Raw genomic sequence first — 115,343 nt, forward strand, 5'->3', positions numbered from 1 at the left:
CCATGGTACGTGGCCCTAATTGCTGTTTGCGGCCAATAGAAGCAATGCCGTCTGACTCGGTTCGAATGATGCCGGGGTCAACTTCATTCATCGATGCGGTCCCATCCGCGTATCCTCGGCAGAAAGTGGGCTGGAGCGCGTTGCGTGGTGTCTGGTGCCTGGATGCTATGCCATGAGTTATGTAGGCGCTGTGTAACCGGAATTAAGCGTGAAATTGATTAAAAAAAGATTTCACCTCTTTTTCACTCCTCAGGGAATGAGAAAAAGGACGAGTCAAAGAAAAAGCTCAGAAGCAATTATGCTTCTGAGCTGCACTAATGCAATGGAGCCAGCGACCGGGCTCGAACCGGTGACCCCCGCTTTACGAGAGCGGTGCTCTACCAACTGAGCTACGCTGGCGGCCAGGTGGTGACGCAACTGAGGCGTCAACGGCTGTCTATGATACGGGACATCGCACATCCGCGCAAGGGTTCTGGCGGCTTTTCTCACTTTAAATGCACTAATATTGGAGACGTGATGTCTGCGGCGTTCATCTGGCGCTTGACCTGCTGTTGAGTTGGTGGCCGACGTCCCGCTCGTATGGGTCTCAAACAGAATGGGGCTGCCATGGCTCAACCCAGGATCCTTCTTACACGTATTGATGACCGTTTTATTTACGGGCAAGACGTTGAGCTGTGGAACGAGGCCGTGGGCTCCAACCTTGTCCTAATCGTCAACGATGAGATCGCGGCGGATTCGCGCCAATGGGCACCCATGAGGGTCGCGGCGCCAGAAGGCGTTTGGACAAGATTTTTCTCGGTGCAAAAGGCCATCGACGTCATACATACTGCAACGCCGCGCCAATGGATTCTGATCATGGTGGCCTCACCCGCCGATGCGCTCGCCCTGGTTAAGGGTGGTGTGCCGATCGCCAAGATAAGCATCGGCCATATGCAGGTAGGGGAGGGCAAGCACCCCATAACGCCCGCAGTCGCCGTAGACGACGCAGATGTCGCCGTCTTCAAAGAGCTGCAAGAACTCGGCATAGAGCTAGAAATCCGCTACCTTCCCAACTCCAATCCCGACCCCATCCAACTAGTCATTTAAGACCGTCCCCAATGAATAGGTAGAAAAACGCCCGTCGGCGGTGGTGCCGGCGGGCGTTGCTGTGCGATATGTCGCGTTGTGGGCTTAGTGCCTCATAAAGTGATATTCGATCACATTGCTATAGGGATGACCCGGCCCCACGATGCCCTGGGGGAACAGCGGGCGGTGCGGCGTGTCGGGGTACATCTCGGCCTCGAGGGCAAAGCCGGCGCCCCAACCATAGTTGGCGTTGTCCTTGGCGTGCTCGTCGCCCAGCCAGTTGCCGGTGTAGAGCTGCACGCCCGGGGCAGTGGTGTAGTAGTCCATCTCACGACCGGTCCACATCTCCTCGACGTGCATCGCGCGGCGCAGGTTGCGGCCGTACTGATAGCCATCGATGCACAGGCAGTGATCGTAGCCACGGGCCTGCTTGATCTGCGGGTCGTCGGCCTCCATGCCGGGTGCGACGGGGCGAAGCTCGCGAAAGTCAAACGGCGTGCCCTCGACCGGAGCGATCTCGCCGGTGGGTATGTTCTGGTTGTTGATGGGCAGATAGTGAGCAGCGTTGACAACAAAGAAGTGCTCACAGTCCATGCCGGCGTTATGGCCGGCAAGGTTAAAGTACGTGTGGTTGGTCATGGACACGCACGTGGCGCGGTCGCTCTCGCAGCCATATTCGATGCGGAAGACGCCGGTGCGCGTCACGGTAAACACGGCCGTAAAGGTGCGGTTGCCGGGCAGGCCCAGCTCGCCATCCTCAAGCGAGGCGGTCATGCGAACGGCGTTGCGAGTCTCGTCGAGTTCAACGTCCCACACGCGCTTGTGCAGGCCGTGCTCAAGGTCGCTGTGCAGGTTGTTGGCGCCTTCGTTGGCCGGCATATGCCAGTCCGTGCCGGCGATGGTGATCGTTGCACCCGCAGTGCGGTTGGCCACGGGGCCGATGGTTGCGCCAAAGCAGGCGGGGTTGTCAAAGTAATCCTCGAGCTTATCGAAGCCCAGCACCACATCTCGCACGTTGCCGGGAATGTCGGGCACATCGATGCCCAGCACGGTGGCGCCATAGTCCATAATGCGAACGCAGATCTCGGGCCCGTTGAGGGTGTAGCGATGAACGGGGGTACCGCACGGCGCGGTGCCGAAAAGCTCGGAAGTGATCATTTGGTTCCTAACATCGAGGTATTCCGACAAACTGTAGCGCGAACAGGCGAGATTATCACTACACCCCACTAAAGCTGGGGGTATTTTTCTCAAAAAAGTGATGATTGGAGCTGTGCGGGCGTTCATTTTTGACGCGTACGAGTCTGATACAATTTGTTCGTTACTGTTTGAATGATATGCGCGCAAAGAACGGCGAGGATTCATCGTGATTAAGGCAGAGCGACAGGATAAGGTTCGTCAGCTGCTCGAGGAGCAGGGCACGGTCTCGGTTAAAGAGATTTCTGATGCGTTAGGCGTCTCGGATATGACGATCCGCCGCGATCTTGAGGAGCTTGCGAGCCTAGGCGAGATCGAGCGCGTGCACGGCGGAGCCCGCAGTGCACAGGGCCGTCCCCACGCTATGCTGCGCCATGAGTATTCGCACAGCGAAAAGCGCACTAAGCATGCCGAGGAAAAGCTGCAGATTGCGCGCCGTGCTGTGGAGCTTATCGAGGAGGGCTCGACCATCTTTTTGGGCACGGGCACCACGGTTGAGCAGATGGCCTCGATGCTGCCGACGTTTCGCCTGCGCATTGTGACCAATTCGCTTTCGGTGTTTAACCTGCTCGAGGCGCGCGAAGACTGCGAGCTGTGCCTCGTGGGCGGTATGTACCGTCGCCGCACCGCCGCTTTTGTGGGACCAACGGCCGAGGATACCCTGCGCGCGCTGGGCATCGATGCGGCGTTTATCGGCGCCAACGGCATCTTGGACGGTGACGTGTCTACGTCCAACATGGACGAGGGCCGTATCCAGCAGCTCGCTTTTAGCAAGGCAGACTCGCGCTATCTGATCGCCGACTCCAGCAAGATCGGCAAACGCGATTTCTATACCTTCTGTCGCCTGGACAATTTAGACGCCGTGGTGTGCGAACCGGGTATCGCCGCCGAGGACCGCACTGCCATCGCGGAGCACACGCAGGTCATCTGCTAGCAAGAACGGAGGGAGATACAGGGGGCTGACCTGTGAGTTTGTCTCAATCTGTAACAGCTAGACGTCCAAAACCGGTTTTAGTGTTACAGATTGAGACAATTCGGCCTGGTCGGTCCCTTTCATCTCAATCTGTAACAGGTGGGACCGAAAAACTCGGCTAGATGTTACAGATCGAGACAAACGGCTCCCGGTCCGCCCAAACACAAAGGCCGGGGGCGGCGCGCCTTGTGACGTGCCGCCCCCGGCTGAGAAATGGGGACAAGTTATGTGAGCGGGGCAATGCCGCTCGTCGCGAGCCGCTAGTCCAGGCGACGGGTCTGCGCCACGTGCTTATACCAGTATGCGCTTGCCTTGGGCGTGCGCTTTTGGGTTTCAAAGTCTACGTAGAAGAAGCCATAGCGCTTGTTGTAGCCGTTGGTCCAGGAGAACTGGTCCTGCAGGCTCCACAGGAAGTAGCCGCCCACGTTGACGCCCACCTCCATGGCCTTAAGCAGCCAGTGCAGGTGCTGCTCGATGTAGTCGATGCGCGGCTGGTCGTCCACAAAACCGTCCTTGTAGGGGTCCTTGTAGCCCATGCCGTTCTCGGTGATGAAGATCTGCTTGTAGTTGGGGTAGCGCTGCTTAATGTAGACGAGCAGATCGAACAGACCCTCGGGATAGATGATCCAGTCCCAGTCGGTGGTGGGGATGCCGGGCTTGTTCACATGCTCGCCAATGCCCTTGACGCGCCAGCGGCCGGTACCCTTCTCGCCCGTGCCGTTGTGGTGCAGGTCGTTCTCGCCGTCGTAGGCCTTGAGGAAACGGCACTGGTAGTTGTTGACACCCAGGTAGTCGTTGTAGAGCGCGGCCTCGCGCATAATCTCGAGGTCCTTGTCCAGGATCTCGATGGTGCCGCCCGAGACGGCAGCCAGGCGGTTGGCGCACTCGAGGGTGTCGGGGGCATAGTCGCCGCGGAAGGTGGCGTCAAGCAGGAACTGGTTTTGCAGCACGTGCTCGTTGTTGGCGGCCTTGATGTCGGCGGGGTCGTTCTCGTTGAGCGGGTACTTGAACTCCAACGACTGAATGACGCCGATCTTGCCCTTAAAGCCGCCGTTGTGGAAGGCCAGCACAGCCTTGGCGTGGGCGAGCATCATGTTGTGCTCGCACTGAAAGGCCTCGGCAAGATGCGCTTTGACGCCACCGGGGAAGGTGCCCTCGATGTAGGTGTTGGAGGCGTCCGCCCAGATCTCGTTAAAGGTGAACCAATAGGTCACCTGGTTGGCGTACTCCTTAAAGCAGAAGGTGGCAAAGTCCACAAAGGCGTCGATGGTCTCGCGGTTGAGGAAGTCGCCCTTCTCAAAGAGGGGCAGCGGCGTGTCAAAGTGATGCAGCGTGACAAACGGCTCAACGTGGTGCTTGTGGCACTCGGCGAAGAGATCGTGGTAGAACTGGACACCCTCGGGGTTGATCTCGCCGGTGCCGTTGGGGAAGATGCGGCTCCAAGCGATGGAGAGGCGGATGCCGTTGATGCCGAATTCCTCGCACAGCTCCAGGTCGACGGGGTACTGGTTATAGAAGTCCGAAGCGGGATCGGGGGAAAAGCGCCCCTGGGCCTCCAGGAAGTCGTCCCAGGCAACCTTGCCCTTACCGTGAGTGCGGGTCTCGCCCTCTACCTGGTAGGCAGCAGTGGCGCCGCCAAAGACAAAGTCCTCGGGAAACTGCGCAGGCGGGTTGGTGACGCTAGCAGGATTAACGGACATGATGATCCAATCGTCTAAATCGAAGGGCCAACCGGCTGTTGATGGTCGGCTGGCCCTGGGCGTTACTTACTTCGATAGTTGCTCGGAGACGAAGGCGAGAGACTTGTCGCCGTTCTGGGAGAGCTCGATGTACTGCTTGCCACGGCAGGCGACGCACTTGTTGCCCACACGCTCGCAGTCTTTCTGCAGGTCGGCCAGGTAGCTGGCTGCCTGCGGGGCCAGGACGACCAGGTCAAAGTCGGGGAGCATGTCGACGTGGTTGCCATAGGCTTCGGCAGCGGTCTCCAGATTGATGCCGCGCTCCTTGGCAGCCTTGGCCAGCGCGTTGGCGAGCAGACCCGAGGTTCCGCCACCCTGGCAGAGCACGAGCACGCGCTTGCCGTTGAGGTCGCTGGCGGTCGTTGCCTCGGCAGCGGGTGCTGCAGAAGCGGCAAGGGCGTCGGCCTTCACGGCCTCGGCTGCGGCGCCGGCGGCAACGCTCTTGGCATCGGCCTTGCCCTGGAAGGCGTCGTTGAGCTTGGCGGCCTTCTCGGCGTTCTTGGCGGTGAGCTCCTCCTGGGAGATCTCGGCCTCCTCGGCGCACTTCTGGGCGTCATAGGCACGGAAGAACGGGTAGTACAGGACGAAGTCGACGACCAGGATGAGGGCGAGCATCACAAAGGCGAGCGGCTGGAAGCCCAAGCCCATGATGGTGCCGATGGGGCCGGGAACGGTCCAGGGCAGGGTGTACATAAAGCCGTTCATGCCCAAGAAGTCGATAAAGATCTTGAGGATCCAGATGTTGGCGATCGGGGCAAAGACAAACGGGACAAAGAAGACGGGGTTGAGCACGATGGGCGCGGCGAACAGCAGCGGCTCGTTGACAGCAAAGCAGACCGGGACGATGGCGGCCTTACCGACGGCGCGCATCTCCTGAGACTTGGCCAGGAAGCAGAACATAAAGACCAGGACGAGCGTGGCACCGGTGCCGCCCATGCAGACGACGAAGTACTGGGCACCCTGGGTCAGGACAGCGGAAGCGTGCTGGCCGGCCTGGAACGCAGCCAGGTTGTCGGTCATGTTGGCAACGAGAGCGGCGGCGATGGCGGGCTCGACGATCGAAGGGCCGTGGACGCCCACGAACCAGAAGAGGCTCATGGCGCCGTAGATCACAGCGAGGCCGATGTAGCCGTCGGCAGCGGTGAACAGGGGCTGGAACACCTGGATGACGCCCTGGGCAAAGCAGAAGCCAAAGGCAGCGCGGAAGACGATGTCAAAGACCCAAAAGACGGTGATGCAGACGGAGAAGGGGATGATGTCCTTAAAGGTCTGCGAGATGTTGGGCGGAACCTGCTCGGGCATCTTGACGGTGATGTTGCGCTTGATGAAGAACTTGTAGATGATGCCGGTCACAAACGCAGCGATAAAGGCGGTCAGCAGGCCTTTGGAACCAAGGTAGGTGGTGTTGAAGCCGCTGGCAGCGTCCGTGGCGATCGTGTCGCTCGAAAGGAGCAAGAAGCCGATGATGGCTGCGCACATGCACGAGATGAAGTTGATCTGGTTGTTCTTGGGCAGGTCGCGGTTCTGAGCGTCGGCGAAGTGCTTGGCGGTGGTGGCGGCGCAGGCGATGGCCAGGATGCCCATGGAGTAGTTGTAGCACTTCCACAGGGCGTTGTTGATGTCATCGGGCCAATAGAAACCCCAGATGTTGGGGACCGAGGCTACCAGGCAGAAGATGGACGAGAAGATGATGATGGGGATGACGGAGATAAAGCCGTCGCGGATCGCCTTGAGGTACTTGTTGCGGGCGATCGCGTTGAAAAAGGGCTGGCCCTTTTCGATGATGGCGATGAGTTGCTCCATGCAATGCTCCTAAGAGTCGGTGGGTTAGCAACGATGGTAGCTTTTGGCGTTCGGTTGCCAAAATGTTGACGTTGCCATTTTGCGGCACAAAAAAAGACGCGAATCGGGGGTTCCTGTGCCTGCGAACCGTCGATTCCTTACGCGTAAACGTTTGAGCCGCCCGGTGGCTCTGTGTTTGCACAATGGCAACGTTAACATTTGGTCGACAAAAGCCGTTCGGGGAAGCGGGATTGTCGGTGAACGGTAGGTTTTGGGTGGTGAGCGTATGGCGGGAGAGGCGTTGGATATACTTGGAGGCGTTCATTTTGTCTGTTGGGATGCCCGCGATGGCATCGTTGACATAGAAAGATCGACCTATGGCCGCTGTTAAAAAATCGGTTTCCGTTAAGGACGTGGCGCGTCTCGCGGGCGTCTCGGAGCAGACAGTCTCGCGTACGGTGCACGATTCGCCCAGCGTGCGCCCCGAGACCAAGGAGCGCGTGCGCGCCGCCATGCGCGAGCTGGGGTATCGCCCCAATTTTGCCGGTCGATCGCTGCGCCGCGGCAAATTTAAGACCGTCGGCGTCGCCATGTTCAACATTACCGGCACCGGCAACCTCGACCGTATGGAGGGCTTTGCCGCCGCGGCCGACAAACATGGCTATGCCATCACCCTCACTAAAGTAGACGGGCATCCGTATACCCTCGAGAGTGCATCGTCGCGCATGAGCGCACTGCCGGTGGACGGCATGGTCGTGATCATGAACCGCATGCCGGCGGACTTTGGCACCTTTGAGCCGCTGCCCGGTATGCAGACGGTGCTCGTTACCATGCTGGAGCACCCGCTGTGCTCGACGGTTGATAACGATCAGTTCGATTGCTCGCGCCAGGTTGTCGAGTACTTGCTGGGGCAGGGGCACAAGACCGTGCACTTTATCTCGTGCCCCGAGCGCTCGCTTTCGGGCATGCAACGCGAGGAGGGCTGGCGTGAGACATTGCGCGCGCATGGTGTTGAGCCGCCGCGACTCGTCCGTGGCGATTGGACGGCACAGAGCGGATATGCCGCCGGCCAGGTGCTTGCGGACGATCCGAACTGCACAGCCATTTATGCTTCCAACGATGCCATGGCCTACGGCTGCATTCGCGGGCTCGAGTCGCGCGGGAAGCGCGTGCCCCAGGACGTGAGCGTGGTGGGTGTTGACGATAGTTTGGGCGATATCGTGCCCGATCGTCGCCTGACTACGGTGCGCTTTGACAACAAGCGCGTCGGCATGTGGGCGGTCGACAAGATTGCCGGCGCCGAGGGCGTTGAGTCTGGCGTGGAGCACATGCTGTTTCCGGGCGTGCTCGTCAAGGGCGATACGGTGCGCGATGTACGCTAGGGTGCGGTCCCGTTTTGGTTTCCGCTAATTGTGTTCAAGAATGTTCGGATTGGTTTAAAAACCGTTCACGGGCGAAAAACGACCGTTCATAGCTCGAAATTACGTTTTGCGCTGTTCTTTTTTGTTTGAATGTTACTGTCTCTGTCATACACAACGCAGCGCGTATGCCCGGACGCGATGCTCTCCATTGGTTCATATGTGAAAGGAACGCAATATGGCAACCAAAGAAGAAATCTCGATGGTTGGATTCGAGATTGTCGCATACGCGGGCGACGCCCAGACCGATCTGCTTGCAGCGCTCGATGCTGCTCGCGAGGGTGATTTTGAGAAGGCCGAGCAGCTGCACAAGGATGCCAGCGATGCGCTCATCGGTGCCCACGACACGCAGACCAAGCTGCTTTCGCAGGAGGCCGGCGGCGGCGAGATGGAGATGACCTTCATCATGGCCCATGCTCAGGATACTCTCATGACCACCATGATCCTGGAGAAGCAGACCCGCTTTACCATCGATGCCTATAAGCGCATCGCCGCACTCGAGGCTAAGCTCGCCTAACGAGCCTGCACAACTCGTCCCCTTCCAAAAGCCCTGCCGCTACCTGCGGCAGGGCTTTTTCTGTATCCCATCTGTCTTGGTTGCGGTGAAATAGGGACTGAATAGGGGCCGGCGGGCGCAAAACAATCCCTATTCCACCGCAACTCATCCCGAAATAGTCATTGGGGACAGTCTTGTTGCGCTCCGTTGGTCCTCCCGCTCGATTTTTGCTCGGTGGGTATACTTCCTTTCGCATTAAACGCCGGACTGAGGAGGTATCCAAATGCCGGATAACGGGTCAATACAAAAAAGAGACGCGCACGAGATGGCTCATGGGCGTCCTGTCCAGATAACCGAGCACACGACGGTAACCGAGCTGCAGCCCAGCTTGTCCGATGTCGTGTGCGCAAACAAAAAGCTACAGATCGGCTTGATTATCGCGCTCGTGGTGCTGGCGCTCCTTTCGGGCTTTGTCGCGCGCCCGCATTTTGCCGATACCAAGACTTGGGACTCCACCATCGAGGTCATCGATCAAAAGAAAGGTAACGTACTGGCGCTCACGACCTCGTGCGTGGCGCTGTCTGCGGGCATTACCGCGCTGCCTGGTGATACGGGAACGCCGGTCGCCGAGCAGCTCGCGCAGCTTTCGGGTAACCTGGGCATCGTGCTCGCCGTGCTCTACCTCGAGAAATATTTGCTCACGATTTTGTGGTCGGTTGGCTTGGGCATCTTAATCCCGTTTGCGTTGGTGCTCTTTGCGGTGTCGCTTGGCGTTCATGGGCGCTGGAGCACGAGCGCTGTCCTGCGCCGTGTGGCGACGCGCGTGCTGGTGGTTGCCGTGATCGGCATGGCGCTTGTGCCCGCGAGCGTATGGGTATCGCAAAAGGTCGACGAGACATATCGCGTCAGCATTGAACAGGCCGAGCAAAAGGCAGCGGACGCTGCGGAAAAGACCGATACCACGGACAAGTCAGGCGAGACCAGCTCAAAATCGAACAAGAAAAAGGCCGAGTCCACGGAGTCCAAAAACGTGCTCGAGCAGTTGACTGACGGGGCCTCGAGCCTGGTTACGTCGGTAACCAGCGGTGCCAAGCAGATGACCGACGAGATCGTGCAGCAGGTGACCGATCTGATCGAAGGCGTCATCGTGATGATCGTGACCTCGTGTGTGATTCCTCTACTGGTGCTCGTGGCGTTCCTATGGCTAGGACACGTGCTGCTGGGGATCGATGTCTCCGGTCCCGCGAACTATCTGACGGATCGTTTCTTGAGCGCTCCGTCCAAACATGCCAAGAAGAGTGGGCAGTCTGAGTAGGCGGCAAAGCGATCTTTGGAAGATCAACCGTAAGAAGGGCGGCCGAGACACGTTCTCGGCCGCCCTTTTGTCTGTTGAACACATGGTCGCTACGTCTGCGCCGGGCTCAAACGGTCGGCAATCAACCGTGAACGGTATTTGTTCAAAAAAGAACAAAGTTAAACAAAAAATGGTTGCACCAGATGTTCGAATGTGTTCAAATAAACATGAACAGTGAAGAACCGCACATTCAGATGCCCGGACCTGAGCGCGATTCAACACTTCCAAACAGAAACTACGCACCTGCGTATCTCTCAAGGAGGATGTCATGAGGGTTGTAATCGCTTCCGATGCCGACGGTATGTCGATGAAGGAGTCCATCAAGGAGATGCTCATCGCCGACGGTCACGAGGTCGTCGACTATTCCGAGACCCCTGCCGCGGACTTTGTCGATTCCGCGACCGCCGTTGCCAAGGACCTGCTGGAGCACAAGGATTCCCAGGGCTTCGCATTCGATAAGTACGGCGTCGGCTCCTATATGGCCGCCGTCAAGATCAAGGGCATGGTCGTTGCCAACATTTCCGACGAGCGTTCCGCCTACATGACCCGCGAGCACAACGGCTCGCGCATGGTCACCATGGGCCCGGGCGTTGTGGGCACCGAGGTCGCCAAGAAGATCGCCCGCGAGTTCCTGCGCGCTCAGTACGCCGGCGGCCGTCACCAGATCCGTGTCGACATGCTCAACAAGATGGCCTAACGAGAGCCACCGAGAACTCGAACTTCTACCTCAACTTGTGAATTCAGACGAAAGGACGTTCTGATGAAGAAGACCATCGCAATCGGTTGCGACCATATCGTTACGGACGAGAAGATCTATCTGGCCGACCGCCTGGAGCAGGCTGGCTACAAGGTGCTCGACTGCGGCACCTACAGCCACACCCGTACGCACTATCCCATCTACGGTAAGGCCGTGGGCGAGGCTGTTGCCAGCGGCAAGGCCGACTTTGGCGTGGCCCTGTGCGGCACCGGCATCGGCATCACCAACGCCGTCAACAAGGTTCCCGGCGCTCGCTGCGCCCTGGTTCGCGACATGACTTCTGCCCTGTATGCCCGTCGCGAGCTCAACGCCAACATCGTGGGCTTTGGCGGTAAGATCACCGGTGAGTTCCTGATGGCCGACATTATGCTTGCCTTCCTGGAGGAGCCCTACGAGAAGACTCCCGAGCACGACGCCCTGATCGCCAAGATTGACGCTTGCAATAAGGCCGACGCCGAGGCTCAGGCTGACCCGCACTTCTTTGACGAGTTCCTCGAGAAGTGGGACCGCGGCGAGTATCACGACTAAGGGGGTTCCGGCGTTTTAACAAACGCCGGACCGGTCGACGCTGCGAAGCCATCTGGCGGGCAATCTGCCGCTCAGCTTCGACGGCATGACCAGAAGGTCAATGCCGTCTCGCTTCACGGCACCTTGCCTCGCCAGCTGGCTTCTCGCTGATGTCTGAGTGACCTGTGGGGTTACCGCTGTTGTTGCGAAGCGTTCTGGTATGGCAAGTTGCTCCGATAACACGTTTGCTTGCTTGGCTTGAGTGCTTCGTTTTGGCGGCCCCCGGCATTCTGCAGCTTTTCAATTGACGGCTCGCGTTTCTGTGAGGGGGCGCGGGCCGGTTTTCTATCAGCCCCACTGACTTGGCGGGCTGTCGTAAGAAAGGGAAGGCTCCTATGGAGTTTGTTCTTGATAACGGTTCTATCCGCGTAGCACTGAGCACGGCTGGCGGATCGTTCACTTCTATTGCGGCCAACGGCCGTGAGTACCTGTGGCAGGGTGACCCGGCGGTCTGGTCGGGCCAGGCACCCATTTGTTTCCCGATCTGCGGCGGCCTTCGCGACGGTCACGCAATGACCATGGGCGGCCGCGAGGTTAGGCTCGCCCGCCACGGCTTTGCGCGCAAACAGGAGTGGAAGCTCGAGGAACAGAGCGACAACATGGTTGCACTGAGCCTAAGCTCTGCCGACCATGCCGAGCTGCTCGAGCAGTACCCGTATCCGTTTAAGATCGTTGCTCGTTACACGATCGATGCGGCAAAGGTGGCCGTGTCGTACGAGGTGACCAATGAGGGCACCGAGGACATGCCGTTCTTTGTGGGCGGTCACCCTGGCTTTAAGTGCCCGCTTGACGAGGGTGAGTCCTATGACGACTACGAGCTCCGTTTTGAGCAACGCGAGGCCGCCGAGCTCTGTACTGCCGTTCCCTCGACGGGCCTGATTGATGTTGAGCATCGCAGCAAGAACCCCATGATCGGCCAGAACCTGCCGCTGACCCACGAACTCTTCGACTTCGCGGAGACCATCTTCGACGTGCTCGAGAGCCGCGTGGTTACGCTGACCAAGAAGACCGAGGACAAGGGCGTGCGCCTGACGTTCCCCGATATGCCGTACCTGATTGTGTGGAGCAAGCCCGAGGGCGACTTTGTGGCCGTGGAACCGTGGGGCGGCCTGTCCACCTGCTCCGACGAGGACGATATTCTGGAGCACAAGCGTGGCTGCCTGGTGGCCAAGCCGGGGGAGACCGTTACCCGCGGCTTTGAGATCGAGATCCTTTAACGAGCTATCGTATGTTTGGGGCGGGTCATGCCGCCCCGGAACAGGAGTTCAACATGATTCTGACCGTTACCATGAACCCGTCGATCGATACGTGCTATCAGCTCGACAAGCTGATCATCGACGACGTTAACCGTGTGACGCCCGAAAAGACCGCTGGCGGCAAGGGCCTCAACGTGAGCCGTGTTCTGCTGCAGTTGGGCGACGATGTGCTCGCGACCGGTTTGCTCGGCGGCCACATGGGTGCCTATATGGCCGAGCTTATGGATGCCGACGGCGTCAAGAACGACTTTGTGCCCATCGCCGGTGAGACGCGCATTTGCCTGAATATTCTGCACGAGGGTAATCAGACCGAGCTGCTGGAGAGCGGCCCGCAGATCGCCCCGGCCGAGCTCGAGGCCTTTACGGCCAAGTTCGCCGAGCTTGCAGCGAAGGCGGACGTTGTGACGCTTTCGGGCTCGCTGCCGCGTGGCGTCGATGCTGGCTACTATGCTGAGCTCGTCAAGATCGCCGAGGAGGCGGGCGCCAAGGTGCTGCTCGACACCTCGGGTGCATCGCTGGAGGCCGCGCTGGAGTCCGACGCTAAGCCTGAGCTCGTAAAGCCCAACCTGACCGAGATTAACGGCCTGCTGGGTACGTCCTTTACGACCGAAGATGTCGATGCCCTACGCGAGGCGCTTGCCGCCGATGACCGTTTTGCCGGTATCCCCTGGGTTGTCGTTTCGATGGGCGCTGCCGGTTCGGTGGGCTTCCATGGGGGTCGCGCGTTCCGCGCCAAGACGCCCGCGATTGCGGCTGTGAATGCGACGGGTTCCGGCGACTCGACCATCGCCGGCTTTGCGCATGCCATTGCTGCTGGTGCCGACGACGTCACGGTGCTCAAGACCGCCAATACCTGCGGCAAGCTTAACGCCATGGATCCCAAGACCGGCCACCTGGTCATGGACCGCTGGGACGAGATCTACAACAACGTTGTCGTGACTGAACTGTAGGGTTACGCGGTTTTACCAAACGCCGTAGCGGCTCGACGCTGCAAACGCCCCTAAGCGGCAATCTGACGTTCAATCGTCGGGCATGACCAGAAGGTCAATCCCCTCCTCTTTCACGTCCCCTTGCTCGCTTAGGGGCGTTTTCGCTGACAATGCCAAGACATCGGCGTTGCCTTGGTCGCAAGTAGTCATTGGGGACGTTCTTGTTTGACTAGTCATTTAAGAACGTCCCCAATGACTAGCCAATAAAACGGCGCCCGTCGGCGATGTTGCCGGCGGGCGCCGTTGTCTTGCAGGCGGAATGATCTGTTTTCCTCCGTCCCCAAGGGATCATTACAGTGAGTCGATAAAGCGCTGCTGGGCGGCGCGTCCGTCCTCGTCCCACTTAAAGACTCCGGCGTTGTCGAGCACGTGGCTAAACACCACGCCGACCTCCTCATGCAGGATGTCGATGGCGTTATCCGCCGTAAGCTCGTTCGCGCGGCGAGCAAAGACGTCCTCCGCCCATGCGGCGTGGCTGCGGCAAAGGTCGTCGCTCTCGAGAGCGCAGGCAAGATCGTAGCTGGCATCGGCCTTGGCCGCCAGCAGGTGCTCGCGGACAGCACCGAGCTCGGGAACCAAGCGCGGCGGCAGAATGGCCAGGCCCATGACCTCGATCAGGCCGATGTTCTCCTTTTTAATATGGTGGTACTCGGCATGCGGGTGGAACACGCCCAGCGGATGCTCGTCGGTCGTGATGTTGCAGCGAAGCGCCAAGTAGGCCTCGTAGATCTCGCCTCCGGCATTGCCGCGGGAGTCGACGCGGCGGATGACGGGCGTCACGGTGTTGTGCGCCACGCCATCGGCTGTGCGTGCGATGACGCCCACCGACTCATCGGTCCACTCGCGCCAGGCGAGGATAATCTTCTCGGCGGCATCGAGCAGCTGGGCGCGGTCGTGCGAGCGCAGGCGCAGCACCGAGAGCGGCCACTGCAGCACGGTGCCGCTGACCTGGTTAAAACCGGGCACGCTAAACTGCGAGACCTCGGCGGCGTGCATCATGGGGAACTCGTGCGCGCCACCCTGGAAGTGGTCGTGCGACAGAATCGAGCCGCCCACGATAGGCAGGTCGGCGTTGGAGCCGATGAAGTAATGCGGGAACAGGTCCACAAAGTCGAGCAGGCAGGTCAGGCCCTTGCGGTCGACGTGCATCGGACGATGCTCGGAGCTCATGGCAATGCAATGCTCGTTAAAGTACGCGTACGGGCTGTACTGGAAACCCCAGCGCTCGCCGTTGAGCTGGATGGGGATAATGCGCAGGTTCTGGCGAGCGGGGTGAGCGCCGCCGTCGGCTGCGGCGGAGCGTCCGGGATAGCCCTCGTTTTCGATGCAGAGCTGGCAGGCGGGATACTTCTCGCCCGTGTTCTTTGCGGCACCAGCCGCGGCGATATCGCGTGGGTCCTTCTCAGGCTTGGAGAGGTTGATGGTGATCTCAAGATCGCCCCAGTTGGTGGGGGTGCTCCATTTGATGTTGCGCGCGATGGCGGCACGGCGCACGTAGCCGGCGTCGCAGCACAGGCCGTAGAACCAGTCGGTTGCGGCGCGGGGCTCGTTGACGCCCATGCGTCCGTTGAACTCCTCGTTTACAACCGAAGGCCTCGGCATGAGCGCACCCATGATGCGCATGGCGATGCGGTCGCGGCCTGACGCCGTGTCCTCGGCGGCACCGTTGGTAACGGCGGCCTCGGAAAGCGCGGCAAGCGTGCCTTCAAGATCAAAGTCGGGCAGGGTATTGGGGTGCAAGAGCGAGAGTTTCTCAACCTGGAGCGCCCAGGCCATATCGAGTGCGGGACCCGTGGCGCCGATGCACTCCAAAATGGTGTTGTATGCCCAGATCCGGTCGTCCTGGCCGATCATCGATCGGTGGATGGCGTACTCGATCAGGTTCTGCGCGGCCTCTCGCACGTCAGTCATTACAGCCATGCCGCGTAAGCCCCCTTGTCAGAGATGGCGTAGTGACGGGCAGAGCCCTCGCCCAGCCAGCCGTTCATCTTGGCAATGAAGGTGTCGACCAGATCGAGCGGCACGAAGGCCTGGATGGTGCCACCAAAGCCGCCACCGTGGATACGGACGGCGCCGCGGCCGTCGAGCACGTGCTCGGCCAGCGCCAGGGCATACATGGAAGGCTGCTCGGAACCCAGCTTGGCAACAACATTCTGCAGGTACATGGCAGAGCTGGCGCCGGACTCGCGCGTCAGGACCAGGAACTGGTCAATGTCGCCAGCGTTCAGGGCTGCCCAGCGCTTGTCGACCAGGCCGTTCTCGTACCAGTAGTGAACGGCACGCAGGCAAGCGCGGTCGCCCAGCTTGGCGCGCAGCTCGGGGAGCTTGGCGTCAAAGTCGGCAACGTTGACCTCGCACAGGCGTGCCTTGCCAAACTCGGCGGCGACGTCCTGCATCTCGCGCGGAACGGCGGCGTAGTCGTCGGTAGCCGCCACATGGTCGGCGCCAACCTTAACGAGCACGAGCGCATAGCCGTGATCCTCAAAGTTGAGCTCGAGCTTCTGGGTCTTAGGCTGAGCCTGATCCTCAAAGTCCATGTAGGCGAGGCCGCCCAGGCACACAGCCGCCTGATCCATAAGACCGCAGGGCTTGCCGTAATAGTTGTTCTCGGTGCGCTGGCTCATCTGGGCGAGCGCGACGGGCTCAATGGCGGGCGCGCCCCAGAGCGTCTCCATGGCGCAGCCGTAAGCCGCCTCGACAGCGGCGGAGCTAGAAAGGCCGCCACCCGAGGGGACGGAGCAGGTAAAGGCAAAGTCGAAGCCCTGGGGCTCAACGCCCAGAGCAGCGATTTCGTGGGCCATACCGCGCACGAGGCTTGCGGACGTGCCCTTCTCGGACTCTTGAATATCCAGCGTGTCGAGCGTGATCTCAAACGTAGGATAGCCCTCGTCGGCGACGCGAACCTTGTTGGAATCGGTCGCCACGGCAATGCCGTCGACGGCGACATCGAGCGAGCCGGCGATAACGTGACCGCCCTCGTGATCGGTGTGGTTGCCGCTGATCTCGGAACGGCCGGGCGCGTGCACATAGAGCACCTGGCGATCGCCGATGGGGCCAAACTCCTCCTCAAACAGCTTGGTGAGCGTGGCGAGTGTCTTTTCGTCGGGGGTGGTCATGAGGGTCCTTTCCTTGGCGCATACTGACGAGTTTTCCGTCGTAGTGAGTACGTTAACAATCTGAAGTGGCATAAACTCAGCATCTACGATGCCGCACGTTACGGGCTATGTTAACGTACTCATAACACAACACTTATCACTTTTTGAGAATCTGGTAATCGGTAGAAATCCAGCCGTGAACGGTATTGCCGTATGGACTTATAGAGCAGAAGAGTTGCGGATTGAAAAAGTAGAGTACGTTAACATGCGTCCGACGATAGCGGGCCTCGGCGCGGGATGTATTTCTGCCCGGGCCGGCATTCACGCTATTCAGATCTCTCAAGGGTGAAGGTGATCCTGTGGCAAGGTGCCCGTCCAACGATACCAGTTCGCGTCCGGTCTCCATGGCCGACGTTGCCCGCGCTGCTGGCGTTTCGCAGCAGACGGTTTCGCGCGTCGCCAACGGCTTGCCCAACGTTAACGAACAGACGCGCCGGCGCGTGCAGGCCGCTATGCAAGAGCTTGGCTTTCGTCCGAGTTATGCCGGTCGCTCGCTGCGTGACGGCCGTTACCATTCGGTCGGGCTGTGCGTCAACGATGTCACCAAGTTTGGGAACCTCTCAATGATCGACGGCATCGCCAGCGCAGCTCGCGAGCATAATTGCGCCATCACGCTGGTCGAGATGTCCAAGACCGAGGAGTTTTCGCTTGCCGAGGCCACGCGTCGTATGGCCGCGCTGCCCGTGGACGGTATCATCATCGGCATGAGTCGCATGGCGCCCGATTTTGAGACGTTCGATCCGTTGCCGGGCATTGGAACGGTCATCGTTACCATGTACGCGCATCCGCGCGTGACCACGGTCGATTCCGACCATTACGGCTGCTCGCTATTGCTTATGGATCACCTGTTTGAGCTGGGGCACGAGCAGATTCGCTATATTGGCGGCCCGTCGTTCTCGGTCGACGAGCAATTTCGTCGCGCCGGTTGGCAAGATACACTCGAGCGTAAACACATCGAGACGGTAGAGCCACTCGAGGGCGACTGGTCTGCCAACAGCGGCTACGAGGCCGCTCGGTACTTGGCTGAGCACGACCGCACCATGACGGCGATTTACGCGGCAAACGACCAGATGGCAAACGGCGCCATTGCCGCGCTGCGCGATAGCGGCTTGCGCGTGCCCGAGGACGTGAGCGTGGTGGGCGTCGATGACTCGCTCGACGACTTTGTCGCACATAACGAGCTCACGACCGTTCGATTCGATCTGCATCAGCGCGGGCGCGAGGTGTTCGAGCGCGCAGTTCCCAAGGCGGGGGCATCGGACAAAACCGTCGCCATTCGTATTCCCGGTCAGCTCATCGTTCGACACACCACGGCAGCGCCGCGCGCATAGTTTTCGCAGGTCAACGGCTCGGCGTTGCATATCAATAACAATCGGTAAGGATGCCGGCAGATAGCCGTGACTATGAAGGCGAGTGCTATGATAGACGGGTTCATTTGTCTATCTAGGAGGCTTTGCCTGATGGAGATCACCAAGGATATCCGCTACATTGGCGTTGACGATCATGACATCGACCTGTTCGAGGGCCAGTACGACGTGTCCGAGAACGGTATGGCATACAACAGCTACGTTATCTTGGGCGAGAAGATCGCTGTCGCCGATTCGGTCGATGGCGGATTTGTCGACGAGTGGCTCGGCAACCTCGAGACCGTACTCGACGGCCGCACGCCCGACTACCTGGTCATCCATCACATGGAGCCCGATCACTCCGCCGGCATCGCCGCCTTTATGGAGCGCTATCCCCAGGCGCAGATTGTGGCAAGCATGGGCGCCTTCCGCATGATGGTCAACTACTTTGGCACCGACTTCCCCGAGCGCAAGATGGTTGTCAAAGAGGGCGACGTGCTTGATCTGGGTGGCCACAGCCTGACCTTTGTCGGCGCCCCCAACGTTCACTGGCCCGAGGTACTCTTCTCCTACGAGGCTACCGACAAGGTGCTCTTTAGTGCCGACGGCTTTGGCAAGTTTGGCGCCAACGACATCGAGGATCCGGAAGGGTGGGCCTGCGAGGCGCGCCGTTACTACTTTGGCATCGTGGGCAAGTTCGGCAAGTTTGTGCAGGCCGTGCTCAAGAAGGCCGCCGATTTGGACATCCAGATCATCTGCCCGCTTCATGGCCCCGTGCTGACCGAGAACCTGGGCTACTACCTCGACACCTACAACACCTGGTCGAGCTATCAGCCCGAGGACGAGGGCATCACCATTGCCTACGCGAGCGTCTACGGCCATCTGAAGGCTGCCGTTGAGGAGCTTGCATCTGCGCTCGAGGCTCGCGGCCAGAAGGTTTCCGTCTTTGACTTGGCTCGCGACGACATGGCCGAGGCCGTTGAGGACGCGTTCCGCTATGACCGTCTGGTACTCGCTTCCATTACCTATCAGGGCGAGATCTTCCCATTCATGAGCACCTTTATCCATACGCTTGCCGAGCATGCCTACCAGAACCGTACGGTGGCGCTCGTCGAGGGCGGCTCCTGGGCGCCCGCAGCTGCCAAGATTATGACCAAGGAGCTCGAGGGTATGAAGGACATCACCCTGACGCAGAACAAGGTGACCGTCCTGGGTTCGCTCAACGACGCCTCGCGCGCTCAGATCGAGGCCCTCGCTGACGAGCTCTCCAAGTAGCGATACGTTCACGTTTAACGCTCAAACCACCACAAAGGGGACGGTGAACCTTTGTGGTGGTTTTTGTTTAAGCGCCGGCGATGAGGAGATTTGGGCGGGCGTTGTCGACGATTTCGGCGATTGAGGTGGCGACGGCGTGATCGGGGTCACGGTCCATCACGATGGCGTTGACGTCGGTCAGCTCGGCAAAGCGGTACATGCCACGTCCGTTGACCTTACTGGCGTCCATGAGGGCGACACTTTGACGAGCAGCACCGACCATAGCCGCTTTGGTCTCGGCCATCTGCGGAAAGTCGGTCGTAAAGCCGCAGCCGGGAACGAAAGCGCCAGGGCACATGACGGCCAGATCGGCATGGACCATTTGGAGCGCCTGCATGGTAAGTGGGCCGTACAGATAGCGATGGCCTTTGCGCAGTGCCCCGCCCAGCATGACGACATCGACTGAGGGCATGCTCTCGTCGATGTAATCGGCAATGGTAATGTCGGCCGTGATGACGGTGATGCCATCGCGCTGGTCGAGGAGCCGAACGAACTCGAGTGCCGTGGTGCCGGAGTCGACAAGCACCGTGTCGCCGTCGTTAACAAGCCTGATAGCGCTTTGGGCAATGGCCTGCTTGGCGGCGACATTGACGTTGATGCGGCGATCCTGGGTGGATACGGTCAGTCGCTTCTGGAGCGACACGGCGCCGCCATGCGTGCGGCGCAGCTTGCCGGACTCGGCGAGCGCGTCTAGGTCGGCGCGGGCGGTAACGGAGGACACGCCAAAGGTCTGGGCGATTTCTGCTACTTGCACCGAGGCGTTATGTTCGAGCATCTCCATGATGGCGGCACGCCGCTCATCGGCGAAAGCTCGGGTTGTTGCATAGGCCATATCCGCTCCATCATCGTCTGATATTTGCAGGAATTGTGTTGAGTCTATTTTCGTTCATTTTCTTTTTAAGTAAGAAAACGCCTTTCGATTACTTACTTTTTCTATAAAAGAAAGACGTTTAACGCCCAAAATTCAATATCGAACACGCCCACTCAGCTCCAATTCCTTCCGTTTACTTTTCAAAAGCGACTGTATTGACCTGCATGGGCTCAATATCTCGCACATGCATACCCGCTGAATTTCATACAATGAGCGCAGCAAAACGCAAGGTAAAACGCCTTGCGGACACGTACGCCCGATGTCCAGATGCGGGCGAGGGAGAGGAGCAAACGCTCATGGCACTTGTTACCACCGAAAAGATGCTCAAGGACGCTCAGGCCGGCCACTACGCCGTCGGCGCGTTCAACGTCGAGAACCTCGAGTTTGTTATGGCCGTTCTGGCTGCTGCCGAGGAGACCAAGTCCCCCGTCATCATGCAGACCACCCCGGGCACCATCAAGACCGCTGGTCTGGACTACTTCTACGGCATGGTCAAGGCTGCCGCCGAGCGCGCTTCCGTGCCCGTTGCCCTGCACCTCGATCACGGCGATGGCTATGACCGCTGCATGCAGGCTTTCCGCACGGGCTACACCTCCGTCATGATCGACGGTTCGCACGAGTCCTTCGAGGACAACATTGCCCTGACCAAGTCCGTCGCCGACGCTGGCCGCGCTATGGGCGTGCCCGTCGAGGCTGAGCTTGGCAAGGTTGGCGGCAAGGAGGACGACGGCCCCGCGGTTGAGGGTGAGAGCCCCTACACCGATCCGGCCGAGGCCAAGGAGTTCGTCGAGCGCACTGGCTGCACCTCCCTCGCTATTGGCGTTGGCACCAGCCACGGCGTGTACACGAGCGATCCGCACATCGAGCAGTCCGTGGTCAAGGCCATCCGCGACGCCGTCGACGTGCCGCTGGTTCTGCACGGCACCTCCGGTGTGCCCGATGAGCAGGTTGCCGAGGCTGTGAAGAACGGCATCTGCAAGGTTAACTACGCCACCGAGCTGCGCCAGGCCTACACCAAGGGCTTCATGACCTACATGGCCGAGAACCCCGCCTGCTTCGACCCCAAGAAGCCGGCCAAGGAGGGCATGCGTGAGATCACCGAGCTGGTTAAGATCCGCATGACCAACCTCAACTCTGTGGGCAAGGCAGAGTAACAGCAAGGGTACTCCGACTCGCTACATATCCCGGGGAGGGACGAGGACTTAGTTCCCCAATCGTCCTCGGGCATGCAAAAAGCCTCGCTGCGCACTTCGTGCGGCGAGGCTTTTTGCCCCCTGCGGAAAGATTGGGGAACTAAGCCCTCGTCCCTCCCAGGTTGACCTACTCGAGGTCGTCGCCCTTGTGGCGTTAGGGCGGAAAATAATAAGAAGCCTTCGCGCTGCGGAATGATTTTGGAAACTAAGTACGGGGACCCGCCCAAGCCGTTCTGCTCAATCGCCCTTGTGGTGTTGGGACTGAAAGGGTGGGACGCGTGGGTTATTTGGTTGTTAGGGTTAGTAGGTCGTTGGGGGTTTTGAGGTTGTAGGTGGCGTTTGGGATATCTTGGTGTGATCCCCATGCTGCTCGGGCAAAACTGACCCCTGCTGAAGTTGCGCATTGTTCATCGTAGACGGTGTCGCCAACGTAGACGACGTTGCCAGGATTCGCGCCCGCACGTCGGAGATATTCGAGCATGGGTGCGGGTGCGGGTTTATGTTCGGTTGTGTCTTCGACAAGGATGATGTGCTCAAAATACTTATCGAAACCAAGGGGTGCAATTTCTTTTGCGTATTCGTCGCGCGCACGTGAGGAGACGATACCAAGTTTGCAGCCGCTATCGGCGAGTGTTGCGATGACTTCAAGCAAACCTGGAAACACGCTGATGGTGCTTTTAAAGCTGGCGGCAACTTGGCACCAGCGATCCAACGTTGCCTGCGAGTAGATCCCAAGTTTCTCAAGGGCATCCTTGCCGGGTATGCCGAGGGCAAAGTCAAGCTCGTGTCGGGGAAGCGTTTTGCTGGTCTCTTCTTGGACAATCTGGACAAGCGATGACAGAACGCTTTCTTCTGTATCTGCCAATGTCCCATCAACGTCAAATACGATATGGTCAAAGTGCTTCATATGATTGCTCCTCTCTGTTGTTTGCCTGCAAGTTTGATGCAGTGACAGAAGAAGGGCTAGCGGGATTTCTGCCTGGTGCTATCGAGATTCTGCCTCGCTGCTCGATAGCTCGAAGGAGTGCACCCCATTTGTTCTTTAAATACCTGGCCAAGATGGCTTGCTGTTATAAATCCGCATTGGCGCGCGACTGTCTGTACCGTTCGCGTGGTGTGTGCCAAAAGTTCGCAAGCACGGTTTATGCGGTATGCGCGTAGATATGCCGCCGGGGTCGTTCCTGCACAAGTTTCGATAATGCGGTAACACTCTCTTTCGCTTACGCCGGCTGCAGATGCCATCTGGGGCACATCTATAGCGGCTGCATAGTTTGCGCGGATAAAGTCCAGGATTGCCTTGAACTGTACGTCGCGGCTGGTCATCCAAGAGGCGCCGTCGGAAGAAAAGAGCGGTTCGGTCTTGGCGTTAATCTGAATCCAGAGCTCTGACAAACTATTTCGAAGCGCCATCTCGTTCTGCGGCCGTTGAAGGTCGTGGCTAAAGGAGCTCTTCAGCAAATCGATAAAGGGCATATCGTCGGGATTGGTGGGCGACCATTTGAGCACATCGACGCCTCGACATTGAAGCAATGGGTTGATGTAGCGCTTTTGGAGACGTCCCGCGGGATCGCCGAGCATCGACGGCTGAAAGATATGCAGCATTTGAATGGCTGGCGCCGAATTGGGTGATTGCAGCGTGCTGTGCAAAACGCCGCCGTTGATAAAGCCGGCGGACCCTTCCTCAAAGCGTACGTGCTCATGAGCCGCGTGCGTTCGATAGTCGATCGCTCCCTGCTCCATGTAGAAAAGCTCAACTTCGGAATGCCAGTGCCAGGGGACGGAATTGCCCAGATAGCGAGCGAATTCTGCGCGTTCGGCAATATAGGGCCAGTCTTCGGCGGTCTCGGGAAACGCTTCCTCGCGTCCTCCGCGGTGCAATTCTATGTGATCCATGTTTCGCATGGCATCAGTATAAAGCGCGATGGGCTTAGATTGCTCTTGCCTGTTCGGGGAACGCCTTGTCTAGGGATGCTTGGAGCTTCTCGAAGGATGCTCGTAAGTTGAGGCTCTGATCGGCTGAGCGCTTGGTTTTTGTGGTGGGGGAGTCGAGGAGGCCGTTTCTCTGTGTCGGGGGGAAGGAGAAAAGGTCTGCATGTTTTAGGGATGGCTGCTGTGCTGCGTCATTGGAAGAATGCATGCTTATGCGGCCTCCTCGATGTCCACCAAAAGATTGCGCGCGGGGTTTGCTGCTAGGTCCCGTGCGTTGGCAGTATTATGCCGCGGCCGTCGCAAAGAAGCGCTAAAGAAAGGCTTAATGAGGTTTGGCGTTACGATGAAACCGCAGGTCAGAGGTATCGAGTAACACTCTTGAAAGGTTTTGAGCTTAAGGGCTTTCTAAGGTTTGTGGCGCGGATGTGGCTCGCCTGTGTGGGGTGTGTGGACGGCTCGTCCCTAGCGCTGCGGCTCTGCGGCGCGCACCTGCTCGATGACCTTTTCCATCGTGGCGTCGATGCGGTCTTTTTTGAGCTCGCATTCCCAGATGGTTATGGGTGTCCAGCCCATTTGAGTGAGTGCTGCCACGGCAGCGCAGTCGCGCTCGACGTTGCGACGGAACTTTGCCTCCCAAAACTCAACGTTGCGCTTGGGCTGGCTGGGATTGCACTTGGGACAGCGATGCCAAAAACAGCCGTTGACAAAAATGGCGATCTTGCGCCCGGGGAAGGCGATGTCGGGCTTGCCAGGTACCTTCCATTCCAAACGATAGCCCGTGAGGCCTGCTGCCCGCAGGCGCTGGCGAACGAGCAACTCGGGCTTGGTGTTGGCGCGCTTGTTTCCTTTCATGGACTTTTTTATCGCGGCGCGACGGCGCACCAGTTCGCGCTCGTCGGCGGAAAGGTCCGAGGTGTCGATGCCGTCCAGCAGGCCGGGCTTGGGGCGCATTTTGCTGCGGCGCTTAGGTTTGCGCTTGGATTTGGCGGCAGGCTCGTCAGCCGTGGCGGTCTCGGCGTCGTTGGTGCTGCCGTTGGCCTCAAGCCGGTCTTCCTTTAGCTCAATCAGTGCATCGATAAGCCCCTTGTCGGCGGGCATCCACTCCACCGTGGCAAGCGAGGTGCGTGGAATCCAGCGGATATCGAGCTGACGGTCGTGCTTCTGGGGCTCGCCGGACTCTTTAGCCAGCGAGCAGTAATAGCACTCCATTGAGAGATGAAAATCGGGGTAGTCATACTCAACGGTGTAAAAATCACGCAGGTTGGTAACGTTTACCTGCAGCTCTTCCATAAGCTCGCGGCGCACGGCGTCTTCGGGTGTCTCGCCGCGCATGAGCTTGCCGCCTGGGAACTCCCATAGTCCCTGCATGTCGCCGTAGCCGCGCTGCACGGCAAGCAGCTCGTCAGATCCATCCTTGCGAATGATCCCAGCGGCAACATGAACAGTCTTCAACAGGAGTCCTCTCTCCACATCAACACATGGCAGGCTACCCTTACCTTACACAACGGTAAGGCAAGCGTAAGCCATATCGATGGTAGCCGACTCGGCTCCTTGCGACTATAGATGCCGTAGACTAATCGCAAGAAAGGACTCGGTATGCAAACCACGCACATGGCGACCCCGGTACTGGAGGTCGCGCATCTCGAAAAGGTATATGGAGCGCTGGGCAACGTGACCCGCGCGCTCAACGACGTCAGCTTTACCGTCAACCGCGGCGAATTTGTTGGCATCATGGGCGCCTCGGGCTCGGGTAAGTCGACGTTGCTCAACTGCGTCTCGACCATCGATAGCGCCACGAGTGGCACCATCCGCATCAACGGCCAGGATGTGACGCGCATGAAGCAGGCCAAGCTTTCGCAGTTCCGCCGCGAGGAGCTCGGCTTTATCTTCCAGGACTCCAACCTGCTCGATACGCTCACGGCACGCGAGAACATCGCCCTGCCGCTCACCATCGCCCGCACAAACTCGGCAGAGATCTCGACCCGCGTGCAGGATGTAGCCGCGCGTCTGTCTATCAGTCAGGTGCTCGACAAGTATCCCTACCAGATGTCCGGCGGTCAGCAACAGCGCGTTGCCGCGGCTCGCGCACTCGTCACCGACCCAACTATGATCATGGCCGACGAGCCCACCGGCGCCCTCGATTCCAAGAGCGCCCGCCTGCTGCTCGAGAGCCTGGAGGCGCTCAATCGCCGTCTGCGCGCCACCGTGCTCATGGTCACGCACGACAGCTTTGCCGCCAGCTACACGAGCCGTGTGCTGTTTATCCGCGACGGCAAGATTTTCACCGAGCTGCGCCGCGGCGACACCGACCGACGAGAGTTCTTCGACCGCATTATGGAGGTCGTTGCCATGATGGGCGGTGAGGGCTCCGATGCTCTGTAAACTCGCTTGGGGCAACGTCCGCCGCGCCGGCCGCGATTACCTTGTCTACTTGCTGACGCTCACCTTGGGCGTCACGGTCTTCTATGCCTTCAACACCGTCTCGATGCAGGTCGACATTGCCGGCATCAAGGAGGAGGGACTGTCCGAGCTCATGGGCAGCATGCTCGGCTACCTGACGTACTTTTTGGCCGGCGTCATGGCCTTTTTGATGGTGTATGCCAACAACTTCATCATGAAGCGCCGCAAAAAGGAGTTCGGCCTGTACCAGGTGCTCGGCATGCGCCGCGGGCGCGTCGCCACGATCATGGCGCTCGAGACCGTATTTGTTTCGGTCGGCGCTTTTGTCGCCGGCATTGTGCTGGGCGTGGGGCTCTCCCAGCTCATGACATTCTTTACGGCCTCGCTCTTTAAGACACAGATCGCTAATTTCCACTTCTTTTTCTCGGTGCATGCGTTCAACCTGACCCTTGCCTGCATGCTCGTGATGTTTGTGCTTACGCTACTGCTGAACCTTCGCGCCGTGCGCCGTACCAAGCTCATCGAGCTTATGGGCGCCGAGCGGCGCAACGAGAGCATCAAGACGCGCAACCCCTGGATTGCGATCGCCATCTTTGTCGTGGGCGTGGTGCTGGTGGGCGTGGCCTATTACCGCCTGTTGCGCAATGGGTTCCCGCTCACCGCGACGGAGGGTAAGCTGCAGGAGGCCATGAACCAGTTTGGTATCACCACGGCCATGGTTACGGTGGGTACCTTTGCCCTGTTCTGGGGCCTTTCGGGCATGCTTATCAAGCTGCTGCAGAGCCTACGCAGCGTGTATTGGCGCGGCCTCAACATGTTTACCGTGCGCCAGCTTGCGGCCAAGGTCAACACGGTGTGCTTTTCGATGGGCGTTATCGCGATGATCCTGTTTCTGGCCATTACCTCGGTGACCTGCGGTATGTCGATCGCCAACGTGATGAACGAGAATCTGGAGCGCTATAACCCTGTTGACGTGTCTCAGACGTATGTCTATTACACGCCCGAAACGCTCGACTACTACAAGGAGTATGTCAATCCGTCTGAGGCCGATCGCATGGTGCTGGCCGATGCAACGGTCGATTTGTACGCTGCATGGCATGGCGAGCGCAAGTCGGCGGACAACAACGATGAGACAGGCAAGAAGGTCAATATCGCCGATGTTGCCGGTGAGCATGTGCAGATCGATTCGTATCTGAGTTACCCGCTTGGCGGCTCGGGCCCCTCGGTGGTGGCGGGTGAGATGTGCAAGGCCATGGGAGAAAAGCTTCCCAAGGCGCTCGAGGGAAGCAACGCCGATGCGATGGGTCTGTATGTGACGCCGGCGAGCCAGTACAACAAACTGCGCCAGATGATGGGCGAGGAGCCGGTGAGCATTGGCCGCGACCAGTATCTGCTCACGTGTGATATGGGCGGTGAGCTGGGCGACCTGTACACCAAGTATATGGCTGGCGGCCATACCCTCACCTTGGACGGGCATGAGCTCAAGCCCGCAACCGATAAGTCGGACGAGGACACGGCGGCCATCGCCAACTCGGCGATGGGCAGCAATCCCGGTACCGTGGTCGTAGCCGATGAGCTGCTGTCCCAGCTTAATCTGCAGCCGTATTCCAGTAATCTGCTCGTTAATTACAAACAGGGTATGGATACGACCGAGGCAGACGAGAGCATTAAATACACCTTGCTCGATAATCTGCTCGTTGACGGCAAGGAGCCGGGGTCGTGGGGAGTCTTCATCACGCGTTCCGAGATGTACACGCAAGCAGCGCAGATGAACGGCATGATTAGCTATCTGGCCATCTACATTGGCTTTGTACTGGTCGTTGCGTGCGCGGCGATACTGTCGATCCAGCAGCTCTCCAATGTGGCCGACGGCAGCCGCAGCTATCGTGTGCTGGCACAGATTGGCTGTGACGACCGCCAGATTCGTCATTCGGTGATGGCGCAGCAAGCGGTATTCTTCCTGTTCCCGCTGGCAGTGGGCCTGGCGCACTCCTTTGTGGCGCTCAAGGTGATCATCGAGCTGGTGAGCATATTCGGAGATATGAGCATCGCCGGCACCGTGGGCCTCACCTGCGCGATTTTCCTGGCGGCCTATGGTGGCTACTTCCTGGTAACGTACCTCATGAGCGCCGGCATGGTACAAGCTGCCATCGCCACCCGCTACAGTGAGTAACAGACGGGCAAAACCGTCGCAAAATCAGAGCGAATAACCGCCGCGAAGGGAGTCCAGCTCCCTTCGCGGCGGTATTTTGCGTATCTAGAGCATCTCAGATGCAAGTGAGTAGGCTTTTTTGGATCTGCCGAGCACATCGCGGCAAGTGCTCAATAAAATCGCAGGTCAGGGCTGTGGCGTTTTGAGGTGTGCTCGGCATCCCGCCAAAAGCCTACTCACTTGGTTTTTACCGCTAGAAGACCGCCGCGAGGGAAAGCAGCTCCCTCGCGGCGGTTGGCGTTTGCCCAGATAAAACCTGCCAAAACAAACCTGTCCCTTTTTAGCAGGTTATCGCTTCCAAAAGTGGAGGATCAGCGTGGTGCCTTTTGGTGGAGGGGGGATATTGATTAATTCGGGTAACATTTTTTTAACGCCGGGAACGATGTTAAAATACCCAAAATGCTATCTAGGAGCTTTGATTTTATGGCAACCGAGGCAGCTACCCTGCAAAACGTGACGCGCTCGTTCCTCTGGCATTCAATTATGTTGTTTATAGGGGCGGCTGGTCTGTATTGTGTGGCGCCAAGTATTTATACGGGCCTTTCTGGCACCGTTCTTATCGGTCTGCATCTGTTTTCGGGCTTCTGTGTGGGCCTCATCTCTCGCCCTGTGAGACCGGGTATTTCCAAAAGGCTTTTTGGACTTATGCTCGTAGACATTGCACTTCTTGTGATGTACACGATATCTCTTAATGTCTTTCATCAATTTCATGTTGTGGTTTCGGCGCTCGCGTTCATTTTGTTGTTACTAGCCCCCTTGCTTGTCGCTTGCTGTTTTTGGGTGCTTGGCGGTGAATTCGCAAACATACGTGCGGGATTAAAGGGGAAACATGTGGCCGATGGCTCTGCTCTCCACGGGTATCCTGAGCTCGCACTTTACAGCCCCGTTGTGCTCTTGATTGCTTTGCTTGTTGGCCTTCAGTTTCTTCTCGTCCCGTTGATGGACTCCATCGGTTCTTTCCTTTCCGTTAACGCCGAGATGGGGGTTGCTGCCTCGCTCGTCGAACCTCTTGCGTTTGGTAATGCCGCCGTTATTCTCGATACGGATTGTTTGTTTTCGCGCAATATAAACATCGGGGCTGTGCTCCTGAGCTTTGGTGGGCATCAAGAGATCGTATTGCTTCTGGTTACCGTTTTGGGCAGTATCCTTGCCAGGGCCATAACGCGATTTTTCCCCGACTTAACGAGCGCTTTTTCTGCGGCCGCCAAATTAGGAGGAAAACACTCTGCAGTTGCCGATATCCTTACGGCTTCGGGTTTTTCTCAAAGGGAGTCCGCGGTTTTCTCTATGAGGATAGAGGGAAAAACGTACGAGGAGATTGCTTCTGCCTTGGACATTTCCCCGTCTACTGCCCGTACCTATTTGTCGCGGGCCTTGACTAAAACCGGATATAAAAACATTTCAGAGGCGACGGCTGGACTTCTCTTGTCAAAGGATGCGTGGCATCTTGACGCAACAAAAGGCCATGATCACCGTTCAGAATCGCTGGGGTCCTCATCGTTCAATCAGAACTGCAGGATAGTCTTCGTCTGCTTCCTGTTTATGTATGCGTCTGGAATGGGCATCGAGGAAATCCTCGTATGCTTCGGCTTTGAGCATGATGCGATAATCCTATCGATAGCTATAGTGCTTGTGGCCCTGTGTTGCCGTGCGGCTATACGGTGGATGTCTAAAATGCACTTGTGCCTTTCGCCTGAACTCACCCTTTCTTCGGTGTCTGTGGGTGCTGGAGCAGCGTTCTGGGTTCACGATGTGGTAAGCCGACTGTACATTTTCTTTGAGTCCGTTGGGAGCGGTGAGGCCGTTGGCGGCCTTATGCCTGCCTTACGCGTGACTGCGTTCCTTGTCGTACTTATCCTTATGGCTAATTCGCTGCTATTCTTGCGTTCGAAAGATACGGTTCGGGTGGGTGATCGACGCGATACCGTGCGTGAGGCCTTCTTGAGGCTTGGTTTCACGCCGCTTTATGCCGATATCATGACATGCGTTTTTGATGGCAATAGAACCACCGAGATTTGCGCACATCTTAACGTTGCTCGGGGAACCGTCAAAGAGGCCAAGAGCAAGAGCTATGCCTTGCTTGGAGTTCACTCGGAGCGTGAACTTAGAGATAGGGTTTTTAGTCTTATGGCAGATGTTATAGAAAATAGCAGGTAGAAGCCTGTAGACAAATAAGATTGTAAATCCATCCTACACGTCTACAGACAGTTCTGACGATGAAGGCGATACTTCCGGACAACGGGTCCGACGACTCGTGTGTTGCGAACCGGAGGTGCTTGCTGTGAAGACCTGTGATTGCCTCACATATGTACGGCTTAATTTAGAAGTTCTTGCGCGCAACCGGGGAATTATGTTGCTGACGGCGCTGCTCGCGCTCGTATTCTGCATCCCGGTATTTCTATCCGTTCCAACGGGAGCAGATTATCTATATGGTAGAGCTTCCATCGAAGACCAGAGAGCCCTTTTGGTCTCTCAAGTCTCTGACGGCGTTTATGACACTGCCCCACAGGAGCTCAACAGCATCATTGCCGACGAAAGGGCGTGCCTTGATCGGGCGCTTGAAAGCAAGGCGGACTCCAGAGAGTATTACGATGCGATTGCCGATTACGACAATCTATTGCTCAAGGAATACCGACTCGGTTATTTGAATGGTGTTGATTCGGAGTTATCGCTTGAAGCCCAAGAACGTCTTCCCCGAGCCATATCGATGCTGGCCCATCCGGAATCGTACGACTCAACAACAAAAATGCCCGGGATGATCCTTCTCGCATATTATTGCGGCGCTGTTCCTGCAATAGCGTGGCTTTTGGTCCCGGTCCTCGTCCTCTATATGTCGCTTGAGGGGGATGGAAAGCGGTTCTACGATCGAGCGTTGTTGTCAAAGTTAGAGATGAATGCATGCCGCGTTCTCGTCTCTGGTATTGCATCGATGCTGGTTTTGGTTCTGGCGTTGGCTCCCTGTTTTGTATTGGCAACGGTGTTTAACGGTGTAGGTCAGACAGAGTACCCAGTCGTATTCATTCAGTATGGTGACGTAGTCGAAAGAACTGTGTTAGTTCAGCTAGGGCTATTTGCCGTCTTTGAAGCTGTGCTGTCGATGATGTTTGCTTGCTTGGGCGTGTGCGTGTACGCCGGAAGCAGAAACAGGGCCATTTCGTCCATGGTGATCGCTCTTGTGGGGGGCATAAGCCAGCTTCCGTTTTATGCGAGCAAAGATGCTCCATGGCATGCGTTGCTGCCGTATATGGTGTCGAGCTATTCTGCCTCTTCGTTTGCGCTCGGCGGCGCATCTTACGCCAATGGAGCGGAGGTATCTCTCGTTCCTGAAGCCAGTGCATCGCACTGCCTCTTTGCCGTGATGGGCGCGTTTGCTGTTTGCGCGTTGGGGGTCATTTCGTTTTCGCGTCTAAAAAGCAAGAATCGCTGGGCCTGGAACCATATTCGCCCGGATAGTTTGGGCGAGAAAAGCTTGCTCTCTCTGTCGCTGGATGCGTTGACGGTTGGAAAAAACCAGCTGGTAAAGGGATTGCAGTTTGATATGCCCGCTGGCCAGATATGGGGTCTTGTCGCGCCAAATGGACATGGCAAGACTACGCTACTGAATACTCTTTGGGGAGATGCTGGGCCATCAGTGCGCGTGTCAGGTTCTCTCTGTTTTCATGCAAAAGTATGCGTCGACCGTGAGGAAATGAGAAAGGTATTCTTTTTGGTTCCGAATAGGCCGTCGCTATTGATTCCATACATGACCGTCGCTTTTCATCTCGACCGATGCAGGAGAATTTGGCATTCACCTCGCACTTTGGACCAAGTGCTTGATCGCTTTGACTTGACTGGGTTGAAGAATACGCCCGTATCTAGGCTGTCTGATGGAAATAGACAATTACTTAATGTCGCGATGGCGTATATGTCCTATTGCGAAGTCGTCCTTTTGGATGAGCCCATGAATGCACTTGATGTGAGACACGTTGCGATTGTTTCGAATGCTCTTAGAGATGAAGCGGGTAGAGGAGCACATGTCATTATCTCTTCTCATCTTATCGGAAACCTCGAATCGCTCTGCGATGCCTCCGTATTGCTCACAGGGGATGACTCGCGTGTCGTTACCAGAGAAATGGGAGGTGATTCGAAGTGGATCGGTAATGTATACGCGCAGCTTTTCAAGACGAACGACAGTAAAACTAGGAAAGGAAGATAACCATGAAACGCCATGTAACGAAGAACTTTGTGAAGGCAATGTTCGCATGTTTTATGCTTACCCTGTCGATGGTCACAATTCCCGTTTGTGCGACGGCGAAACCAGATGCAGGTTCTGTCGCGCCTTGTCGTCTTGTGACAGCGGACGTCTTGGACACTTACAAGTCGTTCTCCACTGCGAACCACCCGAGCGAGAATGTTGATTGTTTCGACCAGACATACAAGAGGCTGTCTTTCAAAACTTCGTATTCTCGTACGGGGCAAACGATTCTCTATACGGGTGCCGCGTTAAGCCCACGCGGCAACGGGATGCCCGGGTTTGAGACAAAATATCAGTGCACATATCGTACCTGGTAGACAACTCTAGGATCGGATCTCTCCGAATAACTTTGTGGCGGACTTGTTTAACGCTACCGCTCCTTCGTTTATCTCAATCTGTAACATCTGACTGGCAAAAACGCTTCTACCTGTTACAGATTGAGATTATTCGACGCGCGTTCTGTAACTCGTCTCGATCTGTAACAGTAAGACGGCGATTTGGTCTCCATATGTTACAGATTGAGACGAAAGAAAGCGTGAGCTAGAAAACCGCCGCGAGGGAAAGTAGCTCCCTCGCGGCGGTTTTGGCATTTGCCCAGATAAAACCTGCCAAAATAAACCTGTCCCTTTTTGGTAGGTTATCGTTTCCAAAAGTGGAGGATCAGGGTCGTACGGTTTTGCTGCTCGGTTTTGACCAGGATGTTGTGGATGTGGGTCTTGACGGTACCCACGGCAAGGAAGAGCTCGTCAGCGATCTCTTGGTTCGATTTGCCCAACACAACCAGACGCATGACTTCGGTTTCGCGGTTGGAGAGCTTGTAGGCGTTGCGATAGAAGGGCATCTGCTCTTCGATGTGTCGATCAAGATCGCTGACGTTCTTTTCCTCGGGCGCCTCCTGCATGCGAATCGAAAGCACGTGATAGGCATAGATGATCAGCAGAATCGCAAAGTAGCACGCAAAGATGTTCTCGCTAAAGTTGCGCTCGGACAGATATAGTTGCAGCCAAGAGGGCGCCAGACTCATGGGGACAATCAGAATGTTGTAGAAATCCTCGGCAACGATGCAACCGACCAGAATAGCGCCGATAATCAGGTGCTTTCGTTGGTTGTTAACGCGTGCCTTCAGCTCGACTTGTGTGCTCTTGCGTGCCGTCCAAAAGATATATAGTCCCACGAAAACAAGGAATACCTGACGCATCGTGTAGTAGAGCCATTGATGAATGGGGCCGTAGGGGACAGCGACGATAATCAGCAGCTCGCTCAGCAAGAACGTTGCGACGGGAATGACAAACTGCTTTTTTGAATGCTTGTCGAGCAAATCCATGGCAATGAGCCAAATAAAAGCCTGCGAAGCGGTCGCCACAAAGGTCCGCAAAACAGGCATGGTAATTGAGTAATAGTCGCTGGCCGGAAAACTCTGGTTTTGCAGCGTGTATTCAAAAAAGAAAATCTCGGTCATCTCGATGGCATAGCAGATAAATACGCCGCTGCCATAGATAAAGAAGCGTCGACGAGATGAGGCATAGGCGGCAAGCGAGAGCACCGCCGTCACAATACAGATCACGAGTATCGCTAGGGTATAGAAGAACATCAGGGTGTTCATCTGTCACCGTCCCATCTCATTTATTCTATGGCCGAGCCCTGTATACCTTGTGGGATATAGACGTCTCAACCCTTCGTTTCATTGCGGATTAGGCGCCGAGATACAGCATAGCCGTATACCGTTCGCGGTTCTAGATGGTAAACCCCCTGTAAACTCTTGACCTGCGGGTTTATATAGGTTTAGAGGGGGTGTAACTCCGTGAACGGTCTTTAATCCCGAATAAACTAGGTAAAAATTGCATACGGGTGAATGATGGTCTTGTCAACACGAGGCGTGATGTACGAGCGCCTCATAGTAATAGTCGGCAAGACCGGCGGAAAGGAAATCGACATGGCACTGCCTAAGGATTTCATCGACACCAACGACTTCACCAAAGAGCAGATCCTGGCTATCGAGGATCTTGGCCTGGCAATGAAGAAGGCCATCAAGGTTGACGGTTATTATCCGCACCTGCTCCGCAACAAGAGCCTTGGCATGATCTTCCAGCAGGTCTCCACCCGCACTCGTCTTTCCTTCGAGACCGCTATGACCGACCTCGGCGGCCATGCTCAGTTCTATGGCCCTGGCACCATCCAGCTCGGCGGTCACGAGTCCCTGGGCGACACCGCTCGCGTTATGGGCTCGCTGCTCGACATCATGATGGCTCGCGTTGACCGTCACAAGGACGTCGTCGGCCTCGCCGAGGGCTCCGCTGTGCCCGTCATCAACGGCATGTCCGAGTTCAACCATCCCACGCAGGAGATGGGCGACCTCATGACCATGCTCGAGAACCTCCCCGAGGGCAAGAAGATCGAGGACTGCACCCTGGCCTTCATCGGCGACGCCACCCAGGTCTGCGTCTCCCTCATGTTCATCGCCTCCAAGGTCGGCATGAAGTTTGTCCAGTTTGGACCTAAGGGCCACCAGATCCCCGACGGCGGCCTGCGCGTTGGCACCGTCGAGGAGCGCGCCGAGTTCGGCAAGCAGATGATGGCCATCGCCGAGGAGAACTGCAAGGTCTCCGGTGGCTCCATCGTCATCTCCGACGACATCGAGTGCATCAAGGGCGCCGACTTCATCTACACCGACGTGTGGTATGGCCTGTACGACGAGGAGGTCTCGGGCGAGAACTACATGGACGTGTTCTATCCCAAGTATCAGGTCACCATGGACATGATGAACTTTGCCGGCCCCAACTCCAAGTTCATGCACTGCCTGCCGGCCACCCGCAACGAGGAGGTCGTCGACGAAGTCATGGACGATCCCGAGCGCTCCCTGTGCTGGGTCGAGGCCGAGAACCGCAAGCACTCCATCCGTGCTCTCCTTGCCACCCTGGGCAAGCGCACCCCGCTCAACGACGAGGGTGTCGAGTACTCCGCCAAGGCTGAGCTCCACGCCGCTCTCGAGGCTCTCGAGCAGCTCTAAGCCTCAAGGCTTCTAAAAGCACGTTTGCGGGCGGCGGATGCTCGTCTCCTGTCGCCCGCTCACCGAGGCCCAAGCAATTGCCTTAATACCTTAGGGCCTCGGATCTGTCCAAGACTGAGCGAAGGAGCTCATCATGAGCGACGGAAAGAAAAAGCTTTCCTTCTTGACGGTCATTTCGACCATCATCTGCGTCGTCTTCGTTTGCGAGGCCGCCGCTCCTGCTGCTGCCATTGGCAACCAGCAGTTCTTCTGGTGGATCTTCCTGATCCTGACCTTCCTGCTTCCCTACGGCATGGTTGTTGCCGAGCTCGGTACCACCTATGATGGCGAGGGCGGCATTTACGACTGGGTACGCGATGGCCTGGGCGACAAATGGGGCGCCCGCATCTCGTACTACTACTGGGTCAACTACCCGCTGTGGATCGCCTCGCTGGCTACCATGTTCCCCGACATTTTGGGCATGGTCTTTGGCGTCGAGTTCAACTTGATCGCCAAGATGGGTATCGATCTTGCCTTTGTGTGGATCGTCTATCTCATGGGCCGCTCCAAGGCGGCCGACTCCGAGTGGGTCCTTAACGGTGGCGCCATCATCAAGGTCGCCGTCGCCGTTATCGTTGGCGCTTTGGGCATTTGGTATGCCATGGAGAACGGTTTTGCGAACGACATGTCCGCTGCCACCTTCCTGCCCGAGCTCACCAACACCAACGCTCTCGGTTACCTGTCGATCATCATCTTTAACTTCATGGGCTTCGAGGTCATCTGCACCATGACCGACGACATGGCCGATCCCGCTCGCGATATCCCCAAGGCCATCATCGTCGGTGGCCTGTCCATCGCCGTGATCTACCTGTTCGCTGGCTTTGGCATCGGCGCCGCCGTGCCGGCCGACTCCATCGATCCCGACTACGGCATGATCGTCGCAGTCCAGACCATGGTGGGCGACTCCATGATCTTTAAGGTCATCTGCATCGCCTTCCTGATCACCCTGTTCGCCAACATGGCCGCTTGGTCCTTCGGCGTTAACTCCGTTGCTCGCTACGCTGCCGAGCACGGCAACATGCCCAAGGTCTTCGCCTCGATGATCTCGGATGACGACATGCCCAACGGCGCCAACCTGGTCAACGCTGTCGTTGCCTCCCTGGTGCTGTGCCTGCAGCTCGTTCCCATCGACGCCATCTCCAACGGTGTCTTCTGGATGCTCTTTGGCACCTCTGTCGTCTTCCTGCTGTTGACCTACATCCCGATGTTCCCGGCGTTCCTCAACCTTCGTAAGAACGACCCCAACCGTGAGCGCATCTTCACGTTCCCGTTTAAGGGCGCCATGATGAAGGTCATGCTGGCCATCCCCTGCATCGAGCTGGTTCTTGCCATCGTTGCCACGCTGATCCCGTTCTCCGCTGCTGAAATTGGCGACAAGGTCCCGATGATCGTTATCTTCATCGTGCTCGTGCTCATCGGCGAGGTCGTCCGCGTCGTCAGCGCTAAGGGCCGCGAGACCGAGTACAAGGGTCTCACTCCCGAGCTGGCAGCTCAGCGTCTCGCTGAGGAGGCCGCCGAGGCCGAGGAGAACTAGAGCACCCGGTTCTGGGGCTCCAACCCTCCTCGTGTACCAACGCGCGCTTCGTCGGGCTTGTCGCTCCCGACTCCGGGCACTCTAGCCTCTTCGGAGGCGTGTCCAAGCGACAGGTTTGCTAACCATTCCCCCGGGGTGGGTGTGAGCGATAGCTCCGGTAACCACCGCCCACCCCAATCTCTCTTCCGTATCCTTCGTGCGTTTTGTCTCCGCGCACTTGGTTACGTCGTCGCTTGCCGGTGCGATTCCGTGAAAACCGGCACCGGGCGCCCCGACCTTTGCCGGGGAACGGGCGCCTACCATCTCTTGGTTTTAGGCTGCGGGTAACCCGCCCGCAGCAAGCGATCGTTCGATTTGGAGGAAATCTTATGCGTACGATCACCGAGTCCGAGTCCACCCCCAAGGCCGACGGCTTCTTCATGCCCGCCGAGTTCGCCCCGCAGGATCGCGTGTGGATGGGCTGGCCCCACCGCACCGACACCTGGGCCCACGGCGCCAAGCCGGCCCAGAAGCAGTATGCCGCCATCGCCCGCGCCATCTCCGAGTTCACCCCGGTCTATATGTGCGCCAACCAGGTCGACTACGCCAACTGCAAGGCCGTCTTCGAGAACGACGAGAACGTCACCGTCATCGAGATGACCACCGACGACGCCTGGTTCCGCGACACTGCCGCCACCTACGTCATCAACGGCAAGGGCGAGAAGCGCGCCAACCACTGGCACTTCAACGCCTACGGCGGCCTCGTCGACGGCCTGTACTTCCCGTGGGACAAGGACGAGCAGATCGCCCTCAAGATGGCTGAGCTCTCCGGCTGCCGCCGCTATCGTCCCGACGACATGATCCTCGAGGGCGGCTCCATCACCGTCGACGGCGAGGGCACCCTTGTCGTGACCGACCAGTGCCTGCTTTCCCCGGGCCGCACCTGCTCTGCGGTTCTGGAGGAGGAAGAGGATCCCGAGTCCATCTGGCCCAAGTACCGCAAGAAGTTTGAGCCCTGGAGCGAGGAGCTTCGCGCCTACATGGACGAGCACCTCAAGGATTACCTGGGTGTCGAGAAGGTCATCTGGGTCAAGGAGGGCATCGACCCCGAGGAGACCAACGGCCACATCGACGACGTCGCCACGTTCATCGCGCCGGGCGTCATGGCCTGCATTTGGACCGACGATCCCGAGTATCCGTTCTACGAGCAGTGCCACGCTGCCTACGAGACCCTCTCCAACGCCGTCGACGCCAAGGGCCGCAAGATGAAGGTCTACAAGCTCTGCATGCCCGTGAACCCGCTGTTCATGGACCAGGCTTCCTGCGACACCATCGACGCCGACGAGAACGCCGAGCCGCGCGTCCCCGACGAGCCGCTGATCGCCTCCTACATGAACTACCTCGTGACCAACCACGGCGTTATCGTCCCGCAGTACGGCGACGAGAACGACCAGCTGGCCGTCGACACGCTCCAGAAGATCTACGACGAGGTCTGGGGCGAGGGTGTCTACAAGTGCGTCGGCGTTCAGTCCGAGCAGGTCGTCTTCGGTGGCGGCAACATCCACTGCATTACCCAGCAGGAGCCCTCGGCGTAACTCAGGCACGCCACCTTGGCGTTCACTCGTCGCTTACGTAGCGTCAGTACGCTACGCTCCTCGTTCGCGCCAATCTGGCGCACCTGAGCACGCCGAGTAAACGTCTGACTTTCCGAGCCGTGATGCTTCGGGAACCCAGCCGATCAATCGGACGGTCGGTGAATCGGACCATCTCGGGGCATTGATGGTCGGTTTATTCGATGTCTTGGTCGGCTGGGTTTTTCTTTGGGCACTCCGTTGCCTCCACTTCGGAGTGCCCGCCTCTTTGATTGAGTACGCGTCTGATCTGGGATTTATTGCGGGTTAGGCCAATTGTTCGCTTGAATATCCCAGGTCAGACGCGTCTTCAATTGCCAAAAGATTCCGGTCGCAATCGCGGCCGTTTTGATCGGAGTATCTATGTACCAGCGTATCGTTATCTACACGCGCCTGTTCCGCGAGCGTTGGTCCAACAATTGCATCCTCTCTTCTCTTTGGGATGGCACCTGCACCGGTGACGCGGCCTGCAACCCTACCTTGGGCTGCGCCTTCGGTACAGATGCCATCCTTTTTGCTGTAGGGGGAGCGTGCCGTGGCAGGTAAAAAGTTCTCCCTGTTCGAGGTCATCCTCTCGGTTATCTGCGTTGTCTTTACCATCGAGGCGGCCGCTCCGGCATCTGCCATGGGTAACGTGCAGTTCTTCTGGTGGATCTTCCTCATCATTACGTTTTTGCTTCCCTATGGCCTGGTGGTGGCCGAGCTCGGTACGGCGTTCGATTCCGAGGGCGGTCTGTACGATTGGGTTCGCCTGGGCTTGGGCGACCGTTGGGGCGCTCGCTGCTCCTGGTGCTATTGGGTCAACTTTCCACTGTGGGTGGCAAGTATCGCCTGCATGTTCCCCAGTGTCATCAATGCGGTATGGGGCATCGAATTTTCGCTTGGGGTCCGAATTGCCATCGAGCTTGCCTTTGTGTGGGGCGTCACGGTCATGGCAATGCAGCCGGTGGCCGAGGCCGATTGGGTCATGGATGGCGGCGCCGTCATCAAGGTGCTCATTACCGCCGTGGTGGGAATCGTCGGTATCTGGTTTGCCTGCAATAACGGCTTTGCCAACGATATGTCGTTTAAGACCTTTGTCCCCGATCTGGGAGACACTAACTCACTGACGTATCTTTCAATCATCCTATTCAACTTTATGGGCTTTGAGGTGGTCGCGACCTTTGCCAGCACGATGAAGAACCCATCGCGCGATATCCCCAAGGCGGTTATCGCCGGTGGCGTTGCCATCGCGGCGATCTACATTATCTGTGGCGTCGGTATTGGAGCCGCGGTTCCCACCGAGCAGCTTTCACTCGATTCGGGCATTGTGGACGCGGTTGCCGCCATGGTGGGGCGCGCTCACCCGCTGACGATGGTCGTGGGCGTGGCCTTTTTGGTGACGCTGTTCGCCAACATGATCTGCTGGAGTTTTGGCGTCAACAACGTGGCGAGCTATGCCGCGCGCCACGGCAACATGCCGCGCCCCTTTGCGCTGGTGTCCAAGAAGACCGGCATGCCCAACGGCTCAGCACTCATTAACGGTTGTTTTGCCAGCTTGGTGCTGCTACTTCAGATTCCGCTGGGCGAAGGTTCCGACGTCTTTTGGGTTTTCTTCTCGATGAACGTCGTCTTTCTGCTCATGAGCTATATCCCGATGTTCCCGGCGTTTTGGCGTCTGCGTAAATACGACGGTCGCCCGCGTGTGTTCCGCGCGCCCTTCGAGGGCAAGGTGCTTGCGGTAGCGCTTGCGGTGCCGGTGGTAGAGCTCGTGCTTTCGATTGTTGCGACAATCGTGCCGCTTAACAGCTCGCCCGCCGAGATGTCAAAGTTGCCGATCCTCATGGGTGTGGTGATCGGCGTGTTGCTGGGCGAGGTTTCGCGCCTCATATCGCGCCGCGGCCGCAGCATCGACAATCCCGGCGTTGGCGCAAGGGGGACAGGTCGCTTTGCGCCAAAACAGTAGCGCCGCGAGTTGTGCGGTGCTAGTTGCATCTTGGATTACTGCTCACGCTGCTCGGGATCAGATGCGAGCTTGGGTGCAAAGTAGGGGACGTGGCCCAGGTAGGGGCAGCTGTCCTCGCGTGATTCGACGACGCAGGGGATATCTTCGTAGGTGAGTGAGTCGCTCAGGCGGGCGATGGTCTTGGCGGCAGGAGCGACGAGCATCTTGAGCGGTGCGATAGGCGCCATGGCATCTCCTTTCTTGCATGCGACCCGTGTTTTGGCGCGAATGTATACGCCGCCAGTCTAGCATTCCGCCGAGGAGAGCTCCAAACCACCACAAAGGGGATGGGCAGATGCAAGTGAGTAGACTTATTTGGATATGCCGAGCACACCGCGACAAATACTCAATAAAACCGCAGGTCAGAGCTGTGGCGTTTTGGGGCGTGCTTGGTCTCCTACAAAAAGCCTACTCACTTGGTTTTTCTGCTAGAAGACCGCCGCGAGGGAAGGCAGCTCCCTCGCGGCGGCTGACATTTGCCCAGATAAAACCTGCCAAAATAAACCTGTCTACTCTTTGAGCCAGAGCCGACACTAATTCAAATGGCGAAATCAAAGGGCGTTCTCCGCATGGAGGGCGCCCTTTTTTCATCGCAGGATGTTTTGCACGGCAGTCATAAGGCCCAGGCGGTTGCCGACGCCGAGCTTGCGATAGATGGCGTTGATGTGCTTCTTGACGGTTGACTCGCTTATGAATAGCTCGTTTGCCATCTGTTTGTTCGTTTTGCCGTCGAGCATGAGCCGCATGACTTCGGCTTCGCGCGGTTGGATATTGTGTTCTGTAATGAAGGCGTTCAGATGGTTTGTGTCTTCGGTCTGGGTGAGTTTAATGCCCCGAGGATAGAGGTTGGCGAGCGCGAGGCTCGCGTGCCGAGCGATTTCGAGCAGGATTGCGAGCTCGGTGTCAGTGAAGTCCCCGGCCGTGCGTTCGCGAAACAGGGTGATGCTTCCAAGTGGTAGGTTGTTGTGAGCAAGCGTGGCCGTACAGCCAAAGTAGACGCCCTGCGGTTCCATCCATTTGCGATAGATGGGCGTGGCATCGCGTCGCTTGACGTCGACGAGGTCGAGGTCGCGGTAGACGCCGACCTTATGTAAGTCAAAGCTCCATGTTGTATAGTCCATCGCGGCGTAGCGGTTGTAGTAGTCGCTCAGTGCGCGGTCGTCCATTCCGCTGCTTGCGGGGTGGACGTAGCGTGGGGCATCACTGCCCGCCGCCTCGATCAGGTCGAACATGGCGATCCGATGGGGCACGAGCCCTATCGTTCCCTCGAGGGTCTCCTTTTGCAGCTTATCGACACCGTGTGATGCGTGGATTGCAAGCGCGAGCTCGTTGAGAGCAGTCCAGGTCGTACTGTCCAACTCAATAGTCTGCTGTTTATTGCATGGGGGCATAGGGCGTCCTTTCCATTGCGGAACCCAGTATGTCATGTTCTCGGCCTGAATAGAACTTTAGGTCAGCGAATGGTGTGCCGTCGGTCGCTGAAAGGGGCTCGAGGGACCATTGAGAACATCTCGGTGCGGCCGCATCATGGTCTCGTCAAGCAAAAGCACCGAGATTTAGGAGCTTGAAATGAAGACCATCTACGAGAGTGAGTCCACACCTAAGAAGGACGGGTTCTATATGCCCGGCGAGTATGAGGAGCAGGAGCGCACCTGGATTTTGTGGCCGCATCGTTCGGATGTGTGGCGCTGCGGTGCCAAGCCGGCGCAAAAGGTCTTTACCGAGATTATTAAGACCGTTGCACGCTTCCAACCCATCACCGTTGGTGTCAATGCCGAGGATTTCCCTGCGGTGTGCGAGATTTTCGATGGCGTTGAGAACGTGCGCGTGATTCATATGGAGTACAACGACTTCTGGATCCGCGACCCCGGCCCGGCGTTTCTTGTCAACGACAAGGGCGACGTGGCACTCTCGCACTTCCACTTTAATGCTTACGGCGGTTTCATTGACGGCCTGTATTTCCCGTGGGACAAGGACGCTTCCATTGGCCTGCAGGTGGCACAGCTCGAGCAGGTTAACCGCTATCGTCCCGAGGATTATATCCTCGAGGGTGGCTCGTTTAACTGCGACGGCCAGGGCACCGTGGTGACCACCGAGATGTGCCTGCTCAATGAGGACCGCAACCCCCAGTACACCAAGGAGCAGATCGAGGAGAAGCTTGCCGAGTACCTGGGCATCGAGAAGGTCATTTGGATCAAGGATGGCATCGACCCGTTTGAGACCAACGGGCACGTGGACGACGTCGCATGCTTTAGTGCGCCCGGCGAGGTCTGCTGCATGTGGACCGATGATCCCAACCATAAGTTCTACAAGGAGTGCCAAGAGGCGTATAAGACGCTTTCCGAGACGACGGATGCCCGTGGCCGCAAGCTCAAGATCCACAAGGTGATTATGCCTGCGACCTCGGTATATATGACCGAAGAGGAGGCCAGCACGATTGACCCCGTCGAGGGCGTGCTGCCGCGTACCCCCGAGGATGCTTTCGAGCCGAGCTACCTCAACTTCCTGCCCATCAACGGCGCAGTGCTTGTACCGCGGTTCGGCGATCCCAATGACGCCCAGGCGCTCAAGGATATCCAGGCTGCTTATCCGGACCGTGAAGTCATCGGTATCATGACTCGCGAGGTTATCTACGGCGGCGGCAACATCCACTGCATCACCCAGCAGCAGCCCAAGGCGCGCTGTAAGTAGAGGCGGTTGCACGGCACACGGGGTAGTGTCGATATGACCTGGGGCCCGCTGGCGCACACGCTGGTGGGCCCTTTTGCGTGCGGCGGGCAGCATTGCACGCGGGCGCTCGGGTCTAAGCGAGGGTACCAGGGGGGCCTTGCTTATCGTCGATAGTTGGTCTAGAATCGTCGATAGTCGATGATAGGGGGTAACATGCAGCTTGTTGAAAGTGAGACCGTGGAGTTCAAGTGCACATTTACCCCTAAGCTGCTCAAAGCTGTGGTGGCGTTTGCCAATTCGAATGGCGGTACCTTGTATATCGGAATCGACGATTTTGGCAGCATCGTCGGCGTGGACGATATCGATGCCACCATGCTTCAATGCTCTAATGCAATAACCGATGGCGTGTATCCCGACGTTTCTGAAATCACGACGGTCTCCGCATTGGACATCGATGGCGCAGCGTTGGTGAAAATCGAGGTGGAAGCGGGTCCTTACAAGCCGTACTGCCTGTGCTCGAAGGGATTTGTTCCGGCCGGGGTATATCGGCGCCTGGGTCCTGCCAACGTGCCCATCGAGATGGCCCAGATCCGCTCGATGATCAAGCGCACCGACGGCGATTATTTTGAGACCGGGCGCTCTCATGAACAGAGCTTGACGTTTTTTGAAGCCGAGCGGGTCTTTAGGCGTGCGGAGATTACGTTTGACCAAACCTCTCAAAAGAATCTCGGCCTTATCGATGAGCTGGGCTTTTACACCAATTTGGCACTGCTGGTCTCTGACCAAAACCCCTTTGCAGTCCGCGCTGGCCTCTTCAACGACGATGCGTATACCGAGTTTATCGACCGTCAGGATGGCGAGGGCTCGATCTTCAGGCAGATAGAGGATATCGAACGGTTCCTCAATATATCGAACGCAACGCGTATGTACTTTGTGCCGGGAAGACTCGATCGCATAGATAAGGACGACTATCCCCGCGAGGCTGTTCGAGAGGGAATTCTGAACCTGTTTATCCATCGCGACTACGAATCTTCGGTGGCGTCTCTTATCAAGATGAGCCGTACGGCGCTTGAATTTACCAATGCGGGAGGGCCGCAGCACATCAGCGTCGAGGAGGCGCTTGCGGGCGGCTCGGACGCTCGGAATCCAAAGCTGCAACTGCTCTTTTTGCGCTTGGGGATGGTTGAGGCGTTTGGAACGGGCCTCAAGGGGATCCGTGCGCTCTATGAGGCGGAAGGGTTGGAACCCGAGGTCTGCGCCTACCCTGCAATGTTTAGGTTGTCGCTGCCCAACGTCAATGCCGTGCGCAATTCCTATCTGACGCCTCGTGGCAATAGCGGTCCCAACTTGCGTGGGGATTACAGCGATTATGCGCAGCTCGAGCGGGAAGGGGCGCTGCCGCCCGATGTTTCGCAAGCGTTTGCATCCGTGCGAGCGCAGCGAGAGGGGCACGTGTCGATGAATGGCGACTGCGGCCACGAGGTGCGTGCCAAGCTCGTGGAGGAGCTTGGCTTTGATGTTGCGTGCAAGGCGTCCGCGATGCTACAGGATGTCTCGGACGAGCGACGTGGTGGATACGCTCGCACCTTGATTCGCTTTGCCCTTGAGCGGCCCCGCGGCTTTACGCGCCAGGATGCCTCGGACGTTCTGGGAACTGGGCGCGACGTGACGCTGCGGGTTATCAACGGTTTGCTTGAGGAAGGCGCACTCGTTAAAGAGGGGCGCGCTCGGGCGACGAGATATCGCGCTATCGGGCAGGTTTAGGGACGGGCGGTCCGGCCCCCTGGGTTAATCTTGGGCAAAGGCCAAGTGCCGGGTTCCCGGCTCGCCTTGATTGAAGGGGTACTTAGAGCGTGCTTCCGTACATGTAGACGATAAATCCGTCGCCGGTGTCCTGGCTGTGATCCTCCAAGATGCGCTTCATGTTGAGGTGCTCGTAGAACTGCCAGTCGGAGTTGCAGTCGCTCATCAGGAAGAATTTGGTGCACCCGGCTTTGGCGAGTTCGGCGCGCGCAAGGTCGATGAGCGTACGGCCGAGCCCCTTGCCCTGCCATTCGGGCACGATGATGATCAGGTTGAGCTGGCCCTGGGCATATTCGTTGCCCGTGGCGGCAAAGCGGTCGGCTGTTGCCTTCTCGCGGCTATCGCCAAAGAGCGAGCCTTCGAGCTTGGCATCGGCGGTCTTTGCCATCTCGGTTGCCTGGACGAACATCTCGTTGTAGCAGGGCTCCCACGTGGGATTGGTGCGTGGTTTGCCGTCTTCGAAGATGCCGATGCAGCAAGCGGCGATGATGCGGCCTTCAGCTTCGGCAACGAGCGCGATGGGGGAGCGCTGCAGCTGCATGGCGATGTTAAAGCGCGCACAGAAATCGGCGGCTTCGACGTCGCCTCAGTTGCGCAGCGTGTTGCACCACAGCTGGTTGTAGATGGCGGCGATGCCGGCCAGGTCATCGAGCGTGGCGGCACGCAGAGTTACGGTGTCAAGGCTCATGGGGGCTCCTTCCAAGTTGGGTCAGGCCACCCCTGAGCGTGACATGGCGACATCGTTGCCGCATCAACCATTCGGCAGACGAGCGCCGATACCTCGGGGACGGAGAGGTGGCAATTGGGTAGTCATTGGGGACGTTCTTAAACGACTAGTCAAACAAGAGCGTCCCCAACGACTACTTTAAGGACTGTCCCCAACTGCCGGCAGAGACGATATGAGCAGGACATAAAACATTGAGAGCCCCTGCTGCATGAAAGACCGCGGATTAGGCCGACAATGGTGAGTGTCTAATTCAGCCGCGGCGGCCACGCCGCATTCATGGAAGGGGCTCCCATGCTCGATACTACCACCTTCGTCGGCCTCGACGTCCACGCCCGCTCGATAAAGGCCGTCTCCCTCGACGTCATGACCGGGGAGGTGCGCTGCGCGACCTTCGGCTACGACGCCGGCGCCGTCGCGGAGTGGGTCCGCTCCGTGGACCCCGGGGCCAGGTGCGTGTACGAGTCCGGGGTCACGGGCTTCGACCTGCAGAAGAGGCTCTCCGGCCTGGGGGTCGACTGCGTGGTCGGCGCCGTCTCGAAGATGATCAAGCCCAGCGCGGACAGGGGCAGGAAGAACGACCGCAACGACGCCGAGTTCCTCGCCCGCATGCTGTCGGTCGGCAACGTGGTCGAGGTGTGGGTCCCCGACGACGAGTGCGAGGCCGCCCGCGACCTGACCAGGGCGCTCGAGGACGCGAGGGACGACCTCTCGCGCTCGAAGCAGCGGCTCTCCAAGTTCCTGCTCAGGCACGGGCTCGTCTTCGACGAGAGGACGCCCACCGGCCGCGGGAAGGGTAACTGGACCCGGGCGCACTGGTCCTGGATCGAGTCGATTAGGTTCGCGGAGGGGGCCGACAACGACGTGCTCGCCTACTACGTCGACGCGGTCAGGCGGGCGGCGGAGGAGAAGGCGAGGCTCGAGGGGCTCGTCGAGGCCGAGGCCCGCAAGCCCAGGTGGCGGAAGAGGGTCGACTCCCTGCGCTGCCTCAAGGGCGTAGACACCGCTTCCGCCGCCGACCTCGTGTTCGAGGCCGGCGAGTTCTCCAGGTTCAGGAACGCCCGCTCGTTCGCCGCGTGGGTCGGCCTGACGCCCTCCGAGCACTCCAGCGGGGAGAGCGACCGCAGGGGCGCGATCACCAAGGCCGGCAACAAGCACCTGAGAAAGACGCTGGTCGAGGCCGCGTGGCACTACCTGACGTGCTCGGGGCGGCCGAAGGACCTCGCCAAGGGCCAGGCCCCGGACCCAGCCGCCCGGAGGCATGCCGCCAAGGGCGTGCGGAGGCTGGTCGAGAGGCGCGGGGCCCTGCTCGCGCGCGGGGTCCACAGCAACAAGGCGAACGTCGCCACGGCGCGCGAGCTCGCCTGCTGGGTGTGGGCGGTCGGCCTCATGGCCGAGGAGACGTAGGGGGCGGTCCCCCGCACATAAGCCAGTCATCCCGGAAGCGGTTCGATCCGAAGCCGTTGAGGCGAACCTCAGGTCCCTTTTCTGCGAGCGCCCAGGGCGCCACACGCGTGCACAGACTGTCGGTTCGACGTAGAAGCCTCAGCCGTAGCAACGGATTGCCCAGCGAGAGATCGCCACGGGCGGATATTAAACTGCAAAGACGAGCGTCGGTAAGACACGCCGAGGTCGCCGCGGACGGGTTGATATAGGGAGAGGGCCTGACCCCATATCGTTGGGGCCAGGCCCGATTTTGCCTCTTGACAATGTCCTGCTCATATTAAAAGGAACGTCCCTAACTGTCACGACTACCTCAAAAGGAGCGTTCCCAAGTGCCGGCTTTGGCAACGCCGATGTCTTGGCAACGACAGCGAAAATCCGCCAGAGCGAGCAAGGTGCCTTGAAGCGAGGCGGCATTGACCTTCTGGTCATGCCGTCGAAGCTGAAAGGCAGATTGCCGCTCTGACGGGTTTGCAGCGTCGGCCGGTTACGGCGTTTGGCAAAACGCCGTAACTCTAAATACGCTCTGCGATCTCGTGGATGAGGTAGTCGGTCTTTTCCCAGCCCAGGCACGGGTCGGTGATCGACTTGCCAAAGACACCGCCATCGACCGGCTGATTGCCATCCTCCAGGTAAGACTCGATCATAAAGCCCTTGACCAGCTTGGAGATGGACTCGTTGCGGCGGCAGCTGTCGAGCACCTCCTTGCAGATGCGGTACTGCTCCAGCGGGCGCTTGCCCGAGTTGTCGTGGTTGCAGTCGATGACCGCCGCCGGGTTGGCGTAGCCGGCATGCTCGGTATAGCGCTCGGCCAGGCGCTCCAGGTGCTCGTACTGGTAGTTGGGGTAGGTGCGACCGTCGAGACCGATGTAGCCACGCATGACGGCGTGTGCGAGCGGGTTGCCGTCGCACTCAACCTCCCAGTTGCGGAAGATGAAGCTTTGATGTGCCTGGGCGGCGTAGATGGAGTTAAGCATGACGGTGGTGGAACCGGCGGTGGGGTTTTTCATGCCGACGGGCACCGAAATGCCGCTCGACACCAGGCGATGCTCCTGGTTTTCGACCGAGCGCGCGCCCACGGCAACGTAGCTCAGCAGGTCGACGAGGTACTGGTAGTTGGACGGGTAGAGCATCTCGTCGGCGGTAAAGAAACCGGTCTCCTCGATGACGCGCAGGTGCATGTGGCGAATGGCTTTAACGCCTTCGAGCAGGTCATCGGGCGCCTCGGGGTCGGGGTTGTGCAGCAGACCCTTGTAGCCGGTGCCCTTGGTGCGCGGCTTGTTGGTGTAGACACGCGGAATGATGATGAGCTTGTCCTTGACCTCTTCGGCGACCTTGGCCAGTCGGTTCATGTATTCAAGCACCGAGTCCTCGCGGTCGGCAGAGCACGGGCCGATGATGAGCACTTTGCGTGCGTCCTCGCCGGTAAAGACCTTGGCGACCTCGGCGTCGAATGCCTGCTTTTTGGCGGTAAGCTCGGCGGAAAGCGGCATTTCCTCGCGGATCTCCATGGGGATCGGCAACCTGCGCTTGAATTCCATGGCCATATGGGGCCTCCTTTATCAATTAACGGCAACAATTGGCGAATTCTCGAATGCTCGGCATTATCCGCTGTCGCACGCTAAAGTGCAAGTGAAACCTGCCGAAAAGGGACAGGTTTATTTTGGTCGGTTTTATCTGGGGAAATGTCGGCGCTCGCCGGAAGGGGAGGGCCAACGTACGGCACGCTGGAGCAAGTTGGATCTTCTGCGGCATACCCTGTGGACAAAAAATGGCAAATATGAGTACTGTTGCTAGCGTAGTATCATATCGATCTTACAAGATAATAGACACAACAGTAAATATGTTCATTAACGTTGGCACACAGAAGCATGCTACCGGGCATTTTGATCAATTTGAAGGCATGTCTAGGCCGCAATGAGGTCGTTTGGGGCAGTTTTGGCTGTTACTAAAAAGGTGACAGTACTCATATTTGCCATTTTTTGTCCACGGGGCCTTGAGGGAGGGCGTCAATCAGGTCCCAGGGGAGGCGGTTCGAGGGCCGCAGAGCAAAAACGGGGGCGCAGGCTGTCCTGCGCCCCCGTTCTCGGGCGTTATTCGTTCCCTGCGGCAGAATTTACGCCGCTTCGTCGAACTGCGAGTTGTACAGGTCGGCGTAGAAGCCGCCTTGGGCGAGCAGCTCGTCGTGTGTGCCCTTCTCGACGATGTCGCCGTCGCGAATTACCAAGATCACGTCGGCGTTGCGGATCGTGGACAGGCGGTGCGCGATGACAAAGCTCGTGCGGCCCTGCATCAGCGCATCCATGGCGCGCTGGATGAGCTCCTCGGTGCGGGTATCGACGTTGGAAGTCGCCTCGTCCAAAATCAGCGCCGGACGGTCGGCCAAAATGGCGCGGGCGATGGTCACGAGTTGGCGCTGGCCCTGTGAGAGGTTGGTGCCCTCCTCGTTGATCATAAAGTCGTAGCCGCCGGCGAGCGTATGGATAAAGTGGTCGCAGCGTGCGGCGCGTGCAGCGGCCTCGACCTCGGCGTCAGTCGCATCGGGACGTCCGTAGCGGATGTTCTCGCGGATGGTGCCGTTAAACAGCCAGGTATCCTGCAGCACCATGGCAAACTCGCCGCGCAGCGCCGCGCGATCCCAGTCGCGCACGTCGACGCCCTCGACACGCAGCGAGCCGCCGTCCACGTCGTAGAAGCGCTGCAGCAGCTTAATGAGCGTGGTCTTGCCGGCGCCGGTGGGGCCGACGATGGCGATGGTCTGACCGGGCTGCGCCTCGCAGCTAAAGTCGTGGATGATGGTCTTGTCGGTCGTGTAGCCAAACTTGACGTGGTCGAACTCAACGTGGCCGGGGCGCTTCTCGGGAATCTGGGCGTCGGCCTTCTGCTCCTCCTCGGGCGCGGCCAAGAACTCAAAGACGCGTTCGGTTGCGGCGGCCATCGACTGCATCGTGTTACTCACGTTGCCCAGTTGCTGCACCGGCTGCGTAAAGTTGCGCACGTACTGGATAAAGCTCTGGATGTCGCCGGGCGTGGCATTGCCGGTCAGCGCGAGCTGTGCGCCCACCACGACAACGCCCACGTAGCCCATGTTGCCCACCAAGCTCATAAGCGGCATCATCAGGCCCGACAGGAACTGCGAGCGCCAACCGCTCACAAACAGTCGGTCGTTTTGACGGTCGAACTCCTCGATCGAGGCCTCGGCGCGGTCGAACACCTGAATGACGTTCTGACCGGCAAAGTCCTCCTCGATAATGCCGTTGACGGTGCCCAAAACCTGCTGCTGCTCGCGGAAGTACGGCTGCGAGAAGTGAATCATCACGGTCAGGATAATCGCGGCGGCCGGCAGTGTGAGCACGGTGACGCCGGTAAGCGGCAGACTGATCGAAAGCATCATGACGAGCACACCGATAATCTGCGTAACCGACGTGATGAGCTGCGTCACGCTCTGGTTGAGTGACTGGCCGAGCGTATCGACGTCGTTGGTGATGCGGCTGAGCACGTCGCCCTTGCTGCGTCCGTTAAAGTAGCTCATCGGCACGACGGCGATCTTGGCGGCGATCTCCTTGCGCATGCGATAGCAGATCTTTTGCGTGACGCCAGTCATGAGCCAGCCTTGGATCAGGCTACAGGCAGAGCTCGCCAGGTACAGGCAGAGCAAAAAGCCGAGCGTCTTGGCGATCCAGTTAAAGTCGACATCGCCGGTACCGTTGACCTTGGCAACCAGGCCCTCGAACAGCTTGGTCGTAACCTGGCCGAGCACCTTGGGTCCCACAATGTTAAAGATGACCGAGCACACGGCAAAGGCGACGGCGGCAAACACGGCAACCTTGTGTTGACCGATATAGCCGAGCAACTGCCTCATGGTACCCTTAAAGTCCTTGGCCTTTTCGCCGCGGCCCATGCCACCCATGCGGCCCATGGGACCGCGCTGACGGGTGGGCTTGGGAATCTGAGTCTTGGTCTTGTCTGCCATTAGCGCTCGCCTCCTTCCATGACGGCTTCAATTTCTTCTTGGGTGAGCCCCAGCTCCTCGGCGGAAAGCTGCGACTGTGCGATCTCCAGGTACGCTGGGCAGCTGTGCAGCAGCTCCTCGTGCGTACCGGTGCCCACCACGTGGCCGTCGTCGAGCACGATGATCTGGTCGGCGTGCATGATGGTCGCGATGCGCTGGGCCACGACCACGAGCGCGGCGTCGGTAACGTTTTTGGCAAGCTCCTCGCGCAGGCGCGCGTCTGTTTTGTAGTCGAGGGCGCTAAACGAGTCATCGAACACCACGACCTCGGGCTTTTTGGCCAGGGCGCGGGCGATGGCCAGACGCTGGCGCTGGCCGCCCGAGACATTGGAGCCGCCCTGGCTGATGGGGGAGTCGTAGCCGCCCTCGCGCTCGGCGATAAAGTCCTCGGCCTGTGCGATGCGTGCCGCCTGGCGCATGTCATCATCGCTCACCATGTCGCCGGCAAATTTGAGGTTGCTCTCGACAGTGCCCGAGAACAGGCGACCCTGCTGCGGGATGTAACCAATGCGGCGGCGCAGCTCGGAAAGGGTCATGTCGCGCACGTCGATGCCGTCGAGCGAAATGCTGCCGCCCGTGACGTCGTACAGGCGCGGGATGAGCTGCACGAGCGTGGACTTGCCCGAGCCCGTGGAGCCAATGATGCCGAGCATCTGACCGGCGTGCGTGGTGAAGTTTACGCCGCTGATGACGTCGGCGCGGGCATCGGGATACTGGAAGCTCACGTCGCGGAAGGTGAGCTCACCGCGCGGTGCGCTGGCCACGGGCAGTTTGGGCGAGGCAGGGTCGTTGATGTTCGTGGGGCAAGTGATGACTTCTTCCACGCGCTCGGCTGCGACCTCGGCGCGGGGCAGGATGACCGAAACCATGGTGAGGATCATAAACGCCATGACGATCTGCATGGTGTAGGAGATAAACGCCATCATGTTGCCGACCTGCATCACGCCGTCGGACACGCCCTGCGCACCAAACCAGACGATAAGCACGGTGATGCAGTTCATGACGAGCATCATGAGCGGCATCATAAAGCTCATGGCGCGGTTGGTGTAGAGCTGCGTGGTCATCAGGTCGAGGGACGCCTGGTCAAAGCGCTCGAGCTCATGCTCCTCGCGGTTAAACGAGCGGATGGGCATAAGGCCGTCGAGCAGCTCGCGGGCGGTAAGGTTCACGCGGTCCACAAAGCTCTGCATCTTTTTGAACTTGGGCATGGTGAGGCCCATAAGCACGCCGACGACGGCCGAGACCGCGATGATGGCCACGGCGATGGTCCACTCCAGGCCGGTGTGGTTGGCCAGGACGCGCATGACGGCGACGATGCCCATGACGGGCGCCATGAGGCACATGCGGATAAACAGGGTTGCGGCCATCTGAATCTGCTGAATGTCGTTGGTGCAGCGGGTGATGAGCGAGGCCTGGCTAAACTTGCCCACCTCGGCCGGCGAGAAGTGCATAACCTTGTTGAAGGTCTCGCGGCGCAGGTCGCGGGCGATGGAGCAGGCGGTGCGCGAAGCCACGGCACCGGTCAGGATGGTGGCGACCAGCGACACCAGACACAGACCAAACATCGTGGTCGCCATGCGGCCCAGGTAGGCGTTCTGCACGTCGGCGGGGTCGATACCCTGTGCCTTGTACTCGTCCTGCACATAGCTCACGGCGCGTTGGGTCACGATGGAGCCCGACATGGAGCCCATTTTGTCCGCCATACCGTTGGCGCCCTCGACGAGCTTGCCTTGGTCGATTAGGCCGCCTTCAACGCCTAGACGCAGGCTCTTCATGGTGATCTTGCCGCCGTCGGCATCAATCTGCTTTTGCATATTCTGCGCCGCTGCGGCCTTTTGCTGCATCTTGGCGAGCTGGTCGGGCGTCATCGCTGCCATTTGCTCGGGCGTGGGCATGGCTTGGGCGTCGCTGTTGCCTTTCTCGCTGGACGCGCCCATCATGTCGCCCATGGAGCTGGCGTCGATGCCTTGGTTGAGCGAAAGGACGACGGTCTCGGGCAGGCTCATGATATCGGCAATCTTGCCGCCGTCGGCGCGCTCATCCTCGGTTCCCCTGTACGTGCGAATGCCGTTTTTGTCTGCCCTGCCAAACGCAGCTTCTACTGTCTTGGCGTCTTTGGCGCTCATAAAGAGTTCGAGGTCGTCGAGCGATTCGGCACGAATGGTGTCGGGCACGGGCGAGGCGATGCCGCCTTGCTGCACGCCCACGTCGACGATGTCGCTCATATAGGTAGGCAGTGCCAGATCGGCGTTACAGCTGATTACGATAAGTACGATAGCTGCGAACAGTGATGGGACATGCTTTTTAAAGAGCTTGAGAATCCTCACTTGGCATTTCTCCTTTCTTGATTGCAGTCGATAATTTCGTTGAGACGCCTTAGAAGGCGCACCATCTCTTGGGTATCTGTTTCGCCGAGCTGCTCGAGGAAGGCCGCGGTGCGCTCCTCGAATTCCCGACGTTTGATTTCGAGATTCTGGAATCCCTTGTCGGTCATCGTGACGTGTACACGACGACGGTCGGTCTTTGAGTGCTCGCGCTCGACCCAGCCCTTGGCTTCGAGAGTGCGTAAGATATTGGCGATGCGGGCACTCGAGACCCAGGCGCGATTTGCGAGTTCGCTCGGCGTGAGCGAACCGCCAGCGAGCATGAGGGCGCGCATGACAGCCATCTCGCCGCCGAGAGCTTTGTCCGCAGAGCGTGAAATGCGATGATGCATGCTGCCAAACTCAGTTAAGAGCTGACGTCCAAGCTCATGGAAATCGGTATCTTCCACCGAAAACCCCTAACACTAGAAACTATTTTCGGTGAAAGATGATACCCGCATATTCGGGCCTCATGCAGTGGGCAATATAAAGAGCGCATAAAGAGTTAAAAAATTCAATTGCTGAAGCGTTTCAAAGAACTACTATGCCCGCGGTTAGGCGAGGGGTTGTCACCACCATGACGACTGGGACTCATTTATCGCCACGTGCGATGCTCCAACTTCCCGCAAGGAGACACCTGAATCAAGGGGGTTGGAGTCATGGCATTTGACTTCACGGGCAAAACCGCGATCGTTACCGGCGGCACTCAGGGCATTGGCCTCGAGATCGCCAAGGGCATCGTCGCGGGCGGCGGACACGTCGCGCTCATCGCAAGGAACGCTGCCAAGGGCGAGGCCGCTGTGGTCGAGCTTGGCGAGGGCAACAAGTTCTATCAGCTCGATGTCGCCGATGCACCCAAGGCACGCGAGACCGTCGAGCAGATTTTTACGGACCTGCCGCAAACCAACATCCTGATCAACTGTGCTGGCGTCATCAGCACCAAGAAGTTCGACGAGATCGATGACACCGAGTGGCGTCGTACCATCGACATCAACCTCAACGGTACCTTCACTATGATGAATGCTGTGTACCCGCACTTTAAGGCGGCCCATGCCGGCACTATCGTCAACGTGAGTTCCGTTGCGGGCAAGATCGGTGGCGGCCTGCTCGGCACCGCGGCTTACGCGAGCTCCAAGGCCGGTGTTAACGGTCTAACCAAGGCAGTCGCCAAGGAAGGCGGCAAGTTTGGCGTCCGCTGCAACGCCGTGTGCCCGTCGCTCACCCTTACCGATATGACCTCGATTCTCTCTGACGAGAACTCTCAGCGCATCATCAACGGTATTCCTCTGGGCCGTGCCGCCCAGGCAAGCGAGCCCGCGCAGATGGTGCTCTTCTTTGCCTCCGACCTTGCCAGCTTCGTGAACGGCGAGATCGGTGACTGCGACGGTGGCATCGTTCTGGACGGGTAATACCCCGCGACGTTAATTCGGCGACGGCTCCTGCGACTCGGGACCGTCGCCTTCTTTCTGGCACAGGAGCGTGTGACCGCGTGTCGCACGCATCAAAAGGAGATATAAATGAGTGAATCGACTGCGGTGGAGGCGCCGGCGGCAAAGGAGCCGTTCTTTAAGATGTCCTCCATCCCGGGTGCCAATATTTTGGTGCCGCTTTTGTTGGGCTGCCTGCTCAACACGCTGTTCCCCGACCTGTTCAAAACGCTCGGCAGCTTTACGCTCGGCATGACCCAGCAGGGCGCAGGCCCGCTTGTTGGCGCTTTTTTGCTCATCGTCGGTACGACGATTTCGTTTAAGAGCGCTCCTGCCGCCGCTGCCCGCGGCGCCATCATCATCGCCGTCAAGCAGATCGTGGTCGTTGCCGTGTCGCTGCTCATCCTTTATGTGTTCAACGACAACCTGTTTGGTATCTCGGCCATGGTGATGCTGGCCGCTTGCACGGGTGCGAACAACGCTATGTACGCTGGACTGATGGGCACCATGGGCAATGAGGCCGAACGTGGTGCCGTCGCAATCACCACGCTGGTTGTCGGCCCTCCGGTCACGATGATCGTGCTCGGCGCTGCCGGTCAGGCTCCGATCGGCTGGTCGCTCGTGGGCGCCATCCTGCCGATCGTCGTCGGCATTATCCTGGGTAACCTCTTCCCCAGCTTTAAGAAGATGATGGCACCGGCACTTTCCGCCATCATCGTGCTCGTCTTCTTTGCCATGGGATCGACCATGACCTTTGGCCAGCTTATCAACGGTGGTCTTCCCGGCATCCTGCTCGGCGTGATCTGCTCGGTGGTCTTTGCAATTCCCGTCATCGCGGTCGATAAGCTCACGGGCGGTACGGGTGTCGCAGGTGCGGCCATTTCGAGCTGCGCCGGAGCCAATGTGGCCACGCCTGCTGCCATGGCAAGCGTCAACGAGGCCATGTACGGCGGCGCGGTGCTCGCGACGGCTACGGCGCAGGTCGCAGCATGTGCTATCGTGACGGCCATTTTGACCCCGCTGGTCACCAGCTGGTGCTACAAGCATTTTGAGGGCCAGGGCCACAGCAAGGCAACGACCGACAAAGCCGCCGCAGCCGCCTAATGCCAAGCGGCAATCAAAGCTAAATAACTAGCCATGCCACAGGGCGGCCCCGGGGGAAATCCCGTGGCCGCCCTGTAGTTTCTGTGGGGTCTCTGGGGCACTTTACCCTGCTAAAGCTGGCATAACAGCTAGAGCGCAGGACGTATAAAGGCAAGGGGAAATATCAAGCGATTCGGTGAACGGTAGCTGATGGTGGGAGCGTTTCCTGCGGATTTGTTAAAAACGCCCTAATGGTATAAAAAAAGAAACATATAACAGCCCTGATGAAGGGGGTGGCTATGTTATCCTTCTCAAACGGGTGAAATCTTGGGTTTTGGGTTGCAGTTCCAAGGTGGACAAACGTTTTTCCCTGTACCAATGTGTGGTGAAGAACGGAAGAAGCCGGTAGTGCAAGCCGATAATTCAAGAATTCAATAAGCAGCGGTGTGAGAGAGCGCCGCATTACACGTAACTAGGAGCGTGGTTACACAATGCAGGAGGCATGGGAAGGCTTCAAGGAAGGCATCTGGACGGGAGAGGTTGACGTCCGAGACTTCATCCAGAAGAACTACACCCCCTACGAGGGCGACGAGTCGTTCCTCGCCGGCCCGACCGAGCGTACCAAGGAGCTGTGGGGCGAGGTTCTCGACCTGCTGCTCAAGGAGCGCGAGCAGGGCGGCGTCCTCGATATGGACACCAAGACCGTCACGGGTATCGTGAGCCACCCCGCTGGCTACATCGATAACGCCCATCGCGACAAGGAGACCATCGTCGGCCTCCAGACCGACAAGCCGCTCAAGCGCGCGCTGCACGTCAACGGCGGTATCCGCATCGCTTGCCAGGCTGCCAGCCAGCACGGCTACAAGATCGACGAGAACGTTGTCGAGCGCTACACCTTCGAGCGCAAGACTCACAACGCCGGCGTCTTCGATGTCTACACCCCCGAGATGCGCGCCTGCCGCTCGGCCCACATCATCACCGGTCTGCCCGATGGCTATGGCCGCGGCCGCATCATCGGCGACTACCGTCGTGTCGCCCTGTACGGTGTCGACTACCTGATCAAGGACAAGGAGGCCCAGAAGGCTTCCACCCCGACGGTCATGACCGCCGACAACATCCGCGATCGTGAGGAGCTGCAGGAGCAGATCCGCGCCCTCGGCGAGCTCAAGATGATGGCCGAGACCTATGGTTTCGACATTTCCAACCCTGCTACCAACACGCAGGAGGCCATCCAGTGGATGTACTTCGCCTACCTCGCTTCCGTCAAGGAGCAGAACGGCGCCGCTATGTCCATCGGCCGTACCTCCACGTTCATCGACATCTACGCTGAGCGCGACCTTGCCAACGGTACCTTCACCGAGGAGCAGATCCAGGAGTTCGTGGATCACTTCATCATGAAGCTCCGCATGGTCAAGTTTGCCCGTACCCCCGAGTACCAGGCCCTGTTTACCGGCGATCCGCAGTGGGTCACCGAGTCCATCGGCGGCATGGGTGTTGACGGCCGTACGCTCGTTACCAAGATGAGCTACCGCTACCTGCACACGCTCGAGAACATGGGCACCAGCCCCGAGCCCAACATGACCGTTCTGTGGTCGACCCGTCTGCCCGAGAACTTCAAGAAGTTCTGCGCCAAGACTTCTGTCGCCAGCTCCTCGATCCAGTACGAGAACGACGACCTCATGCGCGTTTACCACGGCGACGACTACGGCATCGCCTGCTGCGTGTCCTCCATGCGCATTGGCAAGGAGATGCAGTTCTTCGGCGCCCGTGCCAACCTGGCCAAGTGCCTGCTCTACGCACTCAACGGCGGTGTTGACGAGGTCTCCAAGAAGCAGGTCGGCCCCAAGTATCGCGCCGTCGAGGGCGATACGCTCGATTACGACGACGTTGTGGCCAAGTACAACGACATGATGAAGTGGCTTGCTGGCGTGTACGTCAACTCGCTGAACATCATTCACTACATGCACGACAAGTATTGCTACGAGCGCATCCAGATGGCTCTGCACGACAAGCACGTGCATCGTTGGTTCGCTACGGGCATCGCTGGCCTTTCCGTCGTGGCTGACTCCCTGTCCGCCATCAAATACGCCAAGGTCCACCCCGTCCGCGACGAGAACGGCATCATCGTCGACTTCGAGACCGAGGGCGAGTTCCCCAAGTACGGCAACGACGACGACCGCGTCGACCAGATTGCTCACGACGTTGTGCACCAGTTCATGGAGTACATCCGCATGAACGACACCTACCGCAACTCCGTGCCCACGACCTCTGTTCTGACCATTACCTCCAACGTCGTGTACGGTAAGAAGACCGGCTCCACGCCCGACGGCCGCAAGGCTGGCCAGCCGTTCGCCCCGGGTGCTAACCCCATGCACAAGCGCGATAGCCACGGCGCCATCGCTTCGCTGTCTTCGGTTTCCAAGCTCCCGTTCCGCGATGCTCAGGACGGCATCTCCAACACCTTCTCCATCATCCCGGGTGCGCTCGGCAAGGAGGACCAGGTGTTCTTTGGCGATATCGACCTTGATCAGCTGGGCGAGTAACTATTGTTAGTGCTATACTAACAATAACGATTACTGATTAGAGCGACGGTTTCGGCCGGCGCCTATCAATCGAAGGAGACACATTATGAAGGTTTCTGAAGTTTCTGAGACTCAGGCCGATAACCTGGTCCACATGCTCGACGCTTACGCCGAGAAGGGTGGCCACCACCTGAACATCAACGTCTTCAACCGTGAGACGCTGCTCGACGCTCAGGCCCACCCCGAGAAGTACCCGCAGCTGACCATCCGCGTTTCCGGCTATGCCGTGAACTTCCACACGCTCACTAAGGAGCAGCAGGACGAGGTCATTTCGCGTACCTTCCACAACAAGTTCTAAAGGGGTTTAACTCCCGCAGGATCGCCAGGGCCGTTTGGGCTACCTCCCAAAACGTCCTCGGACATGCAAGAAGCCCTCGCTGCGCACTTCGTGCGGCGAGGGCTTCTTGCGTCCTGCGGAAAGTTTTGGGAGGTAGCCCAAACGGCCCCGGCGGGGTCCTGTGTAGTCACCCTTTAGGCGGAACTCTCCTAATGGGTTGAGCGTTCTGGATTCTTGCTTGCTACCGTTTATCGCGTATAGCTACCGTTTGCGGAATAAGTAACACTCCTTAATAAACCGTGTAGAATCTCAGATAAGCACGGAGTTTTCCAGGGAGACGCTGTCCTTTGTTGTGTGCAAGGGGCGGCGTCTCTTTGGCGCTTGGAGCCGTTGTGCAACGGTGCGGCGGCGCGTGCCATGTATTGAAAAGTCAACGTCGAGATGGGTCGTGATGATAATGGGCAAGTACGTAATCGTGGTTGAGTCTGGGTCGGATGTGACGCCGGAGCTCTGCGAGCGCTATGGCATCGTGCGCGTGCCCATGCATGTCACGATTGGTGACGAGACCGTCGATGACGGTTCCATCGATCCGCTCGAGATTTATTCGCGCTGCAACGAGTTTGGCGTCATGCCCAAGACGAGCGGCTGCGCGCCGGCAGATTTTTCTCGCGTGTATGATCGCATTCATGCTGAGCAGCCCGACGCGACCATTTTGCACCTTGCGTATTCCGAGGTTACGACCTGCTCGCATCAGTCGTCGAAGATTGCGGCAAAGGGCCGCGATTACGTCTTCTCCATGGATACGCGCTTTGTCTCGGTGGGCCAGTCGCTTATTGCCGTCGAGACCGCCAAATATATCGAGGCTCACCCCGATGCCACCGTCGACGAGATATTCGCATTCACCAATTCCGTCATGGACCGCGTGCTGCTGGGCTTTGTTCCTACCGATCTTGCCTTCCTTAAGGCAGGCGGTCGCTTGTCCAACGTCGCATTCCTCGGTGCCCATCTGCTCAAGATTAAGCCCTGCATTGAGGTGACGGGCGGCAAGTTCGTGGCGACTAAGAAGTTCCGCGGCTCTATGCTCAAGTGCGCCCGTGCCTTTATTGATCACATGGTTTCCAAGGGCGATATTGATTACTCGCACATTGGCCTGGCGTATTCGGTAGGCCTTTCCGAGGAGCTGCGCGACGACATGGAAGTCTATGCGCACGACCTGGGCTTTAAGGACGTCACCTGGACTCAGGTCGGCGGCGTCATCTCGAGCCATTGCGGCCCGACTGCCTTTGGTGCGGTGCTTACGCTTAAGGCGTAAGGCCTGGCGTCTATCGATATCTATTGCCTCGGCGGCGGGCGGGTTGCGATAACCTTTCCGCCGCTCTTGCGTGGGGCCAAATAGGACAACCCAATTGGCCGCCAAACCGTTTCACCATCATGCGTATGGGCTAGAATGGCTCTGGCATTTTAATTGGCAATAACCAAAGAGAGGCAAGGTTGCGGGAATGGCTGAGATGACGCTTGAGGGTGTGGATGCTCGTCCCGAGGACTCTGCGTTTACCCTGGGCCGCGTACATTCGATTGAAACGATGGGAACGGTCGACGGACCCGGCATCCGCTTTGTGGTGTTTGTTCAGGGCTGCCCCATGCGTTGTGCGTATTGCCACAACCCCGATACCTGGTCGGTTAACGGCGGCACCATGGTGACCGTCGAGCACCTGATGGACGAGTTCCAGAGCAACCATGAGTTTTACCGCAGCGGCGGAATTACGGTTTCGGGTGGCGAGCCGCTCCTGCAGCCCGAGTTTTTGGCCGACCTGTTCCGTGCCATGCATAACAACCCCGATGGTCGCGTGCACACCTGCCTTGATAGCTGCGGATATGCGTTTGATCCCAAGCATCCGGAGAAGTTCGATGCTGTGCTCAACGAGACCGATATGGTGCTGCTCGACATTAAACACGCCGATCCCGTCGAGCATAAAAAGTTGACCGGTTGCGATCCCGCACGCATTCTGGCGTTTGGTGATGAGCTCGCGCGTCGCAAGATCAAGGTCGTTATCCGTCACGTGGTGGTGCCGGGCATTACCGACACGGTGGAGGAGTGCGAGGCACTCGGCCGCCTGATTGCCCCGTGGCATAACGTGGTCGGCCTGGAGATGCTGCCGTATCACACGATGGGTGTTGTCAAGTACGAGCAGCTGGGCATTCCCTATAAGCTTGAGGGCGTGCCCCAGATGGATACCGCGCGCATGCCCGAGCTGCGCAACGCAGTCATGACGGGCATGAAAAAGCGCCGTGCGGAACTCAAAAACGCCATCGGCTAGCGGCACTCATTGGGGACAGACTTAAATGAGTGCCCCCGGGCACCTAGTTGATTGCTAAGGAGCCCCGTCAAGTTGCGGTGGAATAGTTCTTGTTTTTCGGCTTATGCCGCCCAAACAGGAACTATTTCACCGCAACTGCGTTTTGGGCAAAGATGCGCAACGGAATCGGTGTTTTTGCATAGAAACGTCTGTTTATTGTTTAGAGACACCTCAAACGCGACTGAATATCTTTGGAAAGAAATGCCTGCTATCGACATCGATGGTCGTACCTATGTCATGAGCGTCATGACATCGATGCCGTGGGGCGACCGCTCGAGCGAGGTTACGGCCGTGATTGCAAAGGCTCTGTTTGATATGCGAGCTGCGCTGGCTTAGCGTGTTCGTTTGGCGAGGTCAAACAAAATGCTGGTACCATACCGTGGTTGAGAATTTCGTATAGGTTTGGGGAATGGTATGGCTACCATCGCGATTATCGGTGCGCTCGAAAAAGAGATCATGCAGATTAAGGAAGAGCTGAGCGACGTTTGCGAGGCACGGGAGGCAGGCTTGACCGTTGTGAGCGGCGAGCTCGACGGCCTGACAGTCGTCGCCACAACGGCGGGCATGGGCACGGTGAACGCCGCCGCTGCAACACAGCACCTCATTAGCAAGTATGCTCCGCAGACTGTTGTGTTTTCGGGCATTGCGGGCGGTTTGAACCCCAAGCTCCATATCGACGACGTGGTCATTGGCAAACGCCTACGCTATCTGGATACCGATACCGCGCTTATCGCCGAGTCCGCACCGGGGCTTGAGGAGTTTGGTTCGACGCCCGCGCTGGTCGATATTGCCGTCGACGTGCTTGCTGAGCGTGGGTTCGTTGACGCTTCGACAAATGCAGTCGCTTCGAACGAGGGCACCAAACAGTTCCTGGTCGGCACGATTGCCACGGGTAACCGCTTTGTGACGGGCGCCGCCATGCGTAACGACGCTATCGAAGCGACGCATGCCGATTGTGTCGGCATGGAGGGCGCGGCGATTGCCCATGTCGCAACCAAAAATGGTGTCGATTGCCTGGTGTTGCGCGCTATCAGCGATAATTGTGACGAGGCGTACGATGCAATTTGCGACCGAGAGTTCGATCTGTTCGAGTACGCGCGTGTCGCAAGTAACATCACGCTCGATATCGTCCGCCGCATTGCCGCTGCGCAATAGCGCGCTCTTTTGTAAGAACCTACGACCAAGGAGTGTCCATGGCCGATTCCATTAACTACCAGCTTGCCAAGTTCGTCGCCAGCTACGGCAAGGTTTCGCAGATTCCCGAGTCCACCTGCCCCGAAGTGAGCTTTGTCGGCCGCTCCAATGTGGGCAAGTCGTCGATTATGAACAAGCTCTTTGGCCGCAAGAACCTGGTCAAGGTTTCGAGCACACCGGGCAAGACAAGCAACATCAATTTCTTCGAGGCCGACGACGTGCACTTCGTCGACCTGCCGGGCTATGGTTTCGCCCGTCGTTCTAAGGCCGAGCGCGACCGCTGGGCCGAGCTTATCGGCGACTTTTTCGACTCCGAGCGCAGCTTTAACTTGGTCGTCTCGCTGGTGGACATTCGTCACGACCCCAGCAAGCTCGATCATGACATGATCGACTACCTGCAGGGCAACGAGTTCAACTTTATCGTCTGCCTCACCAAAGCCGACAAGCTCAGCCGCACCCAGCAGGCCCGCCAGGCGGCAGCCATCAAAAAGCAGCTCAACGTCCCGGCCGAAAACGTAATCATCACAAGCTCCCAGACCGGCACCGGCATCGATGAACTCAAGCGCCGCATCGCCGAGGCCTGCCTCTAATCGGGCTGCAACCCCTCAAAAGCTCTCATCTATATCACCCCAGTGATAGTTATTGGTAAACTATCACTGGGGTGATATTTTTTAGGAGGTCGATATGGAGCTTTGGCACGGGTCGGAGGTTGTTGTCGAGCATCCATCGTTGGATAAATGCAGGCAATTCAATGACTATGGGCGCGGGTTTTATTGCACGCCACATGAGGAAATGGCAATGGAATGGGCATGCCGGACCGAGTCTGATGGCATTGCCAATCGATATGAGCTTGATTTAGATGGCCTTGCGATTTTGGATTTGGAATCAGGTGAGTTCTCGATTCTCAACTAGCTTGCAATTCTGGCGAATAACAGAGAGTTCAATGTTTCAACGCCAGTAGCACGCGAGGGGCTTCGTTATCTGCTGGATAACTGCCTGATTGATATTTCTCCCTATGACGTTATTCGAGGCTATCGTGCAGACGATTCCTATTTCTCGTTTGCAAGACAGTTTGTCAACGGCATGATCTCGCTCAGGCAATTGCAGCGCATTATGTTTTTGGGGATTTGGGCATTCAATATGCGCTCATGAGTGAGCGTGCGTTCTCGGCGATTAAGTTCCGCGATTGGAAGCAGGCCTCGGGAGCTGAGTTTTATCCCAAACGATTTGAGCGAGAACAGAACGCTCGACGAAAGTACCTGGATACGGTAAACGGATTTGACTCTGATGGTGTCGACATTAGGGATTTGATGGCAGGGAGGGTTGATTTAAATGATCCAAGAGTTAACGGATCGTGGGCCGAGTAGGACATACCCCGTCTACTACCTTGAGGATGCAATGAACAACCTCGGCGACTGCTTTGACTATGCCGTTAACGATTATGGGGCAGAAGGATCGGAAGTTGCTGAACTCTTTTGCCTGAGCGGCGTAGCCCGCGAGTTCGAACGCGGCAACGCATGGGTCGTATCGGGAAAATCGGGCGTTGAGCTGTTTGCGCTCATTGCCGAAAGGTTCGGCTATCAATCAAGGCCGATGCCAAATCGAACCTACCGATTCGAAAAGACACCGGAATATTGGACAGGCTGGATATTGGCATACCTTCAGTGGCGCCTAGGAGAGTCTTTCGAAGATTTGCTGCATGTCGTTCCATTCGATGTGCTACGCAGTCTGTACTACCCCTGGCACGAAGCCTCAGAGGAACGTGTGGCGCGTCTTATTTGCGATATGGCGAAGAAAACACCTCGTCAAACTAAACTGGCGCAAGCAAGAAAGAGGCTCAAGAAAACCCAACAAGACCTGGCATACGAATCGGGCGTATCACTCCGCTCAATCCAAATGTACGAGCAGCGCCAGAGAAACATCAATGAAGCTTCGGTTACAAGCGTAAGAGCCATAGCAAAAGCCCTCCACTGCAACATCGAAGACCTCCTAGAACCAGTCTTCGAATACAAAGAAACCAGCGCCGCCTAAACCAAGCACACAGCCGATGCCCGCCTCTAGGAAGTGCTCCAGCCTAGCAAGAGCCCCTACCAATAAAAAGCAACTATCAGCCCGGCGACTTTCCAGAGCGTAGGTTCCTGTAGCCGCCGCCAGCGAAGTTAACGTAGGGGAGGCCAGGGGCTTTGCCCCCAAATCTTTCCGCAGGACGGCAGGACCCCCGCCGCACGAAGTGCGCAGCGGGGGTCCTGCCATGTCCGAGGACGATTTGGGGGCAAAGCCCCTGGCCTCCCCGGCGGGTATAAGGTACGGCGACTACAGGTATTCGATCTGGGCGCCTTCCGTGTCGCACGTCAGAATGTGCGTGTCGCATTTGGGGAACTGCTCGCGCAGCTTGACCTGCAGGAACTTGGCTACGATAGTGTCATCGGTTACAGCCATAAGGGTCGAGCCGGAGCCACTGATCCAGATGGTCTTGGCGCCGCCATTAAGGCAGGTGTCGCGCACAGCGTTGTAATCGGGAATCAGGCGGCGGCGATAGGGCTCCTGGATGCGGTCGTCGTTGGCGGCGGCAATCAGGTCAAGGTCGCCGGTCTCCAGGCCGCGCGTCATGCCGGCGATGCGGCCCATTTGCCATACGGCGGTGGAGAGTGGAATCTCCTGCGGCACAACCTTGCGCGCCTCGCTCGTATGCACCTCGTAGGGCGGAATCACGGTAATAAAACGCAAGCGATCGCTCACCTCGTAGCGCAGGCACTGGGGGAGCGAATCAGTCGGCGTAAAGGAGCAAACGGCACCGCCCAGGATGGCAGGGGCGACGTTATCGGGATGGCCCTCGACCTCGGTGGCAATGCGGACGAGCTCGGCACGGTCGACGGTGTGGCCCGTCAGCGCGGCGGCCGCCATGATGCCAGCGACGACGCAGGTGGAGCTGGAACCCAAGCCGCGAGCGACGGGCACGTCGGTCTGGATGTCGATGGCAACGGGGAAGGCCTGCTCGCCCCAGGCGGCCAGAGCATCGACAAAGCTCACATAGACCAGGTTGTTCTCGTTTTGGAACTCCTCGGGGCAGCCCGTGATGGTGAGCTTGTCGGTACGCTCGAAGGTGAAGTGCGAGTAGAGGCTGACGGCCATGCCGAGGGTGTCGTAGCCGATGCCTAGGTTGGCGCTGGTTGCTGGGACGGTGATTTTGATCATGTGGGTCCTCCTGGGCGGGTCTGGCCGTTTAGTTCGCTGCTCGGGCAGTCCTGGCTCGCTCGGAAAGCACATTAAGTGCTTTCCGGCTCGTGCGGAACTCGCGACGAACTAAACGGCCAGACCCGCTCGCATGCTCGTCATCATCCCGAAAGCTTAATAAAAAGAAGGTGCGCCGGCTTTCGCCGGCGCTTAATAAGGGGTTTAGTTGGTGCTCATTCGTTTTGCTGCAGACTCGACGTAGCTTGCCATCTCATCGACGTCGCAGACGTCTTCGAAGCGGACGGGCTTGGACTCGAGTTCGGCGAGCTGGGTCGGGGCGACCGTGTTGGTTGCCTGCTCGAGCACGCGCATAGCCTCAAAGTCGTCTTCGGGAACGTCGAGCCCCAGCGCGTCGCAGCAGGCGCGCGGGAACTTGTAGGGGCTGGCGGTCGAAAGCAGCACGCGGGCCTTGGCGCCCTCGGCGGGGGCGACCTTTTCAAAGACGTGATAGCCGCAAGCGGTGTGCGGGTCGATCACATAGCCGTTTGCATCCCAGCAGTTCTTGATGGCAGCGCGGACCTCGTCCTCGCTGGCCCAACCGCAGCCAAACACGCTCTGGATCTTTGCCAGCAGCTCGGCGGGCACCTCGTAGCGACCCGTCTGTGCCAGCTGCTCCATAAGGCCGGCTACGAGCTCGCAGTCGCCGTCGGATAAGAAGTAGAGCATGCGCTCCAGATTGGAGCTAATGAGAATGTCCATCGACGGCGAGATAGTCGTGAAGAACGGACGGTTGCGGTCGTAGACGCCGGTGGTCAGGAAGTCAGCGAGCACGTTGTTCTTGTCGCTCGCGACGATGAGCTTGGCGACGGGCAGACCCATGCGCTTGGCGTAGTAGCCGGCCAGGATATCGCCAAAGTTGCCAGTCGGCACGCAGAACTCAACGGCGTCGCCGGCCACAATGGCGCTGGCGCGCAGCAGCTGCGCATAGGCGGCAAAGTAGTAGACAACCTGCGGCACCAGGCGGCCGACGTTGATGGAGTTGGCGCTCGAAAGCACCGTGCCGGCGGCCTCCAAGCGCTCGGCAAGTTCCTTATCGGCAAAGATGCGCTTGACGGCACTCTGGGCGTCGTCGAAGTTACCGCGGATGCCGCAGACGGCGACGTTATCGCCCTCCTGTGTGGACATCTGCAGATTCTGCACGCGGCTGACTTTGCCTTCGGGATAAAAGACGGTGATGCCCGTCCCCGGAGCGTCGGCAAAACCGGCGAGTGCGGCCTTGCCGGTGTCGCCCGACGTGGCGGTGACGATCATGATGCGCTCGGCGCCGCCGTCCTTGGCGGAAGTGCGGGCCATGAGGCGGGGGAGCATCTGCAAGGCGACGTCCTTGAAGGCGCTTGTGGGGCCGCCAAAGAGCTCCATCACATAGGTCTGAGGGACGTCAGCGCCCGGTGCGGCGTCGAGTTTGACGAGCGGCGTGACCTCTTCGCTCGCGAACGTGCCGCGGTATGCCTCATTCACACAGGCCGAAATTTCTTCGGTCGTGTAATCATTCAGTAACATTCCCAACACATCTTGAGCGATTTCAAAGTACGATTTATCTGCAAGCGAGCTGATATCGACCTGCTGGGTGCCGAGCTCGTCCGAGACAAACAAACCCCCGTCGGGAGCGATGCCGGTACGGATTGCCACCTTACTTGAGCACGATAAAGTGCGTCCTCGTGTACTATGATAAGTTCCCATATAACACTGCTCCTCGGATGCCTTGGTCCCAATCGGTGAAACCATGGTATCAGAGCGCGCAAAATAGGTTCGCAGAGGCTTTTTAGAAAGGTAACCTCCAGCCCATGATTAAGATTGCCAAGTTTGGCGGCTCGTCGGTCGCCGACGCCGAACACTTTAAGAAGATCAAGGCCATCGTCGATGCCGATCCGGCCCGCCGTTTTGTGGTGGTTTCTGCCTGCGGTCGCCGTTTTAAGGGCGACACCAAGGTGACCGATCTGCTCTACTTGGTCAACGCGCACGTCAAGTACCACGTGTCGTGCGAGGAGCTGCTCGAGGACATCGGCCAGCGCTATTTTGATATCGCTGACGAGCTGGGGCTCACCTATCCCATCCGCGAAGAGTTTGCGGCCTTTGCCGAGCGTGCTCGCTCCGGTGGCTACTCTACTGAGGAGCTCGTAAGCCGCGGCGAGTACTTTACCGCTCGCCTGATGGCCGAGTACCTGGGCCTGCCGTTCCTGGATGCCGCGACGGTCGTGGCGTTCCATCATGACGGTACGCTCAGCATGAACCGCACCGCCGAGCTGGTGCAGGAGTACGGCCAGCAGGGCGGCTTTGTTATGCCCGGTTTCTACGGCGCGACGCGTGAGGGGCAGATCAAGCTGCTCGACCGTGGCGGCGGCGATATTTCCGGCTCGATTCTGGCCAAGTGCCTTGGTGCCGACCTGTACGAGAACTGGACCGACGTTTCGGGCTTCTATTCTGCCGATCCGCGTATTGTTCCCGAGGCTCAGCCCATTGCGCGCGTTACCTACGAGGAGCTGCGCGAGCTTTCGTACATGGGTGCAAGCGTCCTGCACGAGGAGGCCGTGTTCCCCGTGCGCGAGGCAGGCATTCCGCTGGTCATCAAGAACACCAATGCGCCGCAGGACCCCGGCACCATCATTAGCGAGACGGCTGACGAGGGTGAGGCGGAGCCTATCATTACCGGCGTGACCGGCAAGCGCGGCTTTGTCGCCATCAACGTTGCCCGCGACCGCACCAAGCCCCGTGTCGGCTTTATGCGTCGTGCACTTTCGGTGTTCGAACGCTATGACGTTTCCGTCGAGCATATGCCCACCGGCGTCGACCGCTTTGGCGCCGTGGTGCAGGAGCAGGATGTGCACGACTCGCTGTACTCGCTCGTGGGCGACATTCAGCAGGAGGTCGAGCCGCTCGAGATCGAGGTTGTCGAGGGTTTGGCGCTCATCGCGACCGTCGGCCGTAACCTTCGCGGCCGCGCAGGTATCTCGGGCCATCTGTTTGGCATGCTTGGTCAGGCCGGCGTGAGCGTACGTATGATTTCGCAGAGCTGCGACGAGATCAACATCATTATCGGCGTAGAGGAGAAGGACTTCGACCTGGCGATTCGGACCATTTACCGCGCCTTCTCCGACGAGAACGGCATTGTGAAGGTCTCCGACCTGGAGGCTCCCGTGCCGGTCGATCCCGCTCCGGCCGCGCTCCACAAGTAGCTGCTATCCCAGTAGATTTTTGGGACTTGCTTCAAAAACTACGGCGGGGCGTTTCGTTTCGGTTTCGTTTCGACGGGGCGGGTTTCGTGCCCGCCCTGTTCTTGTATACACTGGCAACAATAATCGGCCTGCTCGGCGTGCGGGCAAAAGCCACAGCCTTTAAAGGGGGAAGCATGAAACAGTACACGGTTGCTATTTTGGGCGCGACGGGAGCCGTGGGCACCCAGATGCTCGAGTGCCTCAACGAGCAGGAGTTTCCGGTCGGCAAGCTCAAGCTGCTAGCGAGCGCGCGCTCTGCGGGCAAGACCGTCGAGTTCCGCGGCGAGCAGGTTGTGATTGAGGAGGCTTGCCCCGAGGCCTTTGAGGGCTGCGACATCGTGCTCGGCGCCGCCGGCGACGATATTGCGAAGGAGCTACTGCCCGAGGCCGTCAAGCGCGGCGCCGTCGTGGTCGACAACAGTCACGCCTTCCGCATGGATCCCGAGGTGCCGCTGGTCGTGCCCGAGATCAATGCCGACGACATCAAGTGGCATCACGGCCTTATCGCCAATCCCAACTGCGCGACCATCATCGGCCTGGTTCCCACGTGGCCGCTGCACCAGCTTGCTGGCGTGAAGCGTATGATCGTGTCCACGTATCAGGCAGCTTCGGGCGCTGGCGCTCCCGGTATGGCCGAGCTCGAGGCTCAGCTTGCCGCCCTGGGCCGTGGCGAGGAGATTCCCGAGCCGCGCGCGTTTGCCGCCCAGCTGGCGAGCAACCTGATTCCGCAGATCGGCGGTGTCAAGGAGGAAGGCTTTACCTCCGAGGAGATGAAGCTGCAAAACGAGGGCCGCAAGATCATGCATCTGCCCGAGCTGCGCGTGAACTGCACCTGTGTGCGCGTGCCCGTGCTGCGCTCGCACTCCGAGAGCATTACGCTCGAGTTCGAGCGTGACATCACGGTTGAGGAGGCTCGTGCTGCGCTGGCTGCCGCTCCCGGCGTCAAGCTGGTTGACGACATGAGCGCCGAGGATGCGCACGATCGCTTCCCCATGCCGATGGACACCTCCGACCAGGACCTGATTTGGGTCGGTCGCGTACGCCGCGACATCTCGAACCCCGAGGCCGCACGTGGCATTACCTTCTGGTGCTGCGGCGACCAAATCCGTAAGGGCGCGGCAACCAACGCCGTCCAGATCGCTAAGCTGCTCTGCGAGTAGCGGTGGACCTGTCCGGCGGGGGCCGGGCTTGGTTTTCAGAACGTCCTCGACCATGTGTGGCGCCTTGTCCTGCTCCTTCGGAGCTGCGGACAAGGCGCCACACTGGTCTGCGGAATGTTCTGAAAACCAAGCCCGGCCCCCGCCTGCGGTGACTCGGCTGCGAGCGGCCTGCGATGGGGCCGTTGCTGGTTGGGGCCGCTGGGCTGATGTGGGGGCACGTGGTTGTTGCGGGCCCTAGTCCCGGCGGCGGCCTCGGCGCTTCGCGCCTGCTGCCTGGGGTGACTTTGGGCTTGGTGCGAATTGAGGTCTAATACTTTTCCCGTGAAGTGAACGACCTTATTTGGACCCCCGAAGCATTGGCATTTTTTGATTGCTATGTCCTGCGGTTTTGCAGCGCGAATCCTGCGGTTTTGCGGTCTAAAGGTGTGGATGCTCCGGGACTTCGTTTTTACTCGTTCACTTCTCGGGAAAGTATTAGAGCTCGGCTGACAGGGGTACCGCTCTGGTGTCGATGCCCTGCGTCTTTTTCGCTTGATTAGGGAAAACAGTCTCGCTTAAGTAATTGCGAGCCCGCCCAGACGTATCTGCGGGGTTGTCTGTACAATTCGCGGTATTATGTTGCGGAGTTTTGAAGGGAGCCGCTGGTGGTCACGACGACGTTTGCTTCGCCTTTGGGCGAAATCTTGCTTGCCGCTGATGGCCGCGGTCTGACGGGGCTTTGGTTTGAGGGGCAGGAGCACTTTGGTTCCACGCTTCTTAAAGAAAGCGCCGAATACGTTGAGGGCACCGATGCAGTTTCGGGTGCCGGGGGCATGCAGACGGTAAATCCGGCCAATGGCGCGGCTTCTTCGGTGCTAGAGCGTTCTTGGGCTTGGCTCAACGCCTATTTTGCGGGGCAGGAGCCTCGGTTTACGCCGCCGTTGCATTTGATTGGCACGGCGTTTCAGCGTGAGGTTTGGTTTGAGCTACTTTCAATTCCGCGTGGCGAGGTCGCTACGTATGGCGAGATCGCCCAGCGTGTTGCGGCTCGACATCGTGTGCCGGGAAATGAAGCGCCCGTTGTATCTCCTCGCGCGGTGGGGGCTGCGGTCGCTCGCAACCCTATTTCGATTATCGTGCCGTGCCATCGCGTGGTCGCGGCCGACGGATCGCTCAACGGATACGCCGGTGGACTGGATCGCAAGGAGTGGCTGCTGCGCCTCGAGGGTGCCTATCTATAAGCTGCAGGCGGCCGCAACGCCCATGCGGCAAGCGCGCTCGCTGTACGGGCGTTGTTTGCAGGGCGAGATGTGAAGCCGCCCGTTCCTTAAGTCCGACTAAGCTATAACCTTGCTTTTTTAAATATGCTCATCGACCTGCTAAGGCAGCACTAAGGCGAGTGCGGGTGCGCTATTATCGGCGCTCACGGAGCGCTTGGTGTTCTTGGCATGCATGGACGAGGGCTCGGCGGGCTTTACCATGGCGTCGATCGATCTTTCGGAGGCGGTGAACAAGGCGGCGGCGCCGTTTAAGTCGGTGGTGGTCTCAGGCGGTAAGCGCCTGTCGACGTCGATTGCGACCGGCGTGCGGACCCATGCCGATGCCGCGGCGGTGGCGCAGGTGGTTGAGTTGCTACTGGACAACGCCACGCGCTATGCGAGCGAGGGCAGCGTGATTGAGCTGAGCCTGTGCGCCGTTTCGCACGGCAAAGGCAAGGGCGCCGCCGAGCTTGTCGTATCGAACGCCGTGGACGAGCTGCCCGAGGGCGACCTGGACCGATTGTTCGATCGCTTCTATCGTGCGGATGCGTCGCGCAGCTCCAAGACGGGTGGCTCGGGCGTGGGCCTGTCCGTGGTGCGTGCCATCGCCGAGGCCCATGGAGGCGCCGCCACCGTATCCGGTCACGGCAACCAGATCACCTTCACCGTTTGCCTTTAAAACCTGCCAAAAAGGAACAGGTTTATTTTGGCAGGTTTTATCTGGGGAAACGTCCGCAGGAGAGGGCATGGGCGGTGTGAACATATGCATCTCTACCTGCTAAAATATAGGCATCGTTATTCGGCTCCTGAGTGGAAAGGAGACGGTCATGCAGTACGAGATCGGCGGAGGGGCTTTCCCGGTTGTTACATGCAACCTTAGCGATGGCGAATCCATGATCACCGAAAGCGGCGCCATGGCTTGGATGACCCCCAACATGGAAATGTCTACCTCGGGCGGTGGCATCGGCAAGATGTTCTCCAAGGCTTTTTCGGGTGAGGCATTGTTCCAAAACATTTGGACCGCGCGTGGCGATGGCATGATCGCGTTTGGCTCCTGCTTCCCCGGCCGCATCGTGCCAATCGAGATCGGTCCGGGCAAGAGCTGGATTTTGCAGAAGCGTTCGTTCCTTGCCGCGGAAAGTGGCGTCGAGTTGAGCATTCACTTTAACAAGAAGACAAAGGCCGGCGTCTTTGGCGGCGAGGGCTTTATCATGCAGAAGCTCACGGGCTCGGGTGTTGCTTTTGCCGAGATCGACGGCGACCTGGTTGAGTACGAGCTCGCTGCTGGCCAGCAGATGATTGTGGATACCGGCAACGTGGCCGGCTTTGAGGAGACCGTGAGCATCGACGCTCAAATGGTCAAGGGCGTCAAAAACATCATGTTTGGTGGCGAGGGCGTGTTCAACACCGTGCTCACCGGTCCCGGTCGCATCTGGTTGCAGACGATGCCCATTTCCAATCTTGCGGCAGCAGTGGCCTCGATGACCAACAACAATAACTAGTCCGCATAGGATAGCGCGCGGCGGGCTTACCCTGTCGCGCGCTTTTTTGCTGGCAAACGCCTCGCTTATAGAGTGTGGCTGCGCTGCTACAGCGAGCGTCGTCATCTCGTCACCCTGATAGCTTGCGGCAAGCGTGGCAATGAGGAGTGAGAATTTGAGTGCTCAGTCCCAAGGCATAATGGCGGCCATGCCAACAAGCAAAAACGAGTTGCCGGTGTCACGGAAAGGCAGGCGTCGGTCGATTCCACGTGAGACGGCTGTGCCGATCTGCACGGCCGCCCCTGCGCGTCCCGCGCTGCCCCCAAAGAGGTACGTTTCCCCATATAAAACCTGCCAAAATAAACCTGTCTCTTTTTGATAGGTGCGAAATGGGTAATACTAAAGAGTTATCCGACCAGATGGGAACCGATCGATGGCCTATATCGAATTTAAAGACGTCATCAAAGCATACGGCGAGGGCGATGCCCGCATTCACGCGCTCGACGGCGCGAGCTTTACCGTTGAGCGTGGCGAGCTTGCCATTATCTTGGGCGCTTCGGGCGCCGGTAAAACCACGGCGCTCAACATTCTGGGTGGCATGGATACGGCGACTTCCGGCACCGTGACGGTGGACGGGCGCGATGTGAGCTCCGCTAACGAGGCGCAGCTCGTGGAATACCGCCGCGCCGACGTCGGCTTTGTCTTCCAGTTCTACAATCTGGTCCCCAACCTGACGGCGCTCGAAAATGTTGAGCTTGCGGCGCAAATCTGCCCCGATTCGCTCGATGCCGAGCAAACGCTTTGCCAGGTTGGCCTGGGCGACCGCCTTGCTAACTTCCCCGCGCAGCTATCGGGCGGCGAGCAGCAGCGTGTGTCCATTGCCCGCGCGCTGGCCAAAAACCCCAAGCTGCTTCTATGCGACGAGCCCACGGGCGCCCTCGACTACAAAACCGGCAAGCAGATCTTGCAGCTGCTGCAGGACACCTGTCGCAAGCAGGGCATTACGGTCATTATCATCACCCACAACTCTGCGCTGGCGCCCATGGCCGATCGCCTGATCCGCTTTAAGAGCGGCCGCGTGGAGAGCGAGACGGTCCAGCAAAATCCCGTGTCTATCGAGACAATCGAGTGGTAGCGCCCATGGACCAGGACCGCCAAAACAGCCAAAACCACGATACGGAGCACGCGGGCCGCGACCGGGAGTTCGCGACCTACCGTACCGCCCAAAGCTCAAACGATATGGTGCCGACGGTATTTCGCCGTGGCATCTACCGCACAATCCGCGGCAGTCTTAAGCGCTTCCTATCTATCGTGGTCATCACCGCGCTCGGCGTGAGCGTGATGTGCGGCCTCAAGGCGGGTTGCGAGGATCTGTGCGATTCGGTCGACGCCTACTTCGACCAGCAAAATGTCTATGACATTAACGTGCAGTCGACCTATGGCCTGACTGACGATGATCTCGACGCCATCCAAGAGGTCGATGGCGTCGAAACGGCCGAGGGCATCTACGCCGAGACCGCCTACACCGCCGTGGGCACAACGCGCGAGCGCGTGGTCGTGCAAAGTCTCTCCAAGGAGAACATCGATCAGCCGGTGCTCGTGAACGGCGATTTGCCCGAGAGCGCCGATGAAGTCGCGGTGACTTCGAAGTTCCTGAAGGCTTCGGGCAAAAAGCTCGGCGATACGGTGAGTTTTGCCGCCAATGACGCGAGCTCGTCGAACCAAAGCGCCAAGGATCAGTTTGCCGCGGGCGATTACACCATTACGGCCGAGGTCCTCGATCCCACTGATGTGAGCTCCGACTCGACAGTCAACGCCTTTCGCGCTGCTTCGGCGGCGGACTATAAGTTCTATGTGAGCGAGGACGCCGCGACGTCGTCGTCCTATTCCGCAGTCCACGTAGTCGTCGAAGGAGCCAAGAGCCTCAACTCCTATTCGGATGCCTACGCGGCAAAGATCAACAAGGTCAAGGGCAATATAGAGAAGATCCGCGAGGAGCGTGAGAAGGCGCGCGCTCAGGAGCTGACAGTCGACACGCCGGCAAGCTTGGATGCGGCCGAGCGCCAGGCGAATATGCTCTTTGGGATTGAGCAGGACAACATCAATCGCATGGCCCAAGGCAGCGAGGAACGCGTCCAGGCTCAGGCCGACCTGGATCAGCGCCGCGCCGCCGCCGACCAGCAGTTTGCCGATGCCCGCGCCGAGCTTTCCGATTTGGGTGAATGCACGTGGTACATCCAGGACCGCGACAATATCGCAAGCTACTCAAGCGTGGAGAGCGATAGCTCGTCAATTGAGGCTATTGCGACGGTGTTCCCGTTCATCTTCTTTATCGTCGCCGTGCTCATCAGCCTCACCACCGCCACGCGTATGGTCGAGGAGGAGCGCACGCTCATTGGCCTGTACAAGGCGCTCGGCTACTCGCGCGAGCGCATCCTGTCCAAATACGTGGACTATGCGCTGTGGGCGTGCCTGATTGGCGGCGTGCTCGGCAATATCATCGGCTTTGTGGGCCTGCCGCTGTTCCTGTTTACGGTGTTCGACGACATGTACTCGCTGCCCCAGATGCTGCTTTCGTACGACATCGTGTCCTCGATCGTCTCGGTGGCGCTGTTTGCCGTGGGCGTGGTGGGCGCCACAATTATCGCCTGCCGCCACGAGATGGCCGAGACCCCGGCCTCGCTCATGCGCCCCAAGGCCCCGCGCGCCGGCTCGCGCATCCTACTTGAGCGCATCGGCTTTATCTGGCGCCGCATGGGCTTTTTGAACAAGGTGGCTGCGCGCAACCTGTTCCGTTACAAAAAGCGTGCCTTTATGACCATCTTTGGCATCGCGGGTTGCACCGCGCTTGTGATCTGCGGTATGGGTATTCGCGATACGTCGGTGGCGCTTTCGCCCAAACAGTACGGGCATATCACGCGTTATGACTTGCTGGCGGTCGCCAACCCCGATGACTTTACGCAGACGTGCGCGGCGTTGGATGAGCGCAGCGCGGCCAATGATTCCAACGTGACCGTGACTTCGACGCTGCCGATTATGACCGACAACGTCACCTTTACGTTTGGCGGCAAGAGCGAGACCGTGCAGCTGATCGTGGTGCCCGATGACCGCACGAACGACCTGGACGACTATGTGCGCCTCGAGGACGAGTCCAAAGAGCCGCTGTCTTTGCGTGACGGAGACGTGTATCTGAGTAAGAGTTCACAGCTGGTGCTGGGGATTCAGCCGGGCGATACGGCATACGTCCAGGATTCGTCGCTCAATGTTGCCAAGGTCAAAGTCAGTGACATTTCGCTTAACTATCTTGGCAACACGCTTTACATGACGCAGGGCACCTATGAGCGCGCGTTCGGTCGAAGCGCACGCCTCAACGGCGTCTTTGTGCTGCTTAAGGGCTCGTCGGCCGACCAGATTGCGTTTAGCAAGAAGCTTAAGAGCGACGGTTGGCTCACCATCTCGAGCACGGCCGAACATTGGCAGAACTACGAGGCGAACTTTGCGATCATCAATTCGGTCGTGGTGCTCGTGACTTTTATGGCGGCATGCCTGTCGTTTGTGGTGGTGTTTACGCTGTCCAACACGAATATCTCCGAGCGCGAACGCGAGCTGGCGACCATCAAGGTGCTGGGCTTCCGCCGTGGCGAGGTGCACCATTACGTCAACAAGGAGACGTTGATCCTCACGGCAATTGGCGCCGCGCTGGGCGTGCCACTGGGCGGCTTGCTGGCCGAGAGTTTTACGTATATTTTGCAGATGCCGTCGCTGTACTTTGACGTCGAAGTCGAGCCGCTAAGCTACGTGCTCGCCGTGGTGCTTTCCTTTGGCTTTACGTTTATCGTCAACCTAGCCACCAATCGTACCCTCAACAAGATCGACATGGTCGGCGCCCTCAAGAGCGCCGAGTGACCTGCCAAAAAGGGACAGGTTTATTTTGGCAGGTTTTATCTGCGCAAACGCCGGACAACCATTAGGTGGCCCGGCGTTTGCCCCGTTTTGCTGGGGATGTCTGTCGTTCAGTGCTCTTACTGGCCAATCCAGTGTTGCGCATAGCTCTTAATGTCCTCGGTAAAACCGTCAAGGTCGTCAAGGGTGATCACGCTGTCGATAAGCAAATTGGCTATCTCGCGGTGCATTGTGCTGCGGCGAATGTCGTTTGCAATTACGCCTGAGGACAGCTTGTCTCTATTGAGGCGCTCTTCTAGTGCCCAAAATCTACTGGACGCTTCACTGTCGCCGTTCAGTATCTCAACATACTGGCCGATGAGCTTTTCCATATAACGTTCTTGCCATTGAGGAAGCATTTTCTTAAACAGCTTCCAGTCGCTTTCGGCTACGTCGCGCATATGTCCTCCGCTCGTTAAACGGGCTTTTCCATTTGCCTTTCATTCTATTTGGTTTTCGCTCACAGGCGTGGATGAAGGGCTTTCTCCAGCCTTCGAGATTGGGCTTGAATAGGTCGTATGCCGCAAAACGGGCCTATCTACTACGTTTGCTACCACACCCTCGACCATGACAAAGATTATGAAATTAAAACCGCAGGTAGAGGGCTTGCAAATATTCGGAAAAGGCGGGTATGGTCGGCCCTCTCGAGTTAAACGTAGTAAATAGGCCCTTTTCTTGGCGCGTGGTCAGCTCAATGCTAATCTCCGTGCCGGAACTGACCCAGTTGTTTGTAGGTTGCGGTGATATACGGACTGTTTGGCGCTTTGGAGCTTCAAAACAGTCCCTATCTCACCGCAACTTAGGAGAAGGGCGGGGGTGGTTGGGTGCTGGTGGGTCGGAGCGTGTTAGGCCTGTTTGCGGTGCTTCCATTGTTTGCGGCACCAGCGCATGAGCGCCTTTATGACGGGAATCGTGATGAGGATGATCCATGCAGGATGGGGCTGTCCCAAACAGAGCCACATGTAGAGGAACCAAGCGATGGCGGCTGCCGGGTAGATGGCCTCGATCAGCTTAGACAGGTGGCGCCGATCGATGAAGTCACCAATCGCGTAGTAGACGGGAACCAGAAAGACGAGGAAAAGCCCCATGCCCCATGTGCCGTAGACAATGCCGAGCACCAGATAGGCGAGAGTGACAAGTGCGGGGAAGGGGAATTTGTTCCATGCACGTCCGACCTTGGTGTGGAAATGCTTGCCATGATGGTCGAGCTTGTCGTGTGCTTCCTTCCAGCTGGAAAACGTCTCGCCGTCGATGGTGACGGTGCCATCGTCATTGGTATGCACGCTATGTCCATCGTCCTCAAGCGTATCGATATACAATCCGTCTGGCCCCACATGGACCTCTTCACCCTTGCGCTCGTTAGCCACATGGATGCCATTCCAACCAACATGGACCTCTTCGCCTTTGTTGGGATCAATAACGTGGATGCCGCGCGCGAGGGAAATATCGACAAGTGGCTTATCGCTGCAATCAGCGTGCTCAGCAGAAGCCTCAGCCTCATCTGAAGCTTTGGTGCCGGCGTTGCTGTTCCGTGCCTCATCATCAGTCTGCGAGTCATCAGTGCTATCCACCGCCTCCCCATACAGCAGCTCATCCAGCGACACGCCATACAGCGCGGCGAGCGCAATAAGGTTATCGGTATCGGGCGAAGATTCGCTGCGCTCCCATTTACTGACAGCCTGACGACTCACGCCCAGCTGGGCGGCAAGCGCCTCCTGAGAAAGCCCGGCAGCCTTGCGGCGATCAACGAGCCGCTGTGCCATCGCAAGATCCATAGCAGTTCCTTTCATGTGGTGATCGTAATCGAATGAGCCGAGTATGCCGAGAACAACCGGTGGCGACCACCATTTCTAGTTAGAATCTGCCCCAACCCTACCGCAACTACCAGTAGCAACCCTCATGACCAGCAATTTCATGACAAATGTCAGCGCACCTAACGGCTAAGAGCCCCATCATTCCAAATCCTCCAGACCAGGCATCCGCAGCAAGAAGACGAATAGCCTCGGCGAGTATGTAAACGAAGGGCCCTCCGACCCCGCCCGACGATTTCGATTGGCGACCTTTGACGGAGTCAAGGGAGGAGCCAAATCGAAATACGTCGGGCGGGGTCGGAGGGCCCGATGGGGTGGTTCCAGCCGAGGCTATTCGTCGCCGAAGCTGATGCCCAACGCCTTGGCCTCGCGCACCAGGTCGCTCTGGGGGTCGACATACTTGAGCTTACCGGCGACCTCCTCGAGCGGCATGTGGCACATCTTGCCGTCACGCAGGGCGATCATGTGGCCAAACTCGCCGCGCAGGCAGCCAAGCGCGGCCTCGACGCCGCACTGGGTCGCAAAGATGCGATCCTGGGCATCGGGCTGGCCGCCGCGCTGCGTGTGGCCGGGGATGGCGACGCGGGTCTCGCGACCGGTCTTGGCCTCAATCTCCTTGGCGATGTCGTAGACGATCGACGGGCTCGTGCGCTCGGCAAGCTTCTTCTTGTATTCCTTCTTGGACAGCGCCGCGTCCTCCTTGGAGATAGCGCCCTCGGCGACGGCCACGATGGTAAAGCGGCTGCCGGTCTCCATGCGATGCTCGATGGTCTTGATGACGTTGTCCATGTCGTAGGGGATCTCGGGAATCAGGATGACGTCCGCGCCGCCCGCGACGCCGGCGTACAGCGGGATCCAGCCAACCTTGTGGCCCATGATCTCGATAACGAACACGCGGCCGTGACTCGAGGCGGTGGTGTGGATGTCGTCGATGCACTTGGTAGCGACGTCGATGGCGCTCGTAAAGCCAAACGTCAGCTCGGTGCCCCAGGTGTCGTTATCGATGGTCTTGGGCAGGGCGATAACGTTGAGGCCCTCTTCGCGCAGGCGGTTAGCGGTCTTGGTGGAGCCGTTGCCGCCCAGCATAAACAGGCAGTCGAGCTGCAGCTTATGATAGGTGTGGACCATAGCGGGCACCTTCTCGACGCCATCGGCCTCGGGAACATCCAGGCGCTTGAACGGCGTACGGCTCGTGCCCAGGATGGTGCCGCCGCGGGTGAGGATGCCGCTAAAATCGGCGGGCGACATGACGCGGAACCTGCTGTAGATAAGGCCCTGGTAGCCGTCCTCAAAACCATAGATCTCGATAGGCTCTTCGCTATTGGTCATGAGCGTTTTGACAATGCCGCGCATGGTGGCGTTGAGCGCCTGGCAGTCGCCGCCACTGGTAAGAAGACCGATCCTGAGCATGATGAATCCTTCCGGGCAAGTTATAACATGCGCATAAGTTTACCCCCGCACACTGTTGATACGGGGGTAAAACGTGTTAGCTCAAGCGTATAGAAATGTAAGCAACGTCAGGGAACGTAAGGCCGACGGGCCTGGCTCCTTACAGTGCGAAGGCATCGACGTTGCCCCAGTGGCGGCGCAGCGTGATGGCGGCAGCGGGCTCGGTGTTGTCGAAGACGACCGACCACTGCGTGTTGCTGGTGATGTCTTCCGGATTGGGCTCTTGCGTCGCAGCGCGCAGGGCCTTCCAAGCGACTGCCTCGTCTTGGGCACCGACATGGGCGTCGAGGACATCGGCGATTGCGATGACGCGTTCCTTGCCATGGCCCAGCTCGCCATTCTTTTGGTTGGGCAGCACTTCGTCGCCATAGCAGGCGTAGAAGTTCGTAACCTGGCGTACAGGAGTCGCTTTGAAAGCGCGGTCCGGATCGCGCGGATCCCACTCTACTACGCGCGCGTCACCGGCGGCGTCGTTGATAAAGAAGTGGTAATCGCGTCCGGCCATGGCGTGCATGTCGTAGGCAGAAAGCAGGTTGACGGCCTCTTGCGTGGTGGCGGCACGGTCGAGCACCAGACGGATGGCGAGCGAGGTATTGATGACGGGGCGTTGCGTGTCCTGGTCACAGGGTTTGGAATCCAGGGTGAGCACGGCAATGGACACGCCACATTCGTTAACACCGTCGAGCTGGGCAAACGGGCCCATCAACGCCGCAGCGCGTCCGCCGACGGAGTCAAGCGGAGTGTTATCGCCCAGGTTGTTAAGGGCCGCAACGCCGATGGAGGCATAGCCGCCGCGCGGGTGATTACGCACCAGCAGCGCCGAGGTGTCGTCCTTAAAGTCGTAATTACGACCGGTGCGCACGCGGCCTTCGGCATCTACGGCGACAAAAGCGCTGCAGGCAAACTGGGGCGCCTGGACATGTGCCGGCACACCGGGCAGCACCTGCGCCACCACGGCATCGATGTAGGCCTGGTCGTCGCGCACACCAGCGGCGATGATGCGATCAAGATCGTAGTCGTAGGCGATGTCGATTGCGTACAGGTCATAGCCATCCGCGTAGCCGGTCAAGCGTTTGAGTGACGCGGCGGACTTGATTTGTTTGTGATAAACGATGCCGGTGGCAGCGGCAAGGCCGACGGCGACTCCCGCGACACCGCAGGCGATGGCAATGTTACGTGGCTTCATGACGGCTCCTTTCGTCCTGTTAGCGTAATTGTCGCAAAAGGAGTGCGGACATGATGGCTTAACTTGGCGAGCGGCGCGGGATTAAACATGGAATGAAAGGCACGGCACTGGCGTGGCGGGGTATGCTGGAGGAGACCATCAACCCAGTGAAAGGGGAGAGCATGACGGATCAGGAAACGCCCGAGAGCGCGCACGTGACGGCCGACGATATCGAGGCCGCCAACGATCTCATCGACTTTATCGAGGCGTGCCCCAGCATGTTCCATACGGCGGCGACCATTATGGCCGAGCTCGACGAGGCGGGCTTTACCTACCTGCCCGAGAATGCGGCGTGGGATATCGAACCGGGCGGGCGTTATTACACGCAGCGCAACACCTCGAGCGTTGTTGCCTTTAAGGTGGGCGAGGACCTGGCTGCTACGTGGGGCGAGGACGGCGTTGCCGGCGACTACCATTTTCAGCTGACGGCGTCGCACAGCGACTCGCCGACGTTTAAGGTTAAGGCCGTGCCCGAGCTCGACGGCGCGGGCGAGACGCTGCGCCTGAACACCGAGGCCTACGGCGGCATGATCGACTACACCTGGTTCGACCGCCCGCTGGCGCTCGCGGGCCGCGTGTTGGTGCGCGAGGGCGACCGTATTGAGAGCCGCCTGCTCGCCACCGAGCGCGAGGTCGCTATCATTCCGAGCCTTGCTATCCATATGAACCGCGGCGTTAACGAGGGCTTTGCTCCCAATCGCGCCGTCGACCTGTGCCCGCTCATCAGCGCTGGCGAACTCAAGCAGGGAGATTTTGACGCCCTGATCGCCGACGAGTTGGACGTTGAGCCCGAGCAAATTTTGGGCCGCGACCTGTTCCTGGTCAATCGTCAGGATGCGCGCATTTGGGGCTGGGCCGACGAGTTTATCTCGACGCCCAAGCTCGACGACCTGGCCTGCGCCTACACCTCGCTGCAGGCATTTTTGGGTGCTGAGAACGCGCACGACGTTTCGGTCTTCTGCTGCTTTGATAACGAGGAAGTTGGCTCCGAGACCAAGCAGGGAGCGATGTCGACGTTCTTGGCCGATGCGCTGCGCCGCATTAACGGATCGCTGGGCTTTGACGACGAGTCGTACCACCGTGCGCTTGCCGCTTCGATGCTCGTGAGCTGCGACAACGCGCATGCCGTGCACCCCAACCACGCCGAGAAGTGCGACGCCCGCAACCAGGTTGTGCTCAACGGCGGCATCGTCATCAAGGAGGCCGCCAACCAGCACTACTGCACCGATGCCTTTAGTCGCGCGGTGTTCCAGGCCATCTGCGATGACGCTGACGTACCCACGCAGGCCTTCGCCAACAAGAGCGATATGGCCGGCGGCTCCACCCTGGGCAACCTGTCGAACATGCAGGCGAGCATGCACGCCGTGGATGTGGGCCTGCCGCAGCTTGCCATGCACTCGAGCTACGAGACCGGCGGCGTGCGCGACGTGATGTACGCCATCCGCGCCCTCACCGCCTTCTACGAGCGCGACCTAACCATCAACGGAGCCGAAAGCGTGGAGCTCTAAACCTGCCAAAAAGGGACAGGTTTATTTTGGCAGGTTTTATCTGGGCAGATGCTGCAACGCCAACAGCTGGACGGAGTTGTTAAGACACCGCTGGTCGGGCAAACGTCAGCGAGCGACGTCCAGAGCGAACAAGTTGGCATGAAAAAAGGCGAGGCATTGACCTTCTGGTCATGCCTCGCCTTTTGAATGACAAATTGTCGTTCTGGACGTTGCGCAGCGTCGGCCGGTCCGCCGTTCGTAAGAACGGCGGAACCCTAATGTTCGATCCAGCAACGCAGGGTCTCGCCGGCTTGCAGGTGACGCAGGTTCTCCGCGGCGATATCGACCACGTTGTTGAGCGTGGCTGTCAGGTGGAACCAACCGGAGACGTGAGGCGTGATGAGCATGTTGGGCGCATCCCACAGGGGGCTTGTCTCAGGCAGCGGCTCGGGGTCGGTGACGTCGACTGCGGCACCGGCAAGGTGTCCGGACTCAAGAGCGGCAACCAGATCGTCGGCAACAACAAGGTCACCGCGGCCGCCGTTGGCAAAGAAGGAGCCCGGCTTCATCGCGGCGAAGAACTCGGCGTTCGCCAGACCGCGGGTCTCGGGCGTGCTCGGCATAAAGGATGCGACGATGTCGGCCTCCGCCAGGCGCTCGGGCAGGGCGTCCATGCTGTCCATGTCCTCAAATACAATGGGGTAGACGAGCGGATGACGCTTGATGCCGCGGACGTGCGCACCCATGCTGCGGCAGAGCGTGGCAAAGTGGCCGCCGATATCGCCCGCGCCCAGCACCAGCACGTTGGCATTTTTGAGCGAGGTGACCGGGCCCAAGTCCTCCCAGCGATGTTCGCGCTGCAGGTCCTGGTAGCCGGGCAGGCGCTTCATCATTGACAGCACCATGGCAAACATGTGCTCGCTCACGGCCTGGCCGTAGGCGCCCACCGAGCAAGACAGCTTGGCGTCAGCCGGCACGGTGCCGGCAGCAAGGTAGTCGTCATAGCCCGCGGTCTGCAGCTGCAGTAGCTGGAGGTGCTCGCATGCGGTAAGCAGGGCAGGGTCTATGTTGCCCAAGATCACGTCGGCGTTGGCGACTTGTTCATGCGTGATGGCGTCGGCGCTCGTATAGATAAAGTTCTCGCCCGGAGCGCTCGACTCAAGAATTGCGCGATGGCGGTCGTTGACGGGCAACAAAACCAAGATGTTCACAAGCAGACCTCTCCGTTCAACCTGCCAAAAAGGGACAGGTTTATTTTGGCAGGTTTTATCAGGCAAAACGTTCAAACGAAACGCCGGATGCATGGACGGTCGCAAGTCCATGCATCCGGCGTCCGTGCGGCTACCAGCTCAGCAACTCGTAGCCGTCCTCGGTCACCACGAGCTGTACCTCGCACTGGGCCGAATCGCTACCGTCCTTGGTGCGCACACACCAACCGTCACCCTTGCTAATCTTGATGTCGGGCGCTCCGGCGTTGACCATGGGCTCGATGGTAAAGACCATGCCCGGGGCCATGATGGTGTCCACGTCGGGCGCCTCGGTGGTAAAGCCCACAAACGGGTCCTCGTGGAACTCCTTGCCAATGCCGTGTCCGCCGTACTCGCGCACCACGCTAAAGCCGGCGTCCTCTACCGTCTTTTGCACAGCCTCGGCCATAACAGAGAGCGGCAGCCACGGCTTGACGGCGGCCAGGCCCGCTTCCACGCTGGCGCGGGTCACGTCGACCAGGCGCTGGCGCTCGGCCGAGACCTCGCCGATGCAGAACATGCGGCTCGAATCACTAAAGTAACCGTCCAAGATCGTGGAGCAGTCTACGTTGATGATGTCGCCCTCGTGCAGCACATCCGCATCGCAGGGGATACCGTGGCAGACGACGTCGTTGATCGAGGTGCACACGCTCTTGGGATAGCCCTCGTAGTTAAGGTCGGCCGGCGTGCCACCGTGCTCGACGGTGTAGTCGTAGATCATCTGGTCGATCTGGTTGGTGGTCATGCCTGCGGCGATATGCTCGCCCACATAATCGAGCACGCCCACGTTGATGGCGGCCGAACGCTTAATGCCTTCGATATCGGCGGGCGTTTTGTAGAGTGTGCGGGGCAGAACCTCCCAGCCCTCTTCCCACAAGCGCTCGAGGCGCTCGTCGAAGGCGCTATGGCATTTCTTATATTTTTTGCCGCTGCCGCACCAGCAAGCGTCGTTGCGGCCGGGCACGGGTCCATTGTCAAACATGGCTAACTTCCTTTCATTCGCAGCTAGTATAGCCCACCCACGCGTCCATAAAAGTTGCGGTGATATAGTTCCGATTTAAGCGGTTTAACAGCACAAATAGGAACTATATCACCGCAACTGATGGGGCGGGATGGCGGGCACTAGCTGCTGCGTGGTTTTGCTAGTAGCTCACCTGGCAGGGAATGCCGAGGGCTTGGACGCGCGCGGCAATGGCGTCGAGCACCTCGGGCGCCGCTTTAGCAAGGCCGGCGACCGGTGTCTCGCGCGCCACCGTGTAGATGGTCGCTTCTTGCGGGCGAATGCGCTCAAGCGCCGCGAGCCAGGGGGCAACGTACTCCTCGCCGGTGTTGTCGATGAGCTTGCCCTGATACTCGCCGGTCAAAAAGATCGTCTGGATAATAACGTGACCGTCAAAGCTCGCGAACGTCTCGATCTGGTGCTCGACGTCGTAGGGGCCGACAGGCTGATCGAGCAGCTGGATAAACGCCGGGTCGACCGTATCGAGCTTAAGAATGTTGTCGTCGACCATCATGAGCGCATCGTGTACCTGGGGACGGTCGGCGCGCGTGCCGTTGGAGAGCACAGCAATCTTGGTGCTTGGGGCAAGTTCGTCGCGCAGTGCGACGGCACCGGCGATGGCCTGCGGAAACTCCGGCGCGGCGGTGGGCTCGCCGTTGCCTGCGAAGGTGATCACATCGGGGAGCTCGCCCTCGGCTGCCATCTCGCGCAGCTTTGCCTCGAGCGTGTCGAGCACCACGGCAGCCGTGTTATACGGCTCGTGGCAGGGGCGCTCGGCGTTGAGGCCGTTTTCGCAGTAAATGCAGTCGAACGTGCAGATTTTGCCGCTGGCCGGCATCATGTTGACGCCGAGCGAGAGACCAAGGCGGCGGCTGCGCACCGGTCCAAAGATGGGGCTGGCATTCAAAAACGTAGACATAGACATATGCTCCTCAAGACAATTGTGCCTAAGCATAGCATCGGCTCCGAAGCAAGGTGCGGGCTCTTGCTTTACAAGTATCGTTTTTGCACGTCGCTCATTATGCCGTGCCATGAAAAGCCTCAGGTCGGGTACAGTTAATCTGTTAACAAAGCGTAAAGCAATGCGGGTCTATCCAACCGTACTGACGGGCAACTGGATGGGCATTGACGATGGGAACACAGTATGGATTTTACGGTTGAGAATGCGGGCACCACGATCGCCTGTCGCGAGTATGCCGGCCCGGTTGTATCGTCCGATACGCCCGCCTTGGTGTGCGTGCACGGCGCCTGCGTCGATGGCACATTTTTTGACGGCATCGCCCGCGAGCTCGCCTGTGACTACCGCGTCATTGCCTACGACCGCCGCGGTTGCGGCGAGAGCGGCGACGCTGCAGACGGACGCTACGACCTCGCCGCGCAGGCTGCCGACCTGCAGGCCGTTATCGAGCATATTGGCGCTCCGGCAAACGTGCTCGCGCACAGTGCCGGTACGCTGGTGACGCTGGAGCTCCTCCGTGCAAACCCTGCCATAATCTCGCGTGCGATTCTGCATGAACCCTCCGTGACAAACGAGGGTGCCGGCCTGGGCGCGGCCCCGGTTTTGCTCGAGATGATCGCCGCGGGAAAGGTCTCGAGGGCATTACGGGCCTTCCTGGGCGCCATCGGCGATTCGGACCCTGAGGCTCCCAAGTTAACCGAGGCAGAAGCCAAGCATGCCCTGCGCAACGGCCGCAGTTTCATGGCAAACGAATACGAGACCACTATGACCTACGTTCCCGATTGGAATCGCGCCCGCGCATCGAAAACGGTGGCCGCCGTATTCCTGGGCGAGCTCTCGATTGGCACGCCCCGCGAGGCGGGCACGAGGACAGCAGCTGAGCTTTTGGACTGCCCGCTCGTAACGGTTCCCGGCGCGCACAACGGGCTGCGCGATCGCCCGACAGCGACCGCCCAGGCTGTCCGCGGCATCTTGGGGCTCTAGCGGCCGAATCATCAAACGGGCTTCTTTCGTAGACGTTTCGGCTGTGTTAACAAAGGTGCTCAAAACCCAACGTCTGCGGCTTCAACCCTACCGTCTGCCAACTCATGAAAAAGAAACGGTATTCACGTGTGTACCTGCATCGACAAGGTGCTACCCTTGTAACATTTGGCACCCACTGCTACCAAGCAAAACTACTGAAAGGGCCCCCTATGCTCAATAATCACGAGGCCAATCTAACCGACGAGGAGGCTGCCGCCGAGGTCGCCCGTGTCGCGAAGACCTACCCCGTGGTACGTTTGCTGTCTGTCGATCAGATTAAGGGCGATCCTAACTGCCTGCTCGCCGGCGATCGGTGCCCTTGTCTGCGTCAGTCGAGCCTTGAGGCCTTGACAGATTCCGATGAGGTGTCGGAGCAACTGCTCAACGATGGCGTTGAGTACCGCGCCCATCTGCGCCCCCTGAAGGTCGAGGGCGAGCCTCATGTCCTGCTGATGGTGCGTCCGATCGATGAGCAAGAGGCTGCAGAAGAGGACCTTGTCTACACCGATGTGCTGACGAGTGTGCACAATCGCCGGTATTACGAGGAAAAGCTTCGCGGCGCCCGTATGAATGCCGGCGTTGCGATGATCGACCTTGATGATTTTAGGGTCTTCAACGATACGTGTGGCCGTCATGCCGGCGACCTTGCGCTCGGTGCTGTGGCGACAGCCATACGCAGCGGAATTCGTTCGACTGACGAGCTTGTGCGCTATGGCTGCGACAAGTTTGTGGTTGTCATGCCCAATATTCCCTCCGATGACTTCGCCCGTCGCCTGCATCAGGTGTCCGATGCCGTTCGTGCCACGATTATTCCGGGCCATGAGTACATGAGCTTGACGGCATGTGTTGGTGGCGTTCGCATTCATGGCGAGACGGTCGATGAGGGCGTTGGCCGCGCTGTCCAGTTATTGAGCCGCGCTAAGGCAAAAGCCGGTACGGTCGTGACCGATGCCGATTCCATCGAGGCCTTCCAAAGCGAAAAGCCTTTGGTGCTTATTGTCGATGACTCCGAGATGAACCGAGTCATTCTCAACGAGATGCTCAGGGACGAGTGCTGCATCCTCGAGGCCGATAACGGTCGTACGGCGCTCGACATGGTCGACCGCTATGGCGATGAGTTGTCGCTCGTGCTGCTGGACATTGTCATGCCGGGCATAAGCGGCTTTGAGGTGCTGGCCGATCTGTCGCGCCGAACGGGTATCGACAATCTGCCTGTCATCATGATCTCGAGCGAAGATTCCGATGATATGGTGCTGCGCGCGTATGAGCTGGGCGCCTCGGACTATATCAACCGCCCGTTTGACTCCCGTGTCGTGCGCCGCCGTGTAAGCAACACCATCCGCCTATACGCCAAACAGCGCCGTCTGACGAGCCTGCTGTCCCAGCAGTACAACGAGCGTGTCAAGAACAGTCGCATGCTCATCGACATCATGGCCGGTGTCATGGAGCTTCGCAATGGCGAGAGCGGCAGGCACGTTACGAATATCGAGAAGCTGACCGAGCTGCTGCTTGGCTGCCTGGTCCAGCGTAGTGACAATATCTTCCTCGACAATGAGGAACGCTCCACGATTGCTCTGGCTTCGGCGCTGCACGATATCGGCAAGATGTCGATTGACGATGCGATTCTCAACAAGCCCGGGCGCCTCACGTCCGAGGAATTCGAGATTATGAAGACGCATACCACGATCGGCGCCGACATGCTGCTCGAACTGGGCCGCCATCACGCCGGCAATGCGCTTATGGAATATGCGTACCAGATTGCGCGCTGGCACCACGAGCGTTGGGATGGCAGGGGTTATCCCGACGGCCTTAAGGGCGACGATATCCCCATCGCCGCGCAGGTGGTTTCGGTGGCCGACGTGTACGATGCGCTGACGAGCGTGCGCGTGTACAAGGATGCTATCCCGCACGAGGAAGCGATCCAGATGATCCTGGACGGTAAGTGCGGTACCTTTAACCCGCTGCTGCTCGACTGCCTGCTCGAGGTGCAAGACCAAATTGCCGAGACGTTGGCACGCCCCGCTGACGTCGTCGCGTTTCCCACGATTTAGTTTGACAAAAGGAGTTTTAACCCATGATTTCCATGCGTGAGGCGTATGAGAAGATTGGCGCCAATTATGATGACGCGTGCGCTCGGCTGATGGGCGATGAGATGCTTGCCCGCTTTGCCCTCAAGTTTTTGGATGACGAGAGCATGGACAAACTGGAGGCCGCCATGGCGGCAGGAGACGCCGAGAGTGCGTTTATGGCAGCGCACACGCTCAAGGGCGTGAGCCAGAACCTGGGATTCAACAATCTCTACGAGCCGGCGGTCGTGGTGACCGAGGCGCTGCGCGGCGCCGATGCCGTTGACGGCGCTCGCGAGGGAATGCATGCGCTGCAGCAGCAATATGCAGCTACGATGTCGGCCCTGCGCGAGGCGGCTGAATAAGAGGCTGTGAGCCTTGATGACTATGAGAGTGGATAATCTCCCGTTTTAGGCCCGGTGGCGGCCTCAAAGTGGGAGATTATCCACTCTCGTTCGATACGTGTCCAAAAATCCACTCTCACCCCTTCTGATTAGTGAATGGGCTATGCGCACTGGCGGGGCTTTCCGCATGCAATCCATATCGTTGTTCGATAAACTATTCGGATAACGATAGATTCGATGAGGGTGAGTGTATGTCCAACAGCGTTCAGCGTATGGCCAAGGCGGGCGAGACTGTAAGGAAGCTTGGCTTTTGCATGGCGGTCGTTTTTGCGGGAATGCTCGTCGCTTTTGCCGCGTTGGTTGTTTACGTGATCTGGTATGCGGTTGCAAACGTTGTTTCTGTCGATTCTTTCGGTGTCGTGACGCTTCTCGATGGCGGGAGCATCGTTATCCCAAGCGGGCTGTGCCTGGCACTCGTCGTGGGTGTTTCGCTTTTCGTTTTGTGCGGAATCAGCCATAACATCTCTCGGGGCGTCTCGCCCTTTACCAAGACGCATGTGCGGCTTATCCGTGTTCTCGCGCTTGCCTTTGCTGTTAACGCCGCGGTTTCGCTTGTTGGTGCCTATGGATCGGTCAATCTCACCATTGGCGGACTGGAGCTTTACATCGTGCCTCATTCCTTCGTTATTGAGATTTGCCAAGGCGCTACCTTTGATGCGGGGTCGTTTATCGGCGCAGTTGTCTGTCTGTTTATCTCGGCGATCTGGAGTTATGCCTCGCTGCTCCAAGAGCAGTCTGACGAGCTTGTGTAGGAGGAAACATGAGCTATCTCATCATCGAGCTTGAGACGCAGCTGCTTAAGACCGGAAAGACCAGCGCTGATCTGATTCGGGCGACGGGGCATACTCCGGCGAATATTTCAAAGCTAAGAAACGGAAAAGTAAAAGCTATTCGCCTTAAGACGCTTCTCGAAATCTGTGATGAGCTTGATTGTCAACCGGGAGATATTATTCAGCGCGTGAGCGAGAAAGAGCTTGAGGAGCTTATTGTCGAGCGCGCAAAAAATGTTGTGAGACAGATGCGGGATGGCGGAGGCAACGAGGCGTCGCTTCCGACATCAGTCTTTGCTGTCGATTTGAGTGATGAGTAGCATATAGCGAGCAGCTAAAACGAGATATTGGTGTGATGGGGCCCGTGTCCAGCACGGGCCCCATCTCTATAAATTATCTTGACAAATATAAGTTATCGATAAACAATAACTACAAGAACGAACGATAAAAGAAAGGAGGAACGATATGAGCACATCAGCGATAAAGCTATCAAAGGTGTCAAAGCGCTATGGGAAGCGCCGCGTTTTGCATGACGTTTCCTTCGAGGTGCATCAGTCTGAGCTCTGTGCCCTTGTTGGTGCAAACGGGGCGGGCAAAAGCACGCTTATTAAAATCGTATTGGGCCTCTGTGAGCCATCGTCGGGGAGCGTGGAGCTCTTTGGAGGCAAGTCGAAAAAAGAGCTGAGCCTGATGCGGACGCGTGTCGGCTATGTGCCAGATTCCTGCGGAGCATACCAATCCCTCAGTGCGGCTGAGAATCTTCGGATCCGATGTGCGGAATGGGGGCTCGATGAGAAACGTGAGGTTCCTCGCGTCTTGGGCCTAGTCGGGCTGGACGTCGATGAGAAAAAGAGTGTGAGCAGTTTTTCTCTGGGAATGAAGCGACGACTGGATATAGCTACGGCTTTATTGGGCGACACCGACGTACTAATTTTCGATGAGCCGGCAAATGGATTGGATCCGTTGGGCATCGAGAGTATATGGACCCTTATCGGTCGATTGAATCGGGAGCAGGGCAAAACCATGCTCATCTCTAGCCACGACTTGGATGAGCTGGCATCGGTTGCAACAAGCTGCCTGTTTCTTCATGACGGCGAACTGCTGAAAAAGGAACAGATGGACGTCATAAGGGATGAGGCGTCGTCCCTAAAAGAGTATTACAGGCGCTTGATGAAGGCGGTCTCGCTATGAAGCGGGCGATCCATCCCATAAAGGCAGATATGATGCGTTTGCACAGGATGTTTCCGGCGAAGTTTGGTCTTGCGCTTATGCTGGTGTTCGGCCTTCTCTTCGGTGTCATTCTAAAAAACGGGTCAACGTTGCTAGCCTTTGGCAATAGTGTTTTTGGGGAGGATATTGGTTTCTTCTGGAATGTAATCGATCCTTCTGCACCCGATGAGTCCCTTGTGCGCAGTGCTTTTGCCGGCACCTCTCTGTTCGTTCCACTCATCGTTTGCCTGGTAATTCTACAGGAGCGTGGCTATGAAGAGGGCTGCCGAATTTCTTCGGCAAGAGGTCTTGCCCGCTTTAACGGGGCTCTGGCACATGCACTTTCGTCTGCTTTAATAATCGGCGCAGCGTATAGCGCGCTTTGCCTTCTTCTTTTTGCAATAGCCATAATACGTGGAGGGCATAACTACTCGCACAACATGCTAACTGCATTTTTGCCTGCAATGATAGTCAACGCCGTATTGGTGATATCGGTTGCGCTGGAGACGGTGACCATCTATCGGATTACAGGCAGCGCCGTATTGAGCGGGGCTGCAATAATAATTGGATTTGTCATGAGCCTGACGCTCTACGGAAGCTTCCTTCAGGTGCCTATACCATCCTTGAGATGGATTTTCCTCCTTCCGGGGCCCTACCTTGGAGTCGGATGTGCCCTTGGGTATAGCGATATGGGGCAGCTGACGCTTCTGGGATATGGCGTGGCAGCTGGCTGCCTATCGGTATTGATTTACGCTCTCGTGACCTGTCGTGTCGGAGGTGTGCTCAATGGCTCGTCAGATTAAAAGGTTCCTCCATTCAGAATTGAAGCACGTGAGCAAATGGACATACGCCTTAATCCTGGTAATTTATGCGTGCATGGTGGTATTGCAGCTTAATTCTTTCCCGATGTGGTTCTGTAGCCTCCGTGAGAACAGTTTCTTGGGCTTTTTCCCAGACCCGACGCTTCGGCTGTCAGCGGAGGATGTCCTTCTATTTGGTAATGCAGAGGTTTTTCGCGGTCTGCTGTTCAACGTAGCCCCGTTGGCTCATGCATTGTTCTTTCCGTTCATCGCGGCTTGTATTGTGCCGCGCTTTGTCAGTTCGGGCTTTGTCGAGGAACCGTGGGGACTGTCGGAGGCTCGGGGAGGGAAGCGGGCGTGCGTTACCGTTGCGCGAGCGGTGCTGTCTTCTTTCGCCCTATTGGGCGCGTTTATCCTGTCGAGCGTCGTTTTGTACTGTCTTAACTGCGTATTCGTTTCGGATGCTCAGCAGTATTTCAACCTGCATGTATTTTGCTATCGACTTGTTCTTGCTGCCGCTGCCTGCCTTGCATGCGTGGTTTCTTGCGTAATCGTTGTTTCCTATTTTGGGTCCGGCTTCGGTCCGATTGGCATGCTGTTGCTTGTCAACGTCGTAGCGATCTACATACAGGTCGGGGCCAATTCCATGCTTCCGCTTCCAGCCTCGATGCTCATGTGGATTTGCGGCGTGACCCCGTTGGGGAATGGTCAATGCATCTCGATTTTAATTGACTGCCTCATAAACGTAGCAAGCGTTTTTACCATTTGCTTTACTGTCGACCGATTGCGGTCGAGATTTCTCTGATTGTTTGTGAGGGATAATCATACCGAGCATATCAAATGCAGGGGGGCGGACACCGCGGCTGGTGCCCGCCCCCCCCTGGCATGAAAGGCTTTAGTCTGTGCGGTTCGCGAGCTAGCGGGCCTGCTTTACCTTGGCTGCTGCCTCGACAAACGACTTCCACAGGTTAAAGTCGGTCTCGAGCGTCTGCCAGGTGTACTCGGGATGCCATTGCACGCCCAGGCAGAAAGGCTGGCCTTCGACTTCGATGCACTCGGGAACGCCGTCGGTTGCCTTGGCGACCAAGCGCGTGCTTTTGCCCAGACGATCGACGCAGCAGTGATGTGCCGAGTTGGTCTGGATCAGCCTGTGCCCGCCAACCGCGCGCTCCAGCAGCGAGCCCGGCATGACCTCGACGGGATGCACGGGGTCGTTGAGCACGTGGGTATGGCGCCACTGCGTGCGGCCCTCGCGAGCGCCCAGGCTCGGCACGTCCATGCACAGGGTGCCGCCAGTGGCGACATTGAGTAACTGCGTGCCGCGGCAGGTGGTAAAGAGCGGCTTTTTGGCGCGAAGTACCTCGTTAACCAGCTTAAACTCAAAGCTATCGCGGATCTCGCAGCAGAGGGTGGGGTCGTAGGGTCGATCATCGCCCCAACGTTTGGGGTTGACATCGGGGCCGCCGGGAATGGCGATGCCGTCGGCGATATCGACGTAATGACGGATGACCTCAATGTCCTCGGTAATGGACATCTGCAGCGGCAGGCCGCCGGCGGCAAGGATGGCATCGACAAAGACACTTGCGATTTCCTCGTTGGGGGAGAGCGTTTCGCTTAAAAACGGCTTCGCCTCTTCCCAGCGCGGCGCGACGAGGATGAGCGGGCGGTCGGCGGGATCGACGTCGACGTGCGGGGTGTAGGACGATGAGGTGCGGGTTCCGATCATGGTTGCGGCTTTCGAATCCGGGTGGACATGGCACAGGGGTGGCGCGGGGCAAACGTTACTGATGAATTTGCCCGCGTGGCAATGGGGTTAGTGGCCCTTGATGGAGTTGAGGAAGTCTTGGGCGCGCTTGGTCTGGGGATGGTCGAAGAACTCGTCGGGCGTGCCGGTCTCTACGATCTGGCCGTCGGCCATAAAGACGACGCGATCAGCCACGCGGCGGGCAAAGTTCATCTCGTGCGTAATGACGATCATCGTCATGCCCTGCTGGGCCAGGCGAACCATGACCTCGAGCACCTCATTGATCATCTCGGGGTCCAGCGCACTCGTGGGCTCGTCAAAAAGCATAGCCTTGGGCTGCATGGCGAGCGAACGGGCGATGGCCACGCGCTGCTGTTGGCCGCCCGAAAGCTGTGCGGGCACCTTGTCGGCCTGCTCGGCCACGCCCACGCGGCTCAGCAGGTCCATGGCGCGCTCGCGGGCTTCATCCTTGGAGACGCCCAGCACGTCGACCGGTCCCAGCATGACGTTCTGCAGCACGGTCATATGTGCGAACAGGTTGAACTGTTGAAACACCATGCCCAGCTCGGCACGCATGCGGGCGAGGTCCTTGCCTTCCTGCGGCAGGGGCTCGCCCTCAATGAGGATCTCGCCCGAGTCGATGGTCTCCAGGCGGTTGATGGTGCGGCACATGGTCGACTTGCCCGAACCCGAGGGGCCGATCACGACGACGACCTCGCCGCGGTCGACCGAGAGATTGATGTCGTTGAGGACGTGCAGATCGCCATAGTGCTTATCGACGTGCCTGAGCTTGATCAACGGCTGGTTGCCGGTAGAAGAAGTGCTCTGTGCCATGGTGCTCGGCTCCTTATGACTCGAAATGGTAACTCGTTAGCGGATGATGGTCGCGCCGGTCTTGTGCGAGACGTAGACAGCGGCCTTGTTGATCGCGACATTGATGAGGATATAGATGACCGCGATCACCAGATAGACCGACACGAGCGCGTCGTAGTTGGTAATGAGCACGCGGGCATTTTGCATCAGGTCGGGGTAGCTCACCACGTAGGCGACGGTGGTGTCTTTGACTACGACCACGAGCTGCGAAATCAACGACGGAATGATAAATCGGATAGCCTGCGGCAACACGATTTTAAAGGTGATTTTAGCCTTGGAGAGACCGAGTGCCTGGGCGGCCTCGACCTGACCGCGCGGCACGGCGTTGACGCCGGCACGGAAGATCTCGGCCAGTACGCCGGCCGCAGCGAGCGCGACGGGAAGCGTGAGCATCCAAAACGACGGCAGTGCGATCTTGTACTGGGGCAGCACCAAAAAGAAGAAGTAGATGAACAGAAGGCTCGGCACGCCACGGAAGAAATCGGTGAGCACGCGGCAGACCAGCTGCAACGGCTTGATGCCGCTCGTGCGGCCGAGCATAAGGGCTAAGCCCAGTACCAGCGCAATGACGCCGGCGGTGAGTGCGACTTTAACGGTGCCCTCAAAACCGGCAAGCAGGAACTTCCAGGTGGTGAGGTGCGTAAAGAAGTACCAGTAATGGACCGAAAGCTGGCCGGTCACGTAAAAGCGCTGCAGTACCAGAGCGATGAGCGCGGCCACGGCAACAAGTGAGATGGCGGTGCCGACGCGAATCTTGGCACGCATCTTGGGGCCGGGAGCCTCGTAGAGCGCATCGCGCATGGTAAGTGCAGGGGAGGAATGTTTGCTCATCGGAGGATCCTCACCTTCTTATCGATATAGTTGCCAATGTGGCTCACCACAAAGGCCGTGCCCAGGTAGCCGAGTGCCGAGATAAAGAACGCGGCGACGCCGCCGAGCGAGCGCGTGTTGATGTAGCTCACCACGCCGGTGAGCTCCTGCGGCTTAAGCGGTACCTGACTGCCGAGCGCGGTGGTGAGCATGACGGCGATAAAGAGGTTGGTCATGGGCAGCACGCTCGAGCGCAGCGCCTGCGGAATCACGATCTTGGCGAGGATACGGCTGAAGCTCATGCCCAGCGAGCGGGCGGCTTCCACTTGGCCGACACCGACGGTGTTGATGCCGCTCATAAAGTTCTCGGAGCCAAAGGCAGAACCCAAGAGCACTGTGGCGACGATGACGCAGGTGCGGTAGGGCAGGACGACCTTGAGCGGCGGCAGCGCATAGACGACGATGATGAGTAGCGCGATGCCGGGGATGTTACGGAAGACCTGGACATACAGGTCGCCAAAGACGCGCAGCGGCTTGAGCGGCGACACGCGCATCACGGTGACAGCGACGGCCAGCACCATGGCGATGGCAAACGACTCAAGCGTCATGCCCCAGGTTGCTAGCAGCGCGTCAATGTAGTTCTGGCCATAGAGCGACCAGAGCTCGGAGAGACTCATGCGGACCTCCCGCCGATAAGGAAAGGGGCTCCCGTGTGTACGGAAGCCCCGACAACTCAGTAAGGAAACAGTTTAGCGCAATAAAGCGCACCGTGCGTTTCCGTATGGTTTCGTTGCGGCCGTTACTAGGCGCGTTGCCTAGGCGCCGATCTCGGGCAGCTCGGGAACATTGGTGTCACCCGTGCGGTCACCGATGCAGATCTGCCACAGCTCGGTCCAGGTGCCGTCGTCCTCAATCTTCTTAAGGAAGTCGTTGACAAAGGCGACGCCGTCGGAATCGAGCGGCAGGCCGATGCCATAGGGCTCCTTGCTGCCGAAGGGCTTGCCAGCAATCTTGTACTTACCGGGCTCGCGGACCAGGGCGCTCTGCTGCATGTTGTTGTCGATGACGTAGGCGTCAACGCGACCCTGCTGGAGTGCCTGGCGGGCCTCCTCGTCGGTCTTGAACTCCTGCTGGCTGGCCTTGGGAGCGAGCTCCTCCAGGATGGCGGGGCCGTTGGAGCCGGACTGGACGGCGACGTTCTTGTCGGCCAGGTCGTCGACGCTCTTGATGTCGTCGTTGTCGGCGAGCACCAGGATGGCCTGCTGGGTGTAGTAGTAGGGACCGGCAAAGGAGACGAGCTTTTTGCGCTCATCGGTGATGGTGTAGGTGGCAAAGACGGCGTCGACCTGGCCGTTCTGCAGGACGGACTCACGCGTGTCAGAGGTCACCTGGGTGATCTCGACCTTGTTCTCGCCCAGAATGTAGTTGGACAGGAGCTGTGCGATACCGGCGTCGAAGCCGCGGGTCTGACCGTCCTTCTCGTTGAGGAGGGAGAAGAGCGTGGAGGTCTGGACGCCACCGATCGTAAAGACGCCGGCATCCTTGACGGCCGTAGCCCAGGTGCTGGCGGCGATGGCGTCGTCATCGGCCTTGGGGCCGTCGTTGACGAGCTTGTCGAATGCCTTGGCGTCGAGCGTGGCGGAAACCTCGGTATCCTCGGAGCTCTTGGAGGAACCGGCGGAACCCTTGTCGGCCTCGGTACTGGTGTCGGAGCAGCCGGCAAGACCAAGGCCGGCGACGGTTGCGAAGGTGGCGGCGACGAAGCCGCGGCGGTCGAGAACGACCTGCTGGGAGAGGTTCTTGCTCATGGTAGAACACCTTTCTCAATAAAATCCCTAGCGGTTGAGTAGAGTTATACCCTATCGCGCTCAAATGGGTCAACACGAAATAACTCAGAAACATACTTACCTTATGGGTTATTGTACCTGCCAAAAAGGGACAGGCACCTTTGTGGTGGTTCTTGCAGATGTGGTGGCCTGTCTCGCTGCTTTGTCTCAATCTGTAACAGGTAGACGGCCAAAAGGTCTCTATCTGTTACAGATCGAGACAAAGGTTTGGGACTAAGACGTCTTATCTAGATCTGTAACAGTTAGACGGGAATTCGGGCCCTAGATGTTACAGATTGAGATAATCGCGCCGCGAAAATAAAAACCTCCGCAGGGGTGCTTCCCTTGCGGAGGTTTTTTACTCGTTAAGTAGCCTTACGGCTTCGGCGGCCATGTTCTCGGCCGTCATGCCGTTCTGAGCGAGCAGCTCGTTGGGGTCGTAGCGGTCGGGGAAGCCCTTGGCGATGCCGAAGGTGCGCGTGCGCAACGGCGTGCATGCCAGATAACATGCCACGCGCTCGCCCCAGCCGCCGTCCAAGATGCCGTCTTCGAGGGTGACGACAACGCGATGCTTGGCGGCAAGGCTGTCGAGGAACTCGCGGTCGAGCTCGGTTGCAAAGCGCGGGTTGACGAGTGTGGCCTCGATACCGTACTCGGCGGCCAAGCGGTTTGTCACGCGCTCGCCCAGCTCAAAGAAATCGCCAAGCGCGAGCACGGCCACGTCGCGTCCCTGGCGTACCACGTTGTAGCGAACGACGCTATAGTCGGTGTCTTCGGCGGGCGCAAGATCGGGGCGGCTTACCAAGCCAATGCCCGGCACGCGAATCGCCACGGGATGCTCGCGGTGGTCGAGCGACCAGCTCAGCATGGACAGGTATTCCTCCATGCAGGCAGGTGCAAGGTAGTGCATGTTGGGAAGTCCGCCCAGCATGGAAATATCAAAGAACGAGAGGTGCGTCTCGGACGTGGTGCCAAAGATCGACGCGCCAAACACCAAGATGGTTGCGGGGGCGTCGTTGAGGCACAGGTCGTGCCACAGTTCGTCGTAGGCGCGCTGCAAAAACGTGCCGTACACACCAAAGACTGGCTTGGCGCCCGAGCGCGCAAGCGCGGTGGCAAAGGTTACGGCATGCTCCTCGGCAATGCCCACATCGACGAACTGTTTGCCGGCGGCAGCGCGAAGCTCGGGTGTAAAGCCCATGATGTAGGGCGTGGCGGCCGTGATGCCAACGACCTGCGGATTGCGCTCGATGGCGGCGCTGAGCGCCTCGCCCGTAATGTCGGCATAGGTGCGCGGCGCAGGCTCGCTCGGATGGCCCGGGCAGAGCTTGCGTCCAGTTGCCATGTCAAACGGACCCACGTGATGCCAGCGCTCGGGGTCGTTCTGGGCTGGCTCAAAGCCCTTGCCCTTGGCGGTGGAGACGTGCAGCACGATGGGATGATCGATATCGCGCAGCTCCTGCAGCGTGTCGACCAGGGCCAACACATCGTTACCGGCGTCCAGATAGCGGTAGTCGAGCCCCATCGCGCGGAAAACGTTACGCTCACAGGTGCCGTTGCTGGCGCGCAGCTCGGCCAGATTGCGATAGAGGCCACCGTGGTTCTCGGCGATGGACTGATCGTTATCGTTGACGATGATGATCAGGTTGCTATCGAGCTCGGCGGCATTGTTAAAGCCCTCAAACGCCAGGCCGCCCGAAAGCGAGCCGTCGCCAATGATAGTGATGACGTTGTACGCATCGCCCGCCAGGTCGCGAGCGTGCGCCAGGCCGCAGCCCAGGCTCACCGACGTGGAGGTGTGACCCATGGCGAACAGGTCGTGCTCGGACTCGTCAGGATTGGCAAAGCCAGAAGCCTCACCATAACGCTCCGGATCGATATAGGTGTACGCGCGCCCGGTCAGCGCCTTGTGGGCATAGGTCTGGTGCGAAACATCAAAGACAATCTTGTCGATGGGGGAGTTAAACACGCGATGAAGCGCAACCGTGAGCTCAACGACGCCCAGATTGGGGGCAACGTGTCCGCCGACAGCGGCGGAGCTTTCGAGGATGGCGTGGCGGATCTCGCCGCAGAGCAGCGGAAGCTCGGCGCGATCGAGAGCCTTGACGTCCTCGGGCGTTGTCGTTTGCGTAAGCAGCATCGTTGTGGGTTACTCCATGCGAATCGTGCGCCGGCACTCCCTCGGCCGGCACAATTGCACAAGACAGTCTCGCACATTTTGGCGTTTGATATGTGACGGCGGCGCGGTAATTCGCCAACTGGCGGGGCAAAACGTTTTGTCCGATGCCATACTGATATGTTCCATGATGTTTTTATCGATTGTGCACAGGCCGTGGCTTGTCGCCGGGAGTTGCTGGAAGGAGACAGCATGTCTGATGCCGTTCGTGCCGAGAAAATCGCGCACGAGGTCGACTATGCCGCCCGTCAGCTGGCCCAGGCGGGCCGCTTGGACCTGACGCACGAGTTTATCCAGCATGGCGACGTGACGGTGTATGCGCATGTGATTTCGGTGGCGCGGGCGAGCCTGTCCTTTGCCGAGTGCTTGGGCCGTGCTGGCATTTCGGTCGACCGTGCCTCGCTGTTGCGCGGGGCCCTGCTGCACGATTACTTTCTCTATGATTGGCACGACCCCGATCCGAGCCATCGACTGCACGGATTTCGGCATCCATTTTTTGCCCTGGCGCGTGCCGAGGAAGATTTTGAGCTGACGCCGCGCGAGCGGAATATCATCGTGCGCCATATGTTTCCGCTGGTACCGGTTCCACCGACGTGTCGCGAGGCATGGATTGTGTGCCTGGCCGATAAATGGTGCGCTCTGTGCGAGACAGTCGCCGGCCGTCTGCCGCGCAAAGGCGGCGCGAACGATTTGAACGAGGGCACGAGTGACGGTTCGAGCAAAGATTCGAGCGAGAAGAGGAGAGGGTAGACGGTGGAAACCGCGATCGACATGGCATTTGACGGCGCGACGCTTGCCGCCTGTCCGCTCTCGGCGCTGATGCTCTCGTTTGCCTTCTACGGTTTTTGCGGCTGGGTGTGGGAGTCGACAGTCTGCGCCATGCTCAACCACGGACGCTTTGCCAACAGCGGTTTTTTGCTGGGGCCGTGTTGTCCTATCTATGGTGTGGGCGGCATAGCCTGCTGGCTTTTGCTGCGCGGGATTCCGGATGCCTCGAGCCAGTTTGTTGCCGCGGCGCTCGTATGCAGCGTGATTGAGTACGGCGTAGGCGTTTTGTTGGAAAAAACAACAGGTGCGCGCTTTTGGGATTACTCGCACCTGCCGTTTAACCTGCACGGACGCATCTGCCTGTACTGGGCCTGCGCGTTTGGCTTGGGCGCGTTGTGCATTTGCCGTTTAGTGGAGCCGGCATTGCTGGGGTTGCTTGGCCATCTGCCGGTGCTGATTGTGCGGTTGTCCGCCTTTATCGTCGCGGTCGCGATGATGGTTGACGCGGTGTGCTCGTTGGCGAGCTGGCGGCGTCTGTCCGATCAGCTGGAGCGCGTGCGCGCCGACCTTGCCGACCGCATCAACGAGTCGCTTGCCGATGCCTCGGAATCAATGCTCGAGCGCATTCCCGAATCGACGATTGACTCGGTGACACAGACGCACATCCGCAGCCGTGCCGTTAACGCGTGGCTGGCCGAGCTGGGTGACGCCGCGCTCGATGCCCTGCGCGAGAAGGCTTCGATGCCGACGTTTATCGCGGATGGTGCTCGCGGCCTGGCACTCGCTGCCCGCCGCGTGGCCGATGCCGCGCCGAGCATGCCGCGTCCGTCACTCAGTCGTCGCCTTGCCGGCAAGCGCATGAGCCGTCCGGTGCCGAGCGTGTCGCTCAGCCGCCGCGACCTACGCTTCTTTAACGCCTTCCCGCGTCTGCGCATCAATCGCTACGAGGGCGTCATCCGAGCTACCGACCTCCGCGACCGAGCCCGCGAGCTGTTCCGGCGCTAGCCGGGGCGGGCACGCTCGCGGCCCCCTTGCTCGCGTATTTCCCGTTCGTTTCGCGCCCGTTGCAGCGCCGTTTCCAAGATTGCGGCACCGTTTCCATTCGACAACGCAGCGTTTAACAGCGCCGTATCTGGTCTACACCAGTTGCCCCTCGGCCGCATGATGGGCGCCGACAACGTCCATGCGACCAAGGGGGAGCGAATGTACGATACGGGATCGACAACGTTTATGCTCATCTGCACCATGTTCGTGTTTTTAATGACACCGGGCCTGGCGTTTTTCTATGGCGGCCTGTCCAGGCGCAAAAATGTCATCAACACCATGCTTATGTGCTTTGGCGCCATTGGCCTGGTCGGCGTGCTGTGGATTGTTGCCGGCTGGTCGCTGGCCTATGGCGGCGACAGTTCCAGCCCGTTTATTGGAGGCCTTGACCAACTGCTGTGCCTGCCGGTGCTCAACCAAGTGCTGCAGGCGGCCGAGGGCAACGCCGCGGACGGTGCCGTCTACCCTCAAATTATCAACATCGCCTTCCAGATGGCGTTTGCCATGATCACGGCTGCTATCGTTACGGGCAGCCTGGCCGGCCGCGTTAAGTTTGGTGCCATGACGGCCTTCCTGGGCATTTGGCTGCTTGTGGTCTATGCGCCGCTCGCCCACATGGTTTGGGGCGGCGATGGCTCCTTTATCGGCGACATTATCGGCGCGCTCGACTTTGCCGGTGGCGACGTGGTGCACATTTCGTCCGGTCTTACCGGCCTGGTCCTCTGCTTAATGCTCGGCCGTCGTCGCGGTTTTGGCATGGTGAGCTATCGTCCGCATAACGTGCCGTTTGTGGCGTTGGGAGCCGGTCTGCTTTGGTTTGGCTGGTTTGGCTTTAACGGCGGCAGCGAGTTTAAGGCCGACGCCGTGGCGGCACTCGCCATCCTCAACACCGCGACGGCCAGCGCGGCGGGCATGGTCTCGTGGCTTGCCGTCGAGCGCGTGCACACCGGCCGCCCCACGCTGGTGGGTGCCAGCACCGGTCTGGTCGCGGGCCTTGTGGTGGTCACGCCGGGCGCGGGCTTTGTCGAGCCGTGGGCGGCGCTGGTTATGGGCCTGATCGTGTCTCCCGTCTGCTACTTGGCCATCAGCCATCTTAAGACCAAGTTCGGCTACGACGACGCGCTCGACGCGTTTGGCTGCCACGGCATTGGCGGCATCTTGGGTGGCGTGCTCACGGGTCTGTTTTGCGTGCCGGAGCTCTCGTGGACCGGTAAGGGTGGCCTGTTCTACACGGGCGACGTGTCGCTGCTCATCTCGCAGATCCTGGGTATTGTGGTGACGGTCGCCATTGTGTTGGTGCTCGACTTGGTGATCGCCGCGGTGGTCAAGGCGCTGTTCCACGGCAGCCTGCGCGTGGACGAGGCAGACGAGGCGCTGGGCTTGGATGCGAGTCAGCACGGCGAGAGCGCTTATCCTTCGTTCTCCGGACTCGATTAGCAGCTTCCCCAAGCACCGCACCTTGCCGTTCAATCGTCGCTCACGTACTTAAGTACGCTTCGCTCCTCTTTCACGGCAATCTGCGGCACTTGGGAAACCTGCTAAGACCAGTCAGTTGAACTTTTTGATTTCTGAGGTTGGTTTGCGGCACCTGGGAAACCCGCGTCTCATGTAAAGGGATACGTTGATTATTGAGAGGAATTCACTATGAAAAAAATCACGGCTATCGTGCGCCAGGAAAAGCTTGAGGTTCTTAAAGATGCGCTGTTTGCTGCTGATGTTCGCGGTATGACTATCAACCAGGTGCAGGGCTGCGGCGCGCAGCATGGCTGGAAGGAATACGTACGCGGCAACGAGTTGCTTGTCAACACGATCCCTAAGGTGCAGTTCACCCTTATCTGCGCCGACGAGCATGTCGACGGCATTGTCGAGATTATCTGCAACGCTGCTCGCACCGGTGCCGTTGGAGACGGCAAGATTTGGGTCGAGCCGGTCGAGGAGGTTATCCGCATTCGCACCGGCGAACACGGCCCCGCCGCGGTGTAGGATCGACCGCCTGCCATCCGCAACGTTAAAATGCTGCAATGAGGCACAAGACTTGCGTTGCGGATGGGCGGATTATGGGTCGCAATAAATATCCCGAGGAGACGGTCGCGAAGATTCTCGACGCGGCACTGGAGCTATTCTGCACACAGGGTTATGAGGGGACGAGCATTCAAGATATCGTCGACCGTCTCGATGGCATGACCAAGGGCGCTGTCTATCATCACTTCAAGAGCAAAGAAGAGATTTTCAACGCCGCGTTTGATCGGGCGATGACTCCGATTGTTGAGCAACGTCGCTCAACGCTTGGTATCGGCAATATGACCGGAGCCCAAAAGCTCAAGCGACTGTACGCGCCCGAGTCTGTCGTTCCACAAATTGAGCTATGGGCACGCATGCATCCTGCGGCAGATCCGGTAAAAAGCTCGCGTCTACTGGCGATGCAGTACCAGGGCTCGTTCGACGAGTCGGCCGATGGCTATCTCTTGCCAGTGATCGAGGAGGGCATCGACGATGGCTCCATTGCGTGCGAATGCCCGCGCGAAGCGGCTGAGGCCGTATCGTTGTTGGCGAATCTTTGGCTGCTGCCGCTGTTCCGTCCGCTCGAGACCAAGGATCGAATGCTCGCTCGCGCTCAATGTTTGGCGCAGATGGCTGCCGCGGTGGGACTCGATTTGGGCGAGGAAGTGCTTCAGACAACGGCGCAGATTTGGGACGTATGGGACCGCGCCGGGTGGTAATATAGATACCAACGGTATGTAATAGATTTGAACGGGCAGCTCCGGCTGCCCTTTTCAAGTCGATAAATACATACTATCGGTATGTATAGGGAGCGAACTTATGGCTGGGCTGAGAGACGTCAGCGTCTTGTTGGAACCAAAAATGGTGCGGTCAATCAGGCTCGCGGAACTTCTGGTTGCGCAGCTGTGCACGTATTCGATGCTGTCGGCGCTGTGCTTTGCGTATCCGCTTTACTTGTTCGATTGCAGTGGATCGTCAACGTTATATGGCGCCGTCGCGGCGATAGCGTTCATACCAGGTGTGCTCGTGACTCCGGTTGGCGGAATCTTGGCGGATCGGGGAAGACAGCGCGAGGTCCTCGTGGCCCTCGGTATTGCTCTGATGGCTGCATCGCTGCTGTCTATCCCCATGAGGCGCTCATTGCCTCTTGCGGTCGTCGTAGTAGCGATACTTTGTGTTCAATATGGCGTTCAATCGCTGCTAAAGCCAATGCTCCAAATTGAGACGGTGCGCATGGCGGGTGAAGAGAAGGTTGAGCGGGCCACTGCATTGGTTTCGCAGTCGACTATGGTGAGCAATATCTTGGGTCCTGTGGTCGGGACGGCAGTCTATGGGTGCTTTGGCATCGATATTCTTTGCGCGATCGCGGCGGTGGCGTTTGCGATGTCAACTCTGCTGTTTAGAGGCGCACTCAAGCAAAATGCCTCATCTGAAACGATGGGGGACAGCGCGACTCGTACGACATGCCGAAACGATTTTCGGGAGTCGATTCGGTATCTGTTGCAAAGTGTATCATTGGCCGCTGTGATTTTGCTTGCGGCAGTTTTGAACCTTGCGTTGGTTGGGCTAACGATTGGCGCTCCCATTATTATTACAAAGCATCTCGGCATGCAATCGTCCTGCGTTGGGGTAGTTGAGGTTGCGATGGGCTTGGGTGGTCTTGCCGGCAGTGGCTTGGTCGGCATTTGGCCGCATCGTTTTTCTTTCAATGGCATATGTCGATATGTTGCGATGATCTGTTTTGGAGTCGCACCGATCATTGTTACGCTGCTGTTCGGCGCAGATGCATGCGTGTTCACCGTGTTTGCGGTTGGCTCGGCATGGGTCATGGTGTGGGCAGCCATTGCGTCGGTTGAAATCATCGCGTTTGTTCAGCGGGCAGCGCCGACTGAGCTCTGCGGAAAAGTGCTTTCGGTCGTTTACACGGTCCTTTCCTGCGCAACGCCTATTGGCCAATTGGTTTACGGGCTCGCATACGATCGATGGACTCCGGCGATTGTATTCGCAGGCATGCTGGCGGTGCTGACGTTGACGACGGCGCTGTTTTATCGGCTGAAAAGTCGCTTGTGGCGATTGTCTTAACGCGCTGGGGCACCGTGAATTTGTGGAGGCGGTGGTACGCCGCGCCGGGACGGCATTGTTTGGGCACGCCTCTCCTTCGTCTACAATATCGTGCAGACGAAGGAGAGGCATGCCCATGATCAAGATGTTTGCGAGTGACTTAGACGGAACGCTGCTGAACGCCCTGCACGAGGCGGACGGAACCATTCGCCGTGCCATTCGCGAGCTGACCGAGGCCGGCCTGCATGTGGTTCCCGCGACCGGACGCTCGACGCTGCCGATCGGCGAGCATGGCTTTACGGGCCTGGCGCTTGACGCCTGCTGCTCCAATGGATCCATCGTGCGCGACAGCCATGGCGAGGTGCTCAAGACTTGGACCATCGATCCGCAGGTCACTGAGGAACTGCTCAAGGCGTTCCCGGACATTTGCTTTGATTGTTCCACGCCCGATGGCATGTACTCGAGCGGTTCGTTCGAGATGCATCAGGCGGGCTTTAAAAAGGACAGCCCCATCAAGCGTATTGTGATGCGCGGCATGCGTGCGCGCGGTGGGTATCACGAGGAGCAGTATTTCGACCAGTCGATCGGTGACATCCTGCGCCACGATGTATGCAAGATCAATTGTCGCGTGACCTCGCCCGAGCTGGAGCGTGACCTTAAGGCCTATCTTGCCGAACGCTCGGACCATGTGGTCAACGCGCCGTTCGATCCGGTGATGTTCGAGATCACGGACGTGGCGTGCAACAAGGGCGAGAGTGTGGCCTGGCTGGCGGGCTACTACGGTATTGCCGAGGACGAGGTCGCGGTCTACGGCGACGGCGGCAACGACATCGCCATGCTCAAGCGTTTCCGCCACAGCTATGCGACCAAAAACGCTAGCGATGCAGCTAAGGCTGCTGCGAGCGCAACTATCGGCAGCTGCATGGTCCACGCCGTCCCCAAACACATGCTCGCCACCATGCATAAGCAGAGCTCCCGCACCATCATTGAATAATGTGACAAAGGAACTGCCCCTTCGTCGCATCCCAAATATTGCCTTTACGTGTTGATGCACACGGTGTGCAATAATACTCGCACTGTGCAATAGCGCACAGGCTGAGTAACAAGGAGGACGCTTGTCCCAGCTCGAGAAATGTGATCGCCGGTCCCTTCGCTCGCAGCGTGCCCTTCGCCAGGCACTTGCTAGCGAGCTTGCCGAAAGCGGCGACCTTTCGCGCATTAATGTCGCGTCGCTCACCGAGCGCGCTGGCCTTACGCGTCGCACGTTCTATTCGCACTACCGCGATATTCCCGACTTTATCAATCAAATCGAGGACGGCTTGCTGGCCGAGATCCGTGAGCGCATTGAGCTCATCACCGCAGCTCAGCTGCCTGATCTCTATCACAACATCGATGAGCTCGAGCCGGCGCCCGGTTCGGTTGAGCTGCTGCGTTATCTTGCGGCCAACCGCGACTTAATTGGTGCGCTGCTGGGTCCGGGCGGCGACCAGGCCTTCATTAAAAGGATCATCGACACCGCGCGTGAGGCTGTGGTGCCGCGTGCGCAGACGGGCATTTTGGGCCTGGCGCTGGGCACGTTCTTTGACTACTACGTCACCTACGTCGTGAGTGCCGAGGTCGGCCTGATTCAGCGCTGGTTTGAGCGTGGGCTCACCGAATCACCCGAGGCCATGGCGCGCATTATGACGGTGCTCGCTTTTGTGCGCCCTGGTGACCTGTATGGCCAACCCATCGATATCAACGTGCCGGAATACGGCATGAAGCTATTGAACTTGCAGCTCGAGGACGCGGCCGACACCGCCGCAACCGTCGAGTCCAACAACTAAGAGGAGAGACAATGAGCAAGCTCGTCGAGGGCATTAAGGACCGCATGGTCGCTGCCGCACGCGAGGCCGCGCCCACCGTGATGGACGCCGCGCAGAAGGCCGCGACCGCGGCTGCCGAGAAAGTTGCCGAGGCAGTTGCCGATGCCAAGAACGCGGCAGGGGAGACGTCCGTCGCTGGCGAGCCCGCTACCGCCACTGAGCCCGTAGCCGCCGCCCACGCCCCCGAAGGCGCGATCTTCAACCCCGAGAACGCTCGTGGCAACCTGCACCTGGGCATCGACGTGGGCTCCACCACCGTCAAGCTCGCCGTGCTCAACGACGACAACCAGATCGTGTACGCCAAGTACCAGCGCCATCATACCGATGTCCGTGCCTGCGCCCGCGACCTGTTCGAGGGTGCTGCGACCGTGCTGCCGACGGCCCAAATGACCTGCGCCATTACCGGCTCGGGCGGTCTGCTGCTGTCCCAGTGGCTCGAGCTGGAGTTTGTCCAGGAGGTCATCGCCAGCAAACGCGCCGTCGAGACCCTCATCCCGGCCACCGACGTCGCCATCGAGCTGGGCGGCGAGGACGCCAAGATCATCTACTTCGATAACGGCATCGAGCAGCGCATGAACGGTACCTGCGCCGGCGGTACGGGCGCGTTCATCGACCAGATGGCAACCCTGCTGCACACCGACGCGAGCGGCCTCAACGAGCTCGCGGCCAACGCGACTACCATCTATCCCATCGCCAGTCGCTGCGGCGTATTTGCCAAGACCGACGTGCAACCGCTGCTCAACGAGGGTGCCCGTCCCGAGGATGTGGCCGCCTCCATCTTCCAGGCCGTCGTGACCCAGACCATCTCGGGTCTGGCGTGCGGTCGCCCCATCCGCGGCAACGTCGCCTTCCTGGGCGGCCCGCTGCAGTACCTCTCCGAGCTGCGCCACCGCTTCTACCTCACGCTCAACCTGGACGAGGAGCACCGCATTGTGCCCCAAAACGCCCACCTGTTTGTGGCAAGCGGCGCCGCCATGACGCACGAGTCCAACAAGCTCAGCACGTTCCCGCAGCTCATTGAGGCCATCGATGCCCTGGGTGACACACAGGGTGCCGAGGTCGAGCGCCTGGACCCGCTCTTTGCCACCGACGAGGACTTTGCCGAGTTCAAGGGTCGCCACGACCAGGAAGTCGTCCCCAAGGGCAAGCTCGACGGCTACACCGGCCGCGTGTTCATCGGTATCGACGCCGGCTCTACCACCATGAAAGCCGCGCTCGTGGGCGAGGATGGCCAGCTGCTGCACACCTGGTACGGCAACAACAACGGCGACATCCTGGGCACGGCCAAGGTCATCATGGCCGATTTCTACAATCACATCCCCGCCGGCTGCACCATCGGCCACGTGACCACCACGGGTTACGGCGAGGCGCTGCTCATCGAGGCCCTCAAGGCTGACTCCGGCGAGATCGAGACCGTCGCGCACCTGCGCGGCGCCAAGGCATTCCTGCCCGGCGTCGAGTTTATCCTGGACATCGGCGGCCAGGACATGAAGTGCTTGCGCGTCAAGGACGGCGTGATTGAACACATCATGCTCAACGAGGCTTGCTCGTCGGGCTGCGGCAGCTTTATCGAGAGTTTCGCCGTGTCTATGAACATGGACGTGCGCGCGTTTGCCGATGCCGCCATCCATGCCAAGGCCCCGGTCGATTTGGGCAGCCGCTGCACGGTCTTTATGAACTCGCGCGTCAAGCAGGCGCAAAAGGAAGGCGCCACGGTGGGTGACATCGCGGCCGGCCTGTCCTATTCCGTCATCAAGAATGCCCTGTTCAAGGTCATTAAGCTGCGCGACCCCAAGGAGATCGGCAGCCAGGTGATCGTTCAGGGTGGCACCTTTATGTCCGATGCCACGCTGCGCGCGTTTGAGCAGCTCACCGGCGTTCATGCCGTGCGTCCCGACATCGCCGGCTGCATGGGCGCCTATGGCGCTGCTTTGCTCGCCCGCGATCGCGCCGGCGCCGACGGCACTTCGACCATCCTTTCTGCCGAGGACATCGCGCACCTCACCGTGACGCAAAAACACGTCCGCTGCGGCCGTTGCTCCAACAACTGCCAGCTCACCGTCAACGACTTTGGTGGCGGTAGGCGCTTCATTACCGGTAACCGCTGCGAGAAGGGTGCCGGCCACAAAAAGCAAAAGACCGAGGCCCCCAACCTCTTCAAAAAGAAAAACGAGTTGCTGTTTAACCGCGAGGTTCTGAGCCCCGACGAGGCCCCGCGCGGCACCGTCGGCATCCCGCGCGCGCTCAACATGTACGAGAACTACCCCTTCTGGCACGCGTTCTTTACGCGCCTGGGCTTTAGCGTGCAGCTGTCCGACCAGTCGAGCAAGAAGACCTACCAGGCGGGTATCGAGTCCATGCCGTCCGAGAGCGTGTGCTATCCGGCCAAGATGAGCCACGGCCACGTAATGAACCTTATCGACCGCGACGTCGACTTCATCTGGATGCCGTGCGTGCGCTGGGAGCGCAAAGAGGACCCGACGGCCGGTAACTGCTATAACTGCCCCATCGTCATGAGCTACCCCACGGCGTTGGCACTCAACATCGACGAGATCCGCGAGCAGAACATCGAGTTCCTGTATCCGTTTGTGCCCTATCACGACAAGACCGAGCTCAAGCGCCGTCTGTATCAGGTACTCGCCGTCGACCGCGTGGCCGATGCCGAGGCTGGTCGCGGTCGCGTGCGTGGACCCAAGATCACGCGCTCCGAGGTCGACGCCGCTGTCAACGCTGCCTTTGAGGCCGATGCGCGCTTCCACGAGGACATCCAGACCATGGGTGAGGAGGCCCTTAAGTGGGTCGAGGACCACGGTGGCCATGGTATTGTGCTCGCCGGCCGTCCTTACCACAACGACCCCGAGATCAACCACGCCCTGCCCGAGCTTATCTCGAGCTTTGGCTTTGCGGTCTTTACCGAGGATTCGCTTGCGCACCTGGTGAAGCCCGAGCGCCCGATTCGCGTCGTCGACCAGTGGATGTACCACAGCCGCCTGTACGCCGTCGCCCGTTTTGTGACGATGCGCAACGACCTGGATCTGATCCAGCTCAATTCGTTCGGCTGCGGTCTGGATGCTCTGACCACCGACCAGGTGCAGGAAATCCTGGAGGCCAGCGGCAAGATCTACACCGTGCTCAAGATCGACGAGGTGTCCAACCTGGGCGCCGCGCGCATCCGCATCCGCTCGCTCATGGCGGCGCTCAAGGACCAGGAGGCCGAGCGCTTGGCCGAGGCCACGGCTGCGGGCGAGGTCTTTGAGCAGGGCGATGCCGCGCCGGTGGCGCCCTCCACGGATGCCCCCGCGTTCGCAAGCCGTAAGTACACTTTCGTGGCGCAGCGCGAGAGTGCTTCGACCGCGTGGCCCAAGGTGCCCTTTACCGAGCAGATGCGCGACGAGGGCTACACCATCCTGTGCCCGCAGATGGCGCCGATTCACTTTGACCTGGTCAAAGAGGTGTTCCGCGGTGCCGGCTACAACTTGGAGCTGCTGCCCTCGACCGATCACGACGCCGTCGAGGCCGGCCTGCGCTACGTGAACAACGACATCTGCTATCCGTCGATCCTGGTGACGGGCCAGATCATGGAGGCCATCGAGAGCGGTCGGTACGACCTGTCCAAGACGGCCGTGGTTATCAGCCAGACTGGCGGCGGCTGCCGTGCCACCAACTACATCGCGCTCATCCGCAAGGCCCTGCGCGAGAGCGGCCACCCCGAGATCCCGGTGATCTCGCTTTCGGCCGTGGCACTCGGCGAGGACAACCCCGGCTTTAAGATTACGCCGGCGCTGCTTAAGCAGGCCGTGTACGCGGTGCTCTTTGGTGACGTGATGATGCAGATGCTCTACCGCTGCCGCCCGTACGAGGCCACGCCCGGTGCCGCCAACGCGCTCTACGAGGAGTACATGGCGCGTGCCCGCAAGCTGGCGCCCAAGTTTAACCGTCACAACTACACCAAGTTGTGCCGCGAGGCCATCCGCGCGTTCGACACCATGCCGCTCGTGGGCGAGGGCACCAAGCCGCGCGTGGGCGTGGTCGGTGAGATCTTGGTCAAGTTCCATCCCACGGCCAACAACCATGTGGTCGACGTGATCGAGCGCGAGGGCTGCGAGGCCGTGGTACCGGGCCTGCTCGACTTCTTCCTGTACTCCATGAGCAACGCCGAGCTGCAGAAAGACGAGCTGGGAAGTTCTGCCACTACGCGCGCGGGCATGCAAGCGCTTATTAAGCTCGTGGACTGGATGCGTACGCCGGTGGAGGAGCTGCTCGAAAAGTCCGAGCGCTTTGAAGTACCCGAGCGCATCGGCACCATGGCGGACAAGGCCCGCACGGTGCTTTCGGTGTGCAACAACATGGGCGAGGGCTGGTTGCTCACGGCCGAGATGCTCGACCTGATTGATCACGGCGCGCCCAACATCATCTGCACGCAGCCCTTCGCGTGCCTGCCCAACCACGTGGTGGGCAAGGCCGTGATCAAGGAGCTGCGCCGCCAGCACCCCGAGAGCAACATCGTCGCGGTGGACTACGACCCCGGCGCGTCCGAGGTCAACCAGCTCAACCGCATTAAGCTCATGATCAGCGTGGCCAAGGAAAACATGCGCGCCGGCAAGGGCTTTAAGCTCGAGAAGGTGGCGCCGCTCGCGATGGACGAGGTTACCGGCCAGATGCGTGCCCACGATGGCTGCGTGAGCTGCGGGCCGGCCAGCGAGGAGGCCGTTGCATCGGTCGCCAAGCGTCTGGGACGTGGCATTAAGAAGTAACTGGCCTGCTTTGTGCTGGATATGAGACAAACGGGTGGCAGCCGTGCCGGCTGCCACCCGTTTTTGCTGGACATATGTTGCGTAAACGCCCCAACTATCACCCTTTGCGAACTTAGGTTTCGGAAGTATGCGGCAAAATCTGAATAGGCCGAGCACACTTGGCATGCCCAAGCTCTGTACCTGCGGTTTTATTTACGGAAAACGGGGGTGTGCTCGGGAGTTTCAAAATTTGCCGCATACTTCCGAAAACGACGTTTCGGTGGCACCAAAAATCACCCTCGGATCCTGAGATAATGAACATATGTAGCCGTTTGCCGCGAAATACCGTCCGTTTATAGAACCCACCCCCAGTGCGTGCCATCCTTACGGTTGAATAAATACACATCTATGGAATTACGTATGAGAGGACCGTTTCCATGAGCTACAAGACCGTTTGTGTCGCCGGTGGCGGCGTGTTGGGAAGCCAGATTGCCTTTCAGGCTGCCTACTGCGGCTTTGATGTAACGATTTGGCTGCGCAGCGAGGGCAGCATCGGCCGCACCCAGCCCAAGATCGATCATGTGCGCAAGGAGTACATCGCGGCTATCGAGGGCATGGCGGACGGTACGGGCGAGTGGTGCGCCGGTATCGCCGATAGCGACCAGCCTTTCGACAAGGAGGCGGCACTCGCAGCCGTTGAACGTGCCTACTCAACACTCAAGCTGGAGCTCGATCTTGCCAAGGCCGTGGCCGACGCCGACCTGGTCATCGAGTCTATGGCCGAGGACACCCAGGCAAAGATCGACTTCTACAAGAAGCTCGCCCCGGTGCTGCCGCAAAAGACCGTCATCGTTACCAACTCTTCCACGCTGCTGCCGAGCACCTTTGCCAAGTACACCGGCCGCCCCGAGAAGTACTTGTCGCTGCACTTTGCCAACTCCATCTGGAAGAACAACATGACCGAGGTCATGGCGCAGGACCAGACCGACAAACGCTACTTCGACGAGCTCGTCGACTTTGCCAACGACATCCGCATGCTGGCGCTGCCCGTCAACAAGGAAAAGAACGGCTACCTGCTCAATTCCATGCTGGTGCCGTGGCTGCTTTCGGGCCTTGACCTGTATGTCTCGGGCGTGAGCGATCCCAAGAGCATCGACCTCGCGTGGACGCGTGGCACCGGTGCCCCCAAGGGTCCGTTTCGCGTATTCGACACGGTGGGAATCCAGACGGCCTACAACATCGTCATGCAGTATCAGAAGGTGCCGGGCTTGGTGAGCCCGCTGCTCAAAAAGATGATGATGCCCTACAACTTTAAGGCCATGGCCTCCGTCCTCAAGAAAATGCTCGACGAAGGTAAGCTGGGCGAAAGCTCGGGCGAGGGTTTCTTTACGTACTAAAAATGATCTCTTGGGGGTGGAAGCGTTGGGGATCTACGGTAGTATGCGACAAGATCTGAATAGGTCGAGCAAGAGCTGTAGTGCGCGTTGACGTTTGGCCAATGGGGCGCAAAAACGCACCGTTCGCCGATACGCCTCTCGCGAGTGGTTGCCATATGGTTTGATGTTGGAAACATATAATTGCCGGCAGGCCGTAGGTGGCGTTTGCGCTGATATCGGAGGTTCCAAGTATGTTTCGTGCTCCGCTAAACAAGTACCGGGCTGGCTAACATGAGCCGCCGTTTTGTCTCGATAACCCTTGCGGTGGTTTGCCTGGCTGTGCTCCTGGGCGTTGCAGGGCAGTTTGCTATAAATCGAGAAACATCCTATATGCAGGAATGCGTTTCCGAAGGCTTTGCCATTGATGGTTACTATCGGGATGACAAAACAAGTCTGGAAACTCTGGCCTTTCTTGAGGAGGATAACCATCGGTGGCAACTGGTCGGCAAGGGCGGCAACTGCGTTGATGGACAGTTCGAGCGTATGGACGACCCCAACATTCTGGTGTTAAAGAATGAAAACGGCGAAAAATTCGGTACGGTACACGTGGCGTATATTTCGCGCCGACGCGATCAGGGTTGGCTCTACCTGTTTAGAGATACCAAGGTGACCCGTTTTAATCTGGCGAGCGCCGATCCGGCGTTTATAGTGGAGTCTGGCGATGTCGATGTGGAAAGTTGATTCACGGCAATAAATCAGCGAGCGGAGCGCGGCCACGGACCGCGTCCCGCTATTTGCTCGTGGCCCGCGTCACGTCTGCGCCATGTCGTGACTCGCGGCTGCGCGCATCCATCCCACGTCGCGTATTACTGCACATCAAACTCCACGCGATCGAGCTCGGGCACATTGAGGTCGATGAGCTTGCGGGCTACACGGCGGTCGTGTGCCCCAAGCGCCTCGCTTGTCGTCACATGGGCGACAACCTCGCGCTCGACAAGGCCCTCCTCCTCGCCTTCGGTGGCCGAGGTCTCGACGGCAACGGTGTAATCCTTAAAGCCCGGCAGCACCGCGGCAAGCTCGCGCGTGGTTTCGGTGACGCCATAGCCGTCCTGCACGCCGGCCTGCGCCGAGCCAATGGATCCCGCGGTCATAACGATGCAGGGGATGGCAAAGATCACCGTGCCCACGATGATGCGGCGGCGCACCTTGTGTGACAGCTCATCGACCTCGGCATTTTCCTCGGCGGTTACAATGCCGTCGCCGTTGAGGTCGCGCTTGAGTGGCACGCGCAAAAGAAGCAGCACGGCTTCGGCCGCCAGCGCGATAAAGACCACGTTGATGCCAAACTCGTAGAGCGCCGAGAGGAAGAGCGACCCGTTTGCGATGGCGATGCCGTAGCCCGCCGCGCACAGGGGAGGCATGAGCGCAGTCGCCACGGCCACGCCGGCGATGAGCGTGGCGGGTTCCTGGTCGCGCGAGTTGCCCAGTCCGCCCGCAAAGCCGCCCGCGAGCGCGACGGCAAGGTCCCACACAGTCGGTGTCGAGTTGTCGATGATGGCGGCCGTGGTGGTGCCAAGGGGCGAGAGCTTAAAGTACAGCGTGGACGTGATTAGACAAAAGACCATCTGCAGCGCGAGGCCGGCAATTGCCTCGACGGCAATCTCGCGGTCGAGCGTGGCAATGCCGTATGCCATGGCAAGGACCGAGCCCATGAGCGGGCAGATGAGCATGGCACCTACAATGGCGATATCCGAGTCGATATCGAGGCCGATGCTCGCGATCAACATGGCAATGATCAGGATGCATAAGTGCGAGCCAGTCAGGCGCGCCCCGTTTACAAAGCGCTTGCGAATCACGTGATAGGGCGCGCGTCCCTCGCGTATGTTGAACGCCTGCTTAAGGAAACGGGTGGCATTCTCCATGGCCTCGCTGTGTGCAGGGCGTATACCGTGACGACGATGATGACGCTCGCGCAGCCGCTTGATCTGTTGTTTGTC

The 115,343-nt window shown here is 58.8% G+C and carries 94 protein-coding genes, 1 tRNA gene and 2 pseudogenes (1 of these 97 only partly in view); 62 read left to right on the forward strand and 35 right to left on the reverse strand.

Features of this window, described 5'->3' with window-relative positions; genetic code table 11:
• Positions 1 to 323: 323 nt before the first annotated feature.
• A tRNA-Thr gene (locus tag DXD39_RS00655) sits at positions 324 to 399 on the reverse strand.
• A gap of 207 nt (positions 400 to 606) precedes the next feature.
• Here DXD39_RS00655 and DXD39_RS00660 point away from each other — a divergent pair.
• Entirely contained in the window at positions 607 to 1,086 is a 480-nt protein-coding gene (locus DXD39_RS00660; RefSeq protein WP_117802836.1) for a PTS sugar transporter subunit IIB, read from the forward strand.
• 84 nt (positions 1,087 to 1,170) lie between these two features.
• Here DXD39_RS00660 and DXD39_RS00665 read toward each other — a convergent pair whose 3' ends face one another.
• Positions 1,171 to 2,223: an aldose epimerase family protein gene (locus DXD39_RS00665; RefSeq protein ID WP_158565375.1), complete on the reverse strand. Its 1,053-nt coding sequence runs from the start codon at positions 2,221 to 2,223 to the stop codon at positions 1,171 to 1,173.
• Positions 2,224 to 2,428: 205 nt separating this feature from the next.
• Between DXD39_RS00665 and DXD39_RS00670 the strand changes: the two genes are divergently transcribed.
• Positions 2,429 to 3,193 carry a DeoR/GlpR family DNA-binding transcription regulator gene (locus DXD39_RS00670; protein ID WP_233541067.1) on the forward strand — a complete coding sequence of 255 codons (765 nt, stop codon included), beginning with the start codon at positions 2,429 to 2,431 and terminating at the stop codon, positions 3,191 to 3,193.
• 299 nt (positions 3,194 to 3,492) lie between these two features.
• On the opposite strand, the gene lacG is transcribed toward DXD39_RS00670, so the two are convergent.
• Positions 3,493 to 4,932, reverse strand: a complete 1,440-nt coding sequence (gene lacG / locus DXD39_RS00675; protein WP_117802838.1) for a 6-phospho-beta-galactosidase — start codon at positions 4,930 to 4,932, stop codon at positions 3,493 to 3,495.
• Positions 4,933 to 4,998: 66 nt separating this feature from the next.
• Positions 4,999 to 6,774, reverse strand: a complete 1,776-nt coding sequence (locus DXD39_RS00680; RefSeq protein ID WP_117802839.1) for a lactose/cellobiose PTS transporter subunit IIB — start codon at positions 6,772 to 6,774, stop codon at positions 4,999 to 5,001.
• Positions 6,775 to 7,130: 356 nt separating this feature from the next.
• Between DXD39_RS00680 and DXD39_RS00685 the strand changes: the two genes are divergently transcribed.
• The 7 genes from DXD39_RS00685 to DXD39_RS00715 all read left to right on the forward strand — a co-directional run bounded on the left by DXD39_RS00685 (position 7,131) and on the right by DXD39_RS00715 (position 13,551).
• Positions 7,131 to 8,135 carry a LacI family DNA-binding transcriptional regulator gene (locus DXD39_RS00685; protein WP_117802840.1) on the forward strand — a complete coding sequence of 335 codons (1,005 nt, stop codon included), beginning with the start codon at positions 7,131 to 7,133 and terminating at the stop codon, positions 8,133 to 8,135.
• 214 nt (positions 8,136 to 8,349) lie between these two features.
• Complete coding sequence (locus tag DXD39_RS00690; RefSeq protein ID WP_089572387.1) at positions 8,350 to 8,688, forward strand: PTS lactose/cellobiose transporter subunit IIA; 339 nt, start codon at positions 8,350 to 8,352, stop codon at positions 8,686 to 8,688.
• 262 nt (positions 8,689 to 8,950) lie between these two features.
• Positions 8,951 to 9,982 (forward strand): hypothetical protein, encoded by a 1,032-nt coding sequence (locus tag DXD39_RS00695; protein ID WP_147348097.1) that lies wholly within the window; start codon positions 8,951 to 8,953, stop codon positions 9,980 to 9,982.
• Between the two features lie 307 nt (positions 9,983 to 10,289).
• Positions 10,290 to 10,718, forward strand: a complete 429-nt coding sequence (lacA, locus tag DXD39_RS00700) for a galactose-6-phosphate isomerase subunit LacA (RefSeq protein ID WP_006234830.1) — start codon at positions 10,290 to 10,292, stop codon at positions 10,716 to 10,718.
• Between the two features lie 63 nt (positions 10,719 to 10,781).
• Positions 10,782 to 11,306: a galactose-6-phosphate isomerase subunit LacB gene (gene lacB, locus DXD39_RS00705; protein ID WP_006234831.1), complete on the forward strand. Its 525-nt coding sequence runs from the start codon at positions 10,782 to 10,784 to the stop codon at positions 11,304 to 11,306.
• A 374-nt stretch (positions 11,307 to 11,680) separates the two neighbouring features.
• Positions 11,681 to 12,562 (forward strand): aldose 1-epimerase family protein, encoded by an 882-nt coding sequence (locus DXD39_RS00710; RefSeq protein ID WP_117640152.1) that lies wholly within the window; start codon positions 11,681 to 11,683, stop codon positions 12,560 to 12,562.
• 53 nt (positions 12,563 to 12,615) lie between these two features.
• A complete protein-coding gene (locus DXD39_RS00715) occupies positions 12,616 to 13,551 on the forward strand; it encodes a hexose kinase (RefSeq protein ID WP_117640276.1) in 936 nt (311 codons plus the stop codon).
• Between the two features lie 330 nt (positions 13,552 to 13,881).
• Here DXD39_RS00715 and DXD39_RS00720 read toward each other — a convergent pair whose 3' ends face one another.
• Positions 13,882 to 15,510: a UDP-glucose--hexose-1-phosphate uridylyltransferase gene (locus DXD39_RS00720; RefSeq protein ID WP_233524922.1), complete on the reverse strand. Its 1,629-nt coding sequence runs from the start codon at positions 15,508 to 15,510 to the stop codon at positions 13,882 to 13,884.
• Positions 15,501 to 16,706 carry a galactokinase family protein gene (locus DXD39_RS00725; protein ID WP_117640154.1) on the reverse strand — a complete coding sequence of 402 codons (1,206 nt, stop codon included), beginning with the start codon at positions 16,704 to 16,706 and terminating at the stop codon, positions 15,501 to 15,503. Before DXD39_RS00725 ends, DXD39_RS00720 begins: the two co-directional genes overlap by 10 nt.
• Before the next feature lie 383 nt (positions 16,707 to 17,089).
• Between DXD39_RS00725 and DXD39_RS00730 the strand changes: the two genes are divergently transcribed.
• Together DXD39_RS00730 and DXD39_RS00735 are read left to right on the forward strand one after the other, a co-directional pair.
• Positions 17,090 to 18,076 (forward strand): LacI family DNA-binding transcriptional regulator, encoded by a 987-nt coding sequence (locus DXD39_RS00730; RefSeq protein WP_117785933.1) that lies wholly within the window; start codon positions 17,090 to 17,092, stop codon positions 18,074 to 18,076.
• A 129-nt stretch (positions 18,077 to 18,205) separates the two neighbouring features.
• Positions 18,206 to 19,366, forward strand: coding sequence for an FprA family A-type flavoprotein (locus tag DXD39_RS00735; protein ID WP_187361794.1), 1,161 nt, complete (start codon positions 18,206 to 18,208; stop codon positions 19,364 to 19,366).
• Between the two features lie 67 nt (positions 19,367 to 19,433).
• Here the strand turns inward: DXD39_RS00735 and DXD39_RS00740 are convergent, their stop codons facing one another.
• A complete protein-coding gene (locus tag DXD39_RS00740) occupies positions 19,434 to 20,237 on the reverse strand; it encodes a DeoR/GlpR family DNA-binding transcription regulator (RefSeq protein WP_117802842.1) in 804 nt (267 codons plus the stop codon).
• 335 nt (positions 20,238 to 20,572) lie between these two features.
• Here DXD39_RS00740 and DXD39_RS00745 point away from each other — a divergent pair, with 335 nt between their 5' ends.
• Positions 20,573 to 21,430: a class II fructose-bisphosphate aldolase gene (locus tag DXD39_RS00745; RefSeq protein ID WP_117802843.1), complete on the forward strand. Its 858-nt coding sequence runs from the start codon at positions 20,573 to 20,575 to the stop codon at positions 21,428 to 21,430.
• Between the two features lie 322 nt (positions 21,431 to 21,752).
• On the opposite strand, the gene DXD39_RS00750 is transcribed toward DXD39_RS00745, so the two are convergent.
• The 3 genes from DXD39_RS00750 to vsr form a co-directional block, all read right to left on the reverse strand.
• Positions 21,753 to 22,376: an HAD family hydrolase gene (locus DXD39_RS00750; protein WP_089572377.1), complete on the reverse strand. Its 624-nt coding sequence runs from the start codon at positions 22,374 to 22,376 to the stop codon at positions 21,753 to 21,755.
• 56 nt (positions 22,377 to 22,432) lie between these two features.
• A complete protein-coding gene (locus DXD39_RS00755; RefSeq protein WP_158565377.1) occupies positions 22,433 to 23,362 on the reverse strand; it encodes an AraC family transcriptional regulator in 930 nt (309 codons plus the stop codon).
• 498 nt (positions 23,363 to 23,860) lie between these two features.
• Positions 23,861 to 24,850, reverse strand: a complete 990-nt coding sequence (gene vsr / locus DXD39_RS00765) for a DNA mismatch endonuclease Vsr (RefSeq protein ID WP_117802846.1) — start codon at positions 24,848 to 24,850, stop codon at positions 23,861 to 23,863.
• Between the two features lie 144 nt (positions 24,851 to 24,994).
• On the opposite strand from vsr, the gene DXD39_RS00770 reads away from it, so the two are divergent.
• From DXD39_RS00770 to DXD39_RS00785, 4 genes are all read left to right on the forward strand, one after another.
• Entirely contained in the window at positions 24,995 to 25,780 is a 786-nt protein-coding gene (locus DXD39_RS00770; protein ID WP_006234847.1) for an ABC transporter ATP-binding protein, read from the forward strand.
• The gene (locus tag DXD39_RS00775; RefSeq protein ID WP_117802847.1) at positions 25,770 to 27,971 is read left to right on the forward strand and encodes an ABC transporter permease; all 2,202 of its coding nucleotides are present in this window, start codon (positions 25,770 to 25,772) and stop codon (positions 27,969 to 27,971) included. The genes DXD39_RS00770 and DXD39_RS00775 overlap by 11 nt, the downstream gene beginning before the upstream one ends.
• A gap of 462 nt (positions 27,972 to 28,433) precedes the next feature.
• Positions 28,434 to 30,167: a LuxR C-terminal-related transcriptional regulator gene (locus tag DXD39_RS00780; protein WP_199572113.1), complete on the forward strand. Its 1,734-nt coding sequence runs from the start codon at positions 28,434 to 28,436 to the stop codon at positions 30,165 to 30,167.
• 124 nt (positions 30,168 to 30,291) lie between these two features.
• Entirely contained in the window at positions 30,292 to 32,205 is a 1,914-nt protein-coding gene (locus DXD39_RS00785) for an ATP-binding cassette domain-containing protein (RefSeq protein ID WP_147327732.1), read from the forward strand.
• Positions 32,206 to 32,881: 676 nt separating this feature from the next.
• Here DXD39_RS00785 and DXD39_RS00795 read toward each other — a convergent pair.
• Complete coding sequence (locus tag DXD39_RS00795; protein ID WP_117802848.1) at positions 32,882 to 33,847, reverse strand: response regulator transcription factor; 966 nt, start codon at positions 33,845 to 33,847, stop codon at positions 32,882 to 32,884.
• 330 nt (positions 33,848 to 34,177) lie between these two features.
• Between DXD39_RS00795 and ptcA the strand changes: the two genes are divergently transcribed.
• The 5 genes from ptcA (at position 34,178) to DXD39_RS00815 (ending at position 40,379) form a co-directional block, all read left to right on the forward strand.
• A complete protein-coding gene (gene ptcA / locus DXD39_RS00800; RefSeq protein ID WP_117802849.1) occupies positions 34,178 to 35,251 on the forward strand; it encodes a putrescine carbamoyltransferase in 1,074 nt (357 codons plus the stop codon).
• A 133-nt stretch (positions 35,252 to 35,384) separates the two neighbouring features.
• On the forward strand, positions 35,385 to 36,824 hold the full coding sequence (locus DXD39_RS00805) for an APC family permease (RefSeq protein ID WP_022093785.1): 1,440 nt from the start codon (positions 35,385 to 35,387) through the stop codon (positions 36,822 to 36,824).
• Positions 36,825 to 37,192: 368 nt separating this feature from the next.
• Entirely contained in the window at positions 37,193 to 38,398 is a 1,206-nt protein-coding gene (locus tag DXD39_RS00810) for an agmatine deiminase family protein (protein ID WP_022094159.1), read from the forward strand.
• Positions 38,399 to 38,797: 399 nt separating this feature from the next.
• Entirely contained in the window at positions 38,798 to 38,980 is a 183-nt protein-coding gene (locus DXD39_RS10060) for a hypothetical protein (protein ID WP_147327489.1), read from the forward strand.
• Positions 38,970 to 40,379, forward strand: coding sequence for an APC family permease (locus DXD39_RS00815; protein ID WP_117802850.1), 1,410 nt, complete (start codon positions 38,970 to 38,972; stop codon positions 40,377 to 40,379). The genes DXD39_RS10060 and DXD39_RS00815 overlap by 11 nt, the downstream gene beginning before the upstream one ends.
• Positions 40,380 to 40,414: 35 nt before the next feature.
• Here DXD39_RS00815 and DXD39_RS00820 read toward each other — a convergent pair whose 3' ends face one another.
• Together DXD39_RS00820 and DXD39_RS10355 are read right to left on the reverse strand one after the other, a co-directional pair.
• Positions 40,415 to 40,606 (reverse strand): hypothetical protein, encoded by a 192-nt coding sequence (locus tag DXD39_RS00820; RefSeq protein ID WP_117629864.1) that lies wholly within the window; start codon positions 40,604 to 40,606, stop codon positions 40,415 to 40,417.
• Positions 40,607 to 41,005: 399 nt separating this feature from the next.
• Positions 41,006 to 41,809, reverse strand: a complete 804-nt coding sequence (locus tag DXD39_RS10355; protein ID WP_255413567.1) for a LuxR C-terminal-related transcriptional regulator — start codon at positions 41,807 to 41,809, stop codon at positions 41,006 to 41,008.
• 178 nt (positions 41,810 to 41,987) lie between these two features.
• Between DXD39_RS10355 and aguA the strand changes: the two genes are divergently transcribed.
• Positions 41,988 to 43,109: an agmatine deiminase gene (aguA, locus tag DXD39_RS00830; protein ID WP_117802852.1), complete on the forward strand. Its 1,122-nt coding sequence runs from the start codon at positions 41,988 to 41,990 to the stop codon at positions 43,107 to 43,109.
• Positions 43,110 to 43,301: 192 nt separating this feature from the next.
• Positions 43,302 to 44,852: an RNA-binding domain-containing protein gene (locus DXD39_RS00835; protein ID WP_158565379.1), complete on the forward strand. Its 1,551-nt coding sequence runs from the start codon at positions 43,302 to 43,304 to the stop codon at positions 44,850 to 44,852.
• An 82-nt stretch (positions 44,853 to 44,934) separates the two neighbouring features.
• Here DXD39_RS00835 and DXD39_RS00840 read toward each other — a convergent pair whose 3' ends face one another.
• Positions 44,935 to 45,432, reverse strand: a complete 498-nt coding sequence (locus DXD39_RS00840; RefSeq protein ID WP_117802854.1) for an N-acetyltransferase — start codon at positions 45,430 to 45,432, stop codon at positions 44,935 to 44,937.
• A 477-nt stretch (positions 45,433 to 45,909) separates the two neighbouring features.
• Between DXD39_RS00840 and DXD39_RS00845 the strand changes: the two genes are divergently transcribed.
• Entirely contained in the window at positions 45,910 to 47,022 is a 1,113-nt protein-coding gene (locus tag DXD39_RS00845; protein ID WP_233541068.1) for an IS110 family transposase, read from the forward strand.
• Positions 47,023 to 47,573: 551 nt separating this feature from the next.
• On the opposite strand, the gene DXD39_RS00850 is transcribed toward DXD39_RS00845, so the two are convergent.
• From DXD39_RS00850 to DXD39_RS00865, 4 genes are all read right to left on the reverse strand, one after another.
• On the reverse strand, positions 47,574 to 48,605 hold the full coding sequence (locus DXD39_RS00850; RefSeq protein WP_117802856.1) for a 3-deoxy-7-phosphoheptulonate synthase: 1,032 nt from the start codon (positions 48,603 to 48,605) through the stop codon (positions 47,574 to 47,576).
• A 569-nt stretch (positions 48,606 to 49,174) separates the two neighbouring features.
• A complete protein-coding gene (locus DXD39_RS00855; RefSeq protein ID WP_117802857.1) occupies positions 49,175 to 51,031 on the reverse strand; it encodes an ABC transporter ATP-binding protein in 1,857 nt (618 codons plus the stop codon).
• Positions 51,031 to 53,397: an ABC transporter ATP-binding protein gene (locus tag DXD39_RS00860; protein WP_117802858.1), complete on the reverse strand. Its 2,367-nt coding sequence runs from the start codon at positions 53,395 to 53,397 to the stop codon at positions 51,031 to 51,033. Before DXD39_RS00860 ends, DXD39_RS00855 begins: the two co-directional genes overlap by 1 nt.
• On the reverse strand, positions 53,394 to 53,843 hold the full coding sequence (locus tag DXD39_RS00865; RefSeq protein ID WP_089572358.1) for a MarR family winged helix-turn-helix transcriptional regulator: 450 nt from the start codon (positions 53,841 to 53,843) through the stop codon (positions 53,394 to 53,396). Before DXD39_RS00865 ends, DXD39_RS00860 begins: the two co-directional genes overlap by 4 nt.
• A gap of 249 nt (positions 53,844 to 54,092) precedes the next feature.
• On the opposite strand from DXD39_RS00865, the gene DXD39_RS00870 reads away from it, so the two are divergent.
• The 11 genes and pseudogenes from DXD39_RS00870 to DXD39_RS00920 all read left to right on the forward strand — a co-directional run bounded on the left by DXD39_RS00870 (position 54,093) and on the right by DXD39_RS00920 (position 64,384).
• A complete protein-coding gene (locus tag DXD39_RS00870) occupies positions 54,093 to 54,842 on the forward strand; it encodes an SDR family NAD(P)-dependent oxidoreductase (protein ID WP_089572357.1) in 750 nt (249 codons plus the stop codon).
• Between the two features lie 108 nt (positions 54,843 to 54,950).
• Entirely contained in the window at positions 54,951 to 55,964 is a 1,014-nt protein-coding gene (locus DXD39_RS00875) for a 2-keto-3-deoxygluconate permease (RefSeq protein ID WP_117564719.1), read from the forward strand.
• Between the two features lie 470 nt (positions 55,965 to 56,434).
• Entirely contained in the window at positions 56,435 to 58,486 is a 2,052-nt protein-coding gene (gene pflB / locus DXD39_RS00880; RefSeq protein ID WP_117758359.1) for a formate C-acetyltransferase, read from the forward strand.
• A gap of 85 nt (positions 58,487 to 58,571) precedes the next feature.
• On the forward strand, positions 58,572 to 58,823 hold the full coding sequence (gene grcA3, locus DXD39_RS00885; RefSeq protein WP_055252439.1) for an autonomous glycyl radical cofactor GrcA3: 252 nt from the start codon (positions 58,572 to 58,574) through the stop codon (positions 58,821 to 58,823).
• Between the two features lie 436 nt (positions 58,824 to 59,259).
• Positions 59,260 to 60,114 (forward strand): DegV family protein, encoded by an 855-nt coding sequence (locus DXD39_RS00890; protein ID WP_117802859.1) that lies wholly within the window; start codon positions 59,260 to 59,262, stop codon positions 60,112 to 60,114.
• A gap of 187 nt (positions 60,115 to 60,301) precedes the next feature.
• The gene (gene pflA, locus DXD39_RS00895; RefSeq protein WP_117802860.1) at positions 60,302 to 61,120 is read left to right on the forward strand and encodes a pyruvate formate-lyase-activating protein; all 819 of its coding nucleotides are present in this window, start codon (positions 60,302 to 60,304) and stop codon (positions 61,118 to 61,120) included.
• 240 nt (positions 61,121 to 61,360) lie between these two features.
• The gene (locus tag DXD39_RS10360; protein WP_255413566.1) at positions 61,361 to 61,495 is read left to right on the forward strand and encodes a hypothetical protein; all 135 of its coding nucleotides are present in this window, start codon (positions 61,361 to 61,363) and stop codon (positions 61,493 to 61,495) included.
• 78 nt (positions 61,496 to 61,573) lie between these two features.
• Positions 61,574 to 62,314 carry a 5'-methylthioadenosine/S-adenosylhomocysteine nucleosidase gene (gene mtnN, locus DXD39_RS00900; RefSeq protein WP_117802861.1) on the forward strand — a complete coding sequence of 247 codons (741 nt, stop codon included), beginning with the start codon at positions 61,574 to 61,576 and terminating at the stop codon, positions 62,312 to 62,314.
• A 38-nt stretch (positions 62,315 to 62,352) separates the two neighbouring features.
• Positions 62,353 to 62,943, forward strand: a complete 591-nt coding sequence (gene yihA, locus DXD39_RS00905; RefSeq protein WP_055252447.1) for a ribosome biogenesis GTP-binding protein YihA/YsxC — start codon at positions 62,353 to 62,355, stop codon at positions 62,941 to 62,943.
• A 94-nt stretch (positions 62,944 to 63,037) separates the two neighbouring features.
• Positions 63,038 to 63,505 (forward strand): annotated as a pseudogene (locus DXD39_RS10285) (DUF3990 domain-containing protein).
• 180 nt (positions 63,506 to 63,685) lie between these two features.
• Positions 63,686 to 64,384 (forward strand): helix-turn-helix transcriptional regulator, encoded by a 699-nt coding sequence (locus DXD39_RS00920; protein ID WP_233541069.1) that lies wholly within the window; start codon positions 63,686 to 63,688, stop codon positions 64,382 to 64,384.
• Between the two features lie 282 nt (positions 64,385 to 64,666).
• Here DXD39_RS00920 and thrB read toward each other — a convergent pair whose 3' ends face one another.
• Together thrB and thrC are read right to left on the reverse strand one after the other, a co-directional pair.
• Entirely contained in the window at positions 64,667 to 65,548 is an 882-nt protein-coding gene (gene thrB, locus DXD39_RS00925; RefSeq protein WP_117648278.1) for a homoserine kinase, read from the reverse strand.
• Between the two features lie 201 nt (positions 65,549 to 65,749).
• A complete protein-coding gene (gene thrC, locus DXD39_RS00930) occupies positions 65,750 to 67,267 on the reverse strand; it encodes a threonine synthase (protein WP_117802863.1) in 1,518 nt (505 codons plus the stop codon).
• 104 nt (positions 67,268 to 67,371) lie between these two features.
• On the opposite strand from thrC, the gene DXD39_RS00935 reads away from it, so the two are divergent.
• The 5 genes from DXD39_RS00935 to DXD39_RS00955 all read left to right on the forward strand — a co-directional run bounded on the left by DXD39_RS00935 (position 67,372) and on the right by DXD39_RS00955 (position 72,699).
• Complete coding sequence (locus DXD39_RS00935) at positions 67,372 to 68,760, forward strand: aspartate kinase (RefSeq protein WP_099432166.1); 1,389 nt, start codon at positions 67,372 to 67,374, stop codon at positions 68,758 to 68,760.
• Positions 68,761 to 68,933: 173 nt separating this feature from the next.
• On the forward strand, positions 68,934 to 69,959 hold the full coding sequence (locus tag DXD39_RS00940; RefSeq protein ID WP_089572346.1) for an aspartate-semialdehyde dehydrogenase: 1,026 nt from the start codon (positions 68,934 to 68,936) through the stop codon (positions 69,957 to 69,959).
• A gap of 644 nt (positions 69,960 to 70,603) precedes the next feature.
• Positions 70,604 to 71,179 carry a methylated-DNA--[protein]-cysteine S-methyltransferase gene (locus DXD39_RS00945; protein WP_233508860.1) on the forward strand — a complete coding sequence of 192 codons (576 nt, stop codon included), beginning with the start codon at positions 70,604 to 70,606 and terminating at the stop codon, positions 71,177 to 71,179.
• 196 nt (positions 71,180 to 71,375) lie between these two features.
• Positions 71,376 to 71,876: an ATP-binding protein gene (locus DXD39_RS00950; protein ID WP_117758369.1), complete on the forward strand. Its 501-nt coding sequence runs from the start codon at positions 71,376 to 71,378 to the stop codon at positions 71,874 to 71,876.
• A gap of 148 nt (positions 71,877 to 72,024) precedes the next feature.
• Positions 72,025 to 72,699, forward strand: coding sequence for a TIGR00266 family protein (locus tag DXD39_RS00955; RefSeq protein WP_117802864.1), 675 nt, complete (start codon positions 72,025 to 72,027; stop codon positions 72,697 to 72,699).
• A gap of 162 nt (positions 72,700 to 72,861) precedes the next feature.
• On the opposite strand, the pseudogene DXD39_RS10395 reads toward DXD39_RS00955, so the two are convergent.
• Positions 72,862 to 73,002: pseudogene (locus DXD39_RS10395) on the reverse strand (hypothetical protein); the annotation flags it as partial.
• Between the two features lie 109 nt (positions 73,003 to 73,111).
• Between DXD39_RS10395 and DXD39_RS00965 the strand changes: the two are divergent.
• Positions 73,112 to 73,813: an ABC transporter ATP-binding protein gene (locus DXD39_RS00965; RefSeq protein ID WP_117758371.1), complete on the forward strand. Its 702-nt coding sequence runs from the start codon at positions 73,112 to 73,114 to the stop codon at positions 73,811 to 73,813.
• A gap of 5 nt (positions 73,814 to 73,818) precedes the next feature.
• Positions 73,819 to 76,584 (forward strand): FtsX-like permease family protein, encoded by a 2,766-nt coding sequence (locus DXD39_RS00970; protein ID WP_233508859.1) that lies wholly within the window; start codon positions 73,819 to 73,821, stop codon positions 76,582 to 76,584.
• A 116-nt stretch (positions 76,585 to 76,700) separates the two neighbouring features.
• Here DXD39_RS00970 and DXD39_RS00975 read toward each other — a convergent pair whose 3' ends face one another.
• The 4 genes from DXD39_RS00975 to DXD39_RS00990 form a co-directional block, all read right to left on the reverse strand.
• A complete protein-coding gene (locus tag DXD39_RS00975; protein ID WP_117635687.1) occupies positions 76,701 to 77,021 on the reverse strand; it encodes a multidrug transporter in 321 nt (106 codons plus the stop codon).
• A 444-nt stretch (positions 77,022 to 77,465) separates the two neighbouring features.
• Entirely contained in the window at positions 77,466 to 78,395 is a 930-nt protein-coding gene (locus DXD39_RS00980) for a helix-turn-helix domain-containing protein (RefSeq protein WP_117802865.1), read from the reverse strand.
• A gap of 366 nt (positions 78,396 to 78,761) precedes the next feature.
• A complete protein-coding gene (locus DXD39_RS00985) occupies positions 78,762 to 79,841 on the reverse strand; it encodes a 6-phosphofructokinase (protein WP_117802866.1) in 1,080 nt (359 codons plus the stop codon).
• 139 nt (positions 79,842 to 79,980) lie between these two features.
• On the reverse strand, positions 79,981 to 81,066 hold the full coding sequence (locus DXD39_RS00990; RefSeq protein ID WP_117802867.1) for a carcinine hydrolase/isopenicillin-N N-acyltransferase family protein: 1,086 nt from the start codon (positions 81,064 to 81,066) through the stop codon (positions 79,981 to 79,983).
• A 161-nt stretch (positions 81,067 to 81,227) separates the two neighbouring features.
• Between DXD39_RS00990 and DXD39_RS00995 the strand changes: the two genes are divergently transcribed.
• Entirely contained in the window at positions 81,228 to 82,613 is a 1,386-nt protein-coding gene (locus DXD39_RS00995) for a M18 family aminopeptidase (protein ID WP_199572111.1), read from the forward strand.
• 254 nt (positions 82,614 to 82,867) lie between these two features.
• Here DXD39_RS00995 and DXD39_RS01000 read toward each other — a convergent pair whose 3' ends face one another.
• The 3 genes from DXD39_RS01000 to DXD39_RS01010 all read right to left on the reverse strand — a co-directional run bounded on the left by DXD39_RS01000 (position 82,868) and on the right by DXD39_RS01010 (position 85,758).
• Positions 82,868 to 83,803 (reverse strand): D-2-hydroxyacid dehydrogenase, encoded by a 936-nt coding sequence (locus tag DXD39_RS01000; protein ID WP_117802868.1) that lies wholly within the window; start codon positions 83,801 to 83,803, stop codon positions 82,868 to 82,870.
• Between the two features lie 130 nt (positions 83,804 to 83,933).
• Positions 83,934 to 84,821 (reverse strand): type I methionyl aminopeptidase, encoded by an 888-nt coding sequence (gene map / locus DXD39_RS01005; RefSeq protein ID WP_022094665.1) that lies wholly within the window; start codon positions 84,819 to 84,821, stop codon positions 83,934 to 83,936.
• Between the two features lie 160 nt (positions 84,822 to 84,981).
• A complete protein-coding gene (locus DXD39_RS01010; protein WP_117802869.1) occupies positions 84,982 to 85,758 on the reverse strand; it encodes a radical SAM protein in 777 nt (258 codons plus the stop codon).
• Between the two features lie 225 nt (positions 85,759 to 85,983).
• Between DXD39_RS01010 and DXD39_RS01015 the strand changes: the two genes are divergently transcribed.
• The 8 genes from DXD39_RS01015 to DXD39_RS01050 all read left to right on the forward strand — a co-directional run bounded on the left by DXD39_RS01015 (position 85,984) and on the right by DXD39_RS01050 (position 92,874).
• Positions 85,984 to 86,781: an alpha/beta fold hydrolase gene (locus DXD39_RS01015; protein ID WP_117802870.1), complete on the forward strand. Its 798-nt coding sequence runs from the start codon at positions 85,984 to 85,986 to the stop codon at positions 86,779 to 86,781.
• A 209-nt stretch (positions 86,782 to 86,990) separates the two neighbouring features.
• Positions 86,991 to 88,871: a diguanylate cyclase gene (locus DXD39_RS01020; RefSeq protein ID WP_117802871.1), complete on the forward strand. Its 1,881-nt coding sequence runs from the start codon at positions 86,991 to 86,993 to the stop codon at positions 88,869 to 88,871.
• A gap of 23 nt (positions 88,872 to 88,894) precedes the next feature.
• Entirely contained in the window at positions 88,895 to 89,251 is a 357-nt protein-coding gene (locus tag DXD39_RS01025) for an Hpt domain-containing protein (RefSeq protein ID WP_117802872.1), read from the forward strand.
• Positions 89,252 to 89,481: 230 nt separating this feature from the next.
• Positions 89,482 to 90,042: a hypothetical protein gene (locus DXD39_RS01030; protein ID WP_117802873.1), complete on the forward strand. Its 561-nt coding sequence runs from the start codon at positions 89,482 to 89,484 to the stop codon at positions 90,040 to 90,042.
• An 8-nt stretch (positions 90,043 to 90,050) separates the two neighbouring features.
• Positions 90,051 to 90,380, forward strand: coding sequence for a helix-turn-helix transcriptional regulator (locus DXD39_RS01035; protein WP_117802874.1), 330 nt, complete (start codon positions 90,051 to 90,053; stop codon positions 90,378 to 90,380).
• A gap of 145 nt (positions 90,381 to 90,525) precedes the next feature.
• Positions 90,526 to 91,251: an ABC transporter ATP-binding protein gene (locus DXD39_RS01040; protein ID WP_117802875.1), complete on the forward strand. Its 726-nt coding sequence runs from the start codon at positions 90,526 to 90,528 to the stop codon at positions 91,249 to 91,251.
• On the forward strand, positions 91,248 to 92,072 hold the full coding sequence (locus DXD39_RS01045) for a hypothetical protein (protein ID WP_117802876.1): 825 nt from the start codon (positions 91,248 to 91,250) through the stop codon (positions 92,070 to 92,072). Before DXD39_RS01040 ends, DXD39_RS01045 begins: the two co-directional genes overlap by 4 nt.
• Positions 92,056 to 92,874 carry a hypothetical protein gene (locus tag DXD39_RS01050; protein ID WP_117802877.1) on the forward strand — a complete coding sequence of 273 codons (819 nt, stop codon included), beginning with the start codon at positions 92,056 to 92,058 and terminating at the stop codon, positions 92,872 to 92,874. The genes DXD39_RS01045 and DXD39_RS01050 overlap by 17 nt, the downstream gene beginning before the upstream one ends.
• A gap of 111 nt (positions 92,875 to 92,985) precedes the next feature.
• Here the strand turns inward: DXD39_RS01050 and DXD39_RS01055 are convergent, their stop codons facing one another.
• From DXD39_RS01055 to DXD39_RS01080, 6 genes are all read right to left on the reverse strand, one after another.
• Positions 92,986 to 93,795 (reverse strand): gamma-glutamyl-gamma-aminobutyrate hydrolase family protein, encoded by an 810-nt coding sequence (locus DXD39_RS01055; RefSeq protein ID WP_117802878.1) that lies wholly within the window; start codon positions 93,793 to 93,795, stop codon positions 92,986 to 92,988.
• Between the two features lie 87 nt (positions 93,796 to 93,882).
• Positions 93,883 to 94,647: an amino acid ABC transporter ATP-binding protein gene (locus DXD39_RS01060; protein ID WP_117802879.1), complete on the reverse strand. Its 765-nt coding sequence runs from the start codon at positions 94,645 to 94,647 to the stop codon at positions 93,883 to 93,885.
• 36 nt (positions 94,648 to 94,683) lie between these two features.
• Complete coding sequence (locus DXD39_RS01065) at positions 94,684 to 95,517, reverse strand: amino acid ABC transporter permease (RefSeq protein WP_117802880.1); 834 nt, start codon at positions 95,515 to 95,517, stop codon at positions 94,684 to 94,686.
• Positions 95,514 to 96,173, reverse strand: a complete 660-nt coding sequence (locus DXD39_RS01070) for an amino acid ABC transporter permease (RefSeq protein ID WP_022094657.1) — start codon at positions 96,171 to 96,173, stop codon at positions 95,514 to 95,516. The genes DXD39_RS01065 and DXD39_RS01070 overlap by 4 nt, the downstream gene beginning before the upstream one ends.
• 138 nt (positions 96,174 to 96,311) lie before the next feature.
• On the reverse strand, positions 96,312 to 97,304 hold the full coding sequence (locus DXD39_RS01075) for a glutamate ABC transporter substrate-binding protein (RefSeq protein ID WP_117802881.1): 993 nt from the start codon (positions 97,302 to 97,304) through the stop codon (positions 96,312 to 96,314).
• A 376-nt stretch (positions 97,305 to 97,680) separates the two neighbouring features.
• Positions 97,681 to 99,462, reverse strand: coding sequence for a 1-deoxy-D-xylulose-5-phosphate synthase (locus DXD39_RS01080; RefSeq protein ID WP_117802882.1), 1,782 nt, complete (start codon positions 99,460 to 99,462; stop codon positions 97,681 to 97,683).
• A 228-nt stretch (positions 99,463 to 99,690) separates the two neighbouring features.
• Here DXD39_RS01080 and DXD39_RS01085 point away from each other — a divergent pair, with 228 nt between their 5' ends.
• The 11 genes from DXD39_RS01085 (at position 99,691) to DXD39_RS01135 (ending at position 114,087) form a co-directional block, all read left to right on the forward strand.
• On the forward strand, positions 99,691 to 100,248 hold the full coding sequence (locus tag DXD39_RS01085) for an HD domain-containing protein (RefSeq protein ID WP_117802883.1): 558 nt from the start codon (positions 99,691 to 99,693) through the stop codon (positions 100,246 to 100,248).
• Between the two features lie 3 nt (positions 100,249 to 100,251).
• Positions 100,252 to 101,271: a putative ABC transporter permease gene (locus DXD39_RS01090; protein ID WP_233541070.1), complete on the forward strand. Its 1,020-nt coding sequence runs from the start codon at positions 100,252 to 100,254 to the stop codon at positions 101,269 to 101,271.
• 198 nt (positions 101,272 to 101,469) lie between these two features.
• On the forward strand, positions 101,470 to 102,747 hold the full coding sequence (locus DXD39_RS01095; RefSeq protein WP_117802884.1) for an ammonium transporter: 1,278 nt from the start codon (positions 101,470 to 101,472) through the stop codon (positions 102,745 to 102,747).
• A gap of 207 nt (positions 102,748 to 102,954) precedes the next feature.
• Entirely contained in the window at positions 102,955 to 103,293 is a 339-nt protein-coding gene (locus DXD39_RS01100; protein WP_089572298.1) for a P-II family nitrogen regulator, read from the forward strand.
• A 74-nt stretch (positions 103,294 to 103,367) separates the two neighbouring features.
• The gene (locus DXD39_RS01105; protein ID WP_158565381.1) at positions 103,368 to 104,030 is read left to right on the forward strand and encodes a TetR/AcrR family transcriptional regulator; all 663 of its coding nucleotides are present in this window, start codon (positions 103,368 to 103,370) and stop codon (positions 104,028 to 104,030) included.
• A 100-nt stretch (positions 104,031 to 104,130) separates the two neighbouring features.
• Entirely contained in the window at positions 104,131 to 105,393 is a 1,263-nt protein-coding gene (locus DXD39_RS01110) for an MFS transporter (protein ID WP_117802886.1), read from the forward strand.
• 115 nt (positions 105,394 to 105,508) lie between these two features.
• A complete protein-coding gene (locus tag DXD39_RS01115; RefSeq protein WP_117637662.1) occupies positions 105,509 to 106,366 on the forward strand; it encodes an HAD-IIB family hydrolase in 858 nt (285 codons plus the stop codon).
• A 121-nt stretch (positions 106,367 to 106,487) separates the two neighbouring features.
• Positions 106,488 to 107,198, forward strand: coding sequence for a TetR/AcrR family transcriptional regulator (locus DXD39_RS01120; RefSeq protein ID WP_117785895.1), 711 nt, complete (start codon positions 106,488 to 106,490; stop codon positions 107,196 to 107,198).
• An 11-nt stretch (positions 107,199 to 107,209) separates the two neighbouring features.
• Complete coding sequence (locus DXD39_RS01125) at positions 107,210 to 111,991, forward strand: 2-hydroxyacyl-CoA dehydratase (RefSeq protein WP_117802887.1); 4,782 nt, start codon at positions 107,210 to 107,212, stop codon at positions 111,989 to 111,991.
• 416 nt (positions 111,992 to 112,407) lie between these two features.
• The gene (locus DXD39_RS01130) at positions 112,408 to 113,367 is read left to right on the forward strand and encodes a 3-hydroxyacyl-CoA dehydrogenase (RefSeq protein WP_117802888.1); all 960 of its coding nucleotides are present in this window, start codon (positions 112,408 to 112,410) and stop codon (positions 113,365 to 113,367) included.
• A 270-nt stretch (positions 113,368 to 113,637) separates the two neighbouring features.
• Positions 113,638 to 114,087, forward strand: a complete 450-nt coding sequence (locus DXD39_RS01135; RefSeq protein ID WP_147347855.1) for a hypothetical protein — start codon at positions 113,638 to 113,640, stop codon at positions 114,085 to 114,087.
• Positions 114,088 to 114,212: 125 nt separating this feature from the next.
• Here DXD39_RS01135 and DXD39_RS01140 read toward each other — a convergent pair whose 3' ends face one another.
• Positions 114,213 to 115,343 carry the 3' portion of a DUF389 domain-containing protein gene (locus tag DXD39_RS01140; protein WP_117802890.1) on the reverse strand. 9 nt of this gene lie beyond the right edge of the window, so 1,131 of the gene's 1,140 nt are visible here — the last part of the coding sequence; its start codon lies beyond the right edge, outside the window; it ends in the stop codon at positions 114,213 to 114,215.

The organism is Collinsella sp. TM04-29, assembly GCF_003466565.1.
Taxonomy (GTDB): domain Bacteria; phylum Actinomycetota; class Coriobacteriia; order Coriobacteriales; family Coriobacteriaceae; genus Collinsella.

Coding starts and splice junctions, on each gene's coding strand:
- DXD39_RS00660 (WP_117802836.1), top strand. CDS start 607: ATGGCTCAACCCAGGATCCTTCTTACACGTATTGATGACCGTTTTATT.
- DXD39_RS00665 (WP_158565375.1), bottom strand. CDS start 2,223: ATGATCACTTCCGAGCTTTTCGGCACCGCGCCGTGCGGTACCCCCGTT.
- lacG (WP_117802838.1), bottom strand. CDS start 4,932: ATGTCCGTTAATCCTGCTAGCGTCACCAACCCGCCTGCGCAGTTTCCC.
- DXD39_RS00680 (WP_117802839.1), bottom strand. CDS start 6,774: ATGGAGCAACTCATCGCCATCATCGAAAAGGGCCAGCCCTTTTTCAAC.
- DXD39_RS00685 (WP_117802840.1), top strand. CDS start 7,131: ATGGCCGCTGTTAAAAAATCGGTTTCCGTTAAGGACGTGGCGCGTCTC.
- DXD39_RS00690 (WP_089572387.1), top strand. CDS start 8,350: ATGGCAACCAAAGAAGAAATCTCGATGGTTGGATTCGAGATTGTCGCA.
- DXD39_RS00695 (WP_147348097.1), top strand. CDS start 8,951: ATGCCGGATAACGGGTCAATACAAAAAAGAGACGCGCACGAGATGGCT.
- lacA (WP_006234830.1), top strand. CDS start 10,290: ATGAGGGTTGTAATCGCTTCCGATGCCGACGGTATGTCGATGAAGGAG.
- lacB (WP_006234831.1), top strand. CDS start 10,782: ATGAAGAAGACCATCGCAATCGGTTGCGACCATATCGTTACGGACGAG.
- DXD39_RS00710 (WP_117640152.1), top strand. CDS start 11,681: ATGGAGTTTGTTCTTGATAACGGTTCTATCCGCGTAGCACTGAGCACG.
- DXD39_RS00715 (WP_117640276.1), top strand. CDS start 12,616: ATGATTCTGACCGTTACCATGAACCCGTCGATCGATACGTGCTATCAG.
- DXD39_RS00720 (WP_233524922.1), bottom strand. CDS start 15,510: ATGGCTGTAATGACTGACGTGCGAGAGGCCGCGCAGAACCTGATCGAG.
- DXD39_RS00725 (WP_117640154.1), bottom strand. CDS start 16,706: ATGACCACCCCCGACGAAAAGACACTCGCCACGCTCACCAAGCTGTTT.
- DXD39_RS00730 (WP_117785933.1), top strand. CDS start 17,090: ATGGCCGACGTTGCCCGCGCTGCTGGCGTTTCGCAGCAGACGGTTTCG.
- DXD39_RS00735 (WP_187361794.1), top strand. CDS start 18,206: ATGGAGATCACCAAGGATATCCGCTACATTGGCGTTGACGATCATGAC.
- DXD39_RS00740 (WP_117802842.1), bottom strand. CDS start 20,237: ATGGCCTATGCAACAACCCGAGCTTTCGCCGATGAGCGGCGTGCCGCC.
- DXD39_RS00745 (WP_117802843.1), top strand. CDS start 20,573: ATGGCACTTGTTACCACCGAAAAGATGCTCAAGGACGCTCAGGCCGGC.
- DXD39_RS00750 (WP_089572377.1), bottom strand. CDS start 22,376: ATGAAGCACTTTGACCATATCGTATTTGACGTTGATGGGACATTGGCA.
- DXD39_RS00755 (WP_158565377.1), bottom strand. CDS start 23,362: ATGGATCACATAGAATTGCACCGCGGAGGACGCGAGGAAGCGTTTCCC.
- DXD39_RS00770 (WP_006234847.1), top strand. CDS start 24,995: ATGCAAACCACGCACATGGCGACCCCGGTACTGGAGGTCGCGCATCTC.
- DXD39_RS00775 (WP_117802847.1), top strand. CDS start 25,770: ATGCTCTGTAAACTCGCTTGGGGCAACGTCCGCCGCGCCGGCCGCGAT.
- DXD39_RS00780 (WP_199572113.1), top strand. CDS start 28,434: ATGGCAACCGAGGCAGCTACCCTGCAAAACGTGACGCGCTCGTTCCTC.
- DXD39_RS00795 (WP_117802848.1), bottom strand. CDS start 33,847: ATGAACACCCTGATGTTCTTCTATACCCTAGCGATACTCGTGATCTGT.
- ptcA (WP_117802849.1), top strand. CDS start 34,178: ATGGCACTGCCTAAGGATTTCATCGACACCAACGACTTCACCAAAGAG.
- DXD39_RS00805 (WP_022093785.1), top strand. CDS start 35,385: ATGAGCGACGGAAAGAAAAAGCTTTCCTTCTTGACGGTCATTTCGACC.
- DXD39_RS00810 (WP_022094159.1), top strand. CDS start 37,193: ATGCGTACGATCACCGAGTCCGAGTCCACCCCCAAGGCCGACGGCTTC.
- DXD39_RS10060 (WP_147327489.1), top strand. CDS start 38,798: ATGTACCAGCGTATCGTTATCTACACGCGCCTGTTCCGCGAGCGTTGG.
- DXD39_RS00820 (WP_117629864.1), bottom strand. CDS start 40,606: ATGGCGCCTATCGCACCGCTCAAGATGCTCGTCGCTCCTGCCGCCAAG.
- DXD39_RS10355 (WP_255413567.1), bottom strand. CDS start 41,809: ATGCCCCCATGCAATAAACAGCAGACTATTGAGTTGGACAGTACGACC.
- aguA (WP_117802852.1), top strand. CDS start 41,988: ATGAAGACCATCTACGAGAGTGAGTCCACACCTAAGAAGGACGGGTTC.
- DXD39_RS00835 (WP_158565379.1), top strand. CDS start 43,302: ATGCAGCTTGTTGAAAGTGAGACCGTGGAGTTCAAGTGCACATTTACC.
- DXD39_RS00840 (WP_117802854.1), bottom strand. CDS start 45,432: ATGCAGCTGCAGCGCTCCCCCATCGCGCTCGTTGCCGAAGCTGAAGGC.
- DXD39_RS00845 (WP_233541068.1), top strand. CDS start 45,910: ATGCTCGATACTACCACCTTCGTCGGCCTCGACGTCCACGCCCGCTCG.
- DXD39_RS00850 (WP_117802856.1), bottom strand. CDS start 48,605: ATGGCCATGGAATTCAAGCGCAGGTTGCCGATCCCCATGGAGATCCGC.
- DXD39_RS00855 (WP_117802857.1), bottom strand. CDS start 51,031: ATGGCAGACAAGACCAAGACTCAGATTCCCAAGCCCACCCGTCAGCGC.
- DXD39_RS00870 (WP_089572357.1), top strand. CDS start 54,093: ATGGCATTTGACTTCACGGGCAAAACCGCGATCGTTACCGGCGGCACT.
- DXD39_RS00875 (WP_117564719.1), top strand. CDS start 54,951: ATGAGTGAATCGACTGCGGTGGAGGCGCCGGCGGCAAAGGAGCCGTTC.
- pflB (WP_117758359.1), top strand. CDS start 56,435: ATGCAGGAGGCATGGGAAGGCTTCAAGGAAGGCATCTGGACGGGAGAG.
- grcA3 (WP_055252439.1), top strand. CDS start 58,572: ATGAAGGTTTCTGAAGTTTCTGAGACTCAGGCCGATAACCTGGTCCAC.
- DXD39_RS00890 (WP_117802859.1), top strand. CDS start 59,260: ATGGGCAAGTACGTAATCGTGGTTGAGTCTGGGTCGGATGTGACGCCG.
- pflA (WP_117802860.1), top strand. CDS start 60,302: ATGGCTGAGATGACGCTTGAGGGTGTGGATGCTCGTCCCGAGGACTCT.
- DXD39_RS10360 (WP_255413566.1), top strand. CDS start 61,361: ATGCCTGCTATCGACATCGATGGTCGTACCTATGTCATGAGCGTCATG.
- mtnN (WP_117802861.1), top strand. CDS start 61,574: ATGGCTACCATCGCGATTATCGGTGCGCTCGAAAAAGAGATCATGCAG.
- yihA (WP_055252447.1), top strand. CDS start 62,353: ATGGCCGATTCCATTAACTACCAGCTTGCCAAGTTCGTCGCCAGCTAC.
- DXD39_RS00920 (WP_233541069.1), top strand. CDS start 63,686: ATGATCCAAGAGTTAACGGATCGTGGGCCGAGTAGGACATACCCCGTC.
- thrB (WP_117648278.1), bottom strand. CDS start 65,548: ATGATCAAAATCACCGTCCCAGCAACCAGCGCCAACCTAGGCATCGGC.
- thrC (WP_117802863.1), bottom strand. CDS start 67,267: ATGGGAACTTATCATAGTACACGAGGACGCACTTTATCGTGCTCAAGT.
- DXD39_RS00935 (WP_099432166.1), top strand. CDS start 67,372: ATGATTAAGATTGCCAAGTTTGGCGGCTCGTCGGTCGCCGACGCCGAA.
- DXD39_RS00940 (WP_089572346.1), top strand. CDS start 68,934: ATGAAACAGTACACGGTTGCTATTTTGGGCGCGACGGGAGCCGTGGGC.
- DXD39_RS00955 (WP_117802864.1), top strand. CDS start 72,025: ATGCAGTACGAGATCGGCGGAGGGGCTTTCCCGGTTGTTACATGCAAC.
- DXD39_RS00965 (WP_117758371.1), top strand. CDS start 73,112: ATGGCCTATATCGAATTTAAAGACGTCATCAAAGCATACGGCGAGGGC.
- DXD39_RS00970 (WP_233508859.1), top strand. CDS start 73,819: ATGGACCAGGACCGCCAAAACAGCCAAAACCACGATACGGAGCACGCG.
- DXD39_RS00975 (WP_117635687.1), bottom strand. CDS start 77,021: ATGCGCGACGTAGCCGAAAGCGACTGGAAGCTGTTTAAGAAAATGCTT.
- DXD39_RS00980 (WP_117802865.1), bottom strand. CDS start 78,395: ATGGATCTTGCGATGGCACAGCGGCTCGTTGATCGCCGCAAGGCTGCC.
- DXD39_RS00985 (WP_117802866.1), bottom strand. CDS start 79,841: ATGCTCAGGATCGGTCTTCTTACCAGTGGCGGCGACTGCCAGGCGCTC.
- DXD39_RS00990 (WP_117802867.1), bottom strand. CDS start 81,066: ATGAAGCCACGTAACATTGCCATCGCCTGCGGTGTCGCGGGAGTCGCC.
- DXD39_RS00995 (WP_199572111.1), top strand. CDS start 81,228: ATGACGGATCAGGAAACGCCCGAGAGCGCGCACGTGACGGCCGACGAT.
- map (WP_022094665.1), bottom strand. CDS start 84,821: ATGTTTGACAATGGACCCGTGCCCGGCCGCAACGACGCTTGCTGGTGC.
- DXD39_RS01010 (WP_117802869.1), bottom strand. CDS start 85,758: ATGTCTACGTTTTTGAATGCCAGCCCCATCTTTGGACCGGTGCGCAGC.
- DXD39_RS01015 (WP_117802870.1), top strand. CDS start 85,984: ATGGATTTTACGGTTGAGAATGCGGGCACCACGATCGCCTGTCGCGAG.
- DXD39_RS01020 (WP_117802871.1), top strand. CDS start 86,991: ATGCTCAATAATCACGAGGCCAATCTAACCGACGAGGAGGCTGCCGCC.
- DXD39_RS01025 (WP_117802872.1), top strand. CDS start 88,895: ATGATTTCCATGCGTGAGGCGTATGAGAAGATTGGCGCCAATTATGAT.
- DXD39_RS01030 (WP_117802873.1), top strand. CDS start 89,482: ATGTCCAACAGCGTTCAGCGTATGGCCAAGGCGGGCGAGACTGTAAGG.
- DXD39_RS01035 (WP_117802874.1), top strand. CDS start 90,051: ATGAGCTATCTCATCATCGAGCTTGAGACGCAGCTGCTTAAGACCGGA.
- DXD39_RS01040 (WP_117802875.1), top strand. CDS start 90,526: ATGAGCACATCAGCGATAAAGCTATCAAAGGTGTCAAAGCGCTATGGG.
- DXD39_RS01045 (WP_117802876.1), top strand. CDS start 91,248: ATGAAGCGGGCGATCCATCCCATAAAGGCAGATATGATGCGTTTGCAC.
- DXD39_RS01050 (WP_117802877.1), top strand. CDS start 92,056: ATGGCTCGTCAGATTAAAAGGTTCCTCCATTCAGAATTGAAGCACGTG.
- DXD39_RS01055 (WP_117802878.1), bottom strand. CDS start 93,795: ATGATCGGAACCCGCACCTCATCGTCCTACACCCCGCACGTCGACGTC.
- DXD39_RS01060 (WP_117802879.1), bottom strand. CDS start 94,647: ATGGCACAGAGCACTTCTTCTACCGGCAACCAGCCGTTGATCAAGCTC.
- DXD39_RS01065 (WP_117802880.1), bottom strand. CDS start 95,517: ATGAGCAAACATTCCTCCCCTGCACTTACCATGCGCGATGCGCTCTAC.
- DXD39_RS01070 (WP_022094657.1), bottom strand. CDS start 96,173: ATGAGTCTCTCCGAGCTCTGGTCGCTCTATGGCCAGAACTACATTGAC.
- DXD39_RS01075 (WP_117802881.1), bottom strand. CDS start 97,304: ATGAGCAAGAACCTCTCCCAGCAGGTCGTTCTCGACCGCCGCGGCTTC.
- DXD39_RS01080 (WP_117802882.1), bottom strand. CDS start 99,462: ATGCTGCTTACGCAAACGACAACGCCCGAGGACGTCAAGGCTCTCGAT.
- DXD39_RS01085 (WP_117802883.1), top strand. CDS start 99,691: ATGTCTGATGCCGTTCGTGCCGAGAAAATCGCGCACGAGGTCGACTAT.
- DXD39_RS01095 (WP_117802884.1), top strand. CDS start 101,470: ATGTACGATACGGGATCGACAACGTTTATGCTCATCTGCACCATGTTC.
- DXD39_RS01100 (WP_089572298.1), top strand. CDS start 102,955: ATGAAAAAAATCACGGCTATCGTGCGCCAGGAAAAGCTTGAGGTTCTT.
- DXD39_RS01105 (WP_158565381.1), top strand. CDS start 103,368: ATGGGTCGCAATAAATATCCCGAGGAGACGGTCGCGAAGATTCTCGAC.
- DXD39_RS01110 (WP_117802886.1), top strand. CDS start 104,131: ATGGCTGGGCTGAGAGACGTCAGCGTCTTGTTGGAACCAAAAATGGTG.
- DXD39_RS01115 (WP_117637662.1), top strand. CDS start 105,509: ATGATCAAGATGTTTGCGAGTGACTTAGACGGAACGCTGCTGAACGCC.
- DXD39_RS01125 (WP_117802887.1), top strand. CDS start 107,210: ATGAGCAAGCTCGTCGAGGGCATTAAGGACCGCATGGTCGCTGCCGCA.
- DXD39_RS01130 (WP_117802888.1), top strand. CDS start 112,408: ATGAGCTACAAGACCGTTTGTGTCGCCGGTGGCGGCGTGTTGGGAAGC.
- DXD39_RS01135 (WP_147347855.1), top strand. CDS start 113,638: ATGAGCCGCCGTTTTGTCTCGATAACCCTTGCGGTGGTTTGCCTGGCT.